This window comes from Enterococcus sp. AZ095a, from assembly GCF_050546735.1.
Classification (GTDB): domain Bacteria; phylum Bacillota; class Bacilli; order Lactobacillales; family Enterococcaceae; genus Enterococcus_D; species Enterococcus_D entomosocium.
The window spans coordinates 1,355,344-1,470,686 of the sequence record NZ_CP172953.1 but is presented as its reverse complement, the minus strand read 5'-3'; the positions used below and the strand labels follow the sequence as shown (position 1 = coordinate 1,470,686).

General features: G+C 42.3%; 105 protein-coding genes, 1 pseudogene, 1 riboswitch and 2 other annotated features (2 of these 109 only partly in view). Of the genes and pseudogenes, 31 read left to right on the top strand and 75 right to left on the bottom strand.

Annotation, left to right across the window (positions count from 1 at the left end):
- The 5 genes from IGJ26_RS06830 to IGJ26_RS06810 all read right to left on the bottom strand — a co-directional run.
- Positions 1–770 carry the 5' portion of a gluconate 5-dehydrogenase gene (locus tag IGJ26_RS06830; protein WP_005229917.1) on the bottom strand. It extends 37 nt beyond the left edge of the window, so 770 of the gene's 807 nt are visible here — the first part of the coding sequence; it begins with the start codon at positions 768–770; its stop codon lies beyond the left edge, outside the window.
- 22 nt (positions 771–792) lie between these two features.
- On the bottom strand, positions 793–1,635 hold the full coding sequence (gene kduI / locus IGJ26_RS06825; protein ID WP_005229915.1) for a 5-dehydro-4-deoxy-D-glucuronate isomerase: 843 nt from the start codon (positions 1,633–1,635) through the stop codon (positions 793–795).
- A gap of 12 nt (positions 1,636–1,647) precedes the next feature.
- Positions 1,648–2,646, bottom strand: a complete 999-nt coding sequence (locus IGJ26_RS06820; protein WP_016621202.1) for a sugar kinase — start codon at positions 2,644–2,646, stop codon at positions 1,648–1,650.
- A 1-nt stretch (position 2,647) separates the two neighbouring features.
- Positions 2,648–3,295 carry a bifunctional 4-hydroxy-2-oxoglutarate aldolase/2-dehydro-3-deoxy-phosphogluconate aldolase gene (locus tag IGJ26_RS06815; protein ID WP_016621203.1) on the bottom strand — a complete coding sequence of 216 codons (648 nt, stop codon included), beginning with the start codon at positions 3,293–3,295 and terminating at the stop codon, positions 2,648–2,650.
- A gap of 110 nt (positions 3,296–3,405) precedes the next feature.
- Complete coding sequence (locus IGJ26_RS06810; RefSeq protein ID WP_430599970.1) at positions 3,406–4,158, bottom strand: IclR family transcriptional regulator; 753 nt, start codon at positions 4,156–4,158, stop codon at positions 3,406–3,408.
- Between the two features lie 151 nt (positions 4,159–4,309).
- Between IGJ26_RS06810 and IGJ26_RS06805 the strand changes: the two genes are divergently transcribed.
- Positions 4,310–5,050 carry a MurR/RpiR family transcriptional regulator gene (locus IGJ26_RS06805; protein WP_008381545.1) on the top strand — a complete coding sequence of 247 codons (741 nt, stop codon included), beginning with the start codon at positions 4,310–4,312 and terminating at the stop codon, positions 5,048–5,050.
- Positions 5,051–5,068: 18 nt separating this feature from the next.
- Here IGJ26_RS06805 and IGJ26_RS06800 read toward each other — a convergent pair whose 3' ends face one another.
- The 15 genes from IGJ26_RS06800 to recQ form a co-directional block, all read right to left on the bottom strand.
- Entirely contained in the window at positions 5,069–6,442 is a 1,374-nt protein-coding gene (locus IGJ26_RS06800) for a gluconokinase (RefSeq protein ID WP_430599969.1), read from the bottom strand.
- A 220-nt stretch (positions 6,443–6,662) separates the two neighbouring features.
- The gene (locus tag IGJ26_RS06795; protein ID WP_086338716.1) at positions 6,663–7,994 is read right to left on the bottom strand and encodes a 6-phospho-alpha-glucosidase; all 1,332 of its coding nucleotides are present in this window, start codon (positions 7,992–7,994) and stop codon (positions 6,663–6,665) included.
- Complete coding sequence (locus IGJ26_RS06790; protein WP_104010374.1) at positions 7,994–9,622, bottom strand: PTS transporter subunit EIIC; 1,629 nt, start codon at positions 9,620–9,622, stop codon at positions 7,994–7,996. The genes IGJ26_RS06795 and IGJ26_RS06790 overlap by 1 nt, the downstream gene beginning before the upstream one ends.
- A gap of 164 nt (positions 9,623–9,786) precedes the next feature.
- Positions 9,787–10,365: a hypothetical protein gene (locus IGJ26_RS06785; protein ID WP_194199466.1), complete on the bottom strand. Its 579-nt coding sequence runs from the start codon at positions 10,363–10,365 to the stop codon at positions 9,787–9,789.
- 15 nt (positions 10,366–10,380) lie between these two features.
- Complete coding sequence (locus IGJ26_RS06780; protein ID WP_086338114.1) at positions 10,381–12,024, bottom strand: ABC transporter; 1,644 nt, start codon at positions 12,022–12,024, stop codon at positions 10,381–10,383.
- Positions 12,025–12,042: 18 nt separating this feature from the next.
- The gene (locus IGJ26_RS06775; RefSeq protein ID WP_005236529.1) at positions 12,043–12,918 is read right to left on the bottom strand and encodes a carbohydrate ABC transporter permease; all 876 of its coding nucleotides are present in this window, start codon (positions 12,916–12,918) and stop codon (positions 12,043–12,045) included.
- Between the two features lie 12 nt (positions 12,919–12,930).
- Entirely contained in the window at positions 12,931–13,878 is a 948-nt protein-coding gene (locus tag IGJ26_RS06770; RefSeq protein WP_005236531.1) for an ABC transporter permease, read from the bottom strand.
- 60 nt (positions 13,879–13,938) lie between these two features.
- Complete coding sequence (locus IGJ26_RS06765; protein WP_176462023.1) at positions 13,939–14,853, bottom strand: ROK family protein; 915 nt, start codon at positions 14,851–14,853, stop codon at positions 13,939–13,941.
- A gap of 13 nt (positions 14,854–14,866) precedes the next feature.
- Positions 14,867–15,868, bottom strand: coding sequence for a LacI family DNA-binding transcriptional regulator (locus tag IGJ26_RS06760; RefSeq protein WP_042890402.1), 1,002 nt, complete (start codon positions 15,866–15,868; stop codon positions 14,867–14,869).
- Positions 15,869–16,091: 223 nt separating this feature from the next.
- Positions 16,092–18,236 carry a glycoside hydrolase family 3 N-terminal domain-containing protein gene (locus tag IGJ26_RS06755; RefSeq protein WP_194199465.1) on the bottom strand — a complete coding sequence of 715 codons (2,145 nt, stop codon included), beginning with the start codon at positions 18,234–18,236 and terminating at the stop codon, positions 16,092–16,094.
- A 303-nt stretch (positions 18,237–18,539) separates the two neighbouring features.
- Complete coding sequence (locus IGJ26_RS06750; RefSeq protein ID WP_086338111.1) at positions 18,540–20,879, bottom strand: WxL domain-containing protein; 2,340 nt, start codon at positions 20,877–20,879, stop codon at positions 18,540–18,542.
- Between the two features lie 45 nt (positions 20,880–20,924).
- Entirely contained in the window at positions 20,925–21,290 is a 366-nt protein-coding gene (locus tag IGJ26_RS06745; RefSeq protein ID WP_008381556.1) for a hypothetical protein, read from the bottom strand.
- Between the two features lie 545 nt (positions 21,291–21,835).
- Positions 21,836–22,576 (bottom strand): MurR/RpiR family transcriptional regulator, encoded by a 741-nt coding sequence (locus IGJ26_RS06740; protein WP_005236546.1) that lies wholly within the window; start codon positions 22,574–22,576, stop codon positions 21,836–21,838.
- A 57-nt stretch (positions 22,577–22,633) separates the two neighbouring features.
- A complete protein-coding gene (locus IGJ26_RS06735) occupies positions 22,634–23,053 on the bottom strand; it encodes a GNAT family N-acetyltransferase (RefSeq protein WP_005236549.1) in 420 nt (139 codons plus the stop codon).
- A gap of 57 nt (positions 23,054–23,110) precedes the next feature.
- The gene (gene recQ / locus IGJ26_RS06730) at positions 23,111–24,877 is read right to left on the bottom strand and encodes a DNA helicase RecQ (protein WP_061053985.1); all 1,767 of its coding nucleotides are present in this window, start codon (positions 24,875–24,877) and stop codon (positions 23,111–23,113) included.
- 118 nt (positions 24,878–24,995) lie between these two features.
- Between recQ and IGJ26_RS06725 the strand changes: the two genes are divergently transcribed.
- The gene (locus IGJ26_RS06725; RefSeq protein WP_430599968.1) at positions 24,996–26,111 is read left to right on the top strand and encodes an NAD(P)/FAD-dependent oxidoreductase; all 1,116 of its coding nucleotides are present in this window, start codon (positions 24,996–24,998) and stop codon (positions 26,109–26,111) included.
- 93 nt (positions 26,112–26,204) lie between these two features.
- Here the strand turns inward: IGJ26_RS06725 and IGJ26_RS06720 are convergent, their stop codons facing one another.
- Positions 26,205–27,215 (bottom strand): plasmid pRiA4b ORF-3 family protein, encoded by a 1,011-nt coding sequence (locus IGJ26_RS06720; protein ID WP_430599967.1) that lies wholly within the window; start codon positions 27,213–27,215, stop codon positions 26,205–26,207.
- A 65-nt stretch (positions 27,216–27,280) separates the two neighbouring features.
- Positions 27,281–28,825, bottom strand: coding sequence for a zinc ABC transporter substrate-binding protein AdcA (locus IGJ26_RS06715; RefSeq protein WP_101698929.1), 1,545 nt, complete (start codon positions 28,823–28,825; stop codon positions 27,281–27,283).
- Between the two features lie 323 nt (positions 28,826–29,148).
- Positions 29,149–29,248: riboswitch (TPP riboswitch) on the top strand.
- A 94-nt stretch (positions 29,249–29,342) separates the two neighbouring features.
- On the opposite strand from IGJ26_RS06715, the gene IGJ26_RS06710 reads away from it, so the two are divergent.
- The 4 genes from IGJ26_RS06710 to IGJ26_RS06695 are packed head-to-tail and all read left to right on the top strand — an operon-like array spanning position 29,343 to position 32,577.
- Positions 29,343–29,966: a YkoF family thiamine/hydroxymethylpyrimidine-binding protein gene (locus IGJ26_RS06710; protein WP_005236559.1), complete on the top strand. Its 624-nt coding sequence runs from the start codon at positions 29,343–29,345 to the stop codon at positions 29,964–29,966.
- Positions 29,959–30,561 (top strand): ECF transporter S component, encoded by a 603-nt coding sequence (locus tag IGJ26_RS06705; RefSeq protein ID WP_005236560.1) that lies wholly within the window; start codon positions 29,959–29,961, stop codon positions 30,559–30,561. The genes IGJ26_RS06710 and IGJ26_RS06705 overlap by 8 nt, the downstream gene beginning before the upstream one ends.
- Positions 30,558–31,970, top strand: coding sequence for an ABC transporter ATP-binding protein (locus IGJ26_RS06700; protein WP_430599966.1), 1,413 nt, complete (start codon positions 30,558–30,560; stop codon positions 31,968–31,970). Before IGJ26_RS06705 ends, IGJ26_RS06700 begins: the two co-directional genes overlap by 4 nt.
- Complete coding sequence (locus tag IGJ26_RS06695; RefSeq protein ID WP_086372801.1) at positions 31,897–32,577, top strand: energy-coupling factor transporter transmembrane component T; 681 nt, start codon at positions 31,897–31,899, stop codon at positions 32,575–32,577. Before IGJ26_RS06700 ends, IGJ26_RS06695 begins: the two co-directional genes overlap by 74 nt.
- A 62-nt stretch (positions 32,578–32,639) precedes the next feature.
- On the opposite strand, the gene IGJ26_RS06690 is transcribed toward IGJ26_RS06695, so the two are convergent.
- The gene (locus IGJ26_RS06690; RefSeq protein ID WP_016613282.1) at positions 32,640–33,158 is read right to left on the bottom strand and encodes a signal peptidase I; all 519 of its coding nucleotides are present in this window, start codon (positions 33,156–33,158) and stop codon (positions 32,640–32,642) included.
- A gap of 178 nt (positions 33,159–33,336) precedes the next feature.
- Between IGJ26_RS06690 and IGJ26_RS06685 the strand changes: the two genes are divergently transcribed.
- Positions 33,337–35,178 carry a hypothetical protein gene (locus tag IGJ26_RS06685; RefSeq protein WP_228085136.1) on the top strand — a complete coding sequence of 614 codons (1,842 nt, stop codon included), beginning with the start codon at positions 33,337–33,339 and terminating at the stop codon, positions 35,176–35,178.
- A gap of 96 nt (positions 35,179–35,274) precedes the next feature.
- Positions 35,275–35,479: a binding site (T-box leader), on the top strand.
- Between the two features lie 41 nt (positions 35,480–35,520).
- Complete coding sequence (gene proS, locus IGJ26_RS06680; protein ID WP_008381577.1) at positions 35,521–36,954, top strand: proline--tRNA ligase; 1,434 nt, start codon at positions 35,521–35,523, stop codon at positions 36,952–36,954.
- A 47-nt stretch (positions 36,955–37,001) separates the two neighbouring features.
- On the opposite strand, the gene IGJ26_RS06675 is transcribed toward proS, so the two are convergent.
- The 6 genes from IGJ26_RS06675 to IGJ26_RS06650 all read right to left on the bottom strand — a co-directional run bounded on the left by IGJ26_RS06675 (position 37,002) and on the right by IGJ26_RS06650 (position 43,794).
- Complete coding sequence (locus IGJ26_RS06675) at positions 37,002–38,006, bottom strand: lipoate--protein ligase (protein WP_005236575.1); 1,005 nt, start codon at positions 38,004–38,006, stop codon at positions 37,002–37,004.
- Between the two features lie 18 nt (positions 38,007–38,024).
- Positions 38,025–38,765 (bottom strand): MBL fold metallo-hydrolase, encoded by a 741-nt coding sequence (locus IGJ26_RS06670; RefSeq protein ID WP_005236590.1) that lies wholly within the window; start codon positions 38,763–38,765, stop codon positions 38,025–38,027.
- A gap of 208 nt (positions 38,766–38,973) precedes the next feature.
- On the bottom strand, positions 38,974–39,759 hold the full coding sequence (locus tag IGJ26_RS06665; protein WP_228085134.1) for a DUF975 family protein: 786 nt from the start codon (positions 39,757–39,759) through the stop codon (positions 38,974–38,976).
- A gap of 9 nt (positions 39,760–39,768) precedes the next feature.
- Entirely contained in the window at positions 39,769–40,851 is a 1,083-nt protein-coding gene (locus tag IGJ26_RS06660) for a M42 family metallopeptidase (RefSeq protein ID WP_008381585.1), read from the bottom strand.
- Positions 40,852–40,985: 134 nt separating this feature from the next.
- Entirely contained in the window at positions 40,986–43,040 is a 2,055-nt protein-coding gene (locus IGJ26_RS06655) for an FtsX-like permease family protein (protein ID WP_005236604.1), read from the bottom strand.
- A complete protein-coding gene (locus IGJ26_RS06650) occupies positions 43,030–43,794 on the bottom strand; it encodes an ABC transporter ATP-binding protein (protein WP_005236606.1) in 765 nt (254 codons plus the stop codon). Before IGJ26_RS06650 ends, IGJ26_RS06655 begins: the two co-directional genes overlap by 11 nt.
- A 286-nt stretch (positions 43,795–44,080) precedes the next feature.
- On the opposite strand from IGJ26_RS06650, the gene nrdD reads away from it, so the two are divergent.
- Both nrdD and nrdG read left to right on the top strand, forming a co-directional pair.
- On the top strand, positions 44,081–46,276 hold the full coding sequence (nrdD, locus tag IGJ26_RS06645) for an anaerobic ribonucleoside-triphosphate reductase (RefSeq protein WP_005236607.1): 2,196 nt from the start codon (positions 44,081–44,083) through the stop codon (positions 46,274–46,276).
- A gap of 80 nt (positions 46,277–46,356) precedes the next feature.
- On the top strand, positions 46,357–46,953 hold the full coding sequence (nrdG, locus tag IGJ26_RS06640; RefSeq protein ID WP_005236608.1) for an anaerobic ribonucleoside-triphosphate reductase activating protein: 597 nt from the start codon (positions 46,357–46,359) through the stop codon (positions 46,951–46,953).
- Positions 46,954–47,089: 136 nt separating this feature from the next.
- Here the strand turns inward: nrdG and IGJ26_RS06635 are convergent, their stop codons facing one another.
- From IGJ26_RS06635 to dnaX, 13 genes are all read right to left on the bottom strand, one after another.
- Positions 47,090–47,746 (bottom strand): DNA alkylation repair protein, encoded by a 657-nt coding sequence (locus IGJ26_RS06635; RefSeq protein WP_016621224.1) that lies wholly within the window; start codon positions 47,744–47,746, stop codon positions 47,090–47,092.
- A 20-nt stretch (positions 47,747–47,766) separates the two neighbouring features.
- The gene (dinB, locus tag IGJ26_RS06630) at positions 47,767–48,891 is read right to left on the bottom strand and encodes a DNA polymerase IV (protein ID WP_016621225.1); all 1,125 of its coding nucleotides are present in this window, start codon (positions 48,889–48,891) and stop codon (positions 47,767–47,769) included.
- 150 nt (positions 48,892–49,041) lie between these two features.
- A complete protein-coding gene (locus IGJ26_RS06625; RefSeq protein ID WP_005229830.1) occupies positions 49,042–49,383 on the bottom strand; it encodes a P-II family nitrogen regulator in 342 nt (113 codons plus the stop codon).
- Between the two features lie 16 nt (positions 49,384–49,399).
- On the bottom strand, positions 49,400–50,617 hold the full coding sequence (locus tag IGJ26_RS06620; RefSeq protein ID WP_005236611.1) for an ammonium transporter: 1,218 nt from the start codon (positions 50,615–50,617) through the stop codon (positions 49,400–49,402).
- Positions 50,618–50,789: 172 nt separating this feature from the next.
- On the bottom strand, positions 50,790–51,650 hold the full coding sequence (gene rsmI / locus IGJ26_RS06615; RefSeq protein ID WP_005236618.1) for a 16S rRNA (cytidine(1402)-2'-O)-methyltransferase: 861 nt from the start codon (positions 51,648–51,650) through the stop codon (positions 50,790–50,792).
- A 74-nt stretch (positions 51,651–51,724) separates the two neighbouring features.
- Positions 51,725–52,072 carry a DNA replication initiation control protein YabA gene (locus IGJ26_RS06610; RefSeq protein ID WP_077452675.1) on the bottom strand — a complete coding sequence of 116 codons (348 nt, stop codon included), beginning with the start codon at positions 52,070–52,072 and terminating at the stop codon, positions 51,725–51,727.
- Between the two features lie 19 nt (positions 52,073–52,091).
- Positions 52,092–52,892 carry a PSP1 domain-containing protein gene (locus IGJ26_RS06605; protein WP_005236620.1) on the bottom strand — a complete coding sequence of 267 codons (801 nt, stop codon included), beginning with the start codon at positions 52,890–52,892 and terminating at the stop codon, positions 52,092–52,094.
- Between the two features lie 29 nt (positions 52,893–52,921).
- Positions 52,922–53,854: a DNA polymerase III subunit delta' gene (holB, locus tag IGJ26_RS06600; RefSeq protein WP_005236622.1), complete on the bottom strand. Its 933-nt coding sequence runs from the start codon at positions 53,852–53,854 to the stop codon at positions 52,922–52,924.
- Positions 53,855–53,868: 14 nt separating this feature from the next.
- Complete coding sequence (locus IGJ26_RS06595) at positions 53,869–54,198, bottom strand: cyclic-di-AMP receptor (protein WP_005229817.1); 330 nt, start codon at positions 54,196–54,198, stop codon at positions 53,869–53,871.
- Between the two features lie 32 nt (positions 54,199–54,230).
- A complete protein-coding gene (gene tmk, locus IGJ26_RS06590; protein ID WP_005229815.1) occupies positions 54,231–54,878 on the bottom strand; it encodes a dTMP kinase in 648 nt (215 codons plus the stop codon).
- A gap of 20 nt (positions 54,879–54,898) precedes the next feature.
- Entirely contained in the window at positions 54,899–55,495 is a 597-nt protein-coding gene (gene recR / locus IGJ26_RS06585) for a recombination mediator RecR (protein WP_005229813.1), read from the bottom strand.
- Between the two features lie 14 nt (positions 55,496–55,509).
- The gene (locus IGJ26_RS06580) at positions 55,510–55,824 is read right to left on the bottom strand and encodes a YbaB/EbfC family nucleoid-associated protein (RefSeq protein ID WP_005236633.1); all 315 of its coding nucleotides are present in this window, start codon (positions 55,822–55,824) and stop codon (positions 55,510–55,512) included.
- A gap of 20 nt (positions 55,825–55,844) precedes the next feature.
- A complete protein-coding gene (gene dnaX / locus IGJ26_RS06575; protein WP_016621226.1) occupies positions 55,845–57,566 on the bottom strand; it encodes a DNA polymerase III subunit gamma/tau in 1,722 nt (573 codons plus the stop codon).
- Between the two features lie 283 nt (positions 57,567–57,849).
- On the opposite strand from dnaX, the gene IGJ26_RS06570 reads away from it, so the two are divergent.
- The 5 genes from IGJ26_RS06570 to IGJ26_RS06550 all read left to right on the top strand — a co-directional run bounded on the left by IGJ26_RS06570 (position 57,850) and on the right by IGJ26_RS06550 (position 63,127).
- Entirely contained in the window at positions 57,850–59,076 is a 1,227-nt protein-coding gene (locus IGJ26_RS06570) for an SPFH domain-containing protein (RefSeq protein WP_005236635.1), read from the top strand.
- 16 nt (positions 59,077–59,092) lie between these two features.
- Positions 59,093–60,214 (top strand): hypothetical protein, encoded by a 1,122-nt coding sequence (locus IGJ26_RS06565; protein WP_005236636.1) that lies wholly within the window; start codon positions 59,093–59,095, stop codon positions 60,212–60,214.
- Complete coding sequence (locus IGJ26_RS06560) at positions 60,211–61,032, top strand: TPM domain-containing protein (RefSeq protein ID WP_005236637.1); 822 nt, start codon at positions 60,211–60,213, stop codon at positions 61,030–61,032. Before IGJ26_RS06565 ends, IGJ26_RS06560 begins: the two co-directional genes overlap by 4 nt.
- Positions 61,033–61,129: 97 nt before the next feature.
- A complete protein-coding gene (locus IGJ26_RS06555) occupies positions 61,130–62,680 on the top strand; it encodes an ABC transporter ATP-binding protein (protein ID WP_194199462.1) in 1,551 nt (516 codons plus the stop codon).
- 9 nt (positions 62,681–62,689) lie between these two features.
- On the top strand, positions 62,690–63,127 hold the full coding sequence (locus tag IGJ26_RS06550) for a helix-turn-helix domain-containing protein (RefSeq protein WP_005236643.1): 438 nt from the start codon (positions 62,690–62,692) through the stop codon (positions 63,125–63,127).
- A 95-nt stretch (positions 63,128–63,222) separates the two neighbouring features.
- On the opposite strand, the gene IGJ26_RS06545 is transcribed toward IGJ26_RS06550, so the two are convergent.
- The gene (locus IGJ26_RS06545) at positions 63,223–64,191 is read right to left on the bottom strand and encodes a pyridoxal-phosphate dependent enzyme (protein WP_005236650.1); all 969 of its coding nucleotides are present in this window, start codon (positions 64,189–64,191) and stop codon (positions 63,223–63,225) included.
- A gap of 210 nt (positions 64,192–64,401) precedes the next feature.
- Between IGJ26_RS06545 and IGJ26_RS06540 the strand changes: the two genes are divergently transcribed.
- On the top strand, positions 64,402–65,421 hold the full coding sequence (locus IGJ26_RS06540; RefSeq protein ID WP_086299571.1) for a branched-chain amino acid aminotransferase: 1,020 nt from the start codon (positions 64,402–64,404) through the stop codon (positions 65,419–65,421).
- A gap of 149 nt (positions 65,422–65,570) precedes the next feature.
- On the top strand, positions 65,571–65,744 hold the full coding sequence (locus IGJ26_RS06535; protein WP_005236653.1) for a hypothetical protein: 174 nt from the start codon (positions 65,571–65,573) through the stop codon (positions 65,742–65,744).
- A 119-nt stretch (positions 65,745–65,863) separates the two neighbouring features.
- On the opposite strand, the gene rplL is transcribed toward IGJ26_RS06535, so the two are convergent.
- The 4 genes from rplL to rplK form a co-directional block, all read right to left on the bottom strand.
- Positions 65,864–66,235 carry a 50S ribosomal protein L7/L12 gene (rplL, locus tag IGJ26_RS06530; RefSeq protein WP_003127081.1) on the bottom strand — a complete coding sequence of 124 codons (372 nt, stop codon included), beginning with the start codon at positions 66,233–66,235 and terminating at the stop codon, positions 65,864–65,866.
- Positions 66,236–66,295: 60 nt separating this feature from the next.
- Positions 66,296–66,796 (bottom strand): 50S ribosomal protein L10, encoded by a 501-nt coding sequence (rplJ, locus tag IGJ26_RS06525; protein WP_005236672.1) that lies wholly within the window; start codon positions 66,794–66,796, stop codon positions 66,296–66,298.
- Positions 66,797–66,861: 65 nt separating this feature from the next.
- Positions 66,862–66,988 (bottom strand) — a sequence feature (ribosomal protein L10 leader region).
- Positions 66,989–67,051: 63 nt separating this feature from the next.
- Positions 67,052–67,741, bottom strand: a complete 690-nt coding sequence (rplA, locus tag IGJ26_RS06520) for a 50S ribosomal protein L1 (RefSeq protein WP_005229790.1) — start codon at positions 67,739–67,741, stop codon at positions 67,052–67,054.
- Positions 67,742–67,841: 100 nt separating this feature from the next.
- A complete protein-coding gene (gene rplK / locus IGJ26_RS06515) occupies positions 67,842–68,264 on the bottom strand; it encodes a 50S ribosomal protein L11 (RefSeq protein WP_005229787.1) in 423 nt (140 codons plus the stop codon).
- A 318-nt stretch (positions 68,265–68,582) separates the two neighbouring features.
- On the opposite strand from rplK, the gene sdaAB reads away from it, so the two are divergent.
- Entirely contained in the window at positions 68,583–69,248 is a 666-nt protein-coding gene (sdaAB, locus tag IGJ26_RS06510; RefSeq protein ID WP_005229781.1) for an L-serine ammonia-lyase, iron-sulfur-dependent subunit beta, read from the top strand.
- Positions 69,249–69,261: 13 nt separating this feature from the next.
- Positions 69,262–70,134: an L-serine ammonia-lyase, iron-sulfur-dependent, subunit alpha gene (sdaAA, locus tag IGJ26_RS06505; protein ID WP_008381622.1), complete on the top strand. Its 873-nt coding sequence runs from the start codon at positions 69,262–69,264 to the stop codon at positions 70,132–70,134.
- 154 nt (positions 70,135–70,288) lie between these two features.
- Here the strand turns inward: sdaAA and IGJ26_RS06500 are convergent.
- The 4 genes and pseudogenes from IGJ26_RS06500 to rpmG form a co-directional block, all read right to left on the bottom strand.
- Positions 70,289–71,779: pseudogene (locus tag IGJ26_RS06500) on the bottom strand (DUF1576 domain-containing protein).
- Positions 71,780–71,907: 128 nt separating this feature from the next.
- Entirely contained in the window at positions 71,908–72,450 is a 543-nt protein-coding gene (gene nusG, locus IGJ26_RS06495; protein WP_005229769.1) for a transcription termination/antitermination protein NusG, read from the bottom strand.
- A 119-nt stretch (positions 72,451–72,569) separates the two neighbouring features.
- Complete coding sequence (secE, locus tag IGJ26_RS06490; protein ID WP_005229766.1) at positions 72,570–72,740, bottom strand: preprotein translocase subunit SecE; 171 nt, start codon at positions 72,738–72,740, stop codon at positions 72,570–72,572.
- Positions 72,741–72,752: 12 nt separating this feature from the next.
- Positions 72,753–72,905 carry a 50S ribosomal protein L33 gene (gene rpmG, locus IGJ26_RS06485; protein ID WP_005229764.1) on the bottom strand — a complete coding sequence of 51 codons (153 nt, stop codon included), beginning with the start codon at positions 72,903–72,905 and terminating at the stop codon, positions 72,753–72,755.
- Between the two features lie 155 nt (positions 72,906–73,060).
- On the opposite strand from rpmG, the gene cbpA reads away from it, so the two are divergent.
- Entirely contained in the window at positions 73,061–73,699 is a 639-nt protein-coding gene (gene cbpA, locus IGJ26_RS06480) for a cyclic di-AMP binding protein CbpA (protein WP_008379786.1), read from the top strand.
- An 83-nt stretch (positions 73,700–73,782) separates the two neighbouring features.
- On the opposite strand, the gene IGJ26_RS06475 is transcribed toward cbpA, so the two are convergent.
- Together IGJ26_RS06475 and IGJ26_RS06470 are read right to left on the bottom strand one after the other, a co-directional pair.
- The gene (locus IGJ26_RS06475) at positions 73,783–74,292 is read right to left on the bottom strand and encodes a QueT transporter family protein (protein WP_008379785.1); all 510 of its coding nucleotides are present in this window, start codon (positions 74,290–74,292) and stop codon (positions 73,783–73,785) included.
- A 628-nt stretch (positions 74,293–74,920) separates the two neighbouring features.
- Positions 74,921–75,619, bottom strand: coding sequence for an Ig domain-containing protein (locus tag IGJ26_RS06470; RefSeq protein WP_194199461.1), 699 nt, complete (start codon positions 75,617–75,619; stop codon positions 74,921–74,923).
- A gap of 367 nt (positions 75,620–75,986) precedes the next feature.
- On the opposite strand from IGJ26_RS06470, the gene IGJ26_RS06465 reads away from it, so the two are divergent.
- Positions 75,987–76,514, top strand: a complete 528-nt coding sequence (locus IGJ26_RS06465) for an FUSC family protein (protein WP_005236688.1) — start codon at positions 75,987–75,989, stop codon at positions 76,512–76,514.
- Between the two features lie 59 nt (positions 76,515–76,573).
- Here IGJ26_RS06465 and bsh read toward each other — a convergent pair whose 3' ends face one another.
- Positions 76,574–77,548, bottom strand: coding sequence for a choloylglycine hydrolase (gene bsh, locus IGJ26_RS06460; RefSeq protein ID WP_008379784.1), 975 nt, complete (start codon positions 77,546–77,548; stop codon positions 76,574–76,576).
- A 396-nt stretch (positions 77,549–77,944) separates the two neighbouring features.
- Between bsh and IGJ26_RS06455 the strand changes: the two genes are divergently transcribed.
- The 3 genes from IGJ26_RS06455 (at position 77,945) to IGJ26_RS06445 (ending at position 80,155) form a co-directional block, all read left to right on the top strand.
- Entirely contained in the window at positions 77,945–78,457 is a 513-nt protein-coding gene (locus IGJ26_RS06455) for a membrane lipoprotein lipid attachment site-containing protein (RefSeq protein ID WP_008379783.1), read from the top strand.
- Between the two features lie 16 nt (positions 78,458–78,473).
- Positions 78,474–78,722 (top strand): hypothetical protein, encoded by a 249-nt coding sequence (locus tag IGJ26_RS06450; protein WP_005236692.1) that lies wholly within the window; start codon positions 78,474–78,476, stop codon positions 78,720–78,722.
- A gap of 461 nt (positions 78,723–79,183) precedes the next feature.
- On the top strand, positions 79,184–80,155 hold the full coding sequence (locus IGJ26_RS06445) for a diacylglycerol/lipid kinase family protein (RefSeq protein ID WP_008379780.1): 972 nt from the start codon (positions 79,184–79,186) through the stop codon (positions 80,153–80,155).
- Between the two features lie 52 nt (positions 80,156–80,207).
- Here IGJ26_RS06445 and IGJ26_RS06440 read toward each other — a convergent pair whose 3' ends face one another.
- The 3 genes from IGJ26_RS06440 to IGJ26_RS06430 are packed head-to-tail and all read right to left on the bottom strand — an operon-like array spanning position 80,208 to position 83,458.
- Positions 80,208–81,380, bottom strand: a complete 1,173-nt coding sequence (locus IGJ26_RS06440; RefSeq protein WP_016613262.1) for an ABC transporter permease — start codon at positions 81,378–81,380, stop codon at positions 80,208–80,210.
- Complete coding sequence (locus IGJ26_RS06435) at positions 81,367–82,512, bottom strand: ABC transporter permease (RefSeq protein ID WP_194199460.1); 1,146 nt, start codon at positions 82,510–82,512, stop codon at positions 81,367–81,369. The genes IGJ26_RS06440 and IGJ26_RS06435 overlap by 14 nt, the downstream gene beginning before the upstream one ends.
- A 13-nt stretch (positions 82,513–82,525) precedes the next feature.
- Entirely contained in the window at positions 82,526–83,458 is a 933-nt protein-coding gene (locus IGJ26_RS06430; RefSeq protein WP_194199459.1) for an ABC transporter ATP-binding protein, read from the bottom strand.
- Positions 83,459–83,544: 86 nt separating this feature from the next.
- Between IGJ26_RS06430 and IGJ26_RS06425 the strand changes: the two genes are divergently transcribed.
- Complete coding sequence (locus tag IGJ26_RS06425) at positions 83,545–84,654, top strand: sensor histidine kinase (protein WP_429976598.1); 1,110 nt, start codon at positions 83,545–83,547, stop codon at positions 84,652–84,654.
- A complete protein-coding gene (locus tag IGJ26_RS06420; RefSeq protein ID WP_194199457.1) occupies positions 84,651–85,274 on the top strand; it encodes a response regulator transcription factor in 624 nt (207 codons plus the stop codon). The genes IGJ26_RS06425 and IGJ26_RS06420 overlap by 4 nt, the downstream gene beginning before the upstream one ends.
- A gap of 99 nt (positions 85,275–85,373) precedes the next feature.
- On the opposite strand, the gene IGJ26_RS06415 is transcribed toward IGJ26_RS06420, so the two are convergent.
- From IGJ26_RS06415 to IGJ26_RS06395, 5 genes are all read right to left on the bottom strand, one after another.
- Complete coding sequence (locus IGJ26_RS06415) at positions 85,374–85,601, bottom strand: hypothetical protein (RefSeq protein WP_005236708.1); 228 nt, start codon at positions 85,599–85,601, stop codon at positions 85,374–85,376.
- 96 nt (positions 85,602–85,697) lie between these two features.
- Positions 85,698–88,358, bottom strand: a complete 2,661-nt coding sequence (gene recD2, locus IGJ26_RS06410; RefSeq protein ID WP_086372734.1) for an SF1B family DNA helicase RecD2 — start codon at positions 88,356–88,358, stop codon at positions 85,698–85,700.
- A gap of 20 nt (positions 88,359–88,378) precedes the next feature.
- The gene (locus IGJ26_RS06405; RefSeq protein ID WP_016621323.1) at positions 88,379–89,032 is read right to left on the bottom strand and encodes a histidine phosphatase family protein; all 654 of its coding nucleotides are present in this window, start codon (positions 89,030–89,032) and stop codon (positions 88,379–88,381) included.
- A gap of 17 nt (positions 89,033–89,049) precedes the next feature.
- Positions 89,050–89,553, bottom strand: a complete 504-nt coding sequence (trmL, locus tag IGJ26_RS06400; RefSeq protein WP_086299581.1) for a tRNA (uridine(34)/cytosine(34)/5-carboxymethylaminomethyluridine(34)-2'-O)-methyltransferase TrmL — start codon at positions 89,551–89,553, stop codon at positions 89,050–89,052.
- Between the two features lie 353 nt (positions 89,554–89,906).
- Positions 89,907–90,749, bottom strand: a complete 843-nt coding sequence (locus tag IGJ26_RS06395; RefSeq protein WP_086299582.1) for a methyltransferase domain-containing protein — start codon at positions 90,747–90,749, stop codon at positions 89,907–89,909.
- A gap of 102 nt (positions 90,750–90,851) precedes the next feature.
- On the opposite strand from IGJ26_RS06395, the gene IGJ26_RS06390 reads away from it, so the two are divergent.
- Complete coding sequence (locus tag IGJ26_RS06390) at positions 90,852–91,493, top strand: copper homeostasis protein CutC (protein ID WP_016613255.1); 642 nt, start codon at positions 90,852–90,854, stop codon at positions 91,491–91,493.
- Between the two features lie 75 nt (positions 91,494–91,568).
- Here the strand turns inward: IGJ26_RS06390 and IGJ26_RS06385 are convergent, their stop codons facing one another.
- Both IGJ26_RS06385 and IGJ26_RS06380 read right to left on the bottom strand, forming a co-directional pair.
- Positions 91,569–93,350 carry an ABC transporter ATP-binding protein gene (locus IGJ26_RS06385; protein WP_005236718.1) on the bottom strand — a complete coding sequence of 594 codons (1,782 nt, stop codon included), beginning with the start codon at positions 93,348–93,350 and terminating at the stop codon, positions 91,569–91,571.
- Positions 93,337–95,088, bottom strand: coding sequence for an ABC transporter ATP-binding protein (locus IGJ26_RS06380; RefSeq protein WP_016613253.1), 1,752 nt, complete (start codon positions 95,086–95,088; stop codon positions 93,337–93,339). The genes IGJ26_RS06385 and IGJ26_RS06380 overlap by 14 nt, the downstream gene beginning before the upstream one ends.
- Before the next feature lie 144 nt (positions 95,089–95,232).
- Between IGJ26_RS06380 and IGJ26_RS06375 the strand changes: the two genes are divergently transcribed.
- The gene (locus IGJ26_RS06375) at positions 95,233–96,069 is read left to right on the top strand and encodes an AraC family transcriptional regulator (protein ID WP_005236722.1); all 837 of its coding nucleotides are present in this window, start codon (positions 95,233–95,235) and stop codon (positions 96,067–96,069) included.
- Positions 96,070–96,128: 59 nt separating this feature from the next.
- Here IGJ26_RS06375 and mgtE read toward each other — a convergent pair whose 3' ends face one another.
- The 4 genes from mgtE to IGJ26_RS06355 are packed head-to-tail and all read right to left on the bottom strand — an operon-like array spanning position 96,129 to position 99,886.
- Positions 96,129–97,493 carry a magnesium transporter gene (gene mgtE, locus IGJ26_RS06370; RefSeq protein WP_005229714.1) on the bottom strand — a complete coding sequence of 455 codons (1,365 nt, stop codon included), beginning with the start codon at positions 97,491–97,493 and terminating at the stop codon, positions 96,129–96,131.
- Between the two features lie 17 nt (positions 97,494–97,510).
- Positions 97,511–98,410, bottom strand: a complete 900-nt coding sequence (locus IGJ26_RS06365) for an RluA family pseudouridine synthase (protein WP_034872214.1) — start codon at positions 98,408–98,410, stop codon at positions 97,511–97,513.
- Positions 98,411–98,414: 4 nt separating this feature from the next.
- Positions 98,415–99,212, bottom strand: a complete 798-nt coding sequence (locus IGJ26_RS06360; RefSeq protein ID WP_301280263.1) for an NAD kinase — start codon at positions 99,210–99,212, stop codon at positions 98,415–98,417.
- Positions 99,213–99,217: 5 nt separating this feature from the next.
- The gene (locus IGJ26_RS06355; protein WP_005236729.1) at positions 99,218–99,886 is read right to left on the bottom strand and encodes a GTP pyrophosphokinase; all 669 of its coding nucleotides are present in this window, start codon (positions 99,884–99,886) and stop codon (positions 99,218–99,220) included.
- Between the two features lie 196 nt (positions 99,887–100,082).
- On the opposite strand from IGJ26_RS06355, the gene IGJ26_RS06350 reads away from it, so the two are divergent.
- Together IGJ26_RS06350 and IGJ26_RS06345 are read left to right on the top strand one after the other, a co-directional pair.
- Positions 100,083–100,661: a CYTH domain-containing protein gene (locus tag IGJ26_RS06350; RefSeq protein ID WP_008379748.1), complete on the top strand. Its 579-nt coding sequence runs from the start codon at positions 100,083–100,085 to the stop codon at positions 100,659–100,661.
- Positions 100,662–100,766: 105 nt separating this feature from the next.
- Entirely contained in the window at positions 100,767–101,423 is a 657-nt protein-coding gene (locus IGJ26_RS06345; protein ID WP_008379746.1) for a DsbA family protein, read from the top strand.
- A gap of 137 nt (positions 101,424–101,560) precedes the next feature.
- On the opposite strand, the gene pepF is transcribed toward IGJ26_RS06345, so the two are convergent.
- From pepF to IGJ26_RS06320, 5 genes are all read right to left on the bottom strand, one after another.
- Entirely contained in the window at positions 101,561–103,378 is a 1,818-nt protein-coding gene (pepF, locus tag IGJ26_RS06340; RefSeq protein WP_086372733.1) for an oligoendopeptidase F, read from the bottom strand.
- A 60-nt stretch (positions 103,379–103,438) separates the two neighbouring features.
- Positions 103,439–104,437 carry a competence protein CoiA gene (locus tag IGJ26_RS06335; protein WP_042890434.1) on the bottom strand — a complete coding sequence of 333 codons (999 nt, stop codon included), beginning with the start codon at positions 104,435–104,437 and terminating at the stop codon, positions 103,439–103,441.
- 100 nt (positions 104,438–104,537) lie between these two features.
- On the bottom strand, positions 104,538–105,188 hold the full coding sequence (locus IGJ26_RS06330; RefSeq protein WP_005236753.1) for an adaptor protein MecA: 651 nt from the start codon (positions 105,186–105,188) through the stop codon (positions 104,538–104,540).
- A gap of 152 nt (positions 105,189–105,340) precedes the next feature.
- Entirely contained in the window at positions 105,341–105,739 is a 399-nt protein-coding gene (spxA, locus tag IGJ26_RS06325; protein WP_003127030.1) for a transcriptional regulator SpxA, read from the bottom strand.
- 705 nt (positions 105,740–106,444) lie between these two features.
- Positions 106,445–108,181, bottom strand: coding sequence for an ABC transporter ATP-binding protein (locus IGJ26_RS06320; RefSeq protein ID WP_005236757.1), 1,737 nt, complete (start codon positions 108,179–108,181; stop codon positions 106,445–106,447).
- 244 nt (positions 108,182–108,425) lie between these two features.
- On the opposite strand from IGJ26_RS06320, the gene IGJ26_RS06315 reads away from it, so the two are divergent.
- Positions 108,426–109,160: an HAD family hydrolase gene (locus IGJ26_RS06315; protein ID WP_086299586.1), complete on the top strand. Its 735-nt coding sequence runs from the start codon at positions 108,426–108,428 to the stop codon at positions 109,158–109,160.
- A gap of 46 nt (positions 109,161–109,206) precedes the next feature.
- On the opposite strand, the gene IGJ26_RS06310 is transcribed toward IGJ26_RS06315, so the two are convergent.
- Positions 109,207–112,371 (bottom strand): DEAD/DEAH box helicase, encoded by a 3,165-nt coding sequence (locus IGJ26_RS06310; protein WP_194199454.1) that lies wholly within the window; start codon positions 112,369–112,371, stop codon positions 109,207–109,209.
- A 16-nt stretch (positions 112,372–112,387) separates the two neighbouring features.
- Positions 112,388–115,343, bottom strand: the 3' portion of a protein-coding gene (locus IGJ26_RS06305; RefSeq protein ID WP_194199453.1) for an SbcC/MukB-like Walker B domain-containing protein. Its footprint extends 173 nt past the window's final position; 2,956 of the gene's 3,129 nt are visible here — the last part of the coding sequence; its start codon lies off the right edge, out of view; it ends in the stop codon at positions 112,388–112,390.

The following is a 115,343-nucleotide window of genomic DNA, read 5'->3' as shown; positions in this document are numbered from 1 at the left end:
CCGTCTACATATAAGACATGGCCATTGACAAAGTTTGATGCCTCAGAAGCTAAGAAAACCGTTGGTCCTGCTAAATCTTCTGGCTCACCCCAACGGGCAGCAGGTGTTTTCGCTACGATAAATTGATCAAATGGGTGACGAGAACCGTCTGGTTGGATCTCTCGTAATGGTGCGGTTTGCGGTGTTGCAATATAACCAGGTCCGATCCCATTACATTGAATGTTAGCTGAACCAAATTCAGCACAAATGTTTTTCGTCAACATTTTCAAGCCGCCTTTAGCCGCTGCGTAACCAGCCACTGTTTCTCTTCCCAATTCACTCATCATTGAGCAAATGTTAATGATTTTTCCATGTCCTTTTTTGATCATTGACGGTAAGACTGCTTTTGAAACGATAAATGGAGCGTTCAAGTCCACGTCAACGACTTGGCGGAAGTCTTCAGCAGACATCTCCAACATCGGGATTCGTTTGATGATCCCAGCATTATTGACTAAGATATCAATCACGCCAACTTCTTCTTCGATCTGCTTGACCATTTCGTTGACTGCTTTTTCATCCGTTACATCACAGACATAGCCGTGGGCTTCGATCCCTGCTTCACGATAGTTTGCTAATCCTTTATCCACTGATTCTTGATCCAAGTTGTTAAAAACGATCGTTGCTCCTGCTGCTGCTAATGAACGAGCGATCGTAAAACCGATCCCATAGACAGCTCCAGTCACTAATGCGATCTTACCATCTAAACGAAATTGATCCATTGAAAAATCCATAATTGATAAACCCTCTTTCTTTTTATTTTAAGTCGTCCATTGCCACCATATCCATGTCGGTATAGGTGATATTTTCGCCACACATTGCCCAGATAAAGGAGTAGTTACTGGTTCCAACCCCCGAATGGATCGACCAGCTTGGAGAAATAACTGCTTGTTCTTCACTAACGACTAAATGCTTCGTTTCATCTGGTTTGCCCATCATATGGAACACTTTTGTGTCTTCGTTGGCAAAATCAAAATACACATATGCTTCCATCCGACGTTCATGGGTATGACTTGGCATCGTATTCCAAGCACTGCCTGGTTCTAAGATCGTGTACCCCATTTGTAATTGACAGCTTTCACAAACATTTGGGTGAATGTATTGATAAATTTTCCGTTCATTTAATGTCAAGCCCTCGCCTGTCTCCATTGGTGTGACTTGATCGATACTGATTTTTACATTTGGGTATTTCTTATGTGCTGGCACGCAAGATAGATAGAATTTCGCTGGATTTGCTGGATCATCTGAGTGGAACAAGACTTGTTTGGTTTCCTTGCCGATATAGTAGCCGTCTTGTTTTTTCATTGGTTCTTTTTGGCCATCGATCGTGATCGCACCAGGTCCTCCAATATTGATGACGCCCAATTCGCGACGTTCTAAGAAGTATTCCACCCCTAATTCGCTGCTTAATTGCACTTCTAACGCTTCTTCCGTCGGTGTCACTCCGCCAAAGATCATCCGATCATTGTGGGTATAGGTCAGCATGATTTGTCCTGGTGTGAAAATTTTCTCTACCAAAAATTCTCTGCGTAATTCCTCGGTACTATAGTGACGAATATCAAGTGGACTATGGGTATAGCGTGTTTCCATGTGTTGCATGTTTTATTCCTCCTATCGGATAATTTTTCCTGAACCTGTTGCAATAAATTCTTGTATCTCATTGGCGCTAAACTGATTACAGTCGCCATGGATCGTATGTTTCAAAGCAGATGCTGCAGTGGCAAAATCAATGATTTCTTGGTCTTGTTTCTTCGTGACAAGACCATGTAGGACACCAGCTGAAAAGGCATCGCCGCCTCCGACGCGATCAACGATGGGATTGATCTCATGGGTAGCAGAAACGACATAATTGCCGTTATGCCATAGGCTTCCTGTCAATTGATTGTGACTTGCTGAGAGCACCTGACGACTAGTTGAATAAAAGAACTGGATATTTGGATATTTCCGATGCATTTCTTGATAATAGTAGTCATCTTCGACTTCCTCTGTTGGAGCTGATACATCCATAAAGACTTGGGCATCTAACTGTCCTGCCGAGCAATAATCGACATAAGGGAGCACTTCTTGCAAAAAGACGCGTGCTTCAGCGGTCGTCCACAGTTTTCCACGATAATTGATATCGAAACTGATTTTACAACCAGCTGCTTTCGCTTCTTTGATCAACGTCAGCAAAAGTGTCTGCCAAGTCGTTGAAAGAGCTGGCGTGATCCCTGAAAGGTGAACAATGTCAACCCCATCAAAAAGGTCAGATTGCCACTCATTTTCTTTCATTTGAGCAAAGCTAGAGGCTGCGCGATCATAAACCACTCGCGCTGCTCGTTCCCCGATACCGGTTTCAATATAGTAAGTACCTAGTCGGGAACCGCCACGAAGCAAGTGGCGACAATCGACGCCATAGCTTCGTAAATGATGAAAAACGGCATCTCCTAAAGCATTCTCAGGCACTTTACTAGCAAAAGAAACGTGATGACCAAAATTTGCCAAGGAAATCGCAACATTGGCTTCCCCGCCACCATAATGGGCAGCAAACGTCGAACTATGGGCGATTCGGTCGCCTAACGTTGTCGATAGACGCAACATGATTTCTCCTAGTGTCAGAATGTTTGCCATCTTACTTTCCTCGAATCTCTTTTAATTTTGCCGCATATTGTTTCGCTACTTCTGTTACTTTGTCAAAATCCCCACTTGCTGCTGGCGCTAACAAATTCCCCCCTACACCAACGGCTACAACACCCGCTGCAAACCATTCTTGCATGTTGTCTAAGCTGACACCACCGGTCGGCATAATGTTTAATTGTGGCAATGGCGCTTTGAAGGCCGAGATGATACTTGGTCCATACGCACTACCCGGGAATAGTTTAATGATATCTGCGCCTGCTTTTAAGGCGTCCTTCATTTCTGAAATGGTCATGCAACCAGGCAGATACGGGATTTGATATAAATTACATAATTCAGCCGTTTCTTGATCAAAGGTTGGGCTGACGACATATTCTGCTCCTGCCATGATCGCTAAGCGGGCGGTCACTGCATCAAGAACGGTCCCCGCACCAACAACTACCTCTGGATTCTCTTTGAAGGTTGCTACTAATTCAGCGATTACATCCGCCGCTTGAGGCACTGTAAAAGTCAACTCAATGCCGGTGATCCCCCCTGCAACGATCGCTTTACTTGCTTGTAGTGCTTCTTCTTTTGAAGCGCCACGTACAACAGCGATCACACCGCTTTCCTTTAGTTTCATTAAATTCGCTACTTTTTTCATTAAGACCCTCCACTTATTTCCTATTTGGAAAATGGTATTTATTATAAAGAAACTTACACGTTCATTATACCGTTCTCGTTTTTATTTGCAAGGGCTTTCCATTAAAAAGTTTATAACGCTTGTTCAATTTGTTGTTTTGTCGCAATAATCGCATCGATCAATGTCGTTTTGTATTCTGGGGTCAAGCGGTATTTCGGTAGGCTGATAGAAAACGCCCCAACGATCTCCTGATCTTTTATCAGTGAGGCGCCGATGCAATAGATTTCTTGTTCCATTTCTTCATCATCAAAGGCTACTTGTTTCGCTTTTGCCTGTTCCAATTCTTTCTTCAACTTCAACTGATTTGTAATGGTATTTTCGGTATAAGCGGTTAAAGGCGTTGCTGCCAAGTACTCCTCTACTTGAGGGGCATCAAACTCCGCTAAAACGGCTTTCCCCATGGCAGAGCTATACAACGGTCTTGTGATTCCTACTTTTGAAGACATGCGGATCGTTTGATTCTGAGGCTCCAATTTATTGACATAAAGAATCTCATTGGCGGTCAAGACCCCTAAGTGGATCGTTTCATCCGCCGTTTTCTGCAATGCTTCCAAGTATGGCAAGCTGATTTCCACTAAATCAAGCTCTTGAATGTTTTGATTGGCATACTTGATCAGCTTAGACCCTAAGCGATAATTCTTCTCTTTGTCGCGTTTGACATAGCCGATCATTTGTAGCGTTTCCAATATTTTCAAAGCTGTGGATGGGGTCAGTTTCGTTGCTTCTGAAATTTCTTGCAATGGTTTACTTGGCGCTTCTGCGAGGTAATCTAAAATGGTTGCTGCTTTTAGTAGTACGGTTCCATATGGTTTTTGTGTCATCATTTCTCCACCTTTATTTTCTATATAAGAAATTATAATATCTTTTTAGGAAATGCACAATCTTTTTTCCTATATATCAGCATGACGCGATTCCTATTTTACTTTCTGTCGTTATTCATTGTATGATGAAGACAAGACAAAGGAGTGCCGAACAATGGACTTAAATGTATTGATCAAAGGAAAAAAATTGACTGACAATGAGCTGCAAATTCTTGATTATTTGCTTGCAAATACCGCTGCGATCGATGGACTGCCCTTAAGAGAAATCGCTAAAACGATCTACACTTCCCCAGCAACCATCGTGCGGCTTGCGCAAAAACTAGGTTTTTCTGGCTATCTAGAGCTGCTTTACTTCTTAAAGAATCGCTTGAAAAATCAGACGATCACTGAAGCCGCCATCGATTACCAAATTGACGCTGCCAGTATTGCAGATACGATCGAAGCGATCAAAGAAATCTATGGACAAAACAAGAACAAGTTTATTACGATTTATGCCACAGGTTTTTCGGGGATCGTGGCAGAATACCTACACAAAAAAATGCTTGTCAACGGCATCAAAACCTTATTAGTCAGTGCTTCTGACTCAGGTGGGATCATTAGTAACAACATCGAGAACATAAGTATGTTGATTACTATTTCTAAATCTGGCGAAACACAAAAAGTGCTGGAAAAGATGGCATTAGCCAATGAACATCACATACCAACTGTTTTGTTTTGTGGGAACGGTGAGCATCGCGCCAATCAACTAGCGACCTTTTCCTTTGAAGTGACAGATGAACGTCCCTACGACACCCAAAACATCCAGTACACTAGCTTCTTTGGCAAACTGCTCTTATTGATGGAATATATCGTCGACGCTTTCACGTGTGTTGAAAAAGAAAACCAGCAACCCTAGTGGATTGCTGGTTTTTGCTTATGCTTGAAAATACGTTTTTGCCAGTTCTTGATAAAGCGCGTGGTTCTGCGGATCAGGAACAAATTTTTCATCTGGCTGATCTTGCCGCACAACAGAGCTTTTGTATAAATCATACAAGCCGAATATCGGTTCGTTTTCATCGGAAAGATAACAGGTCAGCCCCAACACATCCGCGGTCATTTGACCTAAAAGTTTTGTTTGAAAGAAACCACCACTTACAGTGACTGCCCCTTCCAACTGCGCCATTTGCTTTAATAAATCGATGTTCATCAGCATGCCTTCGATGACTGCTCGCAACATGTCTGAGCGATTGTGTTTCAGGGTCAAGCCAGAAAAACCGCCTGTGATCTCATTTGTCCAAAAGGGTGCCCGTTCCCCGTTTAAATAGGGGAAAAAACGTAAGCCGTTGCTGCCGATCGGTGATTCCTCCATGACTTGCGGCAGATAATGATAAAACCCATCAGGATCTTCTGATAAGGTCTCTTTTGCCCAAGCAAGGACACAGCCACCATTATTCGAAGGTGCCCCTACGACATAGAGGTCATCTTGCAGATAGTAGCAAAAATTTTGTTTTTGGTCATCAAAGACGGTGGTCTCACTTACTTTACGAACCGCCGCACTGGTCCCGATCGTCAAGCTGTTGCGGATCCCTGTAGAAATATAGCCAGCATATGCTGCCAAACACCCATCGCTAGCCCCACACATCACTTCTACCTCAGGCTTCAAGCCACACCGCTGCGCCATCTCCTCGGTAATCAAAAAACGATCAGTCGGTGCACATAAAGGCGCTAATTGGGCTTTTGAAAGGGATAAATAGGTGAGAATCTTTTGACTCCATTGCTTTTCTTTCAAAGAAAAAAGACCGGTTGCTGATGCGGTACTATAATCGATCCGTGCTTGTCCGGTAAACAACGCCATTGCTAGTTCTTTTAAGCCTAACCATTTCGTCTCTTTGGAATATGAACCACTTGTTTGAAAGTAAGCCAGTTTCGCAAAGGGAGACATTGCATGGATCGGTGTCCCTGTCTCTTCATAAAACGTTGCCGCCAGATCCGTTTGACGAAAGGCCGTCATCGTTTGACTCGCTTGATTGTCTGACCAAATGTAAATCTCTTCTGCTGTCTCACCAGCCACTGGCATCAAACTGTGCATGGCGGTACTGAACCCGATCACTGTGATTGCCGCTTTTAATTGAGCGGGAATCGTTGTGACACCACTGATCAATTGGCTACTAATCTGGGTCGCTGATTGGGTCTGTTTTAACCCGTGGCTATGGGTTTTGATTGGTAATGACTGTGAGTAAATGATTTTCCGATCTTCAATGACCCCAAATTTTATGGCTGTCGTGCCGATATCAATCCCTAAAAACATCGCATTGCTCCCTCTCATCTGATTCAATTAGCTTTATTCTACCATAGTTAGTGGCATATTCTAGCATACCTGTCTGATCGTTTTGTTGAGAAGACGTTTAGTGATGATTTTCTTCAGAGAAGTATTCTTCTACAGCAAAAATCAAAAAAAGAAAGATTCTTGGAGAATCTTCCTCTTTCCAGTTAGCCAATCAGCAAATGTTTCGCAAATGTGAAACAAATCAAGACAATCCTGGCCAGTAATCACCATTTTCCGAGACCAAATCATCGAGTAACTCTTTGGCTACTTTTGCGCTAGGAATCGTTTTGGAAAGGCTTAACGCTTGCCACATTTTTTGATAGCTCTTTTCCACATATGCTTCGACCACTAATTTTTCCACAGTCACCTGTTGGAACATGAGCGCTTGTTGGAAGGCAGGAATTTTTCCTTGAGCGAGGGCTTCTGGTCCATCAGAACCGACGATACATGGCACTTCCACCATGGCATCATCCGGGAAGTTCGCAATCGCGCCGTTGTTTTCCACAATCATGACCATTCGCTCATGCGTATTAAAAGCGATGGCGCGTGCCAAATCAACGATAAAGGTTGCATGGGCATCAATCTCAAAAGCGATCCCTTCAGCAGATCCTTGTGCAGTGATCTTTTTGGCATGATCGAACACTCGTCTTTCCCGTCCTTCCATCACTTCATTGGAACGCGTATACTCTGGGTGTTCTTTCATGTGTTCGTAGACGTAATCTGGGTATAAATAATACTTCAAGTACGTATTTGGCAGATATTCTGGTGTGAGAGCCAAGAGGTCTTTGGCTTTTTTGTGGGTGTCTTGCCAACTTGGGTCTGTATGTTGGGTATCCACTTCGATCTGCGTCAAATAGCCATGTTCTGCAACATAGTCACGTATGGTTTGAATGTACTCCGTGCCTTCTTTGTCTTTGACACTAGTCCACCAGCCAAAATGATTCAAGCCAAAGTAGCGAACTTCTAACTCCTCTGGCTGTTTGCCAATGATTTGCGACATGCGACGCAACGTGCCCACGGGCATGTCACAGATATTCAGAACTTTTGATTTAGGACGCAAGACTCGACATGCTTCAGCTACGATTGCAGCTGGATTGGAATAATTCAGCATCCAACAATCGGGGGAATACTTTTCCATGTAATCAATGATCTCCAGCATACCAGTGATGCTGCGCATCCCATAAGCGATCCCTCCTGGACCACAGGTTTCTTGACCAAAGACGCCATGACGCAAGGGGACTTTTTCATCTTTTTCCCGCATATCATACTTTCCTACTCGGATATGCGCCATACAGAAATCGACATCGCTGAAGGCTTCTTCAGGATCCGTCGTAAATGAAAATTCGATTTGCGGTGCTTGTTCTTTTAATAAGATCGCCAGGGCTTCGCCGAGGATCGCTTGGCGTGCTTCATCATTGTCGTATAGTTTCAGCTTTCTTAAAGGAAAGCGTTCTTGATTGTCAAGTAGCATCATAACGATTCCCGGGGTAAAGGTACTGCCGCCCCCTGCGATCACTACTGAAAAATTTTTCATCATTCAATCTCTCCTTCTCTTCCAAGATAATTTTCTAATTCTTCCCGCACTTTCGGCACAGTCAACCCGTAAACGACATGGACATTTTCACCATTTTTGATCACGCCTTTGGCTTGTGTTTCGTCTTTTAGTAGCGCTTCATCCACGAGTTCAGGATCCTTTAGTTTTAAACGTAAGCGGGTATAGCAGTTGTCGATGGTTTTGATATTGTCATCGCCACCTAGCGCTTTGGTGATGATTGCTGAGATACTTGTTTCACCAGTCGGACTAATGGCGGCTTGGTCACTCGCCATGACCCCGACACCTGCTCCAGCAAGTTGTTTTTCTTTGTACTCTTTCTTCGAATACAGTTTGGTCTCTGTCCCATCTTCTTCACGCCCGACCGTTTTCAAATTCAGTTTCGTGATCAAAAAGCGGAACAAGAAGTAATAAAGAAAGAAGAAGACGACTCCGACGATCAAGTACACTGGCCAGCGAGTTTTCTCGATCCCTAAGGGCAAGTTGTACAAAAGAAAGTCGATGAAGCCATTCGGTCCGATGGCGCGAGAACCAAAGAGATTTAACGCCACCATGCTCAAGCCGCTAAGTGCAGAATGAATGACGAACAAAACAGGTGCCACGAACATAAAAGAAAATTCGATTGGTTCAGTCACACCTGCAATAAAGGAAGTGACGACAGCTGGAATCAAAATGGCTTTGACTTTGACTTTATTTTCTGGTTTTGCCGTTTGATACATCGCCAAACAGGCACCGATCAGTCCAAACATTTTTGAGATCCCACGAGCGTCCCAAATGACACTTTGCGATAATACGCGGACTGCTGGGTCAGCAATTTCCGCAAAATAAATGTTTCGTGCCCCTTCAAAGACTTGACCGCCAACTTCTGCGACACCGCCTAATGAGGTATACAAAAACGGCGTGTAGATCAAGTGATGCAAGCCAGTTGGAATCAATAAGCGTTCCAACATACCGTACAAGAAGATGCCAAAGTTGCCCGTTTGTTGAATGATGCCGCCTAAACCGTCGATGCCAGTTTGTATTACTGGCCATATAAATGTGGAAACGATGGCTAATAACACGACGACCGGAATCAAGACAATAAAGACGAAGCGCGCGCCGCCATAAACTTGAAAGGCATTGTTAAAGGTCGTATCGATAAAACGATTATGGATCAATGCTACGACGATCCCTAAAATGATCCCCAGAAAGACCCCCATGTCCAACACTTGGATTCCTAAAACGATCGCTTGTCCTGAACCTTGAAGGGCATCGGCTGGAACCAACATCCCCCGAAGCTCCATGAATTTATTCATGGCATTCAAGAAGACGAAATAACCTAACAACGCGGTAAATCCCGCTTCAGCTTTTTTCTTATTAGCTAACCCTAGAGCAATCCCGACACAAAAAATAATGCCCAAATTGGTTAAAATCGGTAATAAGGAAGCGGACAAGATACTACCAAAACCGGTGGTTATCGGATTATCCAAAAAGGGAAACTGCTCAAGCAAGCGGACATTTGTAAACACATTCCCAACGGCAATCAATATCCCTGCGATCGGCAAAATCAAGACGGGCACAAACATTGCCTTGGAGAATTTCTGCATCGCATCCATCACTTTTTCTTTCATTGAGGAAACTCCTTTGTAATTGATTTGTAGGTTCATTATAGGAAACATTTGTTACTAATAGAATAGCAAACGTTTTCAATTCAATGCGTTTCAAAGATTGGAATGTGTTTCATCCTGTTTACTTCCTTGCTAGTGGCGATTACAAGCAACAAAAAAAGAGTGAATCAAGATTGATCCACTCTGTTTAGATGCAACACTTTTTGATAGAAATACAAGGGACCAGACAGACAAAACAGATAGAAGATACCTGGTGCTGATTGCCATGTGAAGAAATAGCCGATCGCTGCTAGGACTAAGATTCCGATCCCTTTATGGTAGTGCATCATCGTAAAGAAAAAACTACTACGAAAAAGGTCAAACAGGTTTTGCCGATCTTGCATTTTTGATTGCATCACATACAGGTTAATGTTGTAGGACAACAAAAAAGTAAGAAAAATGATGGTCAAAAAAGAGAAAAACAATGAATTCGTCAAAGTAGCAGAACGCCACAAGCTGAGTCCGCATAAAAATGAGAAGAGATTGAAGACCCCTGGTGGCAGAGTCTTCAATAACGCGCTTTTGCTATTTTTCAAAAAGGGTTTTAGCAGTTTTGCTTCAGGATGTTCGTAAGCATCGACCACTGCTCGCAAAGCGGCTGGAAACGTGATGATCGGAAACGATACCACTAAAAACAAGAGATTCAATACCAGCATACGAAAAACGATTTCGCAAAGACGATAAAAACGACTCTCTAAAGCAAACATCACACTCACACACCTTTAGTTTAATTTTTCAATATTTTCAGCGATTTTCTCATTTCGATAATCAACGATTGCTGACCAACCATTATTTTCTCGTTCTTGTAAGTAATCTTCCCAAATCTGACGTCCCGTTTCTTCCGAGTCTGCCTGAATAAAGTTGACCAACGCTTGCACTCTTGCTGTGTTGATGGAAGTGAGGTTTCTTGCTTCAGAACCGGTGCGAGGATCAATGTCTTCGATCTCAAAACGCGGCGCCAATTTGTCTTGCGACCATTCCACCATCTGCCGAATCGATGTTGCTGGTTTTTGTCCCATTTGAATGGCGTAATTGTCATTGCCAACAAACCAATAAGAACCTAAACCAATTTCCTTATCAAAGCGAGCAATATCAGAATTTCGTAACGCTTCTGTTTCTTCTGAGTACTCAACCACGCCATCCACAAGATTGTATGTTTCCCCTTCGATACCAAAGGTAGTGACCATCGTGCCATACTCACTTGCTAAATAGGTCAAAAGTTCCATGGCTTTTTGGGGTTCTTTTGTCGACGTCGTGATGAAGGTTTGTGTCCATCCACCAATATTTCCGCCAGTAAAAGTGGAATCATCGCCATTCGAATTTTTCGGACCATCGACGGCAATATAGGTTTGCTCAGGATTACGGGCATTATTATCGGACATAAACTCATTGAGTCCCTTCGTATTCGTATGCAGGTAAGCAAAATAACGCCCTTGTCCTAGTTTTTCCTTCATCGTGTTGTCATTGTCTGAAAACTGGTCATTGTTGATGTATCCCTCATTGTACGCTTTTCTAAATGTCTCGATCCAAGTGATGTATTCCTCATCAGCGTCACGATCATTGAATTGACCGTCTACACTTGGTGCGATACTGAGAAAGTCTTGCAAAGTACCACCATAGGCGCCATCCCCACCATTGGAAATATCTAGTGCAGTCGAAGCAAATGGGACTAGAGCTGCACCATCATCTGCTGTCGGAAATGCTTCTTTTGCCCGTTTTAACGCATCTAAAAATCCTTCTGGCGTCGACATATCGGGTTCACCTAACGCTTCGTAAATATCTTTGCGGACAATGAAAACTTGGTCTCCCACTACATTGCCGTCCTCATAATCTTGTGCAGTCGTGGAAAAGCTCGGGTATCCATAAATGTTGCCATCTTCTAAAGTAAACCATTGAACAGATTCCGGTTTCGCTGCATGTTCTAAGAAGTAAGGGTCATATTTTTCTGCCAAAAGATTCAATGGCAAGGCAAATTTTGTCGCTTCATTTGCAGCAGACAGGTTTTTATCGAAGGTCATGATATCTGGAAGATCGCCACCAGCTAGCATCGTATTAAGGTTCTCGTCATTTCCTGAAATAAATTCGACATTGATATTCATGTCTTCTTTGATTTTTCGCGTCACAGTGTCTTTGCCCCACCCCGGCTGAGCATACCAATCAAAATTGACATACCATTTTAAGGTAGCTTCATGGTCGGTGTCTTTTTGCCAGCTTGGTATATCTTTGTCTGCTTCAAAGCGAGCTTCTGGCAGATCTTCTACCTCAGCAGCTCCTTTTGACTCGCTGCTGGAATTACCACAGGCACCTAATACCATGACTGATGTACATACGAGACCGATCCCTAAAAATAATTTGCTTGCTTTCATTTTTTTCTCTCCTTTTGTCTATTCTTTTACTGATCCAAGAGTCATCCCTTGAATAAAGTACTTTTGTAAAAATGGGTAGATCACGACGACAGGAACCGTCGTTACCACCATGGTTGCTAATTGCAATGACTGTGAAGTTGTATTTCTGACAACATTGGTTCCGGTCGCCACTGCGGGCGATAGATTTTCCGAAACGATCCGAAATAGTAGCATTTGTAAAGGATATAAACTACGATCATCCACATAGATATTGGCGGTCATGTAGTCGTTCCACTGAAAGACGCCGTGGAATAATGCAATGGTTGCCAAAACTGGAAGGGACAATGGCAAAATGATTTTCACGAAAATAATAAAAGGATTGGCGCCATCCATCATGGCAGATTCTTCCAGCGAAAATGGAATGCTCCGGAAAAAATTCATCAAAATCACCATATCGTAAAAAGAAAATAAGACAGGAATGATGTAAACCCAAAAATTATTTAACAATCCTAATTCTTTGAATAAGAGAAAGGTTGGGATCATTCCTCCGGAAACGAACATCGTTAAAATCCCCATGTTCATGTAGATTTTCCGTCCCATTAAGTTTCTGCGACTCATCCCATAGGCGACCATCGCCGTTAATGCCGTATGCAAAACAACGCCAATCACTGTTTTTGCAACTGAGATAACAAAAGCTTTATAGATCGCAGAATCTTCAAAAACGGTGTAGTAACTTTCTAGTGAAAATTCCCGTGGCCAGAAATAGATCCCCCCTCTTGCGGCATCGGTTGCATCATTGAACGACAAAGCGACGATATTCCATAATGGCAACGCAATGATGGCTAAAAAGAATACCATGAAAATCACATTGGCGGTATTGAAGATCTTCTCATCTTTTGAAAATGTTTGTTTCATACTTTTCCTCCTCTAAAAGACTGATTCATCACTGATTTTTTTGGTCAAAAGATGACTTCCTACTACGAGGATCAAAGAAACAACCGACACAAACAGGCCAACGGCGGTCGCATAGGAGAAGTCTCCTTGTTGGATCCCCATTTTATAGACAAATGAATTAATGACTTCACTGGACTGATAATTGACAGGGTTTTGTAAGACGAGTGTCTGATCGAGGTTTGAACCCAATAACCCACCCACTGACAAAACAAATGTCAAGGCGATAATATGACGGATCGAAGGAATCGTGATCCGCGTGATCTGCTGGAACTTCGTGGCGCCATCCATTCTAGCTGCTTCATAAAGAGCTGGATTGATCCCCGTCATAGCAGCGATGTATAAAATCGTATTCCAGCCAACTTCTTTCCAAATATCGGAAATGACTGCAATCGCCCAATATTTTTCGGGATCGGTCAAGAAGCGGATCGGTTCATCGATCAACCCAAAACCTAACAGTAAATTATTGACCAGACCGGTATCAGACAACCACGTAATAAACATGCCACCTAAGATGACCCAAGAAAGAAAGTGCGGCAAATAAGACACCGTTTGAACGACCTTCTTCAAGCGCACATGAACGATTTCATTGATCAATACCGCTAAACCAATCGCCGCTGGAAAGCCAATCAGTAGTTTAAAAAAGCTGATGCCCAATGTATTACTCATCACCGTCCAAAACATTGAATCACTAAAAAATTCTTGAAAATATTGAGTACCGACCCACTCCGCATTTGCGATCGAATCAAGAACTGAGTAATCTTTAAACGCGATAACGATCCCATACAATGGGATAAAATTAAAAATAATCATCAAGATAATACCTGGCCAAACCATCGCTTGATAAAAGCTTTGGCTTTTTAGTTTTTGCAAAAATGACCTTTTCTGTGGGGTTGCTTTTAGCATGACACCTTTTGATTCCATTTTTCCACCCTTTCTAAAACGCTTACTTTTTCACCCAAAGGAAATACATGCTTTCCTTTATTAGTTCATCAATTGATAGACCGCACCAATCATACCAGCATCATTTTTTAATTTTGCTCGTTGAATCGGTGCAATCGTGCGACCTTCTAAATAACCAATACTTTCATGGCGAGCTTTTAGCTGGCTCATGGTCTCTTCAAGCCTTGTCATGAAACCATCATTTTCACTGACCCCACCACCAACCAAAATCAGCTCGGGATCAAATGTACTGATCAAATTCAGTAAGCCCACTGATAAATCTTGGAAAAATTGAGCAATCACTTGGTTCGCTACTACTTCTCCTTGTTCTCCTCTCTGGAAGATCTCGACTGCATCTTGAGGCAGATCACTTCGCCCTTGTTGCTGAAGTGCCAGTTGATACTGATGGCAAAGACCACCCACGATGGCTGCTCGTTGATTCAAGGAAACTGACTCTAGATTTCCCTGTTCAGGCAATGTGTCGATCAGCATCCACCCAAATTCACCTGCCATGCCATGACTGCCTCGATAGAGCTGATTGTTGACGATGATCCCGCCACCAATACCAGTTCCCACAACAAGACAAAGATAGTTCTCACAAGCCTGTGCATGCCCAAGCCATTTTTCAGCAATCGCTGCAGCATTGGCATCATTTTCAACAAGGACTGGCAGCTTGACACGTTTCTCTAATTCCAACTTTAGGTTGATTCCATAAAGCGGTTTGATTGATCCTGCCGTGATCATCGTGCCATCTTTTTGGATGATGCCCGGTGCGCTAATACCGACACCTTCGATCACTGCATCTTGCTGCAGCGATTCGATCAATGCTGTGATGGATTGCAAAAATTTTTCTTTTTCATGAATGGTTGGCATCTGTCCTTTCTTCACAATTTCACCCGTTCTCAAAATCACACCATATTTGATAGCCGTTCCTCCAACATCAATTCCAATAAACATTGCTTCACCCTCATTATTCATTTACTTGTTTTGTCGATTGCTTAATACTCAATTCTCCTGGTAAAACGTAGGAGACACCACATGCATTTTCCTCAATCATTTCGATCAAGTGGTTTACTGCCGTGACCCCTTGCAATTGGATTGGATTTTTCACAGTCGTCAACCGAGGCATGAAATAGTCCAAGAGATCGATGCCATCAAAGCCAATTACGCTGAAATCATCCGGCACCCGCCACTTGGTCTCATGGATCGCCTTGACCGTTCCTATCGCACTAAGATCATTTCCCGCCAGAAACGCTGTGGGTAAATCTTTCTGCTCTAGCAAAAACTGTTGCACGCGGACTCTCGTTCGTTCTTCTTCAAAGAACCCCTGCAATTGATAGTCCGACCGTTTAGAAACCCCTGCCTCGTTTAATGCTTCTAAATACCCTCTTAAACGCTCATCACTATCATAAACACCAGTAATACCACTGATAAAGGCAATTTTTTTGTGGCCAAGTGACAAAAGATACTCGGTGGCTGCTTTCCCTTTTTCGAAAGAATCAAAGACTACACTGCCGAAGTTCTTCTCTTGAATGTTTCGATCGATAAAGACGGCTTTGATTTGTTCTCGTTCCATCGCAGCCAAATCCTGCTTCGTTAAAAAATCTTCAAATCCAATAATGCCATCAACAACACCACCTAAAATACTATTGAGGACAACGCGCTTATCTGCAGATAAAAACACGTTGACTGCATACCCATGTTTTTCTGCCTCTCTGGCAATGGCTTCAACTAGTACGCTAAAGTAGGGGCCCTTAATGCTGGTGGTGTAAAAACCAAGCATCTTGGTTTTCGTGTTTTTTAATTGTTTGCCCATCAAATTTGGGACATAATGCAACCGCTGCGCGGCAGCCATCACACGTTCTTTCGTTGCGGGCCGAACAACATCGACACCGTTTAATGCTTTAGACACGGTCGCAATCGACACGTTTGCCTCCTTTGCCACTTCCCGAATCGTGATTCGATTTGTCAAATGATTCTCCCCTCCTGAAGGATTCTTCCCAAAAATAAAAACGTTTTTATTTTTCTGAAAAAATCAACGACCACTCTAAGGTTGGCCATCCGATAAACCAACTATATATAAAAACGTTTTCACCCACAATGGTTCTAGGACTAGTTGGCGCATGTACCAGCACCTTGAAACCTGTGCCACTTTGGTACAAGTTGTACCCGAAAAAAAAAGCCTCGAAAGGCTTTTAAATCGTGAGCGTACCAATCAACTTCGCTGAGGCAGCAGCAAAGCCAAGGTATAAGGAAATCGTACCAGGATCACTTTCTGTCGAGAAATCGGAATGAACATAAGCAAAATCCTCTGGTGTAACATAGAATGAATGCTGCCTTTCTTCGGCTGCAGCAAGATGGATTTTTTGCCATTGTTTCAATTCCCTCATCGGTCGTGCTACTTCCGTAACATCGTCTCTGCTATAGAGTTGCAATGTCGTTGTATGCGGCACATCGCCCTCATTTTTCAGTGTGCAACTGATCTCAAATGGCGCACCCTTTTCCTGAGGAATAATGATTTGGGTGTGGGTAATCGTGCATTTACTATAGCCTATCCCCGAGCCAAAAGAAAACAACGGCTCATTTTTTTCATCCATATAGCGCGAAATATATTTTTGATCACTATTCTCTTCTGTCAGTGGCCGACCTGTAGAGAGTTGAGCATAAGTCAACGGCAACTGTCCTTCTGCCCTTGGAAAACTCATAGCTAAACGTCCTTGCGGTTCAGATTCGCCCATCAACAAATCTGCCAATGCATTACCGCCTTCTGATCCAGGGAACCAGGCAATCATGATTGCTTGACAAAGAGGCTCGATGGCGGTCAAAACCAGTGGTCTGCCACAGAAAAGAATCGTTGCGATCCTAGGATTGACCTGACTTACTGCTTCAATCAATGTTTCTTGCTTTCTTGATAAAGAAAGTTTGGTCAGACTTGCCGCTTCTCCCGCTTCCTCGCTGGTTTCCCCCAGAGCCAATAAAACGACCTCAGCTCCTTTAGCGACTTTACACGCCTCATCAAGAAAGGCGCTCGTCAACATTTCCCCATCAGGGTACGGTAAGACAGTTAAGTCAATTTCTTTTTGAGAAAGACCTTCCGCTAAGGAGACCGCAGCCTCTGGTTTGCCGATCCACGACCAAGCCCCCAAAAGATCCTTTGAATCTGCTTTGGGACCGATCAGCGCGACCTTTTGTTTTTTCTGCAAAGGCAACAATGCCTGGTTTTTCAGAAGAACCGTTGTTTGCTTTGCTGCTTCTCGTGAAAGAAGACGGGTTTCCTTTAGGAGTCTAGGCGTTAAGTTTTCCGGTGCTAACCCTCTATAAGGGTCTTCAAAAAGGCCTAGCTTGTTCTTTAAATGTAGCACATGAAAAACCGCCTTATTCAACTGCTCTTTCATAGCAGGATCTGCCTGAATGATTTGCTCTAGTGCGTTCAAATAGCAATCACTCATCATATCCATTTCGACACCTGCAGTAAAAGCTTTCTGTGCGGCTTCCTTTCGATCAGCAGCTACACGATGCGCCATCAATTCCGCCACCGCTGCCCAATCTGAGATGATCAAGCCATCAAACCCAAGCTTTTCTCGCAATACTTCCTGCAACAATGGTTGATTGGCTGTGGCCGGCACACCATGGATCGTATTAAAAGAAGTCATGACCAATTCTGCACCAGCTTCAATCGCCGCCTGAAACGCGGGCAGATAATTTTGGTAGAGCTCCAGATCAGACAAATCGACAGTATGGTAATCCCGGCCGCCTTCTGCAGCGCCATAGCCGATAAAGTGTTTGACACAAGCAGCAATTCGCTGTTTATTTTCTGCAAGGGAAGCAGTTCCTTGATACCCTCGTACATAAGCAGCCGTCAACACCGCAGATAAGGTCGGATCTTCCCCATTACTTTCCAAGACCCTTCCCCAGCGCGCGTCTTTAACATGATCCGCCATCGGTGAAAACGTGACATGGACACCAGCTTCTGCCGCTTCTTTTGCTGAAGCTTTAGCAACCTCTTCCATTAACTGCGCATCAAAGGAAGATGCTAAGGCCAGTGGAATTGGGAAAATCGTTTCATACCCATGGATAACATCTGCCATAAAAACAAGAGGAATCTTTAAGCGACTTTTCTCAAGATAAGACGTTTGGATGGCATACACTTGTTCCGCAGTATGAGTGCCCAACACAGAACCAATCGAAAATAATTGGTCTTCACTCATGTGCCATTGTTGCATCGGACCGGTGATTTCTCCTCCTTGCGCAAAAAAATCTGGCGTCAATTGGACCAACTGGCCCACTTTTTCAGCTACAGTCATTTGGTCAATCAGTTCTTTTAGTTTTACGGTTTCCACTATTATTCTCTCCAATCATTAGGCTCTCTTCTTTTGCTTATCGAACTTGCGGCATTTGCTCCTTCTTAGCAGAAGCAACATGTTGCCGATTCCTTTCATTCAGTATAATTAAAAACGTTTTCAAAAAAAGACGATCTTCATACTTTGGTGCAACTCATGGCAAAAAGGAAAAATCTTCATCATGGTACAAGGTGTACCATAAATAATGGATAACACCAAATCCCCTGATACATCCGACATTGTGTCTTCTCCGATGCTAACAAAAAGAAGCTGCAAATCGCTGCAGCTTCTTTTTGTTTATTGTTAAGGAACAAATGAAAGTTCCCAAAGAATGGTTGCTGAATATCTCGTGGCTTGAGGAGTCGCACTAATTGGCACCTCAAGTTTGACACTTTGATCCATTGTTTCTCGATCGCCAAAGCGCTGGACCCAAGTGCCTCTGCCTTGGTTGGCACCTGCTTGTGCGATTATCTCCGCATTTCCAACAGTCAGTGCTGCTTGCTGTTTGTGAGTAGGTGGCTCAGACACGTTTTCTCGAGTCGTTACTACATCGATATTGTCTAATAAAATTCTAGCACCAGTCAGTTGATGCCCTTCATCACTTTCAAAAGGCTCTCGTAAGGTTGCACGGAGGGTCCAACCGGAATTTTCCCGCCTCCGATCTGAAACCTGCACATAATTAGGGCGTAGATTATCATTTGGATCAGCCGGCTGAAGCAGTTTCTGCGGCAGGGCATCGTAGGTCGTCGTTTCTGACCGAATGCCAACTGTCCCAAACTGGAATTGGGAAACAAAATCCAAGCTGACAAACCCTTGTTCTGCATCAATCTCAGGCGGATTCTCAGGATTTACTTGCGTATCCGGATCAAGAGGGTCTACTGGTTGCGGAGTACTTTCCAAACCATAAACCAGCCAGTATTCTTGTTCATCTCGGGTGACTCTTGTTTCCAGCGGCTGACCGTCCCGCTCGTAAAGATATTGGTAATAAGGAATCTCCTCAGGAAGGATATCGACCGATTCATTTACGAATTCTCCTTGATAGGTTGGTTCCCTCAATGCTACCCCTTCTTCATCTATGTGATTGATCTTGATGTTCGATGGCACGCGATCAAATAAAAAAGTAACATTCTGATGGAAAGGCTGCGGCATAATAGCAAATGTACCTGGGTCAAAGTGTTCTGTGACATACTCAACCCCGTAATAGTCATACCCTAACTGATAGGGTTCATCGCTCTCTCGGTTCTTGGGGTCAAGGGTATGAAGGAAACGTAATGGTAGTTCTAATGTTTCAGTTGGTAGAATATCCTCCCCTGTCTCTCGATCCAGATAGTTTACATGGACGGTTCCAGTACCAATGTGATATTCCATCCAATCAAAAGTAAAGGTATGGCGATCACTCCTTGCACCTGTACTTCCAGTAATAAGAAAAGCCATCGCAGAAACATCCTCAGGTTGCCAATCACTAATATCTCTACGCCATGTCCGATTGTCATAATCGACTTGAAACCATCTCCCATTTTCATCCGGCTGATATTGAATAAGTACATCCAAATCATGTCCCAAGCGATTTCCAGCTCTTTGCGGTAATGCATCATTGCCGGTATAGGTCGCCATCGTTCGCGGACCTGTATGATAGATGAATCCAGCGAATGGCGCACCGCCAACAGACATTGGATCTCTAATCACCTCAAATCGATTCGTGAATTCTTCAAAAACACTAGGTGTAGTGTTATAATTATTGTCCAATTTAAACCCAAAGCCATCGATCAAACCGCCAATACCAAACGCATTTCCTGGATACCCGACTTCATCTGTAGCCGAATTGTGAAAGCCAAAAGCAATGCCATCGGCTCCGTCTAATCTCGTTCCGATATTTGCTTTGCCTTTTAGCGTAAATGGACGATCCAAACTGAGCCTTTCTTTTAAAGTAACATTACCAACGTGATCTGATAGATTGGGCGTTAACAGCACTTCTCCTGTTTGCTCGTTATAAGTAGCATCGATAGGGTGTCCTTGCAAATCAAAATGATCTAAGAAATCTGCTCGCTCAATTCGAATTTTAGCTGTAGTATCACTTCTATCATCTACTTCTGCCTCTCTTCCTACTTCATCCGCAGCCTCATCTGCTTGATCTACTTCCGCAGAGTCATTCTCTTCTTCCGTCGAATCAGTGTCTTCGGCATCCGTATGATCTAAGATCAGCAGGCGCTGCGTAGCAGTCTCGGCAACGATGATCTCATATTCTCCGATCGTATCCACAAGAATCGGTAAGACAAAAGTCGTTTGTGGGGTCTCGCTGTTCAGCTGCCACACACCTTCGTGGTCTGTTGCTACCACCGTTAGTTCATCGTTCAAAGCTTCCTGATCAATGATTATTTCCTGAGGCAACGCGATGTCCACCGTTTCGAGGGCAACTTCTGAGTAGAAAATAAAATCTATTACGTGCTCGACCTCTCCTTGGATCAGTTCCTCCGCAAAGGAGATTTCTCCACTCACTTCATCGTCGGCCTTCTCCTCGTGTTCTTCCTCTGGTGTCCACGAAAAAATCGTCTCGGCATTCATGATTGTTAATGTTGTAATCAGTGGGAGTAAGGCAAGTAGAACCAGCAACCACTTATTTTTTTTGCGAAAAAATGAGTTCATCGCATTCACTCCTAAATGTCATTTCTCTTATTTTCCCCATGGGATCTAGCCCCACTTAGGGAATGTTGATTTCCCTTTTTTGATAAGTTGTTTTACTACGTATATGTTAAGTGCGGTGATCAGCAAGAGACTTCCAAGAATCACCCAATCCAACCGTTGAATGAAGTTTGTCTGGGGCAGCTGCCCGCCGGGTTTACCCGTGTCTTGCGGTGGACGCGGAACAGGACCGGTTGGTGGAGATGGTTCTGGTTGATCCAAAGGCTCATAAATCCCGGTAAACCCCACTGTCCCCTCCGTTTCCGTTGAACGTCTCTCCTCGCCAAAACTCGTTCTTGTAAACCCGAAAGCGAACAATAAGACCAAACATACTTTCAAAGCCCTTCCTCTAATAGATGCACCGTTGATATCCATTCTCCCTCCTCCTTGTGAGTTGTTCATTTCGAAAACGATCGTTTTTGAGACGTGTTATTTTATTAAAGCCAATCTCTTTACAAAAGCCTAAATAGTACTGTTTATATGGAATTCATTCTATCTTGATCGTAGTCGTACTTGATATCTCAAAAACCATGGTTTTCAAACATGTCATACTAATTATATCGATGTTCTACTTAGAATAAAATTCACGATATTCCTCGATCGATGAATATCCTGCATGAAGTTAAAAAAAACATACGTTTCATTCATATGTTATTGTTGCAACTATTTTAGAAACTTGCCATCTCCCTTTTATACAACAAAAAGCTCAATGATCTTAGATTACGTTATTCCTTTAATCCTCGACACCTTGAATCGACGCTTCATGTCAGGCGTCCCTCTCATTTTCTATCAACAAGAATGAACCGTAATTAGCTTGCTAAAATGCAAAAAAACAAACAGGTCCAAAAGTCATCAAAAGAAAAGTCTCTTGATCCATTAAACCTGTTTGTTTTTTTCATTTATTAAAGGAAAAATGTAGCTTATTCCCCTGCGGATAAAGAAAACTGACGAACCGTCTCCGACAACGCTTCGACTAAGAAAAGGCAAGGAATTTGCGTCGTCAAATCTTCATACTTGTTGATGCGTTTCACATCAACTGAATAGTCTAAGACATAATCGGACATTCGCCCCAGTGTGCTGTTGGCGTCACTGGTGATTGCTACAGTGGTGAAGTCAGGATTATTACGAAAGCCATTGACCACTTCAATGATCTCGGTGGTCGTTCCGGTGATTGAAAGGACCACGATCATATTGTCTGACGTATGTTTCAGCTTCGCAAAGATTGGATAGGTATTATCCACCAAAGCATAACTGTTAAATCCGATTGTGGCAAAACGGCGGGCAGCATATTCACACATTGAACCTGACGCACCGATGCCATAAAAAATAATATTCTCACATTCCAGCATTCGTTCAGCGATTCGCCGGATTTTTCCTTCGATGTCTCGCGGGAAGCGTTCCGGATCCAAAACGGTCATACTGCTAAAAAAACTGACAGCATCTAACTCAGGTGCTTTGAACTGGGTACGAAATTCTGTAAAGCTCTCATACCCTAATTTACGGATAAAGCGCATAACAGAAGAAGCTGAGGTGTGGGATTCAAGCGCGATCTCACGAACCCGCATATAGGGAATCTTATCACTTTGGCTCGACATATAATGATAAATCGCACGATCGGTCTCTGATAACTCATTGAAATCGATTTTTCCAAAAAAAGACATAGTAAACGCTCCTATTTTCTCATTCTCCTATCAATGTACCACAAGCTAGCAAAAACATCACAACTGTTTGATAAGAAATAATTCCATCGGCTGTTCAAATCCAGGACTTGTCAAAAGTAACCCACCGGCATCTTGGTAACCAAGGTTGCGATAGAAATGCTGTGCTTGCTCGTCGACTTGCGTGGAAGTCAAACAAAGAGCATGGCCGGCTGCTTTTTGCTGTTGTTCCCAATAAGTAACCAACCGTTTCCCAAGTCCCTTGCCTTGATGCGCTTCTGCGATCACTAACATGGTACAAAAAGGAATCGTGTCCCAGAAAAAATTGTAGCGCAGTAACCCTACTGGCTGTTCGTCTGCAACTATCACATAAGCAGTTTTTTCCATTATCTTTTTGGCGAAGACTTCCTTTGGTAAGTGAGTATCCAAAGAAAACCAAAACGCTTGATCTGCAGCTATTGCCGGTCGAATCGTAATCACTGATTTTTCGTCCCTTCCTGCTGTTTTTTTGTCTTATCGTAGAGAAAATGGTCTATTTTAGTCACTTTCCGTCTTTTCGTATTCAGAAAGCAATGCTAAAAAGGCATCGCCATACTTATCCAATTTGTTTTGGCCAACCCCTTTGATCTGTAAAAAATCGATCGGCGTTTTTGGCTGAACTTCCGCCAATTCTCGCAGTGTTTTATCAGAAAAAACGACATACGGCGGCAAATTTTGTTCTTGTGCGAGATTCAATCGTAAGGTGCGCAGTTGATCGAACAGTTCATCATCAACCACTAACTGTTTGACTTTGGTTTGTTTTCTATAAACTTTTGCTTTTCCAAGCAACACATCAATCCCCGCATTGGTCACACTTAACAAAGGGTATTGCCCTTCTGACGGCAAAAGATACCCTGATGCTGTTAAATAATCGATCAGCTGATTGACTTCCTTTTGAGACCAATCTTTCATTAATCCATAAGTTGGTAACTTTTCAAAGCCCCACTGTTTGACTTTTTGGTCGCCAGAGCCCGTTAGCACTTTCCCCACCAAGGCTTTCCCGAAGCGTTCGCCCATTCGTTTCACACATGACAACACTTTTTGTGTATCCACTGTGATATCCACTTGTTCTCTTTCATCAAGGCAATTGCTGCAACGACCGCAATCGGAACCATCTTCTCCAAAATAACGCAAAATATAGCGCTGTAAGCACAGTTGGGTATGTCCGTATTGGCTCATCTCCCGCAATTTCAAGTATTCGTTTTGGCGATAAAGAATATCTGATTCGGATTGATCGATAAAGAATTGCTGAATCTGCATGTCTTGTGGAGCATAAAGTAAGATCGCATCACTGGGTTCGCCGTCTCGTCCGGCACGCCCGGCTTCCTGATAATAAGACTCCAAATTTCCAGGTATCTGGGCATGGATCACGAAACGGACATTGCTTTTGTTGATTCCCATCCCGAATGCATTGGTCGCTACCATCACTTGCAGGCGGTCATAAAGAAATTCTTCTTGGAAAAATGAGCGCTCTTCTTCTGAAAGTCCGCCATGGTAATACCCGACGGACACGCGTTCATGTTTCAACAGGTGATAGATCCGTTCCACTTCCTTGCGGGTACTGGCGTAAATGATACCTGATTGTCCTTGGTTCATTTTCAAATACGTTGTGATGTAGGTATCTTTTTGATCCTTGACGACTTGAAAAGCCAAATTTTCCCGAGCAAACCCGGTTTTGACTTGATTTTCTGCCGGAATTGAAAGTAAGTTTTCGATGTCTTCGGCAACTTTGGGTGTAGCTGTCGCGGTAAGGGCAACGATCGTTGGCTTCTGCTCCCAGTTTTCGATCGTTTCGGCGAGTCGCAGATAGCTCGGGCGAAAATCATGTCCCCATTGGGAAATACAGTGGGCTTCATCAACGGCCAATAAAGCGATCGGCATCTGCCGCAATGAGTAGCGGAAAGATTCTGAGTCTAAGCGTTCTGGCGAAACATAAAGCAGTTTGATTCGCCCTTGGCGTGCTTCTTGCAAGCGTTGATTGATCTGTGCTCCTGTCAAGGAAGAATTGATATACGCTGCTGGGATCCCCATATCAACGAGGCTATCTACTTGGTCTTTCATTAATGAAATCAAAGGGGAGATGACCAAGGTCACTCCATCCAGCAAGAGCGCTGGCAATTGATAACAAATGGATTTCCCTCCACCTGTGGGCATGATTCCCAAAACATTTTGTTGTGTTAAAATAGATTGAATAATCGTCTCTTGACCTTCACGAAACTGTGAATAGCCAAAATGTTCTTTTAAGACTGTTTGAATAGTTTGCATAATACCCTCTTTTCCATTTCCTTATTATACGCAATTAAGTACGCAAAGAAAACGGCATTAAGAGAACTTTCGCTTTTTATTCGCTTTTCAATGAAATCAAACAAAGGAGTCTTCTACTATGAAAAAAGTTATGATTATCGGCAGTGGGATCATCGGTTTGACCCTCGCCAATTATCTTGATAAAACCAAATTTGACGTGACTGTCATTGATTCCCTCATCGGTCAAGCAACATCTGCCAGCGCTGGCATCATTTCCCCTTGGTTATCCAAACGCCGCAATAAAAAATGGTACCAGTTAGCACAAGACGGAGCCGCTTTCTTCCCGAAATTGGTACGGGATTTTGCTTTAGATGAATCCATCTATGCCCCATGTGGCACTTTGGTAGTGCGACCAGAAAAGGCGCTTCAAGAACTGGCAGAATTAGCTGAAAATCGACGTAAGGCGGCACCAGGAATCGGCGAAATCGACTTACTGACGGGCTCACAAACCAAAGAGGTATTGCCATTACTAAAAGAAATGCCCTCTTTACGAATCACAGGCGGTGGCCGCTTAGATGGTCAGGCTTATCTTGCCCACTTAAAAGCAAACGCTCAGCAGCAGCAAGTGACTTTTATTGAAGAAAAAGCTGAGATCGTCAGAACCGACAACCATTGGCAAATCAAAACCAAGGATCACTTTCTTGAAACCGAGATTCTTTGCCTGACAGCTGGACCGGGATTACTAGACTTGTTATCACCTTTAGGGTATCAGGTTGATATCCGTCCGCAAAAAGGCCAGTTGCTCTCTTTTGCCACCAACCTGCCGACAAACAGTTGGCCGGTCGCCATGCTAGAAGGCGAAGGCGACTTGATTCCCTTCTCTAATGGTCAAATTTTATTAGGCGCTACTCATGAAAATAATGCTGGTTGGGATTTGACACCTACTGAAGCAGCCCAACAGCAATTGATGACAGGAATCGGTGCTTTTCTTGAAGACCCCGAAGCACTCTTTGCTGCCCCAATGACTATGCGAGTCGGCACACGCGCTTACACCTCTGATTTTGCGCCTTTCTTTGGGGAAGTGCCTGATGAAACGAATTTGTTCGCCGCCAGCGGGCTAGGTTCTTCCGGTTTAACGACGGGACCTTACATCGGTTATCTTCTAGCAAATCGGATCAATGAGGTACATGCGCAACCAACAGACTTCTCGTGCTACACCAAACCGATGACAGAGTATATCAAGAAGCGCCTTTGATAGGAAACCACTAAAAAACCACCAGAACCGTTACGGTCTGGTGGTTGTGCTGTTTGATTCTTGTAAAATTACGGACAATTTCCTAACTACTAGTTAAACATATTCTCCTGTTTCCCAATAATCGAGTAAAACTTCATTGATGATCTCACGATCCAGTGGTTCACGGATATCATCATCAAAGGCATCTTCGATCGGGACATCGCCCACAGCTTTGATACAAACCGGGACGACCGGATTCGGATGATCCTCTGCTGTCAACACTTTTTCAATCTTGATCTTATGTGTCCAATCTGCCCCCATATCATAAATATAGGTCATGGACTTACAATACTGAAAATCTTGGTCAATAGCGGACGCATCCGTTGGAACGGAATTGCCTAAGCCGATCGATTTCGAGCCGGCAATAAACAAATACAAATGTTGATTCATCCACTCAAAGGCAATCTGGATCAAAATATGTAGCTGTTCATAGGTCAGCCCTGCAGGAATAATCAAACGACGCCAAATTGGCGGACGGTATCCTTCTAAATCAATACGGACCTGATAGGCGACCGGCGTATCTGCTGCGTCATCAAAGGCCGTATGTTTTGTTGGAAATGGGACGATTTTTGGCGAGATTGCAGCAATCCGTGGGTCATCAACGGGCAATAGATCATGTTCTTCGGGATCGGTGTCTTTAATCATTGCTAACATCGCTTCTTTCTTTTCAGCTGACCAAAACTGTGGTTTGGACATCCGAGCGAAAAAGATAGGTTGTTTTTCAGCCAATACAAAGGCAATTTCTAGGTATTGCGATTTGGTAATATGCTTTTCTTTATACATGCAGTAATAAAAGTCTTCAATGGCTGTTTTGGCAAACGGAAGAAAATTTAGACTGTACGGTACTTCTTGAGGCAGCATTTCAGTATATACCCATTCAACAAAGACTTTGTCTTTTAGTTTGGTCATGCCGCCATCTGTTTCCGCGCAAAAGATCAAGTAAAAAACAGGACCTAAGTAATGCTCAAGATCGTCGTCACTAACCACACTGGGTCCGCCATACAAATCAACGTGATCCATCATCCGGTCAATCACTTTCGCTAATTTCTTCAATGTTTTTTCCAAAAAAATCTCGCTCCTTCCTATCAAGTTTACTTTGACGAAAAGAGCGAAGATTGTCAATCTTTTTTTTAATGGGAGAGCATTTCCTGTGCAATTTCTAATCCGCTCATCCCCGTTGGGTAATAGGTCGGCCAATGCTCCATTTCCTCTAGTAACGCTTCATGACTCTCGTTGCCAAAGTAGATATGGAAATGATGTGAAGCACCTGGTGCGATCATATGGTCGCTAAATTGGATATATTTGAACGCCGCATCTTCATCGGTGCTTTCAAATAAGAAGCGTACGCCACGATTACCAGCTGAGTAGTTCAAAACCTCTTTGCCAGTATACACATACTTAGCTTCTTTCTCTGTACCATCATCAAAAATAAATGTCATTGTATTGTCTGTGATCTTGATCTGAGCAACATCCGTTTGATACCCTGTCGTATAATACTCTTTGTATTCGTCAGCTGTCATTTTCTTGTCCATTTTTGCTTTATAATCAAACACTTGATCCAATGTTCCGTCTTGTAAAAATGGGTAAACGGATTGCCAGTCTCCTGCCCAGTCAGATAAAGGACGGTCTTGTACATCGGCATCCTCAAAGTAGCCGTTATAAACTGTTTTTTCTTTTTCGGCTTCAGCCATTTCTTTGTCATTTGCTACATCGGTGGTTTTTCTCAAGGCATCGCGGTTTTGCTCCATAATTGAAATGTAGTCTTCCCCGTTATCCATCTGCTCTTGGGTCAAGCCTTCTAATGGATTCAAAACAGCCAGTTCGACTCCTGCTTCTGACGCTAACGTCCGGGCAATGCTGTCTTTGGCATTTTCTTCAAAATAGATCGTCTGAATGCCTGTTTCTTGAACGAACTCTTTTAGTTCTGCGATCCGTGAAGCGGAAGGCTCTTCACTTGGTGAAAGACCGGAGATCGGAACTTGGGTCAATCCGTATTCTAAAGCTAAATAACCAAAAGCGGCGTGCTGCGTTACAAAATGATTTTGCGCCGGATTGCTAAATGCTTCTTCATACGATTCATGAAGATCTTGTAACTGTGCTAAATAATTTGCAGCATTTTCAGCAAAGGCTGTCGCTTTCGCTGGATAAGCCTCACTCAGCTGGTCACGGATAGCCTCTACTTGTTTCATGGCTAAGCTTGGGGCTAACCAGACATGGGGATCTAATTCATGAGAATGACCATCATCGCCGTGGTCATGATCGTGATCGTGGTCGTGGTCATCGTCACCGGGTAACAGGACCATTCCTTCTGTGGCTTTAACCACTGTCACATCCCCGTCATTTAACGTGGCTTCAATCGAAGGAACCCACATTTCCATGTTCTCATTGTTGTAGACGAAAACATCCGCATCTTGGATCTTTGCCATATCTTTTGCAGAAGGTTCATAATCGTGGGAATCAGTGCCCGCGGGCATCAATAATTCAACCTCCCCTTCATCCCCTACAACTTGACGAGTAAAATCATACATCGGATAAAACGTAGCCATGACCTGGATTTGTTCATTATCAGAAGCAGCGTTGCCTGATTGTTCAGTTGCATCAGAGCCTCCTTGTCCACAGGCCGCCAAAGCTAGGGCTACTGTTGATAACATCGTTATTTTAAAAAACTTCTTCATTTTCAAAATACACTCCTTTTTATTTTTCCATATTTCCTTTTCCTCGGCAAAACACTGATAAATCAATTACGATTTACAAAAACAAAACGTAACGTTTACGTTTTACCATCGGTTTTCTACTTTACACAACTATTTACTCCTTGTCAATAGCTTTTCAAGATGTTTTTTTATATGTAAAAACTTTCATATGTACCACTGCTGATATCATTATTAACTTACTGAATGGATCGGTTGATTCGGCAACAATTGGCAAATGACGAAAATCGCTATCTATTGTCCTTTGTCGCCTCCTGTGCTACACTCGGGGGGTAATTGAATAGAAGATTATCCACTAGGGGCGCTTTATGCTGAGATAGACGTATGTCTGGTCCCTTAGAACCTGATTTGGTTAGTACCAACGTAGGGAAGTGGCAGCGCATGATTTTTCGCGTTCCCATTTTTTCTGTCTACGTGTGGATAGAAAAAGGAGGAACGCTTTTTTTGTAGACAGAAAAACCATCGAGAGGAGAAGAGAAAAATGACAAATGAACCAATCGCCTGTGCGGCAGATGGGATCGATATCACGGGGTGCCGAGTTAGCTTGTACCCAATGAAAGACCATTTCGCGCAACAAATTTTAACAAGTATCGAAAAAACGAATACGAGCGCTGTTTGGCAGCAGACCGATCTGTTCAGTACCCTTTTTCGAGGGGAAGCGCCTAGTGTCATAGACGCAGCAGAGGCGCTATTTATCAACGCCTACGAATCAAAGACACACCTCGTGGGTGAGTTTACTTTTTCCAAAGGCTGTCCCGGAGACACTGCGGGTGACACATTCTTGAATGGCGAACAGGCGCAACCCAACAAAGGAAAGAACCTTGCGAATGGTGACTTTTTGGTTGATTGCAAATATTCGTTTTACGTATTTGGCGAAAATCATTATATGGAAGAAATCGCCACGATCGTCCAACTGGCAGAGACTCATGGCTTGAGCCCTCGTTCCGCTCACTATGTGACGATGCTGACCGGATCAGCAAGCCAACTCTTTGCGTATTTTGAAGCCGCATTAGCTTATGCCCATGACCATCTCCCCCACTATGTTCTGGAAGCGACTGTTTCGGTCAATAGCCCTTCAAAAAAGGAGGCGATGCCACATGACTAAGTGGGCTTTGAAAGATGTCATCATGGTAGGAATTGCTTCGTTGATTTTTGGCGTGATCTATCTTGGGGCTGTCCATTTCGGATTGTTGTTAGGTACGCTTCTAACGCCCTTTGGTTTATCTGTCTTAGCCAATGAGTTTATCTTTGGTGTTTGGTTCATGGCGGCAGCTTTTGCCGGATATGTGCTACGTAAGCCGGGAGCAGCTACGATCACTGAAATGATTGCGGCTCTTTTAGAAGTGTTTATGGGAAATTTTTATGGACCTATCATTTTTATTAGCGGTTTTGTACAGGGGATCGGAACAGAAGCCGGCTTTGCATTAGGCCGCTACCGACGATACGGGTGGTTCCCTTTAGTTACTGGAGCCGTGGGCGCCACGATCACGAGTTTTCTTTGGGGAATCATTCGGTCAAATTTCATTAACCTACAATGGCAGTTGCTGTTGGCGATCTTTCTTATTCGCTTGCTTTCTTCGTTATTCTTTTCAGCCTTTTTAGTGAAGATCGTCTGTGACCACCTGACACGGATGGGGGTTCTCAACAGTTACCCCATTGCTGAAGATCAAACGGTCATCGTCAAACGGAAAACCGCATGAGCCTGTCGGTAAAAAACGGCAGTTTTTTGGTGGATCAAAAGCGACTTAAATTGACTCTGTCTTTGGCCCCTGGTGAAACAAAAGGGATTTATGGTGCTTCAGGAACAGGAAAAAGCACCCTTTTCCATCTCTTAGCAGGACTAAATGAGAAGGGGTTTGATGGAGGGACGTATACGATTGACGGCCAAACGATGAACCAGCTTTCCATCCGGGAAAGAAGCACGTCCGTCAGCTTATTGTTTCAAAATCCTGATATGCAATTTTGCATGGCAACACCTCGCGAAGAGTTGCTTTTCTGTTTAGAGAATCAATGTATTCCCCAAAAAGACATGCCAAACAAAGTGGCTGAAGCTTTGGCATTTTGCGAGATTACCCACCTTGCTGATCAACCTTTCACGACCTTGTCTGGTGGTGAAAAACAGCTAGCCGCATTGGCTTGTTGTCTGATATTAAAAAGTCGTTACTTGCTTTTGGACGAACCCTTTGCCAATTTGGATTCGGACACAAGTCAAAAAGTCATACGAAAGCTGCAGCAAATCCAACACAAAAATGCTATTGGTATTTTATTGATCGATCATCAAATCAAAGAGACCGCTAACTGGGTCGATGAGTGGCTGCTGATTGAAGAGGAATTCAGAACGATCAATCAAGCAGCGCTCCGCCAACTTGATCAGCACCTACGCAAGTCGCTGCCGCTTGTGAACATTAAATCGACTTCTAACGAAAAACGGCTTTCATTTCAAAATTTCCGATTACCCATCCGAAACCATGAAATTGTTTTCCCAGATCTTGCCTTTGATAAGGGCTCACTGATTGGAATCACTGGACGTAGCGGCAGCGGCAAGTCTTCGTTTTTAAAAGCTATTTTACAGCAGCAGGCCTATAAGGGGGATATTCTTTTGGCAGGTAAACCAATCAAGAAGTATCCGTCACCTTTTCGCTCCATCAGTTGGATCATGCAAAATCCGCAAGACCAATTTTTGGCAGCTACCGTTGCGCAAGAGCTTAGCCAAGGAAGCGCCCCGACCGAGAGCGAAAAACTACTCGAAAAATTGCGTCTGCAAAACAAGAGTGCCCAGTCGCCTTTTCTACTTAGTCAAGGACAGCAACGACGCTTGGCTGTTGCCTCCTTACTGCAGCGCCCGGTCGACCTACTGCTAGTAGACGAGCCGACATATGGTCAAGATGTCACACAAGCTTGGCAGATCATGGAGCTATTAGCTGCTAAAGCAACCACTGGCACGTTAGTTTTGATCGTTAGTCACGATATTTTATTGTTGCAACAGTTTTGCTCGCAAATCATTGATTTCAATTGCTATCAAAAGGAGGTCGCAGATGCGTACACTCAATCCCACAGTCAAGTTATTCGCCATTTTAGGACTCGCCTTAGTGGTTTCTTTTCAAAATAATTTCAGATTGAATTTATTGCTCTCTGTCCTATTCTTCGTTATTACTGTAAAAGAGCGCTCCTTGAAAAAAAGTCTTTTGCTCTTTTCTGCATTGACATTGGCAGCTGTAGGGGTCTTTTTCACTGGTCTCCTTTACTATCAAGACCATCAAGGCGATCCCTCCTCAACGACAGCTATTCACTATGGGCTTGACATGGCGAGCCGTATCTACTGCTTCGGTATTCTGGGCAGTTCCTTCAGTGTGACGACCACGATCAATGAATTGATTTATTCGCTGCAGCAACAGCTGCATCTACCTGCCGTTTTTGCGTACGGTCTGCTCGCTGCGTTTCAAATTGCTCCGATCATTCCAGCAGAGTATCAAAACATCCGCAATAGCATGCGTTCCAGAGGAATCTCAGTCAATTCGTTTTCTTTCAAAATGTTGATTCCTTTACTCGTCAAATCCATTCGCTGGTCCGAACTTTTGGCGACGGCAATGCTTTCAAGAGGTTTCGACGGTGAAGGAAAGCGAACTTATGCCAAGACATTTCGAATCACTTTTATGGATACGCTGTTTTTATCCTTATGTTTGATGGTGGGACTTGGCGGAACACTCATCCTATAAAGGGGAAAGAGACAAAAAGACAAAGAAACGTAAGGGTTTCTTTGTCTTTTTTCATTGATTTATTAAGAAGTGATCGTCTTTTTTACTGAGCCAGATTTGATTTGGTAAAACGTAACAAACATCGTCGTTGCTAATATATACAAGGCGAAAAGAAGATACATGTTTTTAAACAGCTGGATCGTCGTTTGGTTCAACCAGGCCCCTACTTTGGGAATATAAAATATCGGCTGGCCAATCAATTGACTTTTTTGAATTTCGTTTGGTTCCATCTGATTTTGATTGTCGCCAATGGTATAGAGCACCGATTGATTTTCCCCAACCGCAACGATTCGCCGCGTCCGCATCTGTCTACCTTGATCAACATAATACGTTACTTCGTTGCCAACCACTAAATTATCTTCAGAAGCTTTTTTTACAAAAAGGAGTGTCCCTTCAGAATATGTCGGTTCCATTGCATCACTAGCAACAATAGCCATTGTGAAACCAAACGCATGTGGGATCACCACAATTAGTACAGACAGCAGCATGAACATCAGTACAAAAAGTGAGAGCATGATACTTTGTTTTGGAAAAAGCTTCATTTTCTATTCTCCTTCTAAACCTCAGTTTCTTTTATGATTCTATAACATAACTCTATTTTTTTCAAATATTTAAAAACGTTTCATTGAATTTTTATACGAAGATTACTCGATTATTATTTGACTTTATTTAATTATTTATATTATGCTAAAGGCGATTAAAAAACAGAGGAGAAAAAGTATGCCTTTTTTAAATAACAAGTTTTTTTTAAAGCGTTGGATTCCCTTCATCCTTCTGGTCCTATTTTTACTGGGAAGTATTGTCTTTTTTCTCGTTCTTTTTTTATTCCCAACTTCTGATATCCATGCAGTGGAGAAAAAGGAAGACTGGATTTTCTATGCTGAGGACAATCCCGAATCTACTTTTATTAGTCGTTATGTGAAACATTTACCTAGTGTAAAAGCGAATGATCGTTTTGTGATGAAGCGAAAAATGACCAACGATTATAAATACCCTACAATGTTACTAATTGGCGATCATCAACACATGACTGTCTATCTCGATGACCAAGAAATTTACACCAACGATGAGCCCAATGATCCACTGACTCTCAATCATCCAGGCAAAACATTGTCTTTTATCACCTTGCCTGAGGATTATGTTGGTAAAACCTTGAAAATATACGTGACTAGTCCTTTTGACACCTATTCTGGCTTCCCAGCAGAAGTCTTTTTTGGCCCTGCAAATGCACTGATCGGCTATGTCTTCAGTCTGTCAATTTTAAATATTTACATTCTTTTATTTACTGGTTTTATTTGTATCATCAATTTATTTTATGTCTTAGTTTCTTTTATCAATCAACGAAGGCTGAAAACATCTTCTCTCTTATTCAGCGGCTTTGCCTTAACAGCAGGCTTGGAAGCGGGCTTCAGCGATATGCTTGGTGGACTACTGTTTCCCCCAATCGTCAACTCTGTAATGTTAAATATTCTTTCTATTATTACACCAATGTTTTTGATCGGCTTTTACTGCACGAATATGCATTTTATTCGCAAGTACTACCAGAAATGGTTATACTTCCACTATTCATTCGGTCTGTTAGCGATACTTTTCGCACTTTTCCAAGCACAAAGTTTGCCCGTCATCATGAATTATATGTTCTTGTTGAATATTACCAGTACCTTCGTTACTTCTTTTGCAGCAATCTATGAAGCATTGAAAAAAAATCCTTTTTATGTCATTTGTGCGCCTTGGATCGTGATTGCGGCTATTGGTCATTGTTTCTTGTATATTCAGGATATTTTAGTTTTGCCACAATCTGATATCAATTGGCGTTCGATCATCTTTTTCTTATTAATTATCATTTTTACTTGCTACGGCTTCCTTGAACTCTTTTTTGCCAGCGAGGGTAAAAATAAGCAGATCGATACAGCAGACATCAAAGTGCGTTTATATGAGAACCAACAAGCGATCAGCCCTGAACAAACGTTAAAATGGCAGCAAGTTTTACGGACCATCAAACAAAGAACCCATACGGTCAAGGATATGTTAGAAGATCAGCAGTTGGCAGCGGCCTATGAAGGCCTTAGTGAGATTGAAGAACAGATCAAGCAGCAGTTAACGAGTCCTTCCGTTGAAAAAGAATCACTCACGACGATGCTGCTTGCTAATTATAAACACACAGCTGCTCAAAAAAGGATCACCTTTGCCTGTGATGGCATCATAGAACCACTGGAACAATTGGCGGAAAATGATCGTCTATCCTTGATCGCTCATTGCCTAGAGTACGCCATCCGATACACTTGTGCGGTCACTGATCCTCAAAAGCGAAGACTCGCGTTGAGGGTGAATGACACGAACGGCCAGTTGCATATCGACTGCCAAATGCCGCTTCTCTCAAATGAAGAAGCAGAAAAACTACAGAACAATGAAACCAAACGACAGGCGATGCAGGCTGACATGCAAATGCTAGAACAACTTTGTTTAGCCTACCAAGGAAGTATCCGGATTGAAGAAACTGACGGGCTTCACCTCTTGCATTTGACACTTAGGGCGAAAATAGATCCGCTGTCTTTCGACTGACCGTCTTGCTACATTAGTTTTAAAGGAGCGATTTTAAGAAAAAGCGAAAAAACTCTTGCTTTTTTCGCTTTTTCGCTTTAGCATGATAAAGAACAGCAACAAGCATTGGAATAGTAGTTTTATGATGGTCTTAGAGAGTTGATGGCAGCTGAAAAATCGACACCCACTGATAAAATGAACCTACCCAATGGCAATGACCGCAAAACGGTCGGTGGAAAGGCCTTATCCTTTACGAGTTGGATTATCCCGATAGATAATCAACAAAGGTGGTACCGCGAAATCCAAGCATTTCGTCCTTTTTTAGGACGAGATGCTTTTTTATTTTTTTAAGGAGGAAAAAGAATGACACAAAAAAATGATTTTACAGAATGGTATATCCAAACGATCCAAAAAGCCGAATTGATGGCTTACTCCCCAGTGAAAGGCTCCATTATTTTCCGTCCTGACGGCTTCGAACTTTGGGAGCATATCCAAGAAGAGTTCAATCGATTCTTGAAAAAAGAGGGCATTCGCAATGCGTACTTCCCAATGCTGATTCCGCAAAATTTCTTTATGAAAGAAGCCGATCATATTGAAGGTTTTGCGCCTGAATTGCCATGGGTCACAGAAGTCGGCAATGAAAAATTGGAAGAACCTTTGGCCTTGCGTCCAACCTCAGAAACCATGATTGGCTCTGCCTTTTCTGATTGGATCAACTCCTATCGTGACCTACCTTACGAAATCAATCAATGGGCAAACGTCTTTCGTTGGGAAAAGAAAACATTGCCTTTCTTGCGTACCTCAGAGTTTTTATGGCAAGAAGGTCATACCGCTCATGAAAACGAAGAAGATGCACGTCAACGCACCATGAAAATCTTGGATGAATATGCCCGCCTTTGCGAAGAATTCCTAGCGATCCCTGTTTATCGCGGACAAAAAACCCCTTCTGAGCGTTTTGCTGGAGCAGTTGATACTTATTCGATCGAAGCGATGATGAAAGACGGCAAAGCAGTCCAAGCAGGAACCAGCCACTACATGGGGACAAAATTTGCTGAAGCATTTGATATTACGTATTTAACGAAAGAAAACAAGCATGTCCATGCCCACACAACCTCTTGGGGTGTCTCTACCCGCTTGTTGGGGGCCTTGATCATGACCCATGGCGATGAAAATGGGTTAGTTTTCCCACCAACCATTGCACCAACCCAAGTTGTGTTGTTACCAGTCGGTCCATGGAAAAAGAATCCAGCCATCTTAGAAAAATTAGAAGAACTGTATGCCAACTTTAAAGCCAAGGGCATTCGTGTTCGATTGGATGATTCTGATAACTCACCTGGCTATAAGTTCAATGAATGGGAACTAAAAGGCGCTTGCTTGCGAATCGAATGTGGCCCAAGAGATTTAGAAGCTGGCAAAGTGATGGTCAAAGTCCGCGACTTGACTGACAAGCAAACAGTCGCTCTTGAGGACTTGGAAGCCTTCGTTGATCAAGAACTGCAAGCAATGACCCCACGCTTATTGGCAGCTGCGAAGGAACGTAACAAAGATAATGAGTACACCAACATCGATACATTGGATGAACTAAAAGCCCATATCGAAACGTGCAAACAAGAAGACAAAGTGACTGGCTTTGTTTTGATCGGTTGGGACGGCTCGGAAGAAACGGAAGCGAAAATCAAAGAAGAAACCGGCTTTACTACCCGAAACATTCCGTTTGAAGCACCAATGGAAAAAACAGTCGATATCGTCAGTGGCAAACCTGCCAAGCATACCGTTTGGATCGCCCGCGCATACTAATAGAAAAAACGAAGCAGCCAGATTGAAAAGGCTGCTTCGTTTTTTGATTAATAAATCAATGAAAGAAAATCTTCAGGCGTGATGTTGCCAAAATATTTTTTGACATCAATGTTGGCGATGACTTGTGCCAAATCTTCCTTGGCATAACGAGTACCGATCAGGGCTTGTTCGACATCTGCAATGTCCCCTAGTCCGAAAAAGTCGCCAAAGATTTTGGCATCCGTGATTTTTCCTTCTGCCACATTCAAACGAACTTCGATGGAGCCGATTGGGAAGCGATGACGGCGTTCAATATCAAAAGCTGGAGATTTACCGTAATTCCAATCCCAGTTGCGATAATACTTATCGGAAATCTCATTGATCTTGACCCAATCCTCTTCAGTCAGTTCATAGGTTTTGACTTCTTCCACGGAATCGACACCAAAAATCTTCAATAAGATTTCTTGACGGAACTCTTCAGTCGTCATGTCTTGCTTCTCTTTTGGCAAGAATGGTTTGATGTTGGTCACTCTTGAGCGGATCGATTTGATGCCTTTTGATTCGATTTTGTCTTTGCGGACTTTCAAGGCGTTGACCACTTCATTGATGTCACTGTCAAACATGATCGTCCCATGAGCAAACATCCGGCCATTCGTTGCGTACATCGCATTCCCAGAAAACTTCATGTCATTGATCACAAGGTCGTTGCGCCCTTTTAGTTGCGCCCCTTCAACACCCATCTCATGCAAGGCTTGGACGATTGGTTTGGTCAGTTTTTCAAAATCTCTGAAAGAATTGCCATCGTCAGGCATAATAAAGCTGAAATTCAAGTTTCCGAAATCATGATAGACTGCACCGCCGCCGCTGAAACGACGAACGACATGAATCCCATGTTCATCCACATATTCCTTATTGATCTCTTCGATCGTATTTTGATTGCGTCCAATGATAATCGATGGTTCATTAATGTAAAAAAGTAAGATTGGTTCATCCACTTTCATTTCTTGAAGAAGAAAAATCTCGATGGCTAAATTGATGCGTGGGTCGTTCAGTTCATTCGGTACAAAAAGCATACTATTCGTTCCTCCTAATTAGATGATTTCTACTATTTTTTGAACAGCCGCCAACTCAACAGGGATTCCATTGGCAGCTAGCGCAGCCTCTTCTCGTAACTGTTCTAAGTCACCGTGTTGCGGCAAATGCGTCAACATTAATTTTTTCACCTGCGCTGCATGGGCGATCTCCCCTGCTTCTTTTGAAGTAAAATGAGCCTTGTGCCGCTCATTTCCTGCAAAAAGATAAGTATCTGCCAAGAATAAGTCAGCCCCTTCAGCAAACGGAACGAAAGATTCTAAATAGCCAGAGTCTCCAGTAAAAACAAAGACCTTGCCCGTACTTTTCTCAACAAATCGCATGGCATAGCAAGTGACTGGATGAATCGTTTTCATAAAGGTAATGGTGAACGGGCCCAATTCCAACGACTCAGACTGAAGGTAATCAAATCCTTGGGTCACTCCCGGCATCGTCAGACTTTCAAAATGAACCCTGTCCTCCCCATGACCGTAGATCGGCAAAACCTGCCGTTCTTCGTTTTCGGGATATAATTGCCAATAGTATTGTAATACCCCCAGATCCGCAATATGATCGTGATGGTAATGTGTCAAAATCACTGCATCTAAGTCTAAGGGATCAAGGATCTTTTCTAATTGGACCAAGGTGGTACTTCCCGCATCAAGCAGCAAATGAAAGCCATCTGACTCTACTAAATAGCCAGTAGTCCCTTCACCATTATACGGATAGGCACCTAAACAACCTAAGACAGTTATTTTCACATGTGTTTCCTCCTCTTTGGCTCCAGCTGATTTTCTACTTCTTTTATGCTATCACATCTCAGCTGATTTGACTAAAATCTGACCATTTTTTTTTGCGAAAAAGGATCAAGAAAATGAGAAAAAAACGACGTCTATTGATGAATCCCTTGAATGAGTGTTCTACTCTATCCTTAAGGAACCATTCCAATGGTACGTCGTCTTTTTTTACTTATCTGATCAGCGCTCGTTGTTCATTGATCAATTCTTCATAGAATGCTGCGTTGACCGCATACGCATAGGCGTTTGCCCACAACATCCCAATCATAAGCGCCAAGAAACCCAGAATAAACCAGCCAATCAATGATAATTGCAGCCAAATGTATTGGCCCAGATGCGGTCGCAAGAGAGCGAAAGCTGCTTTAATTGATTGAAGGACTCCTAATTCAGGCTGATCATAGCGCAGATAGATTGCTAATTGGATCACACCGGTAACAACTTGCGACAAAAAGAAGAACAAGATGATGGAGAGAATCGTCCCAACCACAAAAGCGATCGAACCGTTAAACATCGATACATCAATAGAAATTCCCCGATTAAAATTGAATACCAAGCCCAAATATTGATTAAGGCCTGATAAGACAAATTGCGGTAAGAAAATCGCAAAACTCAAAAGATAATTTAAAAGCGCGCTCACTAAGTTTAATAACAAAAACGGTACATACAGACGCTTATCAAAGACGAGAAAAATATCCGCCACCTGGATTCCTCTGCCACGAACCAGATAGAGTGCCATAATACTCAATGCTACCGAAAACGCAAAGAAGACAAAATTGTCCAAGATCAGATCGATCCAGCTCTCTGCATTGTTTGCACCAAAAGAAGTCCCAATACTACTAAAAAGCGAGCTGACCACCGCTTGTACGGCAACCGTCGCTAAAATACTTAAGACGAACGTTCCCCAGAATCCGCGCAAGGAGTTTTTAGCCGTCTCACGAATCATTGTGTTTGATCTCATAAGCTCACCTTAATAACTGCGCAATGCTTTAACGGTTTTATCGTCTAAGCGGCGAACCACTTCCGTTACAAGCTTGACTGTATTGAAGTAGTCATCCTCATGAATGACAGAAGTATGAGAATGCAGGTAACGAACGGGCACGGTAATAGCGATCGAAGGGACCCCATCACGAGTCAAATGCATTTGACCAGCATCGGTTCCTCCACCAGTGATCACGGTATATTGGAAAGGAATTTCCATCTCTTCGGCGACATCGATCACAAAATTCAATAATTTCTTGTGAGGAATCATGGAAGCATCGAAAATCAAGACTTGTGGGCCTTTCCCTAACACAGAATCCGCTTCTTTTGGCGTCATTCCAGGTGTGTCCCCAGCAGTACCAGTATCTAGGGCGATAGCGATATCAGGATTCACTAAATGAGTGCTTGTTCGCGCACCTCTTAGGCCAACTTCTTCCATCACGTCACTGCCGGCAAACAAGCAGTTTGGATGTCCTTCTGCTGCCAAGGTTTCTAATACCCGCAGTGATACCGCCGTACCGATTCGATTGTCCCAAGCTTTTGCTAGCAAAAATTTGCTGTCGTTCATCCGTTTGTATTGGATATAAGGGGTGATCATGTCTCCAGGACGGATGCCCCAGCCTTTGGCTTCCTCTTCGCTTGACGCGCCAATATCGATGAACATATCTTTGATATCGTAAGGTTTGTTTCGAGTCTCTGGACTCAACACATGGGGTGGTTTTGAGCCGACGACACCGTGGATCACTTTGCCTTCATTGGTTTTGATCTCCACTTGCTGTGCCAGCATCACTTGCCCCCACCAGCCCCCAAGGGTTTGAAATTCAATAAAGCCTTTTTCTGTGATTTTTGTTACCATAAAGCCGACTTCATCCATATGTCCCGAAATAAAAATTTTCGGACCGCCGCCATCACCAACATGTTTGGCAATGACACTTCCTAAACCATCAAAAAAGATATCTTCAGCAAAGTCTTTGGCATATTCTTTAAAGACTTCACGCACTTCCTCCTCATTCCCAGGAACCCCACGTGCAGTCGTTAGGTCTATTAAAAGCTGTTCTTCTTTTTTCTCCATTTCGCTTCCTCCTTTGTCTCGTTGATTATGATTATACCATTCTCTTAATCTGGTACCAGAGGGAAATACAAAAAGATTGGTTAAATGAAAAAAACGCTCCTAGTTTCCTAGAATCGTTTTATCGTATAAATAGATCAAGTTTCAATAATCCGCAGACACAGCTTGACGGTAATCAAATAGGCAAACAGATAGACGACTGCTGCCACTGCTGCAAACAAATGAGCAACCCAATACCCGGGACTATCGATGATCTGTGTGAAAGTATTGATGGCAAATACCGCATGCAAAATCGCCAATAAGGTGCCAGGCATAAAAATCCAAATGTTTTGCCAGTACACCAACTTGCGCACTTCATTACGGGTGTAGCCTAATTTTGTCAATAGTCGGTAATTGTACTTTTCCCGCTCCGTGTTAGAAAATTGCCGAACGATCAAACTACTAGACGTGGTGATCAAAACGATCACCCCAACAAATAGCGATACGAACAAAATGATTCCTGCTTGTCGTCGCACCCCGCGCATTGTTGTAAAGCGATTGGCTAACGTTAGCCGATATGCGGTCGTCTGACCACTATCACTACTTGAATCCCGAGCGGTCTCTGGATAAAAGCGTACGTTTTTTTGGTCGTCGCTAAATTCATAGGTCAATGGATGCGCCCACTCGATTGGCAGCTCTTCATCCAACAACTGTGTCAGCGCGTCTGTTTGCACCTTTTCGGTCTGTAAATAAGCAATGGTATAGGTGAATCCTTTGATTTGTTGGTACGCCTCATCTTGAATGACAAGGACATTGGGTAAAGAATAGCGTAAAGCACTATCACCAAAATAATCTTGTTCGGCTTGAATGAGTTTAAAATTATGCTGACTGCCGACTTTGACTTCATCGCGATATGTGATAAATGAACGAGTTACGTCGTATTGACTGTCAAAAAGTACAGCTTGCTTATCAGTACTCAGTCGAATCTCAGGAGCACCCGGAACCAGTTTTCGCAGACGCTGATAATCCGAAAGTGCCACCAGATTCACCATCATATTTTCGACACTTTCATCTTGCAATTCTCCTAGGTAGCGTGTCTGCACCGTCATATTGGTCATTTTGTAGGGAATTGCTTGTTCCGCTGTAATTGGCACATCCGACTTTTCTAAAAGGGTACGCAAGGCCCCTGCCTGCTCTCCTGACACCTGAAAGGAAGTTGGATAGATACGGTTCGTTGCTTGGTAATTCAAAGAGATGACCCCCATTGTTCCCCCTATCAATGAAATCGCGATTGCAGTGATAATCGTCAAAAGGGCGTAGCTTTTCCACGTCCTTTGCAAGTAAGCACGCACGTTATTGTAAGCAATCAACTTCGCCCCTTTGATAAGGCGTTTTTTTGGTTTACTCAAAAAATACAACAGTGCTGGCAAGGAACAATCAAAAAAGAGATAGGTTGCCGTTATACAGCAAAATAGAATCAGTAAAGGGATCCATAGAATCGCTGAAAAATCTTGCGTATACGTGATATAGTTGGTCCATGTTTCCCTTAGGGTCAATGACAGATAATACCCTACCCCAAGTAAAATCAGACCTAGGACCCCCATCAATGTACGAAACGGAGTCATTTTCATTTTTTTGATCGGTAAGCGGTATTCGGTCTTGATCAATTCACTCATTGGGGTACGCCAAACAAAAAGGATCACTTGAATACTCAATATAATCATTGCGGCGATAAAGACAAAGACCGTCGAAAAAATCGATTGCGGTGAATTAAAGAAATGACTGGTCAAATTTAGGCCCATTGCCCGAATCAAAATCATTGAGAAGAATTTTGAAAAAATAATTCCCATAAAGATACCGGTCACTAGAGAGAAAAAATTTAGTAAAAACGTTTCCCGTAGCAACAGCCAAGCAAGACGACCTTGCCGCAACCCCAAAAGCTGGTAAACACTGATTTCTTTTTGTCGCTGACTAAGAAAAAAATGATTGGCACTCAGCATAAAAAACAAGACGACAAAGGCAACCACACTGCTGCCGAATCCTAAAACCCCTTCAATGCGGATGTCTTGCTGGACCCGTTGATTCAGCAGACGATCATTCATCAAGGCGTTAAAGGAATAAAAAATCATCACGGCGGTCATCATACAAATAAAATACACCATATAATTGCGAAACTGCCGCAAAAAACTCCGCCAGCCGATTTTAAACAACATGGCGCGGACCGCCTCCAATCGTAGCCTGCATATCGATGATTTTTTCGAAAAATTCCTGACGGCTGCCTTTTTTGACAACTTCCGCAAAGAAGACACCATCGCGAATGAACAGAATCCGATTGCAGTAGCTGGCGGTAAAAGGATCGTGGGTGACCATCAAGATCGTCGTTTTTTCTTGTTGATTGATCTGCGCTAAATACCGTAACAATTCTGTTGCCGCTTTTGAATCAAGGGCTCCCGTGGGTTCATCAGCAAAAAGGACCGCCGGACGACTGATGATCGCCCGAGCAGCAGCGACCCTTTGTTTTTGCCCTACAGACAATTCTTCTGGGTAGCGATCCAACAAGTGTTCGATCCCTAACAAATTGGCCGTCTCCTCGATACGTACTTGGGTTTCCTTCACGGGCAAACGATCAATCGCTAAAGGCAGCAAAATATTGTCTCTGGCTGTCAATGTCTCTAAAAGATTAAAATCTTGAAAGATGAAGCCAATCTGCTGACGGCGAAAATCGCTGAGGGCTTTTTCCGACATTCGGGTAATGTCTTTGCCATCGATATAGATCGAGCCTAAGCTAGGTCGCATGATTGAAGACAAAAGATTCATCAAGGTCGTTTTCCCAGCACCGCTTGGCCCCATGACCCCAACAAATTCTCCTTGATCCACTGCAAAAGAAAGGTTATCTAATACTTTGGTTTGATTGAAACGGGTGCCGTAACTTTTTGTCAGATGCTTCACATCGATCATATTTTTCACACAGAACCCTCCTTTAAAAAAATTCTCTCCTTATGGTAGCATACTTTATCATTGAATACTTCTGCTTCAAAACAGAGAAAAAATATATTTAAAAAAGTTTTTATTCATTATGTGAAACATGGAACAACCAAATCCTTAATCTTATCAAGTTTTCTCGAAAACACCTCAATGAATATACACCATATATTGTGTATATCCAAAACACAAACCCTTTTCGACTACTATATATAGTTGCTCATTTCTACAATTTGTTTTATTATATTGTGGAAGATAAGGAGTGGTAGAAATGATGAACATTAAGAGAAATCCTGAGCAAGGGTTGGAAAGACAGTCCGCTTTGCGTCAGTTAAAAATCGTAAAACGTGATGGACGGCTTGTCGATTTTGATGATCAAAAAATTTATGATGCGTTAGTGAAAGCCCTGAGAAAAATCAACGGTGAGCTTTCTCCCATCGACCACGAAAAAATCACCGAGATCGTTGACAGTGTCGATCACGAGATCGCGGAACGTTTTCGTACAAATGTAAAAATCTATGAGATCCAAAATATCGTCGAGCATATCTTGTTAGCAAAAAACGAGTATGCCTTGGCTGAAGAATATATCAACTACCGGACCCATCGTGATTTCGAACGCAGCAAAGCAACAGACATCAACTTTACGATCAATAAATTGATGAATAAAGATCAATCGGTCGTCAATGAAAATGCCAATAAGGATAGTAACGTGTTCAACACACAACGTGATTTGACCGCTGGGATCGTAGGAAAATCGATTGGTTTGAAAATGCTGCCTCCTCACGTGGCAAATGCCCACCAAAAAGGCGACATTCATTACCATGACTTGGATTATCATCCATATACCCCAATGACTAACTGCTGCCTAATCGATTTTAAAGGCATGCTAAATAATGGATTTAAAATTGGGAACGCCGAAGTGGAATCGCCAAAATCGATCCAAACGGCCACCGCTCAAATCTCACAAATCATTGCAAATGTAGCATCGAGTCAATATGGTGGCTGTTCTGCTGATCGAACAGATGAATTATTGGCTCCTTTTGCTGAGTTGAATTACCAAAAACATTTAAAAGATGCCGAAGAATGGATTGAGACACCCGAACGTCGGGAAGCTTACGCGAAGAGCAAAACCCGCAAAGATATCTACGATGCAATGCAAAGTCTAGAATACGAAATCAATACGTTATTCACCTCTAACGGACAAACGCCGTTTACTTCCCTTGGCTTTGGTTTAGGAACCAACTGGTTCGAACGGGAAATTCAACGAGCGATTCTCCAAATTCGCATCAACGGGTTAGGCAGTGAAAAGCGTACTGCTATTTTCCCGAAATTGATTTTTAGTATTCGCCGTGGGGTCAACTTGGCACCTACCGATCCGAACTATGATATTAAAGAACTGGCTTTAGAATGTGCCACTAAACGGATGTATCCGGATATTTTGAATTATGATAAATTGGTTGAATTGACTGGCAGCTTTAAAGTGCCGATGGGCTGTCGTTCTTTCTTGCAAGGCTGGAAAAACGAACGTGGTGAAGAAATCAATGTCGGTCGGATGAATCTAGGTGTCGTGACATTGAATATTCCACGGATCGCCTTAGAAGCAAATGGCGATCAAGAAAAATTCTGGTCACTGCTGGAGGACCGTCTGCAAATCGTTAAAGATGCCCTTGTCTATCGAGTGGAACGCTGTAAAGAAGCGAGTCCCGCCAATGCGCCGATCCTTTATATGTATGGGGCTTTCGGTGAACGTTTGGATCGCAAAGACAATGTCAACGAATTATTCAAAAACAAACGTGCCACTGTTTCGCTTGGTTACATTGGTTTATACGAAGCTGCTTCGGCTTTTTACGGTGGAACTTGGGAACAAGACCCAGAAGCAAAGGCCTTTACGATGGCGATCGTGAAAGAATTGAAAGCTCATGCCGATGCCTGGGGCGATGAATACGGCTATCATTTCAGTGTGTACTCGACCCCTAGTGAAAGCTTGACCGATCGTTTCTGTCGCTTAGATACCGAAAAATTCGGTGAAGTTGAAAATATTACCGACAAAGAATATTATACCAATAGCTTCCACTATGATGTGCGGAAAAATCCGACACCATTTGAGAAACTTGATTTTGAAAAGGACTATCCAAAATACTGTTCTGGTGGCTTTATTCATTACTGTGAATATCCAGTCTTGCAGCAAAATCCAAAAGCGTTAGAAGCAGTTTGGGATTACGCATATGATCGGGTCGCTTATCTTGGAACAAATACCCCTATCGATCACTGTTACGAGTGCGGATATGAAGGAGACTTTAATCCAACCGAACGAGGCTTTGAATGTCCACAATGTGGCAATCACGATCCAAAAAGTTGTGATGTTGTCAAAAGAACCTGCGGGTATCTTGGAAATCCTCAAGCTCGCCCGATGGTCAACGGTCGTCACAAAGAAATCTCTGCTCGGGTCAAACATTTGCAAGAATAATCATAAAAGGAGTGTTAGATTTCTTCTACACTCCTTTTATCGAACAACCCCTGTAATTCACAATAGAAAGAAGTTTTCGTATGAGAAATCCTAAGCCCCAAGAATGGAAAGCAAACGAGTACAGTCAAAATTATATTGCTGATTACAAAGCCTTCAACTTTGTGGACGGTGAAGGCATCCGAAATAGTTTATATGTGAGCGGCTGCCTGTTTGCTTGTGAAGGCTGTTTCAACAAAGCCGTCCAAAACTTTCGCTACGGCACACCTTTTACCCAAGAGCTAGAGGATCGAATCATTGAGGATCTGCGACATGACTATGTTCAAGGACTGACCCTCCTAGGCGGCGAACCTTTCTTGAACACGACGGTCTGTCTGAAAGTTGTTGATCGCGTTCGCGCCGAATTTGGTCATAGCAAGGACATTTGGAGCTGGTCAGGCTACACTTACGAAGAACTGCTCTTGGAAACCCCTGACAAACTAGAACTTTTATCCAAAATTGATATTTTGGTGGACGGCCGTTTTGAACTCAGCAAGCGAAACCTAAACTTGCAGTTTCGTGGTAGCAGCAATCAACGAATCATTGATCTTGCTGCATCTCGAGAACAAGGAAAAGCGGTTATCTGGGCAAAGTGCAAAGATGCTGAAGCAAGCTACGAACAAATCAAAAAACAAATTTAACGACTCAAAACACCGTGCATCTTGAGATGACCCCAAAAGTTAGACCAAAAAATCGAACTTTTGGGGTCACCACATCTTCCTTCAAAGATGATGCACGGTGTTTTTTTTGTTATATAAAAATCAGTGACCAAGCTTTTTAAAGGTACTTACTTGCTTCACGAACCGTCAAAGGCGCCAGACTTTTTTGATGGCGTAGAAGAAAATCTTGGACCCACTGAGGATTCGTCTTGGCATAGTCTCGCAAGCTCCAGCCAATGGCTTTGTTGATAAAGAATTCAGAACTCCCCAAATTGTTGACAAGGATCTCTTCAAGTAATGGTCGATCCATCTGTTCTTTTTGCAACAATTGGTGAAGAATCGCCACTCGCCGTAGCCAAAGATTATCCTCAAGACTCCAACGAAGCATCTCAACCTTTAACGCTGGCAGTCGGCGAACAAGCTTTCTGACGACCTCACTTAGTGCGTCCACGCTATCCCACCAAGATTTCGTTATGACTAACTGTTCAATTTTTGCTAGATCAACGGCTGATAAAAAGGGCTCCAGCGCCACTAAATAATCAATCGCAAGGTACTGGTGTTCCCGATAGCTGCTTTGCCAACATTGATCGATAAATTCCCAATCGATTCGTTTCATTTGTTTTGCTACTTTAAAGGCTGCTTTTTCCTGCTGACGGCGCAACGGTGTAGGGATGCCTAAAAACTCAAACTGATGCCGCATATAGGCGGCCATTTTTTCCCTTCGTTCTTCATCAGCCAAAGCAATCATCGTTTCATATACTTGATAGATCGTCATATTGGTCCTCCTTTTTAGGTCTACTGATCGTCAGATGTTTGCCATAAAGGCAGTACGATATTTTCATAGGTCAGAGGATCGAGATTTGTGACGGTGATTCCCAAAAGACGAATGCCTTTTTCAAGACCTAAAATCTCTTCCCAAATGAGACTGGCTTCCGAAAATAACTGTTCTTTTTTATGAACGTAAATCGGCAAAGTCACTCGTTTAGTGATCGTAGAGTAATCACTGTAACGGACTTTCAACACGACTGTTTTGCCATGTTTCTGTGTGCGCTTTAGTGATCTCTCAACTTCTTCTGCGATGGCGCGTAATTGACTTAAGACTTGTTCTTCACTCGTTAATGGATTGCCGTATGTATGCTCCTTACCGACTGATTTTCGTTCTCTGGTCACACTGACTGGTGAATCATGGATTCCTCTAACTTTACGATACAAAGAATACCCCATTTTGCCAAATTCGCGGATCAACGCCATCTCACTCCAAGTGTATAGATCTGCTCCTGTAAAAATGCCTAACTCATGCATCCTGGGGACAGTTTTCTTCCCGATCCCATGAAATTTATCGATGGGTAGTTGTTGTAAAAAGGCCACTGCCTCATCCGGCATCACCACTGTTAACCCTCGTGGTTTATGATAATCCGAGGACAATTTTGCCAAAAATTTGTTGTAACTGACGCCTGCCGAACAAGTCAAATGGGTCTCATGCCAGATGTCTCGCTGAATCAGACGAGCGATCTTAATTGCTGAAGGACAGTTGATTTTGTTCACTGTGACGTCCAGATACGCTTCATCAATTGAAACTGGTTCGATGATGTCGGTGTATCGGTGAAAAATTTCTCTGACTTGCTGGGACACTTCACGATACTTTTGATGATTCCCCGGTTTAAAAATCGCTTGCGGACAAAGCTCGTAGGCTTTTTGTGCGCTCATTGCCGAATGGATGCCATATTGTCGCGCCAGATAATTCGCTGTCGTGACCACTCCTCGGCCGCCGGTATCACTTGGGTGACGGGCAATGACAAGGGGATGCTTGGCCAGCTCAGGATCATCCCGTTCTTCCACCGAAGCAAAAAAAGCATCCATATCAATATGAATAATTTTGCGGCTCGTATCATTTTTTAAGGGAAATTGCAGTTCCGACATCGTTGCTCACCTCGCTTCTTATTATAAACGAACAGAAGTTCCCTATCAAGCAAGGAATCAAGACAAAGACGCAAAAAGGACCAATTTTCATTGGCCCTTCCCTATACGTTCGCTACTTTTGCTGCACGGTTCATGACCCAAGAAGTTCTGCTATAAGGCAGCTTCTCCTCGTTCATTGGTGCGAATCCGAATCGCTTCTTCCAAAGGGTAGACGAATATTTTGCCATCACCGACTTCATCTGTCCGACAGATCGATACAATCAGCTCAATCACGGCATCGACTTTTTCATCTGCCAAAACAAAGCGGACATTTACTTTCGGTAAGAGAGTCGTGATCACTTCTTGGCCACGAATAAACTCTTTTAACCCTTTTTGATTGCCACACCCGAGAACTTGACTGACCGTCATCCCACTGATCAGATCCGATTGATCCAAAGCGGCTTTTAGCTCCTCTAATTTTTCTTGGCGAATAATCGCTTCAACTTTTTTCATGACTGCTCCTCCACTCTTAAGAATCTAACCCCATAAAGGTAGGATAGGCCGTTTCATCATGTTCGATCCGATCCATCCCCACCGCTTCTTCTTGCTGAGATACGCGAATCGGCATCACCCATTTGATCAAGGTAATTATGACAAAGGATAGGATACCAGCGAACAAAATCGTAAATACGATACTTTCGGCTTGTGCGATAAAAAGATCAACACCGCCATAAAGCAATCCTGAATGTCCACCAACAGCGGGATCGGCAAAGATCCCGGTCATCAAACCACCGAAGATTCCGCCTACCCCGTGACAACCAAAGGCATCCAATGCATCATCTAACCCTAATCGATGTTTGATGACGGAAATAAAGAAGTAACAAAACGGACTGACTAAAGCGCCAATGATAAAGGAAGACCAAAGGGAGACAAACCCCGCCCCTGGTGTGATGGCAACTAAGCCCACCACTGCACCTGTACAAGCACCGACGATTGTCGGTTTTCCCACGACGATTTTTTCGATCAGCATCCAAGAAAGCATCGCACTGGCTGCTGCTGTATTCGTGGTCATTAGGGCGTGGATCGCTAGACCATCAGCTGCTAACGCAGAGCCAGCATTAAAGCCAAACCAGCCAAACCATAAAAGACCGGCACCTAGTACAACAAAGGGAATATTATGAGGACGATATTCGGTTTGATGAAATTCTCGTCGCTTACCGACAACGATCGCTAAGACTAGCCCACTGATTCCCGAACTGATGTGAACGACATTGCCTCCTGCAAAGTCGATCGAGCCGATCGCATCTAAGAAGCCACCGCCCCACACCATATGCGCCATTGGAAAATACACGAAAACCAGCCAGAAGCCAATAAATAGAAAAATAGCAGAGAACCGCATTCTTCCAACGACTGATCCAGTGATAATCGCCGTTGTGATCAAAGCAAACATCATTTGAAAGGCAGCAAACAACCCTTCTGGAATTCCCTCTCCTTCTGACATCGAAACATGATTGAAAAAGACTTTGTCTAAATTGCCAATAAATGATCCTGTCCCGCTAAAGGATAATGTATACCCTAGAGCGACCCAGAGGACGGACGCCAAGCCCATCGTACAAATCACCATCATCATGGTATTGAGGATGTTTTTGCGTCGTTCCAATCCTCCATAAAAAAATGCCAATGCTGGAGTCATTAGAAAAACCATACCGCTACAAATTAAAATAAATGCAATATTCCCTGTATCCATTTTACACGCCTCCCTTTCTATATGTTAGCTATCCTAACACCATATTTTCGAATAAGCTAGATTTTTCTGAGAAAAACATGAATTTTCTGAAAATAGCTGACTTTATATGTTAGGTAATATCACATAAGTGAGCGTGTGGTACAAAAAAATACCGAGAGAAGTCTCGGTATGATTACTCTTCTATTTGGTGATACGCTTGATAGACAAGCTGTTTCTTTACTTGATTACGTTTAGCCACTTCTTTGATTGCTTCTTTTGAGGACATTTCGGCCTCTTCCATCAAGGCAGCTACTTGTTCTGCGTAACTTCCTTCATAAACAATTTCATGTATTTCAGAAGAGCCTTCCACCAACAGACAGCATTCTCCTTTGATTGGCTGCTGCTCTAAATAGTCGATCAATTCAGAAAAGGTCCCTCGCAAGTATTCTTCATGGATTTTTGTCAATTCTCGGCAAATGACTGCCTGACGTTCACCAAATACCTCTAGCATTGTTTCAATCGTCGCTGCGATTCGATAGGGTGACTCATAAAAAATCATCGTTGCTTTCTGGGTCGCTAATTCACTCAAGGCTTGTTTTTGTTCTTTTTTCTTACGAGGTAAAAAGCCATAAAAAAGATTTGGTTGCGGCGATAAGCCTGAAGCAATCAACGCTGTCAAACCTGCCGTAGGTCCCGGAAGCGCAATCACCGCGATTCCTTCAGCTAGACAGGCCTTGACTAATTCATGCCCCGGATCACTGATGGAGGGCATACCAGCATCGCTGCATTGGGCAATGGTCTTGCCCATCTGCAGCTGTTCTACCAAATGCGGAACTCGCTCTTTATAATTGTGTTCATGTAAGCTTTTTTGCGGTGTCGAGATCTCAAAATGATTCAACAATTTCTGGGTATTGCGAGTATCTTCACTTGCGATCAGGTCCGCTTCTTTTAAAATTTTGACACAACGGACCGTCATATCTTCCAAGTTCCCGATCGGTGTCGGAACAAGATACAGTTTTCCAGTGTCTTGTTTATAACTTTGTTGCTTTTGCATGTACTGCTCCTTTCGAAAAAAAGACCAGTGGAAACTGATCTTTTTTCTAACGAACCTATTAGACTGTCAGTCAGTTATTTGCCGCTTTCACGATAGATCACTTCTAGACAAAATGCACAAGGTTCATCATGTTCTCTGCGAGAACCGTATAAGTCATAACAAACATGAAATCCTTCTTCGTAAATCTTTTCTAAATTCATTCGTGATTTAGAAAGTTCTTGTTTGACCGATTCAGCGGGTGCATCTGCCACTTGGTTCAACTCACGAATGTGTTCACGTAAGCGTTGATTTTCCAATTCTAATGTCGTATTTTTTTCGACGATTTCTTGCAAAGACTGCTTCATTTCCGCTAGATTATTTAAGGAATTTTGCAACTCCGATTCTAACTGATTCAATCCGTCATATATTGATCGTTTGTCCATGCTCATTATGGTCACCTACTTATTTTGTCACTAGTTCTTCATAATCATATTCGATTGGTGTTTGCCGATCATGCAAACGGACTTTGATCACTCGGCTCAACAGGTCCAGCCCAACCACACGTCCTTTGCCATCTGGCGTTTCAACTTCCTTGCCGCGATCCGGCAATTCTTTTTTCGCCCGCTCATATTCTTCACTTTCATACTTAAGACAGCACATCAAACGACCGCATAATCCTGAGATTTTCGCAGGATTCAAGGAAAGTCCTTGATCTTTAGCCATCTTGATGGATACAGGGATAAAATCCCCTAAAAACGTCGCACAGCATAGTTTGCGACCACAGGGCCCAACTCCGCCTAGTGCCTTCGCTTCATCCCTGACACCGATTTGGCGCAGTTCAATCCGGGTATGAAATTCACTTGCCAAGTCTTTGACTAATTCGCGAAAGTCAACACGGCTTTCTGCAGTAAACGAAAAAATCAGTTTTGTCCGCTCAAAGGTATAGGCTACTCGAATCAGTTTCATTGGCAACTGATGTGCGCGGATTTTTTCTTTTCCAATTTTTAACGCTTCATCTGCCGCCTTTTGATTGGCTGCTGCCTGTTCCAAATCTTTCTTCGTCGCCCGACGTAAGATAGGTTTGACTACCTGAGGCAAATCGCTCTCATTCATTTCTCTGCTTTTGGTGACGACTGTGGCAAGACATTTAGCATCTTGTGATTCCACGATGACTTGGTCATTTATAGTATAGGTCTGTTTTTTCGGTGTGTAAAAATAAATCTGGCCTACGTCATGATAACGCACTCCGACAACTTCGATCATCTCTGGTCTCCTTTTCCGGCTGCTGCGTTTTATCCATAGATGATTTTCACGGAAAATTGTTCTGCCACACCTTGGAAAGACACATTGGCTTGCAACTTTTTTTGTGCTTGCAATGCGGCTTCAATGGCACGATTGATCTCTTTTCCCCATAAACCTTGCCCCAACAATCGATCCCGCTCCTCTTGAAAGTAAAATAACAAGAGCAAAAAGATTTCTGATTGCTGATTTTTTTCTTTTGCTAGACCCAATAATTTTTTCTGAACAAAAATAAATGCTTGCGGGTCTTTCTTCAAAAGGTAATTCACCCAACGCTTAACAGCATCCTTAGTTTCATTAAACCATTCATCTTGCGAGATTTCAACTGCTTTATGATAACTATTGGTCAAGTGGCTTAGAAGTCGGCTTGTCTCTTTAGAAAGTCCCTCTTCTTGTAACTTTTCTTGCAGTTTTTCTTTTGACAAAGGAGAGAAATGAATGATCTGACAGCGAGACTGGATGGTTGGCAAAATACGACCAAGGCTCTCCGTTTCTAAGATCGCCAGAAAGTTTCCCACTGGTTCTTCTAAAAACTTTAGTAAACTGTTGGCAGCGCTGTTGTTCATTTTGTCAGCTTGAGACAAAATAAAGATTTTCAAACGGCTTTCAAAGCCGCTTTTTGAGAACTCCTCTTGCAGCTGTCGAATCTGGTCGACTTTGATCATCTGCCCATCAGGTTCAATTTGGATAACGTCAGGATGCTCTCCTTGGGCGATCCGTAGACAATTGCTGCATGCACCACATGGCGCTTCTTCTTGTACATTGGCACAAAAAAGGCGTTTTGCGAGCCATAGACTTAGTTCATGCTTGCCAGTCCCCTTGTCCCCTTCAAAAAGATAAGCATGAGCAATGCGCCCATGCTTGATACTTTTTTTTAGTTGGGCAAAAACAAGAGGCTGGTATTCTTGTAGAAATAACTCCTCCATGAAATGCTCCTTTTTTAATATTGATGGAATCCGTCAACTGGCAGCACGAATACGGTGGCGCCACCGACTTCGACTTCGACTGGATAAGGAACTTGACCATCTAAGGATATATCTAGTGACATCGGTGTCGAGACATATTGCTTTCTTGATTGACAGGTTTTTTTAATCAATTCTAACGCATCTTGCACACGGTCATCTTCAATACCAATGATAAACGTACTATTACCAGCCTTTAAAAAACCACCCGTTGATGACAATTTTGTAGCACGGATATTGGCATCAATAAACTCATTTGCCAAACGATTACTGTCTTTGTCTTGTACGATTGCCATAATTAATTTCATGGGACCATCTCCTTTGTGTTATCCAACCTACCCTAGATTGATTTGAAGTAAGCAGGATACGATTCAACGATTGCTGAATAGCTGGATTCAACAACTTCTTGTAACCCCATTCTAGCATCAATCTTATGAATGCGTACAGGATTTTCTTCCGCTAGCTTTAGATACGCATGACGAACCCGTTGATGAAACTCCAATCCTTCCGAATCTAGTCGGTCATATTGATGTGCACGATTTTCTTGGATGCGACGCAAGCCAGTATCAGAGTCAACATCTAGATACAAGGTAAAATCAGGGGTCGTTCCTTCCGTCGCAAACTCGTTGATCCGTGCGATCTCAGGAATCCCGATGCGACGTCCAGCTCCTTGATAGGCAAGCGAACTGTCAACAAAGCGGTCACAGATCACGATGTGTCCGGCGTTCAATGCCGGCAGGACAACCTCAATCAAGTGTTGGCGGCGTGCCGCTGCATAAAGTAAAGCTTCGGTCCGCTCATCCATTTCTTCATTTCGCGGATCTAAAATAATTTTACGAATTTTTTCAGCGATTTTAACTCCGCCAGGTTCTCTTGTTTTAACGATTTTTCTTGTTGCTTCAAGCTGTAACCGAGGATACAATTCTTCGATCACACTGGTTTTTCCAGCACCATCCGGTCCTTCGATGGTTATAAACAATCCATTCACCCTAATTGCCTCCAATATCTTTATAATTCTCGGCGACCTTCTACTGCTTTTAGCAAGGTCACTTCATCCGCGTATTCAATATCGCTGCCCACAGATAAGCCATGAGCCAAACGCGTGACTTTAATACCGGCAGGCTTGATCAAACGCGACATATACATCGCCGTCGCTTCGCCTTCCGTGGTCGCATTGGTCGCAATGATCACTTCTTTGACCTGATCATCATGCAGCCGCTGTATCAGGGATGCAATGTTGATATCTTCTGGACCTGTCCCTTCCATCGGGGATAACACGCCATGCAGCACATGATAAAGTCCATGATACTCGCGGACTTTTTCTAATGCCATGACATCTTTAGGCTCTTCAACTACTAAAATCGTTTCTTTGTCTCTTGTGGGATCACTGCAGATTTCACAAGGATCTTCTTCCGTTATATTTCCGCAAATACTGCAAAAGTGCAAATCTCGTTTAACACTAAGCAACGATTTAGCAAACTCATTGACGACTTCTTCTTTCATATCAATCGTATAAAATGCCAAACGTGTTGCGGTTTTTTGTCCAATTCCCGGCAGTTTCATGTAACTGTCGATCAATCGGGCGATCGGTTCAGGATATTGCACCGTCATTTCTCCTTTTATAGACCCGGAATGTTTCTTGTATATTTGCCCATTGTTTGTTCCGATTCTTTTTCAATTTTCTTTAATCCGTCATTGATGGCTAAAATGATCATATCTTGCAGCATTTCCACATCGTCAGCATCAACGATTGCTTCATTGATAGCAATGTCTTGTAACGTCTTATCGCCAGTAAAGGTCGCTTTGACATAGCCATTTGTCGATTCGCCGATAAATTCTTTGCTGTTTAGTGCTTCTTGTTCTTTCATCATTTCTTTTTGCATTTTTTGCATTTGTTTCATCATGCCTTGCATATTTCCCATGCCTCGCATCATTATTCATCACTCCATATTCATTAATTTTCTTCAATGCTGGTTAATTCACCAAATAACTCTTGCGCTTTTGTTACTAAGTCGTCATTTTCTGGTTCGACAGGAGCGGCTTCGGTCTCTTCTTGCTCTACTTCAATTTCTGACTCTTCCGTTGCTTGACCGCCAGCCAAAAACTCTTGTCGTAGCGTCGGCCAACTTTCTTTTGTAATAAAGACAGCCTGTGGGGCGTAGTCTTTGATCATACGGGACAATTGATTATGGATCATCAATTGAAACTCTTGGTCGTTACTTGCTCGCTGACATAAGATCTCATAGTCAAAAGCGATCACGACGCCCGATTCGCTGGCAGCTTTTGCTTCACTGGAGTGCAGCATAGCTCTTTGCGTCACGGAAAGAGACATCAAAAGATCGTCCCAAACATTACGAACATTTGCCAAGTCTTTCTTCGTTGCACTTTTCAGCACTTGGAACACGCGTTCCTTTGGTAAACGGAACGTAGTGGTCGCCTTGGTTTTCTTCACTGGCGCGGTGGTTTCAGCAACGGCACCTGTCGGTCGATTCTCTTGCAGTCGTTGCACCTCTGCCTGAAGTTTTTGCAGTGCTTGACGTAACTGCGCCACTTCTTGACTATTGTCAGCTGAATTGCTGGCAACAGCAGCACTTTCTGGATCATTGGCTAATTTGACCACAGCCACTTCCAAATAGATCGTAGGATTGTTCGTAAATCGTACTTCATTTTGCGTATCGTTTAAGACCGTGATCCAGTGATAGATTTTTGCTGGCGGGGTAATTTTTGCCAGTGTTTGAAACGCTTCAGTCAACTGCAGAGACTTTTCAGATAGCAGCTGCGGCGCTTGTTGATACATCAGCAAGTCTCGACAATAAACCAACAAGTTTTCCAATAAACGGCGGGCTTCTTTACCAGAGGCTAATAACTCCCGCAAGGTCGCTAACGCATCGGCAACTTCTTTTTCCCCACAAGCCTGCATCAGACGGTCCATCATTTCATAGGACAAGCTGCCCGTCACTTCTAAAGCATCTTGGGTCGTTACGGTTCCATCACTAAAAGCGATCGCCTGGTCGGTGATACTCAAGGCATCCCGCATACCGCCTTCTGCGGCTCGCGCAATGATCTGTAAAGCTTCTGCTTCGTAATTGATCTCGCTAGTAGTAAGGACCGTTTCCAAATGACCCACGATGTCTTGCGTATTGATCCGTTTGAAATCAAATCGTTGGGTTCGGGAAATAATCGTTGCTGGAATCTTATGGGGCTCTGTTGTTGCCAAAATAAAGACAACATTTTTCCGTGGTTCTTCCAATGTTTTTAGTAATGCATTAAATGCGCCTGTTGACAGCATGTGCACTTCATCAATGATATAAACTTTGTATTCTGCTTGGGTCGGTGCATAGTTCGCACGATCACGAATAAAGCGAATTTCTTCTACACCGTTGTTACTTGCCGCATCGATTTCGATCACGTCTTCTTGCGTTCCAGCTGTGATTGAGCGACACATGTCACACTCATTGCAAGGCTCGCCATTGACTTGGTTCGGACAATTGATGGCTTTGGCAAAAATTTTCGCTGCACTTGTTTTCCCGGTTCCTCGAGGGCCCGTAAACAAGTAAGCATGCGAGATTTGATTTTGATCGATTGCATTTTTTAAGGTTTGGGTAATTGCTTTTTGTCCGACAACATCATCAAAACGCTGAGAACGCCAAACACGATATAATGCTTGATAGGCCATAGTTTTCCACACTCATTTCAAAATTCGCTACCTTCTATTATACGTAATATCAGCTAAAAAAACCACCGTTTGCGTGGTGGAATCTCAAAAGAAATGGAAATTTAATTCGAAGAGCCATTCCGCGCGCTTTCACTCACTATATCCTTTTATTCCTCCCTATTTTCAAGAAAAAAGACCATTCCTCTTCTCCAACTTTAGACTGATAACGTATATCTCACCTCCTATGGTATAATGAATCTACGTTCATCTATTGTGATGAAAACAATTTAAAGGAGGACTGAAAATGGGTATTATCAAAGCGGCAACAAGCGCAATTGGCGGCGGATTAGCAGATCAATGGCTAGAGGTGATCGAGCCTGACAATATGAGCGATTCGACAGTAATGACAAAAGGTGTCAAAGTGCGGCGTAATGACAAACGCGGTTCTAACAGAAAAGGCACGGAAGATGTCATCACTGATGGGTCAGTGATCCATGTCTATCCGAATATGATGATGTTATTGGTTGATGGCGGGCGAATCATCGATTATACCGCTGAAGAAGGCTACTATACCGTCAAAAATGAATTAGCGCCTTCGATGTTGAATGGTTCATTGAAAGATGCGATTTCTGAAACCTTCGACCGCTTTAAGTTTGGCGGCGTTACACCACAAAAACAACAAGTTTTTTATATCAATCTTCAAGAAATCAAAGGAATTCGCTTCGGTACTTCATCGCCTTTGAACTATTTTGACAACTTTTATAACGCAGAACTATTCTTACGGGCGCACGGAAACTATTCCTTACGAATTACCGATCCAATTTTGTTCTATACGAATGCGATCCCAAAAAACAAAAGTCAAGTCGATATCAACGACATCAATGAGCAGTACTTAGCTGAATTTTTGACCGCCCTACAAACAGCGATCAACAAAATGTCCGCTGATGGCGAACGAATTTCTTACGTTCCATCTAAGAGCATGGAATTAAGCAAATATATGGGAACAGTTCTTGATGACAGCTGGCGAGAACTCCGCGGCATGGAAATCGTTTCTGTTGCCGTCGCAAGCATCTCTTATACGGATGATTCCGTAAAACTGATCAACATGCGGAACCAAGGGGCAATGTTAGGCGACCCTTCGATTCGTGAAGGTTATGTTCAAGGTTCGGTTGCTCGTGGTATGGAATCTGCCGGTAGCAATGCCGCTGGGGCTACGACTGGGTTTGTTGGCATGGGCATGGGGATGAACGCTGGCGGCGGTTATTTGAACCAAGCGTCTCAAAACAACCAGCAGCAATTGCAGCAACAGGCTTCCGCACAAACCAACGCAGATCATTGGGACTGCCCACAATGTGGCACCTCCAATACTGGTAAATTCTGCAGCAATTGCGGGACGCCAAAACCAACGAACGATGGGCCAAGCCTGAAAATGAAATGCAGTGATTGTGGTGAAGTGATCGATTTAGCCAACGGCATTCCAAAATTCTGTCCGAATTGTGGCAAACCTTTCAAAGGTGTCCCAGTAGACTAATTGAGGAGGATTGCTGATGGATGTTATCACACATAAGTGCCCCAATTGTGGGGGCGCTTTAACCTTTGAACCTGGTGATCAAAAATTTCATTGTCCATTTTGTCTGAGTATTTTTACTGAAGACGAAGTCACTGCCTTTGAAGAAAAGCAAAAAGAAGCGCAGATGGCCGATACTCCTGTCTCAGATCCTTCTGCAGCGACCGAAGCCGAACCGTCCCTTCAAGAAGAAGTTAGAGAGCAAGCCGATGCACAAGCGGGGCAGATGGACCTTTTCACCTGCCCCAGCTGCGGTGCTGAAATCGTGACGGATGCGACTACAGCCGCAACCTATTGCTACTTTTGCCATAATCCGGTCGTTTTGTCGGGACGGCTTTCAGGAGAATTTTTACCTAACAAAGTCCTCCCTTTTGCCATCGAAAAGGAAGAAGCAACTGCGAAATTCTTAGAATGGGCGCAAAAGAAAAAATTTGTGCCACGGGATTTCTTCGATCAAGCACAAGTAGAGAAATTGACTGGTGTGTACTTCCCTTATTGGGTCGTCGATGCTGAGATGAATGGCTTGCTTTCAGGTATGGGTACCTCTTTGCGTATTTGGCGCGTTGGTGATATTGAATATACTGAGCACAAACAATACGATGTCTTGCGACGAGGAAAAATCAAGGTGAATGAATTGCTCAAGCATGCGCTGTCAAAAAACGTTCAGCAAAAAATGGTGACTGGCGTTCAGCCGTTTCCCCTTGAAAAAGCTGTTAATTTTCGCAGTCAGTATTTAGCCGGCTTCCAAGCAGAAAAAAGAGACATTGAATACATTGATCTTTCTGACGAAGTCAAAAACGAATTATCGGGTTATGCTGAAAATCTGCTAGCAGGTACCGTCAATGGCTATACTAGTTTTAAACGCAACAATCGTTCCATCAATCTAACAAAAGAAGAAAACAACTATGTTTTGCTTCCTGTATGGCTAGTGACCTATCGAGCCGATGATGAAAACAAGAGTGCCTTTTATTATGCGATGAATGGGCAAACCGGAAAAGTCAGCGGTGTTTTACCGATTAGTTACAAGCGCTTGGGAATCGTCAGTGGCGCAATTTTCGCGGCAACGACCATCCTCGCATTGATTGGAGCGTATTTCTTATGAAAAAACTATCTTATTTGTTGTTACTGCTGGTTGGCTTTTTCTTAACCGCCCTGCCCGCCTTCGCAGCCGAAGAGACAGTCGCAGACCACGCTGGACTCTTTACCGAACAAGAGATCCAGAAGTTGAACGAAGAAGCAGAAGCGCTGAATGCAAAGATCAAAGGCGAAGTTTTTATTCAAACAACAAACAGCAATACGGGAGATATCGAGTTGTACACTGATCGATATCTTTCAAGACGGATCGGCAACGACAACAACGGTTCGGCATTGGTGATCGATATGGCGCAACGGAAATTTCACGTTTCGACTTCCGGAAATATGATCGATTATCTTACCGATTCACGTCTAGATAAGCTACTTGATGCGGTATTTGACCAGATGGCAGAGGGAAATTATTATCAAGCTGCATTGGTCTATCTGCAAAAAGCAGAGGGTTTTGTGGAAGCAGGTGTTCCTGCCGATCATTATCGTATCGATCGTGATACCGGAAAAATTACTTATTACAAAGTGATAACGCCACTAGAAATTGCTATTTGCTTAGCGATCGCGGCAGTGATCAGTATCGCTTTTTTCATCATTGTTAAATCCCGTTACCAATTAAAAATGGGCGGCTACAAATTTAACTATCTAGAAAAATCAAGTATTGATCTGACCCAAAAAGAAGATCGCTTAGTCAATTCCTTTGTCACAACCAGACGCATCCCCCGTCCTTCGAATAATGGTGGAGGCGGTGGTGGCGGTTTTTCTGGCGGCGGCGGTGGCAGTACGACCCACTCTTCTGGTGGCGGAACATTCGGCGGCGGCGGACGCAGCTTTTGATTTTTCAAGAGTTCCTTTAATCAGGAACTCTTTTTTTGTTGACAATTTTCATAAAAACATCTACCATTTAGGAAAATATAGGAAATGAGTTGATTTTATGTTTGAAATTATTAGAAACAATAAACTTTTTATCAGTTTGAGTAGTTTGCTAGTTTTTTTGACTGTCCTGACAAACCTCGCTTTCCCTTTGCTTCTACAAGAAGATCACGCACTGCGCTTTGATCATCTCGTCGGCTTATTAGCGTTCATATTAAGTATCACTTATTGCGCGCAATTCTTATTGATTTTGATGAAAGAGCGCTATGCAGCTTCGATGAATGTTCGCCATCTCTTAGAATTGTTAAAAAAAATGAAAAGGAAGAGTTATGTAGAACTCTCTGAAAAGGAGCCCACTTATCTATTAAACCGCATCTTTGGCGTTGTTGATTCCTTATACTTGTTTATTTGCGGTAGTTTTAGCGAATCCATTCGCTGCTTTTTCTTATTGCTGATCCCACTTTTTTTGTGTTTCCAATTGCATTATTTACTGGGTTTCATTTTACTATCGCTATTTCCCATCAATGTTTTTGGGTTTCGATGGATCAATCAACAGTTGAGTATTAAGATGAAAAATATGCAAGAAGCATTTGCTCTTAGCAATAAGGAAATGTTAACAACATTGTCCCATATTGATACAATGAAGCAATGGAGTGACGCTGTTCTTGAGCAGCTGTTTTCCTCTCAATTGACATCGATGTATCAAACATTAGCAAACACCAATACTTTTGCCCAAACGACTAGTTTAGTCCTTAATGCGATCAATCAGATCGCCCAGATCGGCGTCTATTTGTTTATGATTCAAGGAATATTACAAGATGAACTGCCAACCTCTGCGTTGATTTTGATTGGCGTGCTATTACCCATTTACTTTTCTGCATTAAGTGGTTTAACGAAAATCAATCTTGATACAGCTACTCTGAGGACCAATCAACGTTTTGTTAACGAAGAATTGGCTGCTCCCGATGACCGCTGGAACCAAACGTGTGAAGCTACTCTGAGTCTTACTTTCGACCACCCTGTCGTATCCATTGGCAACCACAGCTTTTCCTTTCCCATTGAAGAAACCTTGAAACCTGGTGAACATATTTACTTGGCTGGCGCTTCAGGAAAAGGGAAATCAACGTTTTTAAAGGCAATTGCTGGCCTTTATCCATCAGAAGGAATTTCGCTTTCAACGAAGAGTAAACGCATCAAGCCAAGAAACCCTGAAACAGATAAAACCCTCTACCTTGCTCAAGACCCTACGATTCTCTCTCGGACAATTGAAGAAAATCTTGTATGGGGAAGAAAAATGACGAGAGAAGAAAAAATAATTATCGAAACCTCTGGTATTTTAGCGCCCATTTTTCAACAGCGCTCATGGACTAGCAGGCTTACGGAAAATGGTGCCGACTTGTCTGGAGGAGAAAAGCAAAGAATCGCTCTAGCTCGCATATTATTAAGTGATGCCGAAATCATTCTTTTAGACGAAGCTACCAGCAGCCTTGATGATGAAGCTGCCGAAAAGATTATGAAGTATTTAAAAAAACATGCAGAAAAACGCATTATCATCTATACTAGTCATAAGAAAGAGGAGCAACGCTTTTGTGATCGTACAATCGCTTTGTAGGAGGAACCGATGAAAGATTATTATACCGTTGAAGAAGTCGCTGAAAAACTGGGCGTAACGACTCGAACCATCCGAAATTATCAAAAGACCAACCAACTTAAAGGGACAAAAATTGGCGGGCAGTGGCGCTTTTCTTACAAAGATGTGGCTTCGTTGATGGGCGAACCATTTGAAGATCCCCTGCTTTCTTTTGCTTCAATACGTTCAGAAAAACAGATACCCGAAAGCTTACTTGCCATTGATTTCTTTATTGAATCAGAGGAATTGCTACAACAGCAAAAAAAAATCGTTATTGATGAGTTCAATGCACTTTACTCAGGGGAAAGTCGGCGTTTTTACTTTGAAAAAATCAACCCAACGATGGCACGATTTACATTGATCGGACCGTTGAAATATGTAACAACCTTTGGACAGTGGATCGAAACAATACTTTCTCTCCCAAAGTAATCATCTGAGCGCCTGCTTTTAATTTAAAAGAAGAGACCCAATTAGGAGAATGTCTAATCAGGTCTCTTCTTTCTTTTTTGGAAGGCTTGTTGCACTCAGATGATTTCCTTAAACACAGAGAAATCAATATTGCCGCCGGAGACCAATGCCACAGTTTTCTTTCCTCGAAGCAAATGATCGATCTGTCCGCTTAAAATCGCCGCCGTACTTAATGCACCAGCCCCTTCTGCGATGACTTTTTCCCTCAATGCTAAGTAATGGATCGCTTGTTCGATATCGGATTCTTCAACTAAGACCGTTTCATCGATACGGGTCTTTAAAACATCATAGGTCAGTTCCCCTGCCAAAGCAACATCACAGCCATCGGCGATCGTTCTACTGCGGCGATTGGCTACTAGCTTTTGCTGCCAAAGTGAGGCGATCATGCCATAAACGCCATAGGATTGAACGCCGATGATTTTGACTTCTGGACGAAGTTCTTTTAAGGCTAAAGCAATCCCAGCAATCAACCCACCACCGCCGATGGGAATAATGACATTATCAACATCTGGAAGATCCTCCAACAGTTCGATCGCAATCGTTCCTTGCCCCTCCATTACTGCACGATCATCAAAGGGAGAGACAAATACTTCGCCACTATCTTTCATGGCGTCTAGTGTCAGTTGTTTGGTTTCATCAAACGTCTCTCCTGCTAAAACGACTTGTGCGCCATAACTTCTTGTCGCCTCTATTTTTGTTTTGGCAGCCGTTAATGGCATAAAGATTCGGACATTGATCCCCAGTAACGATCCGGCGAGAGCAACACCTTGCGCATGATTTCCTGCAGAACAGGCAATGACACCGCGAAGTTTTTCTGCATCAGTCAATGACGCGAGTTTGTTATACGCCCCCCGCGCTTTAAAGGAGCCGGTACGCTGTAGATTTTCTAATTTCAAAAATATCGTGCCCTCTTTTTCTTTGCCTAAAATATTACTTGGTGCAAGTGGTGTATGGATCATGATTGGTTTCAATCGTCGATACGCAGCAGCGATCCCCAGACTGTCCGTCAACACTTCCTCAATCACAAACGTTCCCCCTTTTTTGTTTTTTTATACTCTCATTGAAGCACAGAACTTGTAGAAAAACAATCTGGGGAACTCGTACAAGCAAAGATCGGTTCCCCTTTCTTTACACGTCACTGTCACCAAATATTCTTACAGAAGAATTTTCAGAAAATAATGACATTTCTTTTCTGAAGTGCTATACTTAGAAAAATTAAAAAAGGGTGTGAACGAATGACAATCGATTGGTCAAATTTAGGGTTTTCTTATATCAAAACGCCATGGCGTTTTTTGGCAACATGGAAAGACGGTTCTTGGAATGAAGGCGAACTTACCGAGGATAATTATCTGCATATCCACGAGGGATCAACCGCTCTTCATTATGGACAGCAATGTTTTGAAGGACTAAAAGCCTACCGAAGAAAAGATGGCGGCATCAATTTGTTCCGTCCAGACGAAAATAGCAAACGGATGAACCGCAGTGCCTATCGCCTGCGTATGCCAGAGGTTCCTGAGGCCTTTTTCTTAGATGCGGTAAAACAAGTAGTAAAAGCAAATCAGGAATATGTTCCGCCTTATGGCAGCGGCGCCACCTTGTATATTCGTCCTCTATTGATTGGCGTCGGAGAAAATATCGGTGTCAGCCCAGCACCAGAGTATATTTTTACGGTTTTTTGTATGCCGGTCGGACCTTACTTTAAGGGCGGATTGACACCAACCAATTTCATTGTTTCTGATTATGATCGCGCGGCACCAAATGGTACTGGCGCAGCCAAAGTGGGTGGAAATTATGCGGCGAGTTTGTTACCTGGATACGAAGCCCATCAACGGAAATTTTCCGATTGCATCTACCTTGATCCAGAAACGCATACCAAAATCGAAGAAGTCGGTTCTGCCAACTTTTTCGGGATCACGGCTGCTAATGAATTTGTGACACCAAAATCTCCTTCTATTTTACCAAGTATCACAAAATATTCATTGCTGCATCTAGCGCAACATTCATTAGGATTGACCCCTGTGGAAGGTGATGTTTATCTCAATGAGCTGGATCGTTTTGTCGAAGCGGGTGCCTGCGGAACAGCTGCTGTTATTTCCCCGATCGGCGGGATCCAAAACGGCGAGGATTTCCATGTGTTCTATAGCGAAACGGAAGTTGGTCCACAAACAAAAGCATTGTATGACCAATTGACCGGCATTCAGTTCGGCGATATTTCGGCACCAACCGGTTGGATCTTTGATGTTCCATTGGATTAAGCGAACCGGGCTACATCCTCTTCAACCGAACGATCACTACGGACCGTTCGGTTTTTCTCTTTCTATCGATCAATTTATCATCACTGCATCAGAATTGATTGCCACAACTCTTTTGACTTGTTACAATCATAGCAAAGGGAGGCGTAATGATGGGCAAACGATTCGGCTATTCTTTGCTAGCAACAGCCTTGTATTTGGTGGTTTCCAATATTGGTAATCTCGTTTTTGGTATTAACCGCAGCTTTAGTTGGACCACAACGTTGTGGGAAGCATTTTTCTTTTTTATTTTCGTGTTCTTATTCCAACAATTTCGAAAAAAATAAGCAGCGATCCTCGCTCATAAAAAAACGAGGATCGCTGCTTATTACTTTTTAGGAATCTCAGCCTCTAACAAAAAAAGCGCCAAACCCCTTCATACGAAAAGATTTGACACTAAGAAAAATTATTTAACTGTTACTGAAGCGCCAACTTCTTCTAAAGCTGCTTTCAATGCTTCAGCTTCGTCTTTAGAGATGCCTTCTTTAACTGCTGAAGGAGCTCCGTCAACGACTGCTTTCGCTTCTTTCAAGCCTAAGCCAGTTGCTTCACGAACTGCTTTGATAACTTTAACTTTTTGATCGCCAGCTGCAGTCAATTCTACAGTGAATTCAGTTTGTTCTTCAGCAGCACCAGCATCGCCAGCTCCACCAGCTACAGCTACAGGAGCTGCAGCAGATACGCCAAATTCTTCTTCGATAGCTTTAATTAAATCGTTTAATTCTAAGATTGTCGCGCCTTTTAGCTCTTCGACAATGTTTTCAATGTTCAATGCCATTTTGTTTTCCTCCATTTAAGTAAGTAGTTTAGTTTTTAATACTGAAAAATTATGCGGCAATTATGCTGCATCTTCTTCTTTTTCTGCCACTGCTTTGACAGCGTAAGCCACGTTGCGGATAGGTGCTTGTAGCACAGATAGCAACATAGAAAGAAGTCCTTCGCGGTTTGGCAATTTCGCCAATGCAGTAATTTCTTCCAATGAAGAAACTTTGCCTTCGATGATACCGCCTTTGATTTCTAAAGCTTTTGCGTCTTTTGCGAAATCGTTAATGATTTTTGCAGGTGCAACAACGTCTTCGTTACTGAATGCTACGGCAGTAGGGCCAGTGAATACTTCACCTAAACCTTCTAGACCAGCTTTTTCAGCAGCACGAGAAAGAATTGAGTTTTTGATAACTTTCATCTCAACGTTTGCATCACGCAATTGTTTACGTAAGCGAGTTACTTCATCAACAGTTAGTCCACGGTAGTCAACAACGACTACAGATGCGGCTGCAGAGAATTTTGCACTCACTTCATCAACGATCGCGGATTTTTTAGCGATAGCTGCTTCACTCATTTATATTTCACCTCCTGATTTTGATGGAAGAGTTTCTTCGAAACAAACTGTTCCTTTGTCCTATAAAGGACAATAAAAAAACTCTATGCCACCGTAGACATAGAGGGACTATTGAAGATTCTCAATAAACGTCCTCGGTAGGAAATTAAGGCAAATGCCACCTACTGTCTTCGGTACAGTTAAACTTTTAACCTTGACTACCTTACCACAGATAAGGTAGTCAAGTCAATAAAAGTTTTGAATTTTTGTATTAAATTAGAAAGAAGCTTGTTCTACATGGATCCCAGGACCAAATGTTGTTGTAACTGAGATATTTTTCATGTATTGCCCTTTTGCTGCTGAAGGCTTAGCTTTCAACAATGTTTCATGGATCGTTTTGAAGTTTTCAATCAATTTGTCATCTTCAAAAGAAACTTTTCCGATTGGTACGTGGATGTTCCCAGCTTTGTCAACACGGTAAGTAACTTTACCAGCTTTTACTTCGTTAACTGCTTTTGTTACGTCCATTGTTACTGTACCAGTTTTAGGGTTAGGCATCAAACCTTTAGGGCCTAATACACGACCTAATTTACCAACAGTAGCCATCATGTCAGGCGTTGCAACAACAACGTCAAAATCGAACCAGCCACCTTGGATTTTTTGAACCATATCGTCGTCACCAACGAAATCAGCACCAGCTGCTTCTGCTTCTTTGGCTTTATCGCCTTTAGCAAAAACTAAAACTGTTTGTGTTTTACCAGTACCGTTTGGTAATACAACCGCGCCACGGATTTGTTGATCCGCTTTTTTAGGGTCTACGTTTAATTTGTAAGCAACTTCAACCGTTGCGTCGAATTTTGCAATATTTGTTTCTTTTGCCAAAGCTACTGCTTCTTCAACTGAATAAGCTTTTGTAGCATCAACTTTTTTCAATGCTTCTTGCATTTTTTTGCTTTTTTTAGCCATTTTGTTTCCTCCTTGATGTGGTTATAACGGTAGAACCTCCCACGTGTCCCATATTTTTCAATATGAAGCCGACTGAGAAGCTACTTCCTTAGGGCTGTAATTATTCTACAGTGATCCCCATGCTTCGTGCAGTTCCTTCAACCATGCGCATTGCTGCTTCAACGTCAGCTGCGTTTAGGTCTTCCATTTTCAATTCAGCGATTTCTTTTACTTGATCGCGTGAAACTTTTGCAACTTTTGTTTTGTTTGGTTCGCCTGAACCTTTTTCAACGTTTGCTGCTTTTTTCAACAATACTGCTGCTGGTGGTGTTTTTGTAACGAAAGTAAATGAACGGTCTTCGTATACAGAGATCACTACTGGAATGATCAAACCTGCTTGATCAGCTGTACGAGCATTGAATTCTTTAGTGAATCCCATGATGTTGATACCCGCTTGACCTAGCGCAGGACCTACCGGCGGAGCTGGTGTTGCTTTACCTGCAGGAATTTGCAATTTAACGATTTTTTCTACTTTTTTTGCCACGAGACATACCTCCTTGAGTCCGTGATGTGGTTAATTGGAGATCCAAATTTCTCCTCCCACTTTGGTGATTCATGTGCACACACAAAAAACGTGTGACGAAAGCACACTGGAATATTATAGCATCTTTATGGAATAATTCAAGGTTTTTCAGCTGATTTTTTTGAAAAAATGCTCACCAGCGCTTTTCGTTAGTCCATCGCTAAAAAAAGAAATAAAAATCACTTGCTTTTGGTCTGCTTTTTTCATTCTCTCATTTTTTTATGCTACACTACTACTGGAATTCTTCCCTATTCGTTTACTACTATCGAGGTGAAAAAAATGGAACAATTAAAATACCGCAGTGTATTTGACATAATCGGACCCATCATGGTGGGTCCCAGCAGTTCTCATACCGCCGGTGCTGCCCGGATCGGAAAAATCGTTCGCAGTATTTTTGGCGAACAGCCAGACAGTGTAGATATCCTGTTGTATGAATCGTTTGCTAAAACCTATCGCGGTCATGGAACCGATATTGCGTTAGTTGGCGGTCTCTTAGGCATGGAGCCAGATGATGCTCGCCTAGCGGACTCTTTAAAAATCGCTTATGAGAAAGGGATCGAAGTCTTATTCGTCCCTAAAAAAGAAAAAGCGGAACATCCGAATATGGTCAAGATGATTTTGACAAAAGGTAGCCACAAACTATCTGTCACTGGCATCTCGATCGGTGGTGGCAACATTCAAATCTCAGAGCTTAACGGCTTCAAAATTTCTCTGACACTGGGTACCCCTACTTATGTGATCGTCCATCAAGATGTTCCGGGAATGATTGCGAAAGTAACCAATTTACTATCAGAGGCTCAAATCAATATCGGTACGATGACCGTTACGAGAGAAGCTGTCGGTGATAAAGCAATCATGATCATCGAAGTCGATCAGCGCAATGATCAGCTGGCGCAACAAATCAAAGTTTTGCCGCACGTTTACAGCGCTGCGTATTTTGATTAAAGGAGATAAGCACATGTTCTATACAATAGAAGAGTTAGTAATAGAAAGTAAAAATTATCCTTCCGTTGCAGAGATGATGATTGCGATCGAAGCAGAAAATACTGGTCGTAGTCGCGAACAGATCCTTGCAATCATGGAAAAGAATTTAGTTGTTATGGAACAATCAGTCGCTGAAGGTGTCGCTGGTGTAAAATCGGTGACGGGATTGACCGGCGGCGATGCGACTCGCATGAACGACTACCTTGCTGCCGGTGATTTTTTAAGCGGAGAAACCATTCTACAAGCGGTCCAAAATGCCATTGCAGTCAACGAAGTCAATGCGAAAATGGGCTTGATCTGTGCAACACCGACTGCCGGTAGTGCGGGTGTTGTTTCTGGTGTATTAATGGCCGTACGTGAGCGTTTGGCACTGACTCGAGCGCAACAAGTCGACTTTTTGTTTACAGCCGGCGCCTTTGGTCTGGTGATTGCCAACAATGCCTCGATTTCCGGTGCCGAAGGCGGTTGTCAAGCAGAGATCGGTTCTGCTAGCGCAATGGCAGCGGCGGCTTTGGTTTGTGCAAAAGGTGGCACCCCCCACCAAGCGGCTCAAGCGGTGGCGATAACCCTCAAGAATATGATGGGCTTGATTTGTGACCCTGTCGCGGGCTTAGTCGAGGTCCCCTGCGTGAAGCGCAATGCCCTGGGATCTTCCCAGGCCTTTATCTCTGCCGACATGGCATTAGCAGGAATCGAAAGTGTCATCCCACCTGATGAAGTGGTCTTAGCGATGTATCAAGTAGGACGACAAATGCCTAGCATTTTCAAGGAAACGGCTGAAGGTGGTCTAGCCATGACACCGACTGCCCAACGCCTACAGGCAGAAATCTTAGAAGCCAATCGTTGATGTTTTTTTAGAAATGAACACGAATAAAAACCAACCAAGAACAACCAATCTTTGCTTGTTCTTGGTTGGTTTTCATTTTCCCATTATTTCCAACGACGAAAAGGCAAGCACTCCCTACTTGTTAAACAAGTAACAAATGACATTGGCGGTTTTTCTACTCCCACTCGCCTACCCTATAGTGTTTCTTTTGGGCAACGGGTTTTAATACCTTCACAGGCTCGGAAAATTTAGGTTTTCCTTCTGTTTGATCCAATGGGACCAATGGCTGCTCGCTTTCTTGTGCTTTCAAGTCCATTTGTGGTTTTTCATCCTTGGTAGCTTGCGCCTGATCGGCTGATTTTTGCCAAAGCTGTTTGCTGAGATCCAATAAGGGAATGATCATCATGGCGACTAGCCCGCCAGAAAAACCATTGTTATACAGATTCAAACCTCCATGTAAGAAATCAATATTCAGTACCATTGAGGCGTGCACAAAACCGACCACCAAGCCGCCTTTCCAGCCATAGGCATTTGTTACTGCACAGAGCATCATCGCAAAAATCGCTGACGTGACTGTAACCGTCTCGTTGATGGTGTATACGCTCAATAGATTGGCAATCGTCACCCCTGCCAATAAAGGCAGCGAGTTAAAGACATGAGAGCCACAAGCAGAAAAGCCGATGACGCAAAAGATCGCACCGATAACTGGTCCATTTAAAACCGCACCAATACTGACGACATATGCCACAAGCAAAAACGTCATCAATCCCATGTTGATCATCGTATTATAAACGCCGGTATCACGTAAGATATCTCGTTCGATTTTGCCACTATGAGACCAAATCGCTCGCATATTCAATCGTTTTTTCTTGATTGCCATCAGCGACCCATAGCCTACGAACACACTTCCTAAAACCAGCATCATGAGAATCAAACGCGGCTGCTGTTCTTGCGACACCAATGTTCTTAGCTCAATCGTTAGGCCAAACATCCGACAGATAGCGGCGACTAATGTACACAACATTCCTGAAGTGAATCCAGCACTGTATAAACTGACGCTTTGAAAAAGTCCTTGAAAATATAAGGCCATGGGAACCATCAAAAAACCGGTAAAAATTCCAATACCTTACCCCATCACCAAGCTAAAATAAGGCGGTAGTGAGTCATTGAATGCAAAATAGCTGACGATTGGAGAAACCGACGATCCATACAAGGCAATCAACAGAAATTTTTTCAATGGTTCATTCATAAAATACGAATACAGACGGACGCCTAAAAATATCGGGATAAAATTTAGTAGATTTTTCCCAAAAAAACCATACCCAGTCACCATAAAGATAGCAGACACCGCGCCTCCTGTGATCGGCACCCGATAATGATAGCAAATCGAGATCGCTACAAACGTCATCAAACTGCTGTTTAATAAAGCCGACCCTACAGAAGTCATAGCAATATAATCTGTCACAAGATGACTTTCCGAAAATAAAATCAACTTGAGCTCTTCGACTGCCACCCTTGGATCGAAAAACAACATGGCAAAGAAAAACAGCAGCAAATTAAAAAGAAACAACAAGCTATACCCATTATGTACAGAGATCATCCCTTTAGTATGGGGATGAAAATCATTGTGAAACTTTACTCTAAAAAAAGCAAATAATTTTGACATAAGACCCCTTCCTCTTATAAAGCGCTTACTCATTTTGAGAAAAAAAGTGGGCCAACGAATTGGTCCACTTTATTCTCATTACTGTTATTTTACCGTAAATGAGCCGTTCATGCTAGTCTATCCAGCAGTTAAATTTTATCTACTTGCTCAAAATCAAGTTCTGTACTGGTTTCACGACCGAACATATCGATGTTCACTTTTAGTTTTTGTTTTTCTTCATCGATTTCTGCTACTTGTCCTTCTAGACCAGAAAACGCACCTTCGATGATTTTGACGGTTTCGCCAATTTCGACTTCCAGTTCAACTGTCCGAGTACTCATACCGATCGAACGTAAAATTGAATTGATTTCTTCTTGTAATAAAGGCGCTGGCTTGCTTCCTGCACCATGAGAGCCAACGAAACCTGTTACCCCAGGAGTATTACGTACAACGTACCAAGATTCATCCGTCATGACCATTTCAACTAATACATAGCCAGGAAATGTTTTATGAACGATTTCTTTGGTTTTGCCGTTTTTTTCTTCTGTTTCTACTTCTTCGGGAACGACGACACGGAAAATATAATCACCCATCCCCATGCTTTGTGCACGTGACTCTAGGTTCGCTTTTACTTTGTTTTCATAGCCAGAATACGTATGCAGTACATACCAATTTTTTTCAAAAGATTCCATTTTTTTCGGACTCCCCATCTTTTTTGTAAAATAAAAAAACCTCAGCTGCACCGAAGTTTTTCCTCAAAGCGATTATAGCACGATTTGTGATAAATGACTAGCGCTATCAGTAAGAAGTGTTACTTTAGGATCCAATTGAAGACCGTTTGAATCAGTGTGTCCATCACAAAGAACATCAATGCAAAAATAATGGTTGTTTGAATCACCACAAATGTATCTTTGCGTAATTGTTTTTTTGATGGCCAAGAAACGTTTTTCATTTCTTCAACAACATTTTTCAAAAATTTCATTCGATTCCCTCCTTACTTCGTTTCACGATGCAAAGTATATTGATTGCAATACTTGCAAAATTTGTTGATTTCAAGGCGTTCGCCTTTTTTACCTTCACTGACTGATTTTGAATAGTTGCGGGATCCGCAGACAGAACAAGCCAAAGCAGCTTTTTTCGTTGCCATCTTAGTGTCCTCCCCCTTTTTATAAAGTTTTCCAACACTAAAAATACCATTTATTTAAGATTGTGTCAATTTTTGATTTTCTGTCGTATAAATATAGTTTCTGCTGATTTTGTGGTATGATAATGGTGTTAAATGGGTATTTGGGAGGGAAAATTATGTTATTAAAAACAATGGTTTACAAAAAACGCGATTTAACAACGGTAAAGGAAACAGCTACCTTAGAAGAAGCGCTGGCAATTTTAGAAGAGTCTGGTTATCGTTGTGTGCCTATCCTAGATGAATCAGGAAAGATTTTTAGAGGAAATATTTATAAAATGCACATCTATCGCCATAAAGCAAATGGCGGTGACATGACTTTACCCGTCACCTATCTGCTAAAAAATGCGACGAAGTTCATTTATGTCAACTCTTCATTTTTTAAGGTTTTCTTTACAATCAAAGAATTGCCTTATATTGCGGTACTAGATGAAAACAATCAATTTTACGGCATCTTGACTCATAGTTCCTTATTGAATATGTTGTCACAATCATGGAGCGTCGAACAAGGAAGCTATGTGTTGACGATCGCATCAACAGGTCAACAAGGCGACTTAGCGGTTATCTCAAAAATAATCGCAAAATACAGCAGTATCGCTAGCTGTATCACTCTTGACATCGGTAAAGACGAATTTATTCGTCGTACGATGATCACTTTACCAGCAAACACATCAAAAGAATTATGCGACAAGATCGTTGCGCAACTAGAAGCGAAAAACTTCAAAGTTGTGGAGATCGAAGACTTAAAAGCAGAATAAAATAAAAGATCATTCCTTCATTTCTTAGGAATGATCTTTTTTCTTGTTTTTTGAGAACCATCAAAGCAAAAAACAAGCTTTTTTTACACGCGCTTATCGAAGCGAACGGCACGATTGATGATATACATCACCGGTGCCGTAATCGTCATTACAATAAATTCACTCAATGCCGTTGTTGCAAATGTTGGCCAGAAAGGCAATGCTAAGGTGATATTTAGCATAATCGCAATCAGGAACATACTTAATGAAAAAACAATGGTATTAAATGCCAGTCTTACGAAAACATTTGGAATCTTCTTATATACCAATGCAGTTGCTCCTAAAGCCAAGAAGCTTCCGAAACCGCCGAATACGACATCCAAGATCCCCATTCCAAAGAACATGTTATACACTACAACCCCGCCAACGACACCCCACATCAATTTTCTGTTGAAAACGACCAAGTGATTCAATCCTTCAGATATCCTAAATTGAATCGCTCCTGAGGCAACGGGTGAGACTAGAACCGTTACAGCAACATAAAGTGCCATAATGATCCCATTGGCTGCGACGACACGCAAACGTTGATTGGTTAGATTTGTTGATTTTTCCATTTGATCCCTACTTTCTCCGAGTTTTGATTACGCGGGATGGTTGATGAACCGCGGTGCGCTTCGCACAAGTACTTATTATACACATTAATAGCCATATATCAATGTTAAACCGGCCATTTAATCATCAAATCATCTAGAATTCACCTGACAAAACTTTATGCAGATGGAATTGCTCCCTCTATTCCTTCATCCGTTGATTCAAAGAAACACTTCGCAGCTTTCATTTTCTAGCCCTATTCGACTATCAATGAAGCATCCATCGTCAGATTTCCTAATGGCTTGTGATTCAATCTTTACCCTTGAAAGAGATGGGAAAAATATTATTTTTACGCCTACCGAAGAAATGAACGATGAAGATGGTGGCTTTGTGTTGAAACCTCGCTAAATCAAGGCGCATCTCGTGATGAAAGGTTAAGTGCTGAATTACTTTAAGATTCGTCGGATCTACGCACAGAAATCATCTTGAAAACGTAAAACATCCCTTTTCGCTAACGGAAAGGGATGTTTAGAATGAATCAGACGATTCAGTTACTTTTTGATCAAAAATAGCTTTCTTCTCGTTGCCTCGTTACCTTTTTGGTAAAGCAATTTCTCATAGATGTTTACTCAGCGAATGCCTGCCACACCTCTATCTAGCTGGTCGAAAGCCCGCTTTGTAGGCTTCCACCTCTGTCTTGAACATCAGAATTGGACTGGTCGTTTTATTATAATATTGACTCCCCGGTATATGATAAATCTTTTGTTTGGAGCCTTTGATCAGCCCTTTGCCCCGTTTGTCTACATATTTTTTCAGTCCATCTCTAAATGCATCATTCGTCGTTCCAGGTGCTTTCCCACCTTTTTTCACCAGTTTGACCTGGATTGCTTCCAGTTGAAAACCAAAGCCAGACGTTCCTGAAGACTGTCCGTTTTTCGCCCACCCCATCCAGCCAAATTGTTGTGCATTGACTCGATAATAGACATCGTAATACTTAGCGATCTCACCGGTGAGTTTGATTTGGATCGCCTCCAACCGTTGTCCTTTTCCACTTGTACCAGACAGAGTCCCATTTTTTCTAAACGATTTTTCCCAGCCTTGTTTCTGAATGGAGGTTTTATATTCAATATTCCCTTTGTATTTTTCGTTAGTAATTTTTATCTTGATTGCTTCAAGTCGCTTGGCTTTCCCTGTGGTCCCTGACGTCTGACCGTTTGTTTTCCATGATTGCCACCCTTGAGACTGGATATTTGTTTGATAGCTCACACTTGGTGAAGATGCAGCAAAAACTGTCATCGGAAAAACAACAAAGCCAAGTAAAAGAACAAATAGTATGGACACTTTTTTCATTTTAAACCCTCCTTATTTTGATTATCTCAATATAATATCTAAAAAACAAACTTTTTATGAACAATAAATATTTTTTTATCAAAACACTTATTTAAACGTTGAACAGACTGAGAAATAAAAAAAGGAGTCTTAAGCGATGGCAACGAAAGTCAATTCATTTAGGGTTGGGGTCACTTATTGTATTCCTTTCAACACTCAAAGTTGAAAATTGCATGGTATCAAGCTAGCTTCTCGACGACTGATAAAATTTGCCTGTCAACGTACGATGAAAGAATCGTTGTTCATTTTTCTGAAAATCTAAGCAATTGACCGTCTGCAATGTGGTATAATCGACTTCGTTGAAATTTGTTTTGAGAGGATGGCATGATTGAACTTATTTGGATTGACCTTTGGTTTAAGAAATGTAAAAACTGGAATCAGTGTATTCCTCTGTATTTTGATTAGTGTTCTTTTGAATCGTGAAACCTACGTCGTATCAACGATCACAGCTGTTTTCACATTAAGAGAAGATCATGAGAATACCGTCAAATACGGGAAACATCGGATTGCCGGTAACAGCTTCGGCGCAATCGCTTCTGTATTTTGTATTGCGATATTTAACTTTTTCGGACATTCGTCCTTTATTCAAATGATTGCAATCCCTTTAGTGATCATGTTAATGATCGCTTTATTGGTCAAATTTGATTACTCCGAGGGAACAGTTGGTGCTTGTGCCACACTATTGACGATTTTATTTATGATTCCTCAAACTGAATCTTACTTGTATGCTTTTAATCGGATTGTTGATAGTTTTATCGGCATGACGATTGCAATATTGGTGAACCGCTTTTTTCCATTTCCGAATAAAAGTACCGCAGGGACGAAGACGACAACAAATGAGAGTGATTCATTTTAAAAATGGAAAAGGAAAAAAACCATCTCAAAACAGCTTTGAGATGGTTTTTTAAGAATGGATCAGTTACTGAAAAGAACTTGTTGGTCTTCAATTAATGGATAAGAAATCGGTACATTACCTTCCAAATCTTCTTTATTCATATCAACTGCAACGATTTGACTATTTTCATACGTACGATAGTAATAGATTCCTTTATCTGTATTGCAGCAAGAAGAATAAATCGTGTACTCATAGCGCTCATTGCCTATGTCACAAAGTCCTTTTTGTTGCTCAACCGAACCTAAAATATGGAAGAACTGACTAATGCTTTCGGATTCAGATTCTCCAGAAACGGAATTCAATCGGGTAAAAGCTACTTTGACAAAGCGAGACATCGAAGAAAGATCTCCTGGCAGACCTAAGCCGCCCATTCCACGACTATATTCATCAAAATCCAGCTTGTCAGAAAAATGGGTTTCCGGAGTTTTCGATGATAACACACGGTAGTTATTCAAATTGAACAATTGATAATCAAATGGCGGATTATTTGTCAAAACTCCCACCGGATTTTCATGAATATGAAGGCCATCACTCATACTTTCCACAACGATGGCACTTTTTTTATCAGCAATCATCCAATGCAAAGGCGATAGAGGCAAATCTTCACTAAAATTGATCCGAACGAGATTGACATTGGCTAATAGCCCTTTTACTTCTTCGACAGTAGCGCATTGTCCTAAGAGCCATGGGATGAACTCAAAAGGCGTAACATTCTCTTTTCCTTCTTGAAATTCATTGTAGACAGCATTTTCTGGAAAATTCAATCCAGCGATACCTAAACCTTTTTCATTGACCGCATCATAATACAGTGGATACTCAGCGACACCAGCAGCAATCCCAATCATTGCGTAATGGTGATCTATTTCACTTACTTTGCGAAATTTGAATGGATAATTTCTCGGAGTAATGGTCACTACTTCTTTATAAGAAACATCATAATCAAAATTTCTGCCAAAATAATGATCTTTCGTTACATAAGTTAACGCAGTACACATAATACTTCCTCCTAAAATAAGTTTTTTACACTTCTAATTTACTCCTATCGCTTTTTTTTAACAAGGAAAAAGCAATAAATAATAATAAAAAGATAATTAGATATATTATAGTTATTTTAATATCTTTTCTCAATAAAATGCAAACCTTTCGAATTTTTACACAAAATAAAAAAAACGCTTTTTTTATCACTATTTATAACAATACGCATAAACATAGTTAAATAATGGTTAAAATAACCAGATACTTCTTTATTCGTGAGGCTTTTCAAGGTAAAATAAATAAAGTATCTAAAAAAGAAAGGATATGTTCTTTTTTAGATACAAAAAAAATATTTCTTCATAAATTATAATATAAGCAAAATATTACAATTTATTTTGAAAAAAAGGGGTTTAAAAATGAAAAAGATTTTATTTGGTTTTGTACTAGTATCCACTTTATTCCTGGCTGGTTGCTCTAGTGAAGATGTGGAAAGTGATACTGTCGAATCGTCACAACAAACAACTGAAACAACAATGGAAAGCTCAGAAGATTCTGAGGATGTCGCTGCTTCTGAAGAAGAAGAGATTGAAACTAATGAGAGCTCAGAAGAAGAAATTGACAGCCAAGCGAATGAGCAAGCTTCTGATGAATTGGAAGCACAACTTGAAAAATTATCTGATACGTACGCTGATCTGATCGCAGAAGTTGAAGGGTATATTGCCAATCCTGAAACTTATGATTTGTCCGCTTACACTTCTGTTATGCGTAGCTACACTGATTTGATGAGAGAATTTCAAACAACCACTGAGACAATTGAAGCGGCTGATCTAGGTGACGGCTGGGCTTACTACGATATCTATATGGATATTTTAGAAGAATCTGTGAAACTAACTGAAGCCTTCGCCAATCTACCAGAAATGCAGCAATAACTAAAGGAGCTCTCCTATGAAAAAAGTACTAATTAAGCTAGTACGGATTTTATGTGTGATCACAATAATCCTTAACATACTAGGCACCTCTGCTTTATTTTATCTTGCCCATACTCAAAATTTACTGGGATTTATGTTTCAAACATGGCAAAATAATCCGTTTAATTTTAGTAATTACGATGTGCTGATAATCAATAATGCGATTATATTTTTAGTGGTTCCAATTTTGATTTTAATTTTTGTGAAAAATCCAAAAAAAGAATGACTGCTACTTTCTAAAAGACATAAAAGCAAAATCGAATGAAAACTCGGTTTTGCTTTTCCTTTATCTTTTATTTAAACTATTTAAATTTATCTAAAAGACAACAACCAAATCATGTAAGCGATTGCTAAAAGAGAAAAATGTGCTATACTATAAGTGTAAGGAGCAAGGATTCCCAGTAAAGCAGACGAAGCAGGTTCTGCAAGAAAAGAATTGTTGTCAACTTAGAATAAAAGACAAAGGATGTGGGAATTTGAGTTACTCCTTACTAATTGAATAGGATTCGGCGATGGGCATCATTACCTGAGGATCAAAGTGGACATAAGAACCTTTGAAAACCCAGAAATCACAATCGTCGAATCTATTTTTTTGCTCTTTTTTCAGGCATCGTCTCCCCGCCTTCTGTCGAAACATGCTATAATTAACCGCATTGAACGAAAAAACGATATGGAGCTATTCATAAAATGAACTATTATTATCACTTCCTCGTAAACCCTGCTTCAGGTAGTGGACGAGGAAAAAAAGCGGCGGAACGTGTGCAAAGAATCGTAAAAAAACATCGTTTCCCCCATCAAATCTACCTAACCAAATCACCCGGCGACGAACGGAACATCACCAGAAAACTCTTAAAAGAACGCCTTTTGCCTTGGGATGATGTCTATTTAGAAAATGGCGAGATGCTTTATCCATTATTGGTGGTTATCGGCGGTGATGGAACGCTTCACCAAGTAGTATCAGAGTTACAACTGGAACAACAACAAATTCCCGTTGCTTACATCCCCGCTGGCTCGGGAAACGATTTTGCGCGAAGTATCGATCTGCCACGAGAGCCGGAAAAAGCGTTTTGGAAAATTGCCGGTACTACTAAGCCCCAAGAATTGGCCATTATCCGCTATGAAGAGCAGATCCAAGAGGAAAACGGCATCGCTCTTAATAATGTGGGTATTGGTCTTGATGCGGCAATCGTCTATACCACCAATCACTCTGTGGCAAAAAGCAGTCTTAATAAGTTCAACCTCGGCTCCTTTTCCTATATCGCTGCAATTATCCGCGTTTTGTTTCTTCAAAGAGGTTTTCCGATCTTAGTCGAGTGTAATGGGCAACAATTCAGTTATAAAAAAGCTTTTTTGTGCACCACGACCAATCATCCTTACTTTGGCGGCGGTGTTGCAATCGCCCCAACCGCTTCAGTCAGAGAGAAAAAGTTTGATTTCGTGCTCGTTGAGCGTGTGTCGATTTTCAAGATTTTCTGGCTGATCGGTTTACTGATGCGTAAGAAACACATGAATTCACGCTACTTTCATCATCTCTCCACGTCGAAGCTGAGAATTATCTCTACCGTGCCCCAACATGGACAAGAAGATGGCGAAGAAATGGGCCAACGTCCCTTTGATATTACCTTTACTACTGCCAATCAATTATTTTGGTGCCCATAAAGAAAACGATACAAATCAGCAACGATTTGTATCGTTTTTTTCTGTGTACCTGTTAGTTTTTCGCTGAGTTGTACTGCCAACGAGGACTTCCTTCTTTTCCCAAAACAAAATGAATCATTGAAAATACTGCTGCAAATGCAACCAAGACAAAGCCATTGAACCAAAACGATTCAGTAAACCCTTGATTGTACGTGAGGGTCTCGCTAATCAAGGTATTGTTTTGAACAAACCAATACGTTGGTGTAAACGCCGCGATTTTATTGACGATATCTGGCAGGAAATTAGCTGATACAAAGACACCACCGATAAAACAGCTGCCGGTTATAAAGATATTGCTGATCCCGCCGATTGCTTCTGAATTTTTCACCAGGGAAGTGACACACGCCGAGAAGCTGATGACTGGTAATAAAAACAAGAACGTGTTCAAAATGTGGTACCAAGCTGCTGTATCCCAAGACGTGCGGATCACTAATAACACCATCAGTAATAAAAAGCCGAAAGTTAAGAGCAGCGAATAACTGATCAAGCTTAACAGGATTTTCCGCTGTAAGACACGTTTAGCAAGAGGGGCGCTCTGGTTTCGCTTGCTGATTGCTTTGCGATTAAAGGCCATATTGATCACGCCAAACCCGCTAAATATTGATAGAAAGAGACCATATGACAATAAGTTAAAGGTCATGCCTGTTAACATTTTTTTCATTCGTTGACTATATTCTGTACTGAGTTCAACTTGCCCAGTGACGGCTAGCGCTGTTTGTGCTTGTTCTATCGCCTCACTAACTGTTTTACCTTCTTCTTTAAAAAGCAAAAGCGTCTGTAAGTACGTGTTCACTTGCTGGGTGACAATGGTTTTAGAGAAAGCATCTGGCCGGCTTTGAATCTCGATTGCTGGCATCTGGCCGGCCTCCACCTGTTCCGTGAAATCTACTGGTAAATGCAAGACGATGTTTATGCGATTAAAATAAAGGGCATCATCAATTTCTTTTTGTGAGGTACCCTCCAAAGTGACCAAGGTCTGCTTCTCCTTCAAGTAGTCCCGAAGACCGTCAACGACTGGCGACTCCTCTTCACTGATCAAAGCAATGTTGGCTTCTTGTAAAGAGGTGTTTTCGACGTCGATGCTTTGTGCATAAAAGAATGTAACTCCCACAGTGATCAGTACTCCAATTAGTAAGTTCGACTTATTGGCCTTCAGTAAAGTCCAAATCGTTTTATAAAGCGTCATAGCGCACCCCTCTTTCGATCCAAGCATTTCCAATTGCGAAAAGGACGATAAAGCCAGTCAACCATAAAAGATTGGTATAAAAGTTAGCCAGATCTGTATAGTAGTATAATTGATAGAGACTTTCACTGATCAAATTGACGAGATTTACTTGCCCCAGTATCGGCACATGTAGATCAAGCCAATACTTGATTTGTTCCGAGCCCATCATCCCGGCAAAAAAGCTCATCGCCATCGTCACGGAAATCAAAATGCCATCCTTTTGCACCAGATTCATTTTTGGCGTCAGATTTCCAATCAATGTTCCTAGCAAAATCGCACACAATGATCCCAACGCGGCAACCAGTAGTAGCCACTGCCATCGTTCACCAAAGTCTACTTGATAGACAAAACGAAAAACCGCTAAAATAATGTAGACTTCTACTAACACAATCGTAAAACTCGCCGCTAAATTCGCACTTGAAACCAATGTGCGTTTTCTTGGTATCAAGGAAAGCCGAATCCCATTCGCGGATTGATTGGCTTGCTGATCCTGAACATTGCGAACACCCCACATCGTCCCATAGAGGATCGCCATCCCAATCAAAGTAAAGAAATAAAAACTTTTAACACTCATGTCACGATCAGCATTCACTTCTTGAAAAGTCGCTTCCTGTTCAAACGCGGCCATAATTGGTGCAAGATCAAGCATTTCAAGTTCTGCTGCTTTACTAGAAATAATCGCTGTACGTTGTAAAAATTGATCCATTACATTTTTCATCAACGTCTGACTCATGCCCGCTTGCCCCACATGGAGTGAAATCGTTTCGTCAGCTATCAGATAAAACCCAGCTAAATCACCCGCATTCAGCTCTTCAACTGCCTCTGCTTCTGATAGTTCCTTAAGGTCAAATAATGGTTTTTCATTGATTTCCACTTGTTCAAGGACCGCGGAAAAATTTTCCGAAAGCGCTGATTGATCCCCGTTTTTTACGATTCCCGTCGTGATTGTCTCTAAATTTCCTGCTTGATCGATCTCCCCAAAGGCCGCCATAAACATTAGGCCTAAGAGAATGGGAAACGCCAACGTCCAAAACAGCATGGATTTATTTCGCAACAGCACTTTTGTGCGATATTTGTAAAAATGCCAAAACATGTTTTCCCCTCCTTTAGTCTCTCAATTCCTTGCCCGTGATCTCTAAAAAGACATCATTTAAGGTCGCTTCTTTGGTTGCAATTTTTCCATAACTGATTTTCTCTGCTTGTAAGAGCGTCAAAATGGGGAGCAAGACCGTATTGAGTTCCGTCGTTGTTACTTGGAGCTGTCCCTCTTTATAAACGATCCCGTCAGCAGTAATGGTGGTTTGAATTGTAGCCAATACATGGTCTGGCAGTAAGGGGATGTCGATGGTCAAACGATCTGCCGTGCGTACCATGTCTTTCAGAGATTCCTTGGTCCCTTTGGCAATCACCTGTCCCTGATCCATAATCACGATCTGGTCACAAAGAATTTCCACTTCTTCCATGTAATGGGTCGTATAAACGATCGTTGCTCCTTGGCGATTCAGCTCTTTGATGCTTTCCAAAATTTTATTACGACTTTGGGGATCGACAGCGACTGTTGGTTCATCTAAAAAAATCAAGCGTGGCTTATGAGCGATCCCACAGGCAATATTCAACCGTCGTTTCAAGCCACCACTCAGCTCACCTGGATGGAAAGTCACGAAATTTTCCAATCCCACTAATTGTATGACTTCTTCGATCAATGCTTGCCGTTTCTCTTTGTCAGCAACATATAAACCACAAAAATAATCGATATTTTCTTGTACACTTAGTTCTTCAAAGACGGCAACATCTTGAGGAACGACGCCGATCATTGCTTTAACGGCATAGTTTTCAGGGGTCATGGTTGATCCAAACAGTTTAATGGTGCCTTTGTCATAATTTAGCAAAGAGAGCATACAATTGATAGCAGTCGATTTCCCACTACCGTTTGGTCCCAATAATCCTAAAACTTCCCCTTCTTGTACTTGCAGATCAAAATGATTCAATGCCACAAAATCACCATAGCGTTTAACTAACCTATCAATTTCAATAATCATGATGAAAAACTCCTTCCAAATTTCTTGTTAATCTGACTATAATAAAGTTTAAGAAAAGAAACTAGTGACGATTGACCAAATCAACTATGACATTTGTCACAATGAAGGAGTCTGCCATGTCCAAATCTCGACTACTCAGCGAAGCTGGCTTTCTACTCGCTATCTCGTTGCTTCTATTGGTAAATCAAGGATTTGTTGCCGTACAAGTCATTTTTTTGCTGATCGCTATTTTCTTCACTGGTGTCAGTTATTTATTGCCTAGGAAAGCAAGCTGGTTTTTTCAAGTTATTCTATTGCTTCTATGTACTTTTTGGCCAGAGCTTGCCCTCTTTCTGCCTGCAATGATGCGGGTGATCGCTCCTGAAGAAAGAAAATATGACATTCTATCTTTATTAGGATTTTTATTGATCGCAACAGTTGGCAATCAATCCCCCTCCAAGATCGCCTTTGTCATCCTTTTGTTGCTTTTTGCTTTTTACTTACGTAAAAAAGAACAGCGAATGTCTGCTCTTGAGAAAAAGTACATCGCTTCAAAAGATACTCATTGGGAAAAACAGCAGCAATTATCGCAGCAAAACAAAGTATTAGCCTTATCACAAGAAACAAAATTGGCCTTACAAATTGCCGAAGAACGAAATCGAATCGCGCGAGATATCCATGACAATGTTGGCCATCTGCTGTCGAGTGCCATTTTGCAGATTGGCGCACTTGAAATGATCAATCAAGAACCAAAACTGAATGAGCCCTTAGCAAATTTGAGTGCTACGGTTCACACTGGGATGGATCGTATCCGCCAAAGCGTTCATGATCTCCATGAGACATCGATTACTTTCCAACAGTCCTTAGAGTTTCTGATTGCTGATTTTCCATCTTCAGTCACGATTGAAGGAACCTTATTTGAAGGATTGAACGAAGCCCAGCAAAATTGTTTCTTAATGGTGATCAAAGAAGCCTTGACCAACAGCATCAAACACAGTCATGCCAAAACCGTTGTCTTGCATTTTCGGACACTGCCTGCTTTTTTCCGCTTGCAAATCACCAATGATGGCGTCCGCGGATCTCAAATTGCTAAAACTGGAATCGGTCTGAAAACGATGCGTCAACGGGTCCAAGAACAACAAGGACAAGTTCATATCTTACAAGAAAACCAACGCTTTCAGTTGACGATCATTTTACCAAAGGAGGAACACCAATGATTACTGTAGTTATTATTGACGATGATCCGTTTGTGACGACCTCGTTGCAAACCATTTTAGAAAGCACACAAGAAATTCGTGTATTAGGCATCGGTCATTGTGCCAAAGACGCCATTGACCTCTATGAAACTCATCGTCCTGACGTTTTGCTGACGGACATCCGCATGCCGGAACAAACTGGGATCGATGCTGCCAAAGAAATACTGGCTAAATTTCCCCACGCGATCCTTTTGCTATTGACTACCTTCAAAGATGAAGAATACATTCGAGAAGCCTTTTCCATCGGTGTGAAAGGTTATTTGATCAAACAGAATTTACAGGCAATCATCCCTTCTGTCAAAGCCTCTTATAATGGCCAAGTTGTCTTTGGGAATGAAATCGTTGAGACCTTCACACAGCTAATGAAGAACGAACCATCAATTGACAATCAAGCTTCCTTTAGCGAACGTGAATTTGCGATCATCAAAGAAGTAGCAGCGGGTAAAAACAATAAAGAAATCGCCGATGCCTTGTATTTGAGTGATGGAACCGTTCGTAATTACATCAGCCAATTACTAGAAAAGCTGGGGTTACGGGATCGCACGCAATTAGCAATCTATTTTTATCAGCATTTACAGTGAGTCTCGTTAGACACAAAAAACCTGAAGAAATGCGCCTTTGCATTCTTCAGGTTTCTTTCTATTCGATTATTCAACAGTTGGTTTCTTCTTGGTAGAAAATCATGGATTTCCAGGACTGCCAGGATTCGTTGGGTTATTTGGTGTGTTAGGCGGGAAAATCGGCGCCTTATCTAACGTTTTTTCTAATCCTGATTCTTCCCGTTCGCCTCGTTCTGCATCAGGGCTTTCATCTAATTTAAATTCTTTTTCCATCTCATCCAATTTCTTAAAGTCGTTGCCAGATTCTTTTGCGAGTTTTGCTAATTTGTCTTCGGTTTCTTTCGCCATAATGTAACGCCTCCTTTTGATTTCAGCTTAGCATAAGAAGCTGAAAAACCAAAAGAGAGCGCTCACTAACAACCCATTTTTAGCATTTTCTCATCGTTATAATCCCTCGTTTTTTACGGGCATAAAGTCGTACGGAGAACAGTCCTTCATCCCAATCATTGGATCTACTAAATGCTTTTTGACCATCGTTAAGGTCAGCACACCATCGTTTTGCGTTTCTTCGATGAGTGCTTCTTCCCCCGTAGTCCCTTCACTTAGGACCTTATCCCCTGACAGAGGCTTGGCCGTTTCTGTCTGATTTGATGCCGACGGCTCAGGTTCGGCAAAAGCAAACAAGTCCAACCCACTATCTGGTGACTTTTCTGTCGCTTGCTGGTTAGCAGCAGCTTCAGTGCTGGGATTTTCCTTTGGCTTCGAAGCTACCATTTTTGCCTTCGTGTTCTCAGAGGAATCATTATAAAACGGATCATCGGCTTCCTCAAACTGAGCCAATTTCGCTCGTTGCAGCGGCGTCATTTCTTCCGTGCCATTGATACGTTCTTTTAATGTCGTTAAGCGAGTGGCAGATTCGTGACTGACACAGGTTTGGTAGGCTTGCGGTTCACCAAGTAAAATCAGCATCTCTTTGCTGCGAGTCACAGCGGTATATAGCAAATTGCGCTGCAGCATACGTTGGTATTGATGAACCATCGGCAAAATAACCATTTGAAATTCACTACCTTGGGATTTATGGATCGAACAACAGTAGGATAATGTGATCTTGTTCCATTCATTACGCTTATAGGTCACTTCATTGGCATCAAATTGAATGACCAGTTCGTCAACCTTGTCTTCCGACTGTTTGGCTAGAGTGATCCCAACGATTTGGCCCATATCGCCATTAAACACGTTATCTTCAGGAGAGTTTACCAACTGCAAGACCTTATCGCCGATACGATACACCGTATCATTGAAGGTGACCTCTTTTTTGGTTCCATCGTTGGGGTTAAAAATCTCTTGCATCATTTTATTCAGAGCATCGATCCCAGCTGCCCCACGATACATCGGCGCCAACACTTGAATATCTTGCGGCGTATAACCTTTGTCTTTCGCCCGTTTCACGATCTGAGCGATCAACGGTTCGATCTTGTACGCATCACACGCAAAGAAAGAACGATCTTTTTGGTTTTGTGTAAAATCAGCAGGCAGCTGCCCGTTTTTGATGGCGTGGGCCAGTGGAATAATACTTGATCCATCTCCTTGACGATAGATTTCCGTCAATTCTTGTTTCGGAATCGCATCGATCGCTAGCAAATCATGAAGGACTTGTCCTGGTCCCACAGAAGGAAGCTGATCTTTATCCCCCACAAAAATCACTTGCATGTTTGTAGGGATCGACTTAAAGAGCGTATTCGCCAACCACGTATCGACCATTGACATCTCATCGACGATCAGTAAACCGCCTTCTAACTCTTTGGGACTAATCGATGGTGCTTTTTCACGGCCATTCAATCCTAACAAACGATGGATCGTACCACTTGGCAAACCAGTCGTTTCGTTCATCCGTTTGGCGGCTCGACCAGTCGGTGCTGCCAAGAGAATCGGAAAGGTTTCGTCGCTGTATTTTGATGGTTCTAAGTCCAAATCGTTCAACTCAGCAAATAATTGTACGATCCCATTGATCACTGTTGTTTTCCCAGTACCTGGGCCACCTGTCAAAATAAACAATGGCGATCGGATTGCTTCTTTGATCGCTTCTTCTTGCGAGGAACCATAGGTGATGCCTAAGTGCTTTTCTATTTTACGTAACGTTTTACTGATTTTTTTCTCAGGATAGACGATTTCTTTTTTGCGGGAAAGCAAGCGTTCGATGGAACTGGCAATTCCCCATTCAGAAAAGTACAAACTATTTTCATATAAACGGGTTTCTTCTTGTTGGATCTTTCCTTCTTCCACTAGATGAATGATCGTTGATGCCAAATCGTCAGGCGCAATCTCAATGGGGCGGCTCGTTTCTAATAGGCGCAGTGTCTGCTCTAACAAATCTTGGGCGTGGATAAAGGTATTGCCCGTCTGCAAGGACTGGGCGAAGATTTGATGCAAGACCGCCGCTCGAAACCGTTGCGGTGACGAAGCTTCGATACCCAGCTGTTCAGCGATGCCATCTGCGCGTTTAAAGCCAATGCCTTCAATGTCTTCCACCAGCTGATATGGATTCTCCTCAATAATGGATAGCGCCTCATTTTTGTAGGCTTGATAGATAGCAAAAGATAGCTGGCTACCAAAGCCATAGCGACTCAAGCCAACGATTACTTGATCCATCCCATGGTTTTGCCGAACGGTATCTAAAATCATTTTTTGCTTACTTTCATTTAACCCTGGAATCTGCTCCAACAATGCCGGTTCTTCCAGCATCCGGTCGATCGCTTCTTCTCCTAAAAGATCAACGATTTTTTCAGCGGTCTTCTTGCCGATCCCAGGAAATTTTTCTCCAGAAAGGTAGGCGATCAACCCTTGTTCAGAGGTCGGTTGTTCTTGTTGGTAGCTTTCGGCCTTCAACTGGACGCCATACTTGGGATGATTGACCAGCTCACCAAAAAACCGATACTTTTCCTCTTCTTGGATTTCGCCGAAACTACCAGTAACGACGATCTCCGAGTCTTTGTAGTCGGCATTATTCTCAGTGACTTTAACTAATAGTACTTTATAAAAATTGCTGGGATTCTGGAAAAAGATGGCGGCAACATGGCCGACAAAAAACGTTCTTTCTGGAATCATGGTGCCGCTCCTTTCATGGTTTACAATAAAGCGTCTAATCCTGCCTGATTGCTTAAAAAGCTTGCTTCATTCCAAACTTTTAGTTCAAAAGGCAATACTTTTTGTTCATTCGTCTCTAATAAGCTAACGCTGTTATTGACTAATCCACCTTGCTCTCTTAATTCGGCTAATGGTTTGCCTGCAAGCCACTGGATAGCAGCCGTAAAGGATGCCCCATGACCGACGAACAATAATGGGCCTTCATGCTGCATCACCGCATCCATGACGACGGTCTCGATCCGGCTCAATGTTTCTTGGATCGGCTCTCCCTTAAAGGCACTGGGATCGTAGCGATCAAGATGATTACGCAGATCAGTCAATTGTTGAGGATACTTCTCATGCATTTCATCGATAGAACGTCCTTCTAATTCACCAAGTCCGATCTCACGCAGGTTCTCATTATAAATAATTTCAACAGGGTGATGGAGCCTTGTTTGGATCTCTTGGGCAGTTACTTTTGCTCGTAAAGACGTGCTTGAATAAATCTTCTCAAAAGGAATAGCAGCCAGATGATCACCGAGCAGTTTGATCTCTTCATGACTTTCCGGCAATAACGGTGAATCCCCTAGCATCCCTTGAAAGCGGCGCGCTTGGTTCCACTCTGTTTTTCCGTGACGGGTAAAGTATAATTGCATCGAACAAGCCTCGTTTCTTAATCTAGTTTGTCGTTCTCATAATGGTGTGTCAATTCCAGATGTGGGAAGCCTTGCTGCCGCAAAACTTCATAAATGATCAAAGCAGCCGTATTTGATAGATTTAGGGAACGAACATGCTCATCATTCATCGGAATGCGTAGGCATTTTTCGGCATGCTCACGCATAAAGCTTTCCGGAAGCCCCGTCGTTTCTTTCCCAAAAATAAAGAACTGATCATCATCTGCGGTGTAATCGACGTCAGAATACACGCGATTGGCAAATTTCGAGATCAGGTACAACGGACGCTCTCCTAAAAAGTCCATAAAAGTAGCCAAATCTTTGTGATAGGTGATATTGACATCATGCCAATAATCAAGTCCTGCCCGCTTCAATTGCTTGTCATCCGTTGAAAAGCCTAGTGGCTCTATTAAGTGTAAATGAGTATTTGTTGCTGCACAAGTACGTGCAATGTTCCCCGTATTGGCCGGGATCTGAGGTTCAAAAAGAACGATGTGATTCATAGATAAAAACTCCTTTCGATCGGATATTGCCGATCGGTTCTCGCATTGATTTGTGTTTTTACACCTTACGTTTTCCATTTCATTCTCAATAGCTTCTTCAATAACTTCTATAGTACCATATTTTGGCACACTTGTTTTTCTAGAAACAACATTTTTTGTGTGCTTTTTTGGGCATAAAAAAAACGTACCAACTCGGTGTCGATCACTGCGAGTCGTTACGTTAGTGAAGCTCTTTTCACTAACTTTTATCAGAACAGGAACCTGATAAAAACCAATGAAAAATGACTTGAGAACAATATATCACTCCCATGGCATGATTGCAAGAGTAAATAACAAAAAAGTTCAAAATATTTTCAGGAAATTTTCGCAATCAACACCTCAACATCAACAGTTATCTGTGCCAAAGGGGTTTGACGCAGCTTTTCTTTCCTTTCCTCCGAAGCCCCCCACTCTAACGGCGACATGGCAAGTAAATCTTGCCGATATTCTTCAGGAATCGCAAAAACATGCGTTACTCTTTGACGGGATGCGGTGGGATAGTGTTCAAAAAATTTGCTAACGACCCGTTCATTCGAATACTGCTGTTTTGTTTCGTCATCAGGATAAAAAGCGGCTCGTAGTTCTTTTAAATAATCCGCTGCTGGGACGACTTTGATCAACTGGCCACCCTTTTTTAGAATGCGGTTGAACTCCCCGTAATTTGACGGTGAAAACAGATTGAAAATCGTATCAAAGCTCGCTTCAGCAAACGGTAACTTAGTCAGATCCGCCACACACCAAAAAGCGGGTACGTTTTGATTGGTAGCTAGATAGACCCCGTCTTTGGCTATATCAAAACCGACAGCCGCTTGGGTCTTTTCATTGACCATCTGTGCAAGGAAACTGCCTTCACCGCAACCGACATCTAAAAGATACTCAGCATCCCCCAAAGCTGCTTTGATGGTCTCAAGGACTGGTGCATACATGCCGCTAGCGATCATACGTTGACGCGGCAAAAACAGTGCTTGATCATAATCTGCTTTAACTTGATGATCCAAAAAGAAAAGTGTGCCTTTCTTTGATAAGTCAAATCGATGACGATTTGGACAAACTAAGCCATTTTCGGTCGGGAAAAATGCTTGGCGGCACAACGGACATTCAAATAAGTGATAATGGGCGTTTAAAAAAAGGCGCCCGCGATCGATTTTTTTTAACATTCAACTTCCCTCATCTCTGCTCTACTTTAGCATATTCTTGTGGTAGAATGCTAGTGGATAGAATAACAAATCAATTGAACACCCATCTATTGGAGGTAAATCATGTTAAAAGAATTTTGTGCAGAAAATTATACCAATATTCCCTTAGCAATCGCCCGAGGTGCCCAACGCATCGAACTCTGTGATAATTTAGCAGTCGGCGGAACAACACCAAGTACCGGCGTGCAAGAAGAAGTCCTGCAATATGCTGGCGAAAAAGGAATACCCGTTATGACGATCATTCGACCTCGAGGCGGTGATTTTGTTTACAATGATACAGAATTGAAAATCATGCATACCGACTTGATCGAAGCAAAAAAATTAGGAACAGACGGCGTTGTTCTAGGTTGCTTAACACCTAGCGGTTGGTTGGACGAAGAAGCATTGGAGCTATTGTTAGAAACTGCAGAAGGCTTGCAGGTTACTTTTCACATGGCATTCGACGCGATTCCTGCAGCGCGTCAATTCAAGGCGATCGATTGGTTAGCTGAGCATGGCGTACAGCGGATTTTGACCCATGGTGGTACTGCAGGCACCCCTATCGAAGCAAATTTCGATCGTCTGAAAGAATTGATCGCCTATGCTGGTGAGCGTTTAACGATCTTACCTGGCGGTGGCATTTCCTATGAAAATGCCCAACAAGTTGCTGATATACTAGGTGTAAAAGAAGTTCATGGAACCAGAATCGTTGACCTTAACGATTGAGATTGAGGGACACAAAAGAATCACGCAAAGAAACCCCCACAAACGATGGTAACGCATCATTTGTGGGGATTCTTTTTATATGGCTTGCAGTAAGTCGTATTGTGATTGATACAAATGGTGGTACAAGCCTTTTTGTGCCATTAGCTGATCATGGTTACCAGATTCAGCGATCGTTCCCCCCGCCACGTAAAAGATTCGATCAGAATTTTTGATCGTGGACAGCCGGTGAGCAATGATAAAGGAGGTTCTGCCTTCTAGCAGCTTCAACAATCCTTCTTGCAGCAATTCTTCTGTCTTCGTATCGATACTTGAGGTCGCTTCATCTAAGATCAAAATTTTTGGATCAGCCAACAACGCTCGGGCAAAGGAAATCAGTTGCCGTTGCCCTGCAGATAAAGTGCTTCCTCGTTCTTCGACGACGGTTTGATAGCCGTCTTTCAACTCCGTGATAAAGTCGTGAGCACGGACGATTTTCGCTGCTTCGATGATCTCTTCTTCTGTTGCATCTAATTTTCCATAGCGAATATTCTCTATGATCGTTCCTGAGAAAATAAAAGTATCTTGCAGCATGACCCCCATTTGTGAACGCAGCGATTCCAGCGTCACGTCACGAACGTCCATCCCATCTACTTTAACACTGCCTTCATTGACATCATAAAAGCGGCTCAGCAAATTGATGATCGTGGTCTTCCCTGCACCAGTAGGGCCAACCAAGGCAATGCTTTCCCCGGGTTCGATGTGGAAATTGACATCAGAAAGAATGTTTTTGCCTTCTTCGTATCGGAAGGTCACGTGTTCAAAATCAACGGTCCCTTTCATCGTCGGCAATACTTTTGCATCTGGTTTGTCTTCGATATCTGGGACTTCATCCATCGTTTCAAAAATCCGTTCAAGATAGGCTGTTGCTGTAATCAAAGAATTATAAAAATTCCCGATATTGATGACTGGATTCCAGAAATTATTGATATAACTGATAAAAGCGATCAGAGTACCTGTGCTGACAGCGACACCAATTTGGCGAATGCCGACAAAATAAATCAAACAAGTCGTAATGACTGAAATGTTTTGCACCCCAGGCCACATGAGAAACTGAATTTTGACAGCTTTCATCCAGGAAGTCCGATAATCATTGCTGACTTCTTGGAAAATCTCTGCATTTTCTTCTTCCCGTGCGAAGGATTGGGTAATCTTGATGCCGGCAATACTTTCATGAATGTAAGCATTTAAATTGGACTGTTTATTACTCAACTCCTGATAGGCTTTGCGCTGGTTATTTTTGATTACCATCACCATGATGAACAAAATTGGCAGCAACGCAAGGGAATATAGGGTCAATTTGAAGTCGATCGCAAACATAAAGATCAAGGTGATGATGACGTTGAAAACATCGGAAATCAAATTGATCAGGCCATTACTCAACAGGTCACTCAGTGTATTGATGTAGTTTACGATGCGGATCAAGATCTTGCCATGGGGCCTTGTATCAAAATAAGAAAACGGCAGCCGCTGCAGATGTTCAAAAATATCAAAGCGCATATCCTTCAAAACATCTTGCCCAATATTCGTGATATGGTAAATACGATAACGCATGCAGACGCCAATAACGATCAAGGTCACTAAAAAGGCAGCTCCTAAAAGCAGCAATTGATTGACATTTTTCTCAGGAATCGATGAGTCGATAGCGATCTTCGTGAAAACGGGCGCCAGCATTCCTGCTAAGTTTGCTAGGATGATCGTAAATAGTACTTTTCCAATACTTTTTTTATACGGTACGACGTATTGGGACAAACGCTTGAAATCCTTCCAGCTAAATTCCTGGTCTAATTCCTCATCCACATCAAATTTATTTCTCGCCATCGTCTTCACCTCCTGACAAACCTAATTGTTTTTGATACACTTCATAGTATTTACCTCGCAGTTTGACAAGTTCTTCGTGGGTGCCTTGTTCAACGACCCGCCCTTTTTCCATCATCAAGATCTGATCGGCTTCTCGAACGGAGGAGATGCGATGCGCAATGATGAACGTCGTTTTCTCTCCTGTTAATTTTGTCAGCTCTTGTTGGATCTTCGATTCTGTCTCCATATCGACGGCAGACGTCGTGTCATCCAAAATCAAGATCGATGGATCTTTGGCTAAGGCCCTCGCAAGAGAGATCCGTTGTTTTTGTCCGCCAGAAAGTCCGACGCCTCGTTCACCGACAATCGTCTCGTAGCCTTGAGGCATTCGAGAAATAAAGGTATCTGCATCGGCGACTACGGCCATTTGCCGAATAAAGCCTTCATCTGCTAAAGGATTTCCAAAAGCAATATTGTCAGAGATGGTATTAGAAAACAAGAAGACATCTTGCATCACCATTGAAATGTTTTCCCGCATTTGGCGCACAGGATACTCTTTGGCATTTTTTCCATCAATCAATACTTCCCCTTCAGTCGGGTCATAAAAACGTCCGACTAAATTCACTAAGGTCGTTTTTCCTGAGCCGGTTTCGCCTAAAATCCCTAACGTTTGTCCCGGCCCGATGGTGAAGTTGATGTTTTCCAACACATTTTGATCCGGGTCATCTGAAAAGTGGAACGAGACATCTTTGAATTCCACAAACCCATTGATCGGTTCTAATTTTTCTTGTTTGTGAACCGGTATTTTCGATTCTTGTGCTAGCATTTGTCGAATTTTGATACAAGCTGCAGAAAATCGCTGAACATCGTTGATCAACCAACCGCTCATACGCATAGGGTTATTCAACATCCATAGATAGCCATTAAATGCAACGAGATCACCTAATGTCATCTCCCCATTGATTACGAAAATTCCGCCTAAGACTAAGGCAATGACTGACAAACTTCCTGCTAAGCCATCAAGCCATGGCAGATAAGTGCGGGAAACTTTGGCAGATGCCATGTTGCGGGTCTTAAAATCTTCGTTGTACGAGCGAAATTTTTCGATCTCAAAATTTTCACGAGCAAAAGCTTTCACCACCCGATTGCCGCCAATATTTTCTTCTACCATTGAGTTCAAGCGCGAAAAGCTCTCACGAATATCAAAAAACAGTGGGTGTGCTTTTTTAGACATGCGATTCGTCAACAGAAAAATGATCGGTGTGACAGCCACCAATGTCAACATCAATTTCCAATCAATAAAGCTCATGACCACCACCGCAGAAAAGAACCACAAGATACATTCAGCGATATTATAGGTCACCCAAGAAACAAAGTGGCGTATGGCATCAGTATCCCCGGTCATTCGTGCCATAATATCTCCAACCCGTGTGTGATTAAAAAAGTCGAAATCCAATTCCTGCAGTTTCTGATACAAGTCTTCCCGTAAATCGTATAGCGTATTTTGTCCGACCCGTTCAAATAAAATTTGATAACTATAGCGGACAATGGTGCGAATGACGGTCGTTGCGATCATGATCAACAGTAATGGAATCAATAAGTGCGTTTTTTGCTGATTGATGACATCATCGATCACCATTCCTCCCAAGTACGGATTAACAATGATCAGCGCTGCATTGATCACTAAAAACAGGATCGCCAATATGATTTTTCCGCGGTTCTTTTTGGCATAGCGCCAGATCCATTGTGTATTACTCATCTAATTCCCCCTCTCGTTGTTAAGCTTAGCGTTTTGAAAAGCGATTTGAATGGTTTTTCTTACTCATTTTGATGTAAAATATTAGTAAGAAGCACCATTCCCTTTTTTTATCGGAGATGGGCACCCAATTGGAGTGAATCAGCCATGAATTTAGTTAACCCTCGAACCTTCAATCCCGAAATCATCTATCTCTTTGACCCATGGACGCAAGCAGAAAGTCATGGAGAAATGCACCATCATGACTTTTTAGAAATCAGCGTCTTGTTAGAAGGAGAAAGTACGTATTATTTTGAAAAAGAACCAGCGAAGAAAATTCGTGCTGGCAGTGTCATGCTTTTTAATCCTGGTGTCGACCACTGCGAGTTACAGCCTAAAGGCACTCGCTCCCACCAGTTGCATATTGGACTGAAGAATATTTCCTTGGAAGGATTCAAGCGAAATTTTTTCCCCAACAAGCACCCATTGTTAGAATTAGGCAAATACCATCATCAAGTTTTGGAAAAAGCGTGGCAGTTGGTGCGAGAAAGCAGTGAAGAGCGGGATGAGTTTCAGTTGATGCAAAAAGCTGTCTTGATGGAGATGCTCGTCTATATTTTACGCGGACTAAATGAAGACCACATCAATGTCGTTCCTTACCTTTCCAAAAGCCAAAGAAGACAACAACAAATCGTCAACTATACCGTCTATTATTTGGAAAATCATTATAAAGAAGAAATCACCTTGGAAAAACTGGCACAAGATCAATTTCTCAGCCCGACGTACCTTTCCAAGATTTTTAAAGAAGCGACAGGGGTCAGCCCCATTAACTATTTGATAGAAATCCGCCTAAAACGCGCCAAAGACATGCTAAAAAATGACAACCTCACGATCAAGGAAGTCGCCTCTGCAGTTGGCTATCAAGATGCCTATCACTTTAGCAAGTCTTTTAAAAAACTTTATGGCGTCTCTCCTTCTGGGGTGTTGCCAAAACCAAAAAATTAAAAAGCAAGCCAATGATTCTTCACTCGAAGAAAAATCATCGGCTTGCTTTTATTTTTTATTCATTGAATAAAATAGTTCATAAAAAGACTGGCAATATTGAAATAGATCAAAACACTGGTCAAATCACTGAGGGTCGTAATAAACGGACCGCTCGCCACTGCCGGATCAAACCCAAGCTTATCCATTAGCATCGGAATCAAACTTCCCGCTAAGTTGGCTACTGTGATGGCACACATCATAGCCATCCCGATCACAAACCCTAGAATCGGATTTTGTTTCCAGACAGCCACAATAGCAAAAATCGTCAATCCGGTAATAGCTCCTGTGAAAAGTCCTGTAAGCACCTCACCGACCACTGTTTTCATAAAGCTATTTTCTTTATCATCATTGATCGCCAAGCGGCGTACGGCTACCGCTAAAGATTGGGTACCGGCATTGCCGGCAGTTCCGGTGATCAGTGAGATAAAGACGGCGAGAATACTTGCTTCACTAACTAACTCTTCATAATGGCTGATTAAACTGGCGGTTGCCATTCCGAGAAAGAGTAAGGTGATGAGCCAAGGTAACCTTCTCGAAGAAGCTTTGATCGGGTTTTCACTGACTTCTTCTACATTGACCCCTGCCAAACCCGAGTAATCACTGGCTGCTTCATCATCGATAACGTCGATGATATCATCGACGGTCACGATCCCTAATAGGTGATCGTCATAATCGGTGACTGGCAATGCGAGAAAGTCATAATCCCGGAAGGTCTGAGCGACATCCTCTTGGTCATCTCCAACATGAACCGACATCACCCGCTCGTTCAAAATATCAGCAATCATGGTATCTTCATCATTGATGATCAAGTCTCTTAAAGAAATAACGCCCACAAGTTTGTTGTCGGTATCCACGACGTAAATATAATAAATCGTCTCAGCAACATCTGCGGCATTTTTTAAGACATACATCGCTGAACGAACCGTTTGGTTGGCAACAATGGAAACAAACTCGGTTGTCATCAATGATCCAGCTGTTTCATCTTCATAATGCAATAGTTCTTTGATCTCGCTAGCGGCTTCAGCAGTCATCAGACTCAAATATTTGGCCGTTTGTTTCTTGTCCAATGTATTCAGTAGATCGACAGCATTATCGGTATACATCTCTGCTAACATCGTTGCAGCATATGCCGGCCGCATTTCTGAAAGATAGTCCACCATGTTTTCATCGTCTTCTTCAATGACGTCAAACATGTCTGCCAATTCTTTCGGCGATAGATACGTATAGACGATTTGTCGATCGTCTGCTTCTAGAGATTGGTAGAATTGACCCTGCTCGTAGATATGCAGATCCAAGAATGCCTCACGAAATCCCTGGATATCATTGTCTTTTAGTGCTTGATTCAGTTGATCAAATCGTTCGGTTAATTCTTGATTTTCATCCAATCTCTTCACCTCATTTGTTATTGCTTATCGATAGCTGAACAAACAGCGGCCATGTCTGCAGGTAAAGGCAGTTCAAAAGCCAACGGTTCATTCGTAAAGGGATGCTGGAATTGCAGCTGACAGCAATGAAGTGCCTGTCGTCTGATCCCAAAAGCCATTGGTCCCCCATACATCTCGTCTCCTAGTAAGGGACAACCGATTGCAGAAAAATGGACCCTTATTTGATGTGTCCGGCCTGTGTGTAGTTGAATGTCGACTAATGCGCAATCTGAATTGCGCTGTTTTAGCCAATACTCCGTACGTGCCTCTTTTCCTTCTTCACTGACCTTGCGTTTCAAAAGCGAGGTCAGGTCCCTAGCGATAGGCAAATCGATCTCGCTATGGGCGGATAATGCGGAAAGATCTCCCGCAACGAGGGCTTGATATTTTTTAACAACTTGCTTCTTCCGTAACTGGCTATCCAGCTTCGCATGGGCAAAGCCGTGTTTTGCAAAAAGCATCAATCCTGATGTGTCACGGTCTAAGCGAGTCACTACATGGATCACTTGATCTTCATAGTGTTGCGCTTGATAGTAGGCCTTGACTCGATTGGCCATCGTGCCAGTCGGATGATATTGCGCAGGAATCGATGAGATGCCAGCCGGCTTATTCACGATTAACAGATGGGCATCTTCATACACAATCTCAATAGGTGTCGGATCAGCCAGCATCGTTTCATGTTCCCCTTCAGGAGGAATTACAATAGTTACCCTATCATTTTGCGCCAAAGAAAACAAGACGTTTTGCTCGTGGTCGTTCACAAATATCTTTCCGCCTTGAAATTTTATTTTCGCTAGCAGACCTTTGGATACTCCTTGTTCCTTCAAAAAATATTTGACTTGCTGCCCTTGTCCGGTATATTGATACGTAAATTCCATGAGTTTATTCTTCTCCAATAAAGGAATCTTTGACACGATTCCAAAAATGCATATGCCGATAAGACGCAAAATGAATCCGTTCATCGGCAATCCGGTAATAGATTGCGTCGATTTCTTCTTGCTCGATGGTAAATTGATCAATCGTCACTAAATAGTCGGTACTTTGTTGCAGTTGCACTTTGACCCACTCGTGATGACCCACGACGATCGGTGATCCAAGTGTCCGAAAGACGCGATTGTTCAAAGAAGCAATCTCTGCTAATTGAAACGCATTGATACTTGGGTGCAATACTGCCCCACCAACACTTTTGTTATAGGCAGTTGAGCCGGTTGGCGTTGAGATCGAGAGGCCATCCCCGCGAAACTTTTCAAAGAGGTCTTCTTTAATAGAAATATCGGCAACCATGGTGCGATTGCCGCGTTTGATCGTTGATTCGTTCAATGCCAGGAAATGCTTGTCTGGTTTGCCATTTGCATAAGTGATTCGGACATCCAATAAAGGATAACTGACACTCTTTTGATGGTCATTGCATAAAGACTCTACCAATTCATCCAATTCATAGTCACGCCAATCTGTATAAAAGCCGAGGTGTCCCGTATGGACCCCTAAAAATTGTACTTGGTCTAACTTATGGTTGAACAAGTGAAAAGCAGAAAGAAGCGTACCATCTCCACCAACAGAGATCACTAATTCAGGGTTCTCTTGATCGATCTTGTTTTCAGACTGCTCCAGGAGGACAGTTAAACGCTTCGTCACTTCTACTGACTTGCTTTCTTGATTATGGACGATTGCCACGCGGATGCCTTTCATTCTGATTCCTCCTTCGGCAACTTGGGCGTGTCATGTCCGCCGCGTTTGCCTTTCCCATGAGAAAACAACCGCTGTGCCTCTTGGATCTCTTCACGAATATTAGACATCTCTTCATCTAGCTGGTAGGCTGCTTCTGCCGAACGTCGTAGTCGCTCGCTAATTTCATCGGGAAATTCCCCTTGGTATTTGTAGTTCAATGAATGTTCAATCGTTGCCCAAAAGTTCATCGCCAGTGTACGAATTTGTACCTCTGCTAAGATAATTTTTTCTCCATCGATCAATTGAACTGGATACTCGATCACCAGATGATACGAGCGGTAACCACTGACTTTTTTATTGGTAATATAGTCACGTTCAATAATGACTTTCATGTCTTTACGTGTCCGCAACAGTTCAACGACTTGGTGAATGTCTTCCACAAACTGACACATGATTCGCAAACCGGCGATGTCAGACATTTCTTCTTCAAGACGATCCAGTGCGATTCCTCGTAATTTGCTTTTTGTTAAAATGCTATCTACTGGCTTGACACGCCCCGTGACAAATTCAATGGGAACATGTTTGTTTTGTTCCCGATATTGTTTTCTTATGCCTCTTAATTTTACTTTTAATTCTGAAACCGCCTGTTCATAAGGCGCTAAGAATTCTTCCCAATCTCGAATCATTCTTCTCCCTCGATTCTGTTCATAACATACCTCTTATTCTACCATACTCTTGGAATAAAACTGAATGGACAGAAGTGCAGAAACAAAAGATTTTTTTGTCTGCCCCAATCGTTTCCGCTTTTCTTTGTTTAGTTTCTTTGACGGAATAGCTGAAACAGCGTACACTATGTTTGCAATAGAAAGAGAGTGAAAATCAATGGTCGAACAAGTAGAGATTGAATATAAAACAATGTTGACGGAAAAAGAATACCACCAGTTGCTTGCTTATTACAAATTGTCAGAAAAAGCCTTCAAGACGCAAACCAATTATTACTTTGATACGCAAGACTTTAAACTGCGAGAAAAGCATTTTGGCTTACGCATTCGCACGACTCCTACCAATGCAGAATTAACGCTAAAGACCCCCATTGAACACGGTCTGTTAGAAACGACTGATCCTTTGACAATCGAAACCGCAGCGTCATTGATCGCGTCAGAAAAAATTTTAAAAACAGGTGTGGTTGCTCAACGCTTAAAAGCAGCGAATATCGAACCTGATTCATTACACATGATCGCAGCATTAAAAACGAAACGGGCGGAATTTCCGATCAATGAAGGATTACTTGCTTTGGATGAAAGCTGGTATGGTCAACAGCATGATTATGAGTTAGAGCTAGAAGTCAGTGAGCCAATTCAAGGAAAATTTGCCTTTCAATCGTTATTGCATTCTTTTGGTGTTCCTTACCGACCAGCAAAAAACAAGATCATTCGAGCCGTTGAAGAAAAATCATTGTAGGATGCCCTTTTGCTTACTTTTTTCGCGTTTTTTTGCTATATTTAATAAAACATACTTATTTTGTTTTTCAAGTTACTCAAGAATCTTAATTGGGGAGAGATTCAAATGATCGAACTTTTTTTATTTATTAATCCGATTGGGCCTATTTGTTATGATATCGAAAAAGAGATTCTCAACAAATTAAACACGAGCCGCAAAAAAATCCATTTGCAGATCCTGCCTTTCGTTAACTTGTTTTCCGTAGGTGTTTCAATGGACTATTTGTCCATGAATAAGGCGGATTTGGTCTTGCGAAATGAACAGACCAACCAAATCTATGCTGCGTCATTGGATTATAAAGCAGCCCAGTTGCAAGGAAAAAAAATTGCTCGGGATTTCTTATTGAAATTGCAACAACGGATAGGGATCGAAAAACAGGAATATTGTGACACCTTAGTGAAAGATCTATTTTCAGAAACGAATGGTGATTTAGAGATGTTCCTAGAAGATCGTACATCTGAGTTAGTGAAAAAGAACTTTGCCACCGATCAGAGGGTAGCGAAAGACATGGGCATCACGATCACACCTTCTGCTGTGGTGTATGATTTTTCAAGTGAAGAAGAATATGGGGTCCTTTTAGAAGGATCAGAGGAACTGAGAAGTCTTCCTCTCGTCTGTGGTACAGCAACAGAACTCGATACATTTATGCAAAAAGCTCAGTCTTTGAAAGCACCAAAACTTTCCACTATTCATGAAATTGATCGAGGGTTGATTCTTTTATGAAACCCTATTCAATAGCGACGCTGCGCAGCGAGCCAAACGATGATCTTGTGTTTGGCTCGCTGCGCAGCGTTTTTCATTGCGGGAGGAACAAAAAAAAACAAACCAATCCTTTTCGGACTGGTTTGTACTCTTTTCAATTATGCTTCGATTTCTTTTACGAGTTCTTCCAATTCATTCAAGCGTTGCTCAAATACTTTCATTGCATCTTCAATATAATCTGCTTTCGTCATATCTACGCCTGCTTTTTTCATGACTTCGATTGGATAATCACTACGTCCGGCTTTCAAATAGTTCAAATAGTTAGTTAAGGCATCCGGTTCGCCAGCTAAGATTTTCTTCGCCAAAGCAGAAGCTGCCGAAAAACCAGTTGAATATTGGTAAACATAGTAATTGTAATAGAAATGCGGAATGCGTGACCACTCAAGACGAATCTCCGGATCTTTTTCAACTGATGGTCCGTAGTATTTTGCATTTAACTCGGCATAGTTCTCGCTTAAGAATTCACTGGTCAACGGCGTTCCTTTCGCATCTTCCACGTGCATGAAGTGTTCAAACTCGGCAAATTGCGTTTGACGGAAAATCGTTCCTTTGAATCCATCAAGAAAATGATTCAAGACATAGGCTTTGACCCGCGGATCAGTCTCAGTCCGAAGCATGTATTCCGTTAAAATATTTTCATTCGTGGTTGAAGCGATTTCTGCTAAGAAGATCGAGTAATCCCCATAGGCATAAGGCTGGTTATTCCGTGTGAAGTAACTATGCACACTGTGTCCCATTTCATGAACGAGGGTAAAGAGTTGATCCAATCGATCATTCCAGTTCATTAAGATATAAGGCAGTGTGTCATAAGCACCTGAAGAATAGGCACCACTGCGTTTGCCTTTGTTTTCAACGACATCGATCCACCGATTGCTGAAGGCTTCTTCAACTACAGCTAGATACTCTTCCCCTAATGGTTTTAGCGCTTCTTTCGCTTTTTCGACTGCTTCTTCATAGGTATAGCGAATCGGTGCTTCCCCTAAAATCGGCGTGTACACATCATACATATGAAGCGTGTCGACAGCCAACAGGCGTTTTCTTAATGCCATATATCGGTGTAATAATGGCAAATGCTGATTAACGACGTCCACTAAGGTATCATAGACACTTTCAGGAATATGATTGGCACTCAAAGCGGCTTGGCGTGCCGAGTCGTATTTACGGGCTTTGGCTTTAAAGTTGTGGGCTTTGATATTCGTACTTAAGGTTTGGGCAAAGGTATTGCGGAATTGCTCATAAACGCCATAGAGACCTTTAAAGGCCGCTTCCCGAACAGACCGATCCGTGCTTTCCATCAACTCACCGTATACACCATGAGATAGCTGTACTTTTTCCCCGTTTTCGTCTTCAACTACTGGAAAATCCAAATCAGCATTGTTTAAAACAGAAAAAATGTTGCCGGATGCTCCAAAAATTTCGCCTGCTCCGGCCAATAGCGCTTCTTGATCGGCAGGCAAAACATGGGGCCGCTCGTTAATAGTTTTTTCGATCATATGACGATAAACAGCTAGTTTCGGTTCTTGATCGAAATAGCCCCAAATCGTTTCATCGGACATCGTCAATAATTCGGGATCAAACCAAGCAACGGCTTCACTTACTTGCGCAACTAAACTGCTGGCTTTCGCATATAAGCCTTGATAAGTCGTATTAGCGGTATCTTGATCATTTTTCAAATGACTGTAAACATACAGTTTCTCTAAACGGCGAGAAAGATCTAAGACAAATTCTAAAGCGGATAGGAAGGCTTGTGGCCCATCTGCTAAAGTGCCTTGGTAACTGCTAGCTTCTTTAAGCTGTGCTTGGATTTCTTGAAATTCTATGTCAAAAGCCGCATCATCGGCATAGATTTTCGTTAAGTCCCACGTTTTTTCGACTGGAATCGATTCACGTGCTGGTAATTGTTTTGTTTCTGACATTCCCTTCACTCCTTGTTCATTGGTTAAAAATATCTTATCACACTTTTCAACGAAACCAAATCATTGGCTTGAAAAAGAAACCGAATTTTCTAAATATTGGCATTCTTGAAAGATTTCTCTCAATATTTCTCTTTGATCAAGCAAAGGAAAGCACCATTGCCAATGGAGCTTCCTCAACTGAATCAACCACTGTTCAAAACTAATGGGACATTCACTTAAATAGAGAAAGCGAAAAATCAGTATGTGGTGTTCAAATAAAAAGCCAAACCGACTTTCACAATAGCACCAAAGAGGCAACTGTGAGACATTCCCATTCAACGGGTATACTATTTCTTGAATCTCTCTGATTTTAGGCAGTCTGTTTCGCAGTTTTCGAATCACCCACAAACGATAATCGACCGCTACCCATTCAATAGAATGGTGGGTATCTGATTCATCTGCTTCGTACAAAGGTCGAAGTGTCTCTTTCCTGTATGGCTCCCCTTTTTGTATAGCGCTTCGTCGACTGATTACCCCTTCTTGATAGTGCCATTTGATTTGGTGCAGCCGCACCAATGCCTGATTTCGCGTATCAATGAGCCACAAGCAAAAGCCAGTAGACTGATAAGTACAGCAGGCTTTTGCCAAAAGCGACCAATGGCGTTTCGGATACATTTTGGTCCCTAGGATCCACCAAGGCTGATAACCATTTGCTAAATAAGTGCTGGTTCGTTCCAGAAATCGTGAAAACTTGAGTGAAGAACACTGGACTTCAACGGCAATATTTTTGTAACAGAGATCAGGTCGCTGCTGAAGTTGCGGCAAGTAGGCTTCAAGTTCAATATCCATCTCTTGATACCATTCAAACAAAAGTTGTTTTGCTTCCAAGTGCTCCTTCGTCTCCCCTTCACTGTATGTCTGACAATCAGTGGTGGCTTGATGGGCAAAGTGGGACTGTCGCTTAAGTCCTTGCCTCAAAATCACTTCTTTCTGACAGCCTGGGCAATAAAAAGGGCCCGAGGATTTCTTTGCCCCTTTCGCTAGGATGACTTCTTTTCTTTGGTTCAACGCTTTCAACATCTGGCTCACCTCAATAAGAGGTACGCCAGATTCGTCAAACACAATTAAAAAAGCCAAAAACATTGTCAAAATGTCCTTGGCTGGAAATGATTTTCATTCATTAATCATTCTTGAAATAGAAACGAGTCAATTCAAGTGCATCGTTTTCCATGATCAACTCACCGTATTCTGATAAAACTTCGGGCGTCACTGAAGTCCTTTGGGCAAATTCCATCAAATAAGAAAGTGCATTTTCCACTTCAATATCAGTAATATCTGCATCCATAAATCGAATTTCAATATAATAATGATTGCCCATTTGGTAAAGATTGGTTGCAACGGAATCCAAATATACTTCGGATGCCAATTGAATCATATCTTCGAATCGCAACAACTCGAATACAAAACGATTGCCGATTTCTTCTGCTTGCTCTGACTCTTGTAATTGAGCCGCCACATGTTTTTTCAACATATCGGTAATGTCTTCATTCGCTTCATCGTTCATCTCATCAAAATTTTCCATTCCTTCTGGTGGAAGATTTTTGCTAATAAACAATTCTAACCCATCGCCTTTAGGCAAGACTTGGAAAGTTACAGCTTCACTGCCTTTAAATTCTTCGTCAATATCAACTTCTTCAAGAATACTGTAAAAGAAGTTTTCAATTTCATTGTGATTTCCTAGAAGGTCAAGAAAAGTGATGCCTCTCGCAGCTAAGTCTTCACTTTTGATCAATACACGAATGGTGTTCTCATTGATATGTTCCATTTCCATATTAGCTACACCTCACTTTTGCTACTCACTATAGGTTCATTGTATCGAAACCTGATAAAAAGTAAAGAGAAAACGAATATCCTCTTAAGAAAAACGTAAAAACTCAAAAAAAGACTCACTTTCTACGAGAAAGCGAGTCGATGAAGTCAAATTTATAAGCCTGCCATTAATTGCGCTTGTCTTAGTTCCAGTTGGCGAACATCTCTAGGTAAGAACCGACGAATTTCATCTTCGTTAAACCCAACTTGCAATCGTTTTTCATCGATCATAATTGGCCGACGCAATAATCCTGGATTTTCTTGAACAAGTGTCAATAAATCTTTTAGGGGCAGGTCATCTAGATCCATATTCAACTTTTGGAATACTTTGGATCTGGTGGAAATAATTTCTTCTGTGCCATCTTCTGTCATTTGTAGAATTGCCTTAAGCTCAGAAATATTTAACGGTTCTGAAAAAATATTTCTTTCAACAAAAGGGATTTCGTGCTCTTGTAACCACGCACGAGCTTTGCGACAAGATGTGCAACTTGGGGAAGTGTATAGTGTCAACAACGTGCATCTCTCCTTTTTAATTTTCAATCAAGCAAGTCCTGTTCCCTCGCTTGATTTCAATTATACAGGTTTAACTAAAAAAAATCTAGTCTAAATCTCATATTTTTTAATAAAACTCGAAAGTTATATTAAAAGCGAAACCTTTTAGGCAAAAGGTTTCACTCAAAAAGTTTATTTTTAAATGAGAAAAATCAAATTTTTTTTTAATATTACTTCTTTTATACAACAGTGTGTCAAAGGTGTATCAAAAAGATGTCAGAATATTAAAATACTCTTTTAGTTGAATCCCGCGTTTTTTAATTTCCCCTCTGTAATTACATGTGTAATCAAAAAAATGGAGAAAAAAACCAAGTCCATGGCTCAATCGTTTTCAAAGGAAAAATTTCACGATCCCTTGTTGCCTTGGAAACGACAGGGCTACAATAAAAATATATGTTATTTTTTCCAGAGAAGATTCTCAACCAATGTCTTCATTCTTGATTCCATTGTATCACATTCCTTTTTAATCAGAAAACCATACAAGCATTTCTGTCATAATCGACAATAAAACAGTAGGAGAAATGAATATCTGCTTATAAATGAAAAGGGTTTCTCACAAAAATTTAGTGAAAAACGATCAACCTAAGAAACCCGTCTTTTATGCTTTTTCCTGACAAAGTATAAAAAGACTAGTGTTTTCTTGGATTGATCGTTCATTTCTTTCTTCTAAGGGAGAGAAGGTTCTCCATCACGAGCGAATTGCGCATCATGCAATGCGCGATAATGTCCCTTTTTCGCCATCAAATCTTCATGGGTCCCCTCTTCTAAGATGCCTTTATCACTAACGACAATGATGCGTGTCGCATGTTTGATCGTTGCGAGGCGATGGGCAATGATCAAGGTTGTACGGCCATCTGCCAAAGAATTCAATGACTCTTGAATCACTTGCTCGGTTTCCGTATCCAACGCTGATGTTGCTTCATCTAATATCAAAATCGGCGGGTTTTTTAAGAACATCCGAGCAATCGCTACCCGCTGCTTTTGACCACCGGATAATTTGACTCCTCGTTCACCGATGACCGTATCTAACCCATCCGTCATTTGATCGATGACCTTTTCTAAGTGTGCTAATTTGACTGCCTTTAAAATCTCTTCTTCTGTTGCATCAAGTTTGCCATAAGCAATATTTTCTCGAATCGTTCCCGGGAAAAGAAAGACATCTTGCTGCACAGTCCCAATCTGCTGACGTAAAGAAGCCAGGGTCATCTCCTGAATATTGATGCCGTCAATCGTAATGGCGCCTTCAGTGACTTCATAAAAACGCGGCAACAAGTTGCATAACGTGGTTTTCCCTGAGCCACTTTGCCCGACGAAGGCGATCGTCTCGCCAGCTTTGATCGATAAATCGATGTGATTCAAGACTTTCGTCGCATCCGCATAGGAAAAAGAAACATCTTGGTAGACGATATCCCCTTTTAATGATTGAACAGCCCGTGCCCCTGGTTTGTCTTTGATCGTCGGTTCTTTATCCAATTCTTCGGTCAATCGTTTGAAGCCAGCGATGCCTTTCGGATAGCTTTCAATCATCGTATTGACCTTCTCAATTGGTCTAACAAAGACATTCGATAATAAAATAAACCCAACAAACTGGCCATTCGTCAGTTCACCACGAATCACGTAGTAAGCACCAAAAATCAGAGCAAACAAGTTGATCAAGCGAATCAGAAAGTAATTATACGCTGAACTGATCGCCATTACCTTATAAAAAAGGATCTTCGATTGCCGATAGATTTCGCTCAATCCATCAAAGCGTTTATGTTCGAACGTTTCATTAGCAAACGATTGGGTCACTCGAATGCCGCTAACAGATGCTTCCACTCCGGCGTTGAACTCACCGAGGTTGTCATAGATCTGTGTATTGACTTTGGTCATTTTCTTATTGAAAAAAACCAAGGCAATCGTAATCAATGGAATCAACGCAAATGTCGCTACCGCTAATTGAACGTGCATATTCAACATCAATAGGAATGCCCCCACCAAAGTCATAATGGTAATAAAAACATCTTCTGGCCCATGGTGAGCGACTTCAGAGATTTCAAAGAGATCCGTGGTCAAGCGACTGATCAGCTTGCCGGTCTTTTGATTGTCATAATATTCAAAAGATTGGGTCTGCAGATGTCGAAACAGTTCTTGACGCATATCTGTCTCAATATTGACCCCAAGTTTATGACCATAAAAAACCACGATATATTGCAACACAGTATTGATCACATAAAACAAGAACAAGCCTAAGCAAGCCAATAGTATCAAGCGAAAGTTGTTCTGGGGCATGATCTTATCGATTACTTGGTTGACGGCAACGGGAAAGGCCAGTTCTAATAAACCAGCAAATACCGCACAAGTAAAATCTAGCATAAATAGTGACCGATACGGTCGATAATAACGAAAAAACCTTTTTAACACATTTCCCCCTCCTCAATAGCTATCATTATAAGCAACTCTCAGTAGAAATGCAAAATGAGAAACATGTGAAAATGGGTAAAATTCACTATAATTTTGAAAACCTATAAAGACGCGGATTTCTAAAAACAGTAAATAAAACCTTTATTTTACAGGGATTTTCCTCTTTTTTTTACAGGAATAATGGCTTATGATTGATTCGAAAACAAACTGAAAATTTTCACTAATTCTGAAAGGCGTGTCTTTTTTGATCACTAGTATTCTTTTTGATGTCGATGATACCTTATATGACCAGCAACAACCATTTCACAATGCCGTAACCTCATGTTTCCCACAAATAGCCCACAAAGATTTAACTGCTCTTTACTTACGGTTTCGGGTGCACAGTGATGAGCAGTTTGGACGGGTATTGGCAAATGAATGGACGCTAGATCATTTTCGTTATTTTCGACTGACCCATTCATTAACGGATTTAGGGTACTTACCTATTACAATAGAAGAAAGCTGTAAGTTTCAGCTGTGTTATGAACAAGAACTAGATGCCATCACACTGCATCCTGAAGTTGAGTCAACTTTGAACTATTTGTCCACATTGCCAGTCAAACTAGGAATTATTACCAACGGTCCCACTGACCACCAGCAAAAAAAATTGGATCAGTTGCAACTGACTCGATGGATCAAACCAGAGCATATGATCATTTCACAAGCAACCGGTTATCAGAAACCAGAGCTAGAAATTTACCAATTGGCAGAAACCGCCTTTGCTCTTGATCCAGAAACAACACTGTACGTAGGTGACAACTTTGATAATGATGTAGTGGGCTGCAAAAAAGCCGGTTGGCAAGCCTTGTGGTTCAATCATCGTCTTCGTCAGGCGCCTAATGGATTGGAAGATTTGCCCGATGTGTCGATCACTGCTTTCTCGCAGCTCCAAGAAAGTATTGACGCCCTCTTGCAGCTTCCTGCATACGCCTATAACTAAAAAACATGGACCTTCGCTTCAAGCGGGTCCATGTTTTTTTGAATGCTTAATGTTCTTCGCCGATACTCAAAATTAAGCGAATATCTTCTTCGGTCATTTGTTGAAGCTGGGTTTCATTGCCTTGGATCACTTTTTGGAAAAGCTCACGTTTTTCTTGTTGCAATGCATCCATTCGTTCTTCAATGGTTCCTTCGGCGATCATTCGCCAGACTTCGACTACATTTTTTTGACCAATCCGATGGGCTCGTCCAGCGGCTTGTTCTTCCACTGCTGGGTTCCACCATAAATCGTATAAAATCACTGTATCTGCACCAGTCAGATTTAGTCCAGTTCCTCCTGCTTTTAATGAGATCAAGAAGACATCTTTTTCGCCACTATTAAAAGCATTGACCATCGTCAAACGATCTTGCGGCGGTGTGCTGCCACGCAAATAGAAGGATTCAAACCCTTCCTGGGCTAATTCTTCTTCAATAATCGAAAGCATACTGGTGAACTGAGAAAATAGCAGGACACGACGGCCATTTTCTTTGGCTGCTAAGAGTAAATCTTTGACCTGCTCAAGTTTCCCAGAAGACCCTTCGTAGTCCTCCACGAATAATCGAGGGTCACAGCAGATTTGCCGTAGACGAGTCAAGCCAGCTAAAATACTGATCCGATTTTTGCGGAAAGACGTAGAATCCATTTGCGCGATTTCTTCTCGCATTTGTCGCAAATACGCCAAATAAATTTTCTTTTGTTCCTCTGTTAGGACACTGTAATAATTTGTTTCCAGCTTTTGCGGCAAATCATGTAACACAGATTTTTTATCTCTTCGCAAAATGAAGGGTTTGATCATTTTTGCAATTTCTTGTGTAGACAGTTCCTTAAATTTCTGCTTGTTGGGGAAAAAGCCTGGCATAATCATTTGGAACAAGGACCACAATTCTTCTAAATTGTTCTCGATCGGTGTGCCACTGAGGGCGAACCGCTGCGGAACTTCCAAGGATCGCAATGCCTGTGCCGTTTTGGTCGCGCTGTTTTTGACCATCTGTGCTTCATCTAAAATCAAACACGATAACTCTAGTGCTTGATAGGCATCAATGTCCTGACGCAAGCTTGCATACGAAGTAATTCGGACATCCGCTGATTGCGCCATCTGCGCTTCTCGCTCTTCTTTCGTTCCACTGATGACAGTCGCTGAAATTGAAGGTGCGAACCGTTTGATTTCTTGCTGCCAGTTGAATGTTAGACTGGCTGGTGCCACGATCAATGCATTCAATTTTTGATGCTCTTGTTTCTCAGAAAGCAAATAGCTAATGGTTTGGACGGTCTTCCCTAACCCCATTTCATCAGCAAGAATACCGCCAAATTGATAATGGCTCAACATTTTTAGCCAACGAAAGCCAACTTCTTGGTACTGCCGCAACTCAGCATGCAAGTTGTCTGGCAACTGTGCCTCAAAGTTTTCTGGATGGATCAAATCTTCCGTCATTTGCTGAAAACCTGTACTAAAACTCGCTTGATCGGCAAACTGTTCTTGCAGTAATAGCCCTTGATTCAATGGGACTTGGATTGCCCCGTTTTTCGTATCTAACGAGAGCCGTAATTTTTTGAGGGCAGCACTTGCTTCTTGAAACTCTTCCGACTCCAGCGAAAGAACTTGACCATTTTCTGTGGTATAAAATTGCGCAGATTGCAACAGACTCCGCAAAACATCGTTGATCTCTGATTCTTGAATGCCGCTAACATCAAACTTGATATCCAACCAAGAACCATTCTCTTCAATCACGATTTCTGGTCGATGATGCTGGGCATCAAGGTAGAGTTCCCGCAGCTTCTTGCCGATCCGCACTTCCCCTAATTGTCTCAAGACCGGGATCTCTCTCGTAAAAAAGGTATAGAGTTGCTCGCCTAGTGGTAGATTTTTTTGCCAATTTTTGCTGCTGGCTTGATAGCCAAAGGTTTCAATAATGGCTTCGATTCGTGCTTCTTGTTGGAAATCACGTAAAATCTCTGGATGATTTTCTGGCATGTATTGATGTTTTTCATCACTTGAAAAAACGACTTCTCCATAAGTAAAATCAACTTGTAGATCTACTTGACCTTTGATTTTCCGCAAGGAGAAAACTGCTTTCAATTCAGATTCTTCGATGTCATTTTGAACCTCAGGAGCCACTTGGACACGCCCAATTTTTCGCAAATAAGGCAAAACTTTCATAAAGAGATTCGCCAGCTCTTCTTTTGGATAATCAATGATTGGCTGTTCAAAACGTTTAAACAGCTGCTGCATCGTGACATAGATCTCCTTTTGCTCGACAGTCAATTCATAAAATGTTCCGTCCAACAGCCCCCAGTTATAATAACTAAGTAAGTGGTCGAAGTCTTTTACGAACTGCAGCGGAAAACGATCCGCTTCTTTTGTAACTGAAAACGTCAATGGTTCCCCCGATTGGAAGTCTACTTGGCTGACCTTGGTTTCACCAATGGTGATTTGCGTGTAGACATCATTGAATTGCAATAGCAGTTCCTTGCCGAATTCAACGGGCAGCAGCAAGTATTTTTTGTCAAGTTTGCCATTGATTTGAATGCCCGCTTGCCCCATTAATTGTTGGGTTTGCGCGATTCCTGTCAATCGATTCAATAAAGCTCGATTTTTCTCATCAAAAGCATCCGCAGAAAGCAAAAAGGTCTGTTGCTTATTGGTCGCATATTGCTTGTTCTCTTGATACATCTGTAAAAATTTATAAATGTTTTTGACGACATAGGTCCTGGCCGTGCCGCGATGCCCGACCTTCAAAGAGACCCCTAAAATATCCATCTCTTGGTGATAAGGATTTGTCGCAATCGTATCTACCCGAAATTCAATCTGTAATGGTTTACTCTCTTCCTTTTCGCTGTCTAAGCGAGCAAAACCATTGGAAAACATCTCTGAAGCAGAAAAGGCTTTTTTGATGGGGGTTTGTTCATTGATTTTCCGTGTTTTTCCTTGTTGGCGTAAATAGAGTTCGACGGCCACCGTATGTTTGCAATAATGATGTTCTTCCCAATAGGGACATTGGCAATAATCCACTTCTTTGGCAGTAGCATCCAAAGTAACTAAATACAATTCTGTTCCGAGTACTTCTGCATGCCACACATTTTTTTCTTTATCCGGGGTGACAGACAGGACACGGTCTTCATTAAGATACGTTCTCCCCCGCTCGATTACTTTTTCTGGAATACTCCACTTCATAAGAGCCCTCCTCTCCTTATTCTTTTATTCGGATCCGGCTTTGCCCGCTGCCGTTGGTTTCTACGAAAACTTGCTGCAGGATCCTTGCCCGCAGTTCTCGAACATGACTGATGATCCCAATCATGCGCCCTTCATTTTCGATCATTTCTAATGCTTCCATCGCCATTTCCAATGATTCTTCATCAAGCGAGCCAAACCCTTCATCGATGAAAAGTGCTTCGATCTCAATCCCGCCAGCTCGTTGCTGGATCACATCTGCTAAAGAGATTGCTAACGCTAAGGCTGCAATAAAGCTTTCACCGCCTGACAGTGTATGTGCTCTTCTGACTTGACCGGCATTATCGTCATAGATGTCAATTTCTAAGCCTGTTGAGCTTCGATAGCTCCCAACTTTATCCGCTAATTCAAATTGATAGCGGCCACGGGTCAAACGGGACAAGCGTTCATTGGCGACTTCTAAGATCTCCGTCAAAAATTGTTGCAACACATACCGTTCCAAGCTGGTTTTCTTCGTGTTTTCGCCATTGATGGTTTCTGCCAACTGTTGGAGTTGGCCTAATTGGGCAAGTTCTTCGACATTTTTCTGATAAATGGCTTGCAACTCGTCAAATAACCGTTGATTGCTGTTGACCTTCTCCTGTTTGCGAACCGTTTCTTGCTGTAATTCCTCCATCACAGTCTGCAACTGAAGGTAGGTCGTTTCCAATTGGATTAAATCCATTGCCGCCTGCTCTTTTAATTGGGTATCTAGCAATATCAGACGCTGTTGAACAAACGCCGTTTCTTGCTCATAGGTTTTGATTTCTTCTGTCAGAAGGGTTGTTTGAGGAGCTTGGGCAATCAATTCCCGCATTGCTTCTTCAGTCATCGCTGCTTCTTGCAATCGTTGCATCAGCCGTTGTTCTGCTTTCGCCTTGGCGGCTTGCTTTTCTTCGAAAAATTGTTGTACATTCTTCAACTTCTCTGAAAGGATCGCTTGCTGCTCTTTGATCTGTGCTTCTTGCCGTGCATCCGCCTCGATTTGTTGCGTATATTCCCTTAGTAAAAGATGAATTGACGTTAAATCGGCTTGTAGTTGTTGGTAAGTAGCACCAGCAAGTTGTTCTTGCAAAGAGGCCAATTTTCCTGCCGCAAGTTGACGCGCTTCTTCGGCCTTTTTTGCTTGCTCACTGACTTGCTGATAGGATTCATCTAACTTTGTCAATTGCCCCTTTACAGCCTGATATGTTTTTTGCGCTGCTTCGTAAGAGGAGGCTTTTTGCTGATTGAGAGATTGTCGTTGTTTTAATTCCTGTGCAATCGTTTCTTCAGTAAGCTTCTCTTGCGTTTCGAAAGGCTGTAACCTAGCGTATGCCTGCTGAACGTCGTTCCAAGCAGCAGCCGCTTGCTTTTCCGCCGAAACGCTTGTCGCTTGCCATTCATTGATCCGCAATAACGCTTGTTCTTGAAGCGTTTGATTTGCCGATACCTGCTGTTGGACTATCGTCAATTTTTCTTGCATTTGCTCAAGTCTTTGCTCACTCGCAAGAATGTCCTCAATGGGATAGGTCGTATGCTCCTGTGCATTCGGATGATCCAATGATCCACACACGGGACAAGGTTCATTTTCTTCCAATAAAAGACGAAGCCGCGCAATTTGCATCCGAGCATTTTGACTGGTTTCTTGTTTTAGCGTTTTTTGCAGCTCTAGCAAAGATGTTTCTAGTTGCTGTTTTTCAAGGACCAAATCCGAATGAATTTGTTGTTGTTCCCCTGTTTTTTGCTCTGCTTCACGAACCAGTGCCTTTGCTTGCTGCCATTTTTCAATTAGCAATTGTGTTTCAGCTAGTTTTAATGCTTCTGTTTGAAATGTTCTTAACGTTTCAATTTTTTCTACCAGTTGCTGCTCTTGTGTTTTGGTGTTAGCAAGCACTTGAGTAATTTTGGTCAATTTGCCCGTTTGCTGCTGTGCTGCTTTTTCCTGCTGTGCCACTTCTTCTCGCTGCTTTTCTGTGCGTTGCGCCAATGGAATCTGCTGCTGGATCTGTTGGCTTCTTTGATTGGCAGCTTCATGCTTTTTCTTAGTCTCTTCGATCAACGGTCTTTGTTCTTGCCAGCTTACTTGTTGCCGCTGAACATCTTGCAACAGCTGCTTCGTTTCGTCGATTTGCTGTGCTGCTTGCTGCGCTTCATTTACGCGTTCTTCTTTTTGCTGCATGATTTCTTGATGTTCAAGCGCCCACACAAGTTGGGTCAATCGTGCTTTTTTTTGATCGATCTCGTTTTTTTTGGCATTCAACAGTTGTGCTTTTTCTTGTAGTTCTTGCCATTCGATCCGAGCATTTTCGATTTCTTTTGCACGGTAAAAGGCATCTTGCGCAGCTTTCATTTCTTGCGTTGCCTGGTCTTTTCTCTGCAATAACTTTTGAAGTTGAATCTGTTGTTTCTCTAAATCTTGCGCCCATAAAGTCAGACATTCCGCAACCGTTAAAACTTCTTGCACTTCTTCCCATTCAAAACGCTCCATGATCTGCGAAGCGACTAGTTGCTGATGTTCAAGCTTTCTACTTTGTGCTTTGACTTGCTCTTTTAGCCATTCATTAAATTGCTGGTACATTTCTGTACCAAATAGATTTCGTAAAACCCGTTCTTTCTCGTTACTACTGGCAATCAGAAAATTACGAAATTCTCCTTGCGGCAACATCATGATTTGAAAAAACTGTTTTGCATCCAGCTGCAGCAGATCCTTGATAAACGCATCAACTTCTGTCCGTTTACTGATCTGCTTTTTCTCTTTGCCATCGGCGTCAAAAATCGTCAATTGAACTTTTGCCGTTTGGTTGGTGACCCCGTCACCACGTTTTTTTGCTAACGTCTGTTCCGGTTTCCGTTGGATCTGGTAGGTAAAACGCTGATGTTCAAAAGTAAACGTGACGCTGGTCTCTTCGGTTGGTGAAGCAAACATCGATCGCATTTCTTTGCCTGAGCGCAGA

Coding starts and splice junctions, on each gene's coding strand:
- kduI (WP_005229915.1), bottom strand. CDS start 1,635: ATGCAACACATGGAAACACGCTATACCCATAGTCCACTTGATATTCGT.
- IGJ26_RS06820 (WP_016621202.1), bottom strand. CDS start 2,646: ATGGCAAACATTCTGACACTAGGAGAAATCATGTTGCGTCTATCGACA.
- IGJ26_RS06815 (WP_016621203.1), bottom strand. CDS start 3,295: ATGAAAAAAGTAGCGAATTTAATGAAACTAAAGGAAAGCGGTGTGATC.
- IGJ26_RS06810 (WP_430599970.1), bottom strand. CDS start 4,158: ATGATGACACAAAAACCATATGGAACCGTACTACTAAAAGCAGCAACC.
- IGJ26_RS06805 (WP_008381545.1), top strand. CDS start 4,310: ATGGACTTAAATGTATTGATCAAAGGAAAAAAATTGACTGACAATGAG.
- IGJ26_RS06800 (WP_430599969.1), bottom strand. CDS start 6,442: ATGTTTTTAGGGATTGATATCGGCACGACAGCCATAAAATTTGGGGTC.
- IGJ26_RS06795 (WP_086338716.1), bottom strand. CDS start 7,994: ATGAAAAATTTTTCAGTAGTGATCGCAGGGGGCGGCAGTACCTTTACC.
- IGJ26_RS06790 (WP_104010374.1), bottom strand. CDS start 9,622: ATGAAAGAAAAAGTGATGGATGCGATGCAGAAATTCTCCAAGGCAATG.
- IGJ26_RS06785 (WP_194199466.1), bottom strand. CDS start 10,365: ATGTTTGCTTTAGAGAGTCGTTTTTATCGTCTTTGCGAAATCGTTTTT.
- IGJ26_RS06780 (WP_086338114.1), bottom strand. CDS start 12,024: ATGAAAGCAAGCAAATTATTTTTAGGGATCGGTCTCGTATGTACATCA.
- IGJ26_RS06775 (WP_005236529.1), bottom strand. CDS start 12,918: ATGAAACAAACATTTTCAAAAGATGAGAAGATCTTCAATACCGCCAAT.
- IGJ26_RS06770 (WP_005236531.1), bottom strand. CDS start 13,878: ATGGAATCAAAAGGTGTCATGCTAAAAGCAACCCCACAGAAAAGGTCA.
- IGJ26_RS06765 (WP_176462023.1), bottom strand. CDS start 14,853: ATGTTTATTGGAATTGATGTTGGAGGAACGGCTATCAAATATGGTGTG.
- IGJ26_RS06750 (WP_086338111.1), bottom strand. CDS start 20,879: ATGAACTCATTTTTTCGCAAAAAAAATAAGTGGTTGCTGGTTCTACTT.
- IGJ26_RS06745 (WP_008381556.1), bottom strand. CDS start 21,290: ATGGATATCAACGGTGCATCTATTAGAGGAAGGGCTTTGAAAGTATGT.
- IGJ26_RS06740 (WP_005236546.1), bottom strand. CDS start 22,576: ATGTCTTTTTTTGGAAAAATCGATTTCAATGAGTTATCAGAGACCGAT.
- recQ (WP_061053985.1), bottom strand. CDS start 24,877: ATGCAAACTATTCAAACAGTCTTAAAAGAACATTTTGGCTATTCACAG.
- IGJ26_RS06725 (WP_430599968.1), top strand. CDS start 24,996: ATGAAAAAAGTTATGATTATCGGCAGTGGGATCATCGGTTTGACCCTC.
- IGJ26_RS06715 (WP_101698929.1), bottom strand. CDS start 28,825: ATGAAGAAGTTTTTTAAAATAACGATGTTATCAACAGTAGCCCTAGCT.
- IGJ26_RS06710 (WP_005236559.1), top strand. CDS start 29,343: ATGACAAATGAACCAATCGCCTGTGCGGCAGATGGGATCGATATCACG.
- IGJ26_RS06705 (WP_005236560.1), top strand. CDS start 29,959: ATGACTAAGTGGGCTTTGAAAGATGTCATCATGGTAGGAATTGCTTCG.
- IGJ26_RS06700 (WP_430599966.1), top strand. CDS start 30,558: ATGAGCCTGTCGGTAAAAAACGGCAGTTTTTTGGTGGATCAAAAGCGA.
- IGJ26_RS06695 (WP_086372801.1), top strand. CDS start 31,897: ATGCGTACACTCAATCCCACAGTCAAGTTATTCGCCATTTTAGGACTC.
- IGJ26_RS06690 (WP_016613282.1), bottom strand. CDS start 33,158: ATGAAGCTTTTTCCAAAACAAAGTATCATGCTCTCACTTTTTGTACTG.
- IGJ26_RS06685 (WP_228085136.1), top strand. CDS start 33,337: ATGCCTTTTTTAAATAACAAGTTTTTTTTAAAGCGTTGGATTCCCTTC.
- proS (WP_008381577.1), top strand. CDS start 35,521: ATGACACAAAAAAATGATTTTACAGAATGGTATATCCAAACGATCCAA.
- IGJ26_RS06675 (WP_005236575.1), bottom strand. CDS start 38,006: ATGCTTTTTGTACCGAATGAACTGAACGACCCACGCATCAATTTAGCC.
- IGJ26_RS06665 (WP_228085134.1), bottom strand. CDS start 39,759: ATGAGATCAAACACAATGATTCGTGAGACGGCTAAAAACTCCTTGCGC.
- IGJ26_RS06660 (WP_008381585.1), bottom strand. CDS start 40,851: ATGGAGAAAAAAGAAGAACAGCTTTTAATAGACCTAACGACTGCACGT.
- IGJ26_RS06655 (WP_005236604.1), bottom strand. CDS start 43,040: ATGTTGTTTAAAATCGGCTGGCGGAGTTTTTTGCGGCAGTTTCGCAAT.
- nrdD (WP_005236607.1), top strand. CDS start 44,081: ATGATGAACATTAAGAGAAATCCTGAGCAAGGGTTGGAAAGACAGTCC.
- nrdG (WP_005236608.1), top strand. CDS start 46,357: ATGAGAAATCCTAAGCCCCAAGAATGGAAAGCAAACGAGTACAGTCAA.
- IGJ26_RS06635 (WP_016621224.1), bottom strand. CDS start 47,746: ATGACGATCTATCAAGTATATGAAACGATGATTGCTTTGGCTGATGAA.
- dinB (WP_016621225.1), bottom strand. CDS start 48,891: ATGTCGGAACTGCAATTTCCCTTAAAAAATGATACGAGCCGCAAAATT.
- IGJ26_RS06625 (WP_005229830.1), bottom strand. CDS start 49,383: ATGAAAAAAGTTGAAGCGATTATTCGCCAAGAAAAATTAGAGGAGCTA.
- IGJ26_RS06620 (WP_005236611.1), bottom strand. CDS start 50,617: ATGGATACAGGGAATATTGCATTTATTTTAATTTGTAGCGGTATGGTT.
- rsmI (WP_005236618.1), bottom strand. CDS start 51,650: ATGCAAAAGCAACAAAGTTATAAACAAGACACTGGAAAACTGTATCTT.
- IGJ26_RS06610 (WP_077452675.1), bottom strand. CDS start 52,072: ATGGACAAACGATCAATATATGACGGATTGAATCAGTTAGAATCGGAG.
- IGJ26_RS06605 (WP_005236620.1), bottom strand. CDS start 52,892: ATGATCGAAGTTGTCGGAGTGCGTTATCATGACGTAGGCCAGATTTAT.
- holB (WP_005236622.1), bottom strand. CDS start 53,854: ATGGAGGAGTTATTTCTACAAGAATACCAGCCTCTTGTTTTTGCCCAA.
- IGJ26_RS06595 (WP_005229817.1), bottom strand. CDS start 54,198: ATGAAATTAATTATGGCAATCGTACAAGACAAAGACAGTAATCGTTTG.
- IGJ26_RS06580 (WP_005236633.1), bottom strand. CDS start 55,824: ATGATGCGAGGCATGGGAAATATGCAAGGCATGATGAAACAAATGCAA.
- dnaX (WP_016621226.1), bottom strand. CDS start 57,566: ATGGCCTATCAAGCATTATATCGTGTTTGGCGTTCTCAGCGTTTTGAT.
- IGJ26_RS06570 (WP_005236635.1), top strand. CDS start 57,850: ATGGGTATTATCAAAGCGGCAACAAGCGCAATTGGCGGCGGATTAGCA.
- IGJ26_RS06565 (WP_005236636.1), top strand. CDS start 59,093: ATGGATGTTATCACACATAAGTGCCCCAATTGTGGGGGCGCTTTAACC.
- IGJ26_RS06560 (WP_005236637.1), top strand. CDS start 60,211: ATGAAAAAACTATCTTATTTGTTGTTACTGCTGGTTGGCTTTTTCTTA.
- IGJ26_RS06555 (WP_194199462.1), top strand. CDS start 61,130: ATGTTTGAAATTATTAGAAACAATAAACTTTTTATCAGTTTGAGTAGT.
- IGJ26_RS06550 (WP_005236643.1), top strand. CDS start 62,690: ATGAAAGATTATTATACCGTTGAAGAAGTCGCTGAAAAACTGGGCGTA.
- IGJ26_RS06540 (WP_086299571.1), top strand. CDS start 64,402: ATGACAATCGATTGGTCAAATTTAGGGTTTTCTTATATCAAAACGCCA.
- IGJ26_RS06535 (WP_005236653.1), top strand. CDS start 65,571: ATGGGCAAACGATTCGGCTATTCTTTGCTAGCAACAGCCTTGTATTTG.
- rplL (WP_003127081.1), bottom strand. CDS start 66,235: ATGGCATTGAACATTGAAAACATTGTCGAAGAGCTAAAAGGCGCGACA.
- rplJ (WP_005236672.1), bottom strand. CDS start 66,796: ATGAGTGAAGCAGCTATCGCTAAAAAATCCGCGATCGTTGATGAAGTG.
- rplA (WP_005229790.1), bottom strand. CDS start 67,741: ATGGCTAAAAAAAGCAAAAAAATGCAAGAAGCATTGAAAAAAGTTGAT.
- sdaAB (WP_005229781.1), top strand. CDS start 68,583: ATGGAACAATTAAAATACCGCAGTGTATTTGACATAATCGGACCCATC.
- sdaAA (WP_008381622.1), top strand. CDS start 69,262: ATGTTCTATACAATAGAAGAGTTAGTAATAGAAAGTAAAAATTATCCT.
- nusG (WP_005229769.1), bottom strand. CDS start 72,450: ATGGAATCTTTTGAAAAAAATTGGTATGTACTGCATACGTATTCTGGC.
- secE (WP_005229766.1), bottom strand. CDS start 72,740: ATGAAATTTTTGAAAAATGTTGTTGAAGAAATGAAAAACGTTTCTTGG.
- rpmG (WP_005229764.1), bottom strand. CDS start 72,905: ATGGCAACGAAAAAAGCTGCTTTGGCTTGTTCTGTCTGCGGATCCCGC.
- cbpA (WP_008379786.1), top strand. CDS start 73,061: ATGTTATTAAAAACAATGGTTTACAAAAAACGCGATTTAACAACGGTA.
- IGJ26_RS06475 (WP_008379785.1), bottom strand. CDS start 74,292: ATGGAAAAATCAACAAATCTAACCAATCAACGTTTGCGTGTCGTCGCA.
- IGJ26_RS06470 (WP_194199461.1), bottom strand. CDS start 75,619: ATGAAAAAAGTGTCCATACTATTTGTTCTTTTACTTGGCTTTGTTGTT.
- bsh (WP_008379784.1), bottom strand. CDS start 77,548: ATGTGTACTGCGTTAACTTATGTAACGAAAGATCATTATTTTGGCAGA.
- IGJ26_RS06455 (WP_008379783.1), top strand. CDS start 77,945: ATGAAAAAGATTTTATTTGGTTTTGTACTAGTATCCACTTTATTCCTG.
- IGJ26_RS06450 (WP_005236692.1), top strand. CDS start 78,474: ATGAAAAAAGTACTAATTAAGCTAGTACGGATTTTATGTGTGATCACA.
- IGJ26_RS06445 (WP_008379780.1), top strand. CDS start 79,184: ATGAACTATTATTATCACTTCCTCGTAAACCCTGCTTCAGGTAGTGGA.
- IGJ26_RS06440 (WP_016613262.1), bottom strand. CDS start 81,380: ATGACGCTTTATAAAACGATTTGGACTTTACTGAAGGCCAATAAGTCG.
- IGJ26_RS06435 (WP_194199460.1), bottom strand. CDS start 82,512: ATGTTTTGGCATTTTTACAAATATCGCACAAAAGTGCTGTTGCGAAAT.
- IGJ26_RS06430 (WP_194199459.1), bottom strand. CDS start 83,458: ATGATTATTGAAATTGATAGGTTAGTTAAACGCTATGGTGATTTTGTG.
- IGJ26_RS06425 (WP_429976598.1), top strand. CDS start 83,545: ATGACATTTGTCACAATGAAGGAGTCTGCCATGTCCAAATCTCGACTA.
- IGJ26_RS06420 (WP_194199457.1), top strand. CDS start 84,651: ATGATTACTGTAGTTATTATTGACGATGATCCGTTTGTGACGACCTCG.
- IGJ26_RS06415 (WP_005236708.1), bottom strand. CDS start 85,601: ATGGCGAAAGAAACCGAAGACAAATTAGCAAAACTCGCAAAAGAATCT.
- recD2 (WP_086372734.1), bottom strand. CDS start 88,358: ATGATTCCAGAAAGAACGTTTTTTGTCGGCCATGTTGCCGCCATCTTT.
- IGJ26_RS06405 (WP_016621323.1), bottom strand. CDS start 89,032: ATGCAATTATACTTTACCCGTCACGGAAAAACAGAGTGGAACCAAGCG.
- trmL (WP_086299581.1), bottom strand. CDS start 89,553: ATGAATCACATCGTTCTTTTTGAACCTCAGATCCCGGCCAATACGGGG.
- IGJ26_RS06395 (WP_086299582.1), bottom strand. CDS start 90,749: ATGTTAAAAAAAATCGATCGCGGGCGCCTTTTTTTAAACGCCCATTAT.
- IGJ26_RS06390 (WP_016613255.1), top strand. CDS start 90,852: ATGTTAAAAGAATTTTGTGCAGAAAATTATACCAATATTCCCTTAGCA.
- IGJ26_RS06385 (WP_005236718.1), bottom strand. CDS start 93,350: ATGGCGAGAAATAAATTTGATGTGGATGAGGAATTAGACCAGGAATTT.
- IGJ26_RS06380 (WP_016613253.1), bottom strand. CDS start 95,088: ATGAGTAATACACAATGGATCTGGCGCTATGCCAAAAAGAACCGCGGA.
- IGJ26_RS06375 (WP_005236722.1), top strand. CDS start 95,233: ATGAATTTAGTTAACCCTCGAACCTTCAATCCCGAAATCATCTATCTC.
- IGJ26_RS06365 (WP_034872214.1), bottom strand. CDS start 98,410: ATGGAATTTACGTATCAATATACCGGACAAGGGCAGCAAGTCAAATAT.
- IGJ26_RS06355 (WP_005236729.1), bottom strand. CDS start 99,886: ATGATTCGAGATTGGGAAGAATTCTTAGCGCCTTATGAACAGGCGGTT.
- IGJ26_RS06350 (WP_008379748.1), top strand. CDS start 100,083: ATGGTCGAACAAGTAGAGATTGAATATAAAACAATGTTGACGGAAAAA.
- IGJ26_RS06345 (WP_008379746.1), top strand. CDS start 100,767: ATGATCGAACTTTTTTTATTTATTAATCCGATTGGGCCTATTTGTTAT.
- pepF (WP_086372733.1), bottom strand. CDS start 103,378: ATGTCAGAAACAAAACAATTACCAGCACGTGAATCGATTCCAGTCGAA.
- IGJ26_RS06335 (WP_042890434.1), bottom strand. CDS start 104,437: ATGTTGAAAGCGTTGAACCAAAGAAAAGAAGTCATCCTAGCGAAAGGG.
- IGJ26_RS06330 (WP_005236753.1), bottom strand. CDS start 105,188: ATGGAAATGGAACATATCAATGAGAACACCATTCGTGTATTGATCAAA.
- IGJ26_RS06310 (WP_194199454.1), bottom strand. CDS start 112,371: ATGAAGTGGAGTATTCCAGAAAAAGTAATCGAGCGGGGGAGAACGTAT.